The sequence below is a fragment of the bacterium genome, from assembly GCA_030652805.1.
Classification (GTDB): domain Bacteria; phylum JAHJDO01; class JAHJDO01; order JAHJDO01; family JAHJDO01; genus JAHJDO01.
This window is the reverse complement of sequence record JAUSPT010000054.1, coordinates 1-103,208: the sequence shown is the minus strand read 5'-3', so window position 1 is coordinate 103,208 and position 103,208 is coordinate 1. Positions and strand designations below refer to the sequence as shown.

Annotated in this window: 100 protein-coding genes and 4 tRNA genes; 25 read left to right on the top strand and 79 right to left on the bottom strand. The window is 36.3% G+C overall.

Annotated features, from left to right (window positions below):
- The 5 genes from hflK to Q7J67_06035 form a co-directional block, all read left to right on the top strand.
- Positions 1-711: FtsH protease activity modulator HflK (gene hflK / locus Q7J67_06055; GenBank protein ID MDO9464842.1), on the top strand; the 711-nt coding region annotated here is incomplete at its 5' end.
- Complete coding sequence (hflC, locus tag Q7J67_06050; protein MDO9464841.1) at positions 711-1,664, top strand: protease modulator HflC; 954 nt, start codon at positions 711-713, stop codon at positions 1,662-1,664. The genes hflK and hflC, both read left to right, overlap by 1 nt.
- A 5-nt stretch (positions 1,665-1,669) precedes the next feature.
- A tRNA-Ser gene (locus Q7J67_06045) sits at positions 1,670-1,757 on the top strand.
- 56 nt (positions 1,758-1,813) lie between these two features.
- Positions 1,814-1,903, top strand: a tRNA-Ser gene (locus Q7J67_06040).
- Between the two features lie 58 nt (positions 1,904-1,961).
- Complete coding sequence (locus tag Q7J67_06035) at positions 1,962-2,492, top strand: hypothetical protein (protein ID MDO9464840.1); 531 nt, start codon at positions 1,962-1,964, stop codon at positions 2,490-2,492.
- Here the strand turns inward: Q7J67_06035 and Q7J67_06030 are convergent.
- From Q7J67_06030 to Q7J67_05995, 8 genes are all read right to left on the bottom strand, one after another.
- Positions 2,487-3,467 (bottom strand): hypothetical protein, encoded by a 981-nt coding sequence (locus Q7J67_06030; GenBank protein MDO9464839.1) that lies wholly within the window; start codon positions 3,465-3,467, stop codon positions 2,487-2,489. The genes Q7J67_06035 and Q7J67_06030 overlap by 6 nt on opposite strands.
- A gap of 171 nt (positions 3,468-3,638) precedes the next feature.
- On the bottom strand, positions 3,639-4,331 hold the full coding sequence (locus Q7J67_06025; protein ID MDO9464838.1) for a glycosyltransferase family 2 protein: 693 nt from the start codon (positions 4,329-4,331) through the stop codon (positions 3,639-3,641).
- An 18-nt stretch (positions 4,332-4,349) separates the two neighbouring features.
- Positions 4,350-5,822, bottom strand: coding sequence for a radical SAM protein (locus Q7J67_06020; GenBank protein MDO9464837.1), 1,473 nt, complete (start codon positions 5,820-5,822; stop codon positions 4,350-4,352).
- Entirely contained in the window at positions 5,819-6,529 is a 711-nt protein-coding gene (locus Q7J67_06015; protein MDO9464836.1) for a polyprenol monophosphomannose synthase, read from the bottom strand. The genes Q7J67_06020 and Q7J67_06015 overlap by 4 nt, the downstream gene beginning before the upstream one ends.
- Positions 6,530-6,532: 3 nt before the next feature.
- Positions 6,533-7,627: a peptidoglycan bridge formation glycyltransferase FemA/FemB family protein gene (locus Q7J67_06010; GenBank protein ID MDO9464835.1), complete on the bottom strand. Its 1,095-nt coding sequence runs from the start codon at positions 7,625-7,627 to the stop codon at positions 6,533-6,535.
- Positions 7,624-8,481 (bottom strand): hypothetical protein, encoded by an 858-nt coding sequence (locus Q7J67_06005; GenBank protein ID MDO9464834.1) that lies wholly within the window; start codon positions 8,479-8,481, stop codon positions 7,624-7,626. Before Q7J67_06005 ends, Q7J67_06010 begins: the two co-directional genes overlap by 4 nt.
- A 28-nt stretch (positions 8,482-8,509) precedes the next feature.
- Positions 8,510-9,754, bottom strand: coding sequence for a glycosyltransferase family 4 protein (locus Q7J67_06000; protein ID MDO9464833.1), 1,245 nt, complete (start codon positions 9,752-9,754; stop codon positions 8,510-8,512).
- Positions 9,744-11,060: an oligosaccharide flippase family protein gene (locus Q7J67_05995; protein ID MDO9464832.1), complete on the bottom strand. Its 1,317-nt coding sequence runs from the start codon at positions 11,058-11,060 to the stop codon at positions 9,744-9,746. Before Q7J67_05995 ends, Q7J67_06000 begins: the two co-directional genes overlap by 11 nt.
- On the opposite strand from Q7J67_05995, the gene Q7J67_05990 reads away from it, so the two are divergent.
- The 3 genes from Q7J67_05990 to Q7J67_05980 all read left to right on the top strand — a co-directional run bounded on the left by Q7J67_05990 (position 11,038) and on the right by Q7J67_05980 (position 14,403).
- Positions 11,038-12,531, top strand: a complete 1,494-nt coding sequence (locus Q7J67_05990; GenBank protein MDO9464831.1) for a hypothetical protein — start codon at positions 11,038-11,040, stop codon at positions 12,529-12,531. The genes Q7J67_05995 and Q7J67_05990 overlap by 23 nt on opposite strands.
- Before the next feature lie 2 nt (positions 12,532-12,533).
- Positions 12,534-13,652, top strand: coding sequence for a radical SAM protein (locus tag Q7J67_05985; protein ID MDO9464830.1), 1,119 nt, complete (start codon positions 12,534-12,536; stop codon positions 13,650-13,652).
- A 100-nt stretch (positions 13,653-13,752) separates the two neighbouring features.
- Positions 13,753-14,403, top strand: a complete 651-nt coding sequence (locus Q7J67_05980; GenBank protein ID MDO9464829.1) for a hypothetical protein — start codon at positions 13,753-13,755, stop codon at positions 14,401-14,403.
- A 61-nt stretch (positions 14,404-14,464) separates the two neighbouring features.
- Here the strand turns inward: Q7J67_05980 and Q7J67_05975 are convergent, their stop codons facing one another.
- The 46 genes from Q7J67_05975 to Q7J67_05750 form a co-directional block, all read right to left on the bottom strand.
- Positions 14,465-15,412 carry an FHA domain-containing protein gene (locus Q7J67_05975; GenBank protein ID MDO9464828.1) on the bottom strand — a complete coding sequence of 316 codons (948 nt, stop codon included), beginning with the start codon at positions 15,410-15,412 and terminating at the stop codon, positions 14,465-14,467.
- Positions 15,402-17,411, bottom strand: coding sequence for a glycosyltransferase family 39 protein (locus Q7J67_05970; protein ID MDO9464827.1), 2,010 nt, complete (start codon positions 17,409-17,411; stop codon positions 15,402-15,404). Before Q7J67_05970 ends, Q7J67_05975 begins: the two co-directional genes overlap by 11 nt.
- Positions 17,401-18,588 carry a glycosyltransferase family 4 protein gene (locus tag Q7J67_05965; GenBank protein MDO9464826.1) on the bottom strand — a complete coding sequence of 396 codons (1,188 nt, stop codon included), beginning with the start codon at positions 18,586-18,588 and terminating at the stop codon, positions 17,401-17,403. The genes Q7J67_05970 and Q7J67_05965 overlap by 11 nt, the downstream gene beginning before the upstream one ends.
- Positions 18,585-19,958 carry a radical SAM protein gene (locus tag Q7J67_05960; protein MDO9464825.1) on the bottom strand — a complete coding sequence of 458 codons (1,374 nt, stop codon included), beginning with the start codon at positions 19,956-19,958 and terminating at the stop codon, positions 18,585-18,587. The genes Q7J67_05965 and Q7J67_05960 overlap by 4 nt, the downstream gene beginning before the upstream one ends.
- 15 nt (positions 19,959-19,973) lie before the next feature.
- The gene (locus Q7J67_05955; protein MDO9464824.1) at positions 19,974-20,669 is read right to left on the bottom strand and encodes a methyltransferase domain-containing protein; all 696 of its coding nucleotides are present in this window, start codon (positions 20,667-20,669) and stop codon (positions 19,974-19,976) included.
- Positions 20,650-21,297: a class I SAM-dependent methyltransferase gene (locus tag Q7J67_05950; GenBank protein MDO9464823.1), complete on the bottom strand. Its 648-nt coding sequence runs from the start codon at positions 21,295-21,297 to the stop codon at positions 20,650-20,652. The genes Q7J67_05955 and Q7J67_05950 overlap by 20 nt, the downstream gene beginning before the upstream one ends.
- Before the next feature lie 54 nt (positions 21,298-21,351).
- Positions 21,352-22,737 (bottom strand): cobalamin-dependent protein, encoded by a 1,386-nt coding sequence (locus Q7J67_05945; GenBank protein ID MDO9464822.1) that lies wholly within the window; start codon positions 22,735-22,737, stop codon positions 21,352-21,354.
- Positions 22,734-23,897 carry a DegT/DnrJ/EryC1/StrS family aminotransferase gene (locus Q7J67_05940; protein ID MDO9464821.1) on the bottom strand — a complete coding sequence of 388 codons (1,164 nt, stop codon included), beginning with the start codon at positions 23,895-23,897 and terminating at the stop codon, positions 22,734-22,736. Before Q7J67_05940 ends, Q7J67_05945 begins: the two co-directional genes overlap by 4 nt.
- A 13-nt stretch (positions 23,898-23,910) precedes the next feature.
- Positions 23,911-25,287, bottom strand: a complete 1,377-nt coding sequence (locus Q7J67_05935; protein ID MDO9464820.1) for an FAD-dependent oxidoreductase — start codon at positions 25,285-25,287, stop codon at positions 23,911-23,913.
- A gap of 51 nt (positions 25,288-25,338) precedes the next feature.
- Positions 25,339-26,022 carry a polyphosphate polymerase domain-containing protein gene (locus Q7J67_05930; protein MDO9464819.1) on the bottom strand — a complete coding sequence of 228 codons (684 nt, stop codon included), beginning with the start codon at positions 26,020-26,022 and terminating at the stop codon, positions 25,339-25,341.
- The gene (locus tag Q7J67_05925) at positions 26,003-28,642 is read right to left on the bottom strand and encodes a CotH kinase family protein (protein MDO9464818.1); all 2,640 of its coding nucleotides are present in this window, start codon (positions 28,640-28,642) and stop codon (positions 26,003-26,005) included. Before Q7J67_05925 ends, Q7J67_05930 begins: the two co-directional genes overlap by 20 nt.
- The gene (locus Q7J67_05920; GenBank protein MDO9464817.1) at positions 28,642-29,331 is read right to left on the bottom strand and encodes a DUF4956 domain-containing protein; all 690 of its coding nucleotides are present in this window, start codon (positions 29,329-29,331) and stop codon (positions 28,642-28,644) included. The genes Q7J67_05925 and Q7J67_05920 overlap by 1 nt, the downstream gene beginning before the upstream one ends.
- 101 nt (positions 29,332-29,432) lie before the next feature.
- Positions 29,433-31,559: a glycosyltransferase gene (locus Q7J67_05915; GenBank protein ID MDO9464816.1), complete on the bottom strand. Its 2,127-nt coding sequence runs from the start codon at positions 31,557-31,559 to the stop codon at positions 29,433-29,435.
- A gap of 10 nt (positions 31,560-31,569) precedes the next feature.
- Positions 31,570-32,712, bottom strand: a complete 1,143-nt coding sequence (locus tag Q7J67_05910; protein ID MDO9464815.1) for a glycosyltransferase family 4 protein — start codon at positions 32,710-32,712, stop codon at positions 31,570-31,572.
- A complete protein-coding gene (gene rfbB / locus Q7J67_05905) occupies positions 32,688-33,665 on the bottom strand; it encodes a dTDP-glucose 4,6-dehydratase (protein ID MDO9464814.1) in 978 nt (325 codons plus the stop codon). The genes Q7J67_05910 and rfbB overlap by 25 nt, the downstream gene beginning before the upstream one ends.
- Before the next feature lie 12 nt (positions 33,666-33,677).
- The gene (locus tag Q7J67_05900; GenBank protein ID MDO9464813.1) at positions 33,678-34,133 is read right to left on the bottom strand and encodes a dTDP-4-dehydrorhamnose 3,5-epimerase family protein; all 456 of its coding nucleotides are present in this window, start codon (positions 34,131-34,133) and stop codon (positions 33,678-33,680) included.
- Entirely contained in the window at positions 34,130-34,999 is an 870-nt protein-coding gene (gene rfbD, locus Q7J67_05895) for a dTDP-4-dehydrorhamnose reductase (GenBank protein MDO9464812.1), read from the bottom strand. The genes Q7J67_05900 and rfbD overlap by 4 nt, the downstream gene beginning before the upstream one ends.
- 6 nt (positions 35,000-35,005) lie before the next feature.
- Positions 35,006-35,695 carry a hypothetical protein gene (locus Q7J67_05890; GenBank protein MDO9464811.1) on the bottom strand — a complete coding sequence of 230 codons (690 nt, stop codon included), beginning with the start codon at positions 35,693-35,695 and terminating at the stop codon, positions 35,006-35,008.
- A gap of 49 nt (positions 35,696-35,744) precedes the next feature.
- Positions 35,745-36,458, bottom strand: a complete 714-nt coding sequence (locus Q7J67_05885) for a sugar phosphate nucleotidyltransferase (GenBank protein MDO9464810.1) — start codon at positions 36,456-36,458, stop codon at positions 35,745-35,747.
- Between the two features lie 8 nt (positions 36,459-36,466).
- Positions 36,467-37,438 (bottom strand): GDP-mannose 4,6-dehydratase, encoded by a 972-nt coding sequence (locus tag Q7J67_05880; GenBank protein MDO9464809.1) that lies wholly within the window; start codon positions 37,436-37,438, stop codon positions 36,467-36,469.
- Positions 37,435-38,559, bottom strand: coding sequence for an SDR family NAD(P)-dependent oxidoreductase (locus tag Q7J67_05875; GenBank protein MDO9464808.1), 1,125 nt, complete (start codon positions 38,557-38,559; stop codon positions 37,435-37,437). Before Q7J67_05875 ends, Q7J67_05880 begins: the two co-directional genes overlap by 4 nt.
- An 86-nt stretch (positions 38,560-38,645) precedes the next feature.
- The gene (locus Q7J67_05870; GenBank protein MDO9464807.1) at positions 38,646-39,869 is read right to left on the bottom strand and encodes an ATP-binding protein; all 1,224 of its coding nucleotides are present in this window, start codon (positions 39,867-39,869) and stop codon (positions 38,646-38,648) included.
- 101 nt (positions 39,870-39,970) lie between these two features.
- Entirely contained in the window at positions 39,971-40,297 is a 327-nt protein-coding gene (locus Q7J67_05865) for a hypothetical protein (protein ID MDO9464806.1), read from the bottom strand.
- A gap of 203 nt (positions 40,298-40,500) precedes the next feature.
- The gene (locus Q7J67_05860) at positions 40,501-41,793 is read right to left on the bottom strand and encodes a hypothetical protein (GenBank protein ID MDO9464805.1); all 1,293 of its coding nucleotides are present in this window, start codon (positions 41,791-41,793) and stop codon (positions 40,501-40,503) included.
- A 70-nt stretch (positions 41,794-41,863) separates the two neighbouring features.
- Positions 41,864-42,070, bottom strand: coding sequence for a hypothetical protein (locus tag Q7J67_05855; GenBank protein ID MDO9464804.1), 207 nt, complete (start codon positions 42,068-42,070; stop codon positions 41,864-41,866).
- A gap of 55 nt (positions 42,071-42,125) precedes the next feature.
- Positions 42,126-43,415 (bottom strand): ATP-binding protein, encoded by a 1,290-nt coding sequence (locus Q7J67_05850; protein ID MDO9464803.1) that lies wholly within the window; start codon positions 43,413-43,415, stop codon positions 42,126-42,128.
- A 164-nt stretch (positions 43,416-43,579) separates the two neighbouring features.
- Positions 43,580-44,704 carry a hypothetical protein gene (locus Q7J67_05845; protein ID MDO9464802.1) on the bottom strand — a complete coding sequence of 375 codons (1,125 nt, stop codon included), beginning with the start codon at positions 44,702-44,704 and terminating at the stop codon, positions 43,580-43,582.
- A 10-nt stretch (positions 44,705-44,714) separates the two neighbouring features.
- Positions 44,715-46,154 carry a hypothetical protein gene (locus tag Q7J67_05840; GenBank protein ID MDO9464801.1) on the bottom strand — a complete coding sequence of 480 codons (1,440 nt, stop codon included), beginning with the start codon at positions 46,152-46,154 and terminating at the stop codon, positions 44,715-44,717.
- A 908-nt stretch (positions 46,155-47,062) separates the two neighbouring features.
- The gene (locus Q7J67_05835) at positions 47,063-47,929 is read right to left on the bottom strand and encodes a methyltransferase domain-containing protein (GenBank protein MDO9464800.1); all 867 of its coding nucleotides are present in this window, start codon (positions 47,927-47,929) and stop codon (positions 47,063-47,065) included.
- Positions 47,930-47,971: 42 nt separating this feature from the next.
- Complete coding sequence (locus tag Q7J67_05830) at positions 47,972-48,568, bottom strand: class I SAM-dependent methyltransferase (GenBank protein MDO9464799.1); 597 nt, start codon at positions 48,566-48,568, stop codon at positions 47,972-47,974.
- A 62-nt stretch (positions 48,569-48,630) separates the two neighbouring features.
- A complete protein-coding gene (locus Q7J67_05825) occupies positions 48,631-49,242 on the bottom strand; it encodes a class I SAM-dependent methyltransferase (protein MDO9464798.1) in 612 nt (203 codons plus the stop codon).
- Between the two features lie 78 nt (positions 49,243-49,320).
- Complete coding sequence (locus Q7J67_05820; protein MDO9464797.1) at positions 49,321-50,451, bottom strand: glycosyltransferase; 1,131 nt, start codon at positions 50,449-50,451, stop codon at positions 49,321-49,323.
- Positions 50,429-51,889, bottom strand: coding sequence for a radical SAM protein (locus Q7J67_05815; protein MDO9464796.1), 1,461 nt, complete (start codon positions 51,887-51,889; stop codon positions 50,429-50,431). Before Q7J67_05815 ends, Q7J67_05820 begins: the two co-directional genes overlap by 23 nt.
- Positions 51,886-52,587: a class I SAM-dependent methyltransferase gene (locus tag Q7J67_05810; protein ID MDO9464795.1), complete on the bottom strand. Its 702-nt coding sequence runs from the start codon at positions 52,585-52,587 to the stop codon at positions 51,886-51,888. The genes Q7J67_05815 and Q7J67_05810 overlap by 4 nt, the downstream gene beginning before the upstream one ends.
- Before the next feature lie 4 nt (positions 52,588-52,591).
- Positions 52,592-53,596 (bottom strand): glycosyltransferase family 2 protein, encoded by a 1,005-nt coding sequence (locus Q7J67_05805; protein ID MDO9464794.1) that lies wholly within the window; start codon positions 53,594-53,596, stop codon positions 52,592-52,594.
- An 8-nt stretch (positions 53,597-53,604) separates the two neighbouring features.
- Positions 53,605-54,345 (bottom strand): class I SAM-dependent methyltransferase, encoded by a 741-nt coding sequence (locus Q7J67_05800; protein ID MDO9464793.1) that lies wholly within the window; start codon positions 54,343-54,345, stop codon positions 53,605-53,607.
- Positions 54,342-55,553 carry a glycosyltransferase family 4 protein gene (locus tag Q7J67_05795; GenBank protein ID MDO9464792.1) on the bottom strand — a complete coding sequence of 404 codons (1,212 nt, stop codon included), beginning with the start codon at positions 55,551-55,553 and terminating at the stop codon, positions 54,342-54,344. The genes Q7J67_05800 and Q7J67_05795 overlap by 4 nt, the downstream gene beginning before the upstream one ends.
- Positions 55,546-55,893, bottom strand: coding sequence for a glycosyltransferase (locus Q7J67_05790; protein ID MDO9464791.1), 348 nt, complete (start codon positions 55,891-55,893; stop codon positions 55,546-55,548). Before Q7J67_05790 ends, Q7J67_05795 begins: the two co-directional genes overlap by 8 nt.
- On the bottom strand, positions 55,883-56,299 hold the full coding sequence (locus Q7J67_05785; GenBank protein MDO9464790.1) for a four helix bundle protein: 417 nt from the start codon (positions 56,297-56,299) through the stop codon (positions 55,883-55,885). Before Q7J67_05785 ends, Q7J67_05790 begins: the two co-directional genes overlap by 11 nt.
- A gap of 98 nt (positions 56,300-56,397) precedes the next feature.
- The gene (locus tag Q7J67_05780; protein ID MDO9464789.1) at positions 56,398-56,616 is read right to left on the bottom strand and encodes a hypothetical protein; all 219 of its coding nucleotides are present in this window, start codon (positions 56,614-56,616) and stop codon (positions 56,398-56,400) included.
- Positions 56,600-57,151 (bottom strand): hypothetical protein, encoded by a 552-nt coding sequence (locus Q7J67_05775; protein MDO9464788.1) that lies wholly within the window; start codon positions 57,149-57,151, stop codon positions 56,600-56,602. The genes Q7J67_05780 and Q7J67_05775 overlap by 17 nt, the downstream gene beginning before the upstream one ends.
- A 69-nt stretch (positions 57,152-57,220) precedes the next feature.
- Positions 57,221-58,699 (bottom strand): radical SAM protein, encoded by a 1,479-nt coding sequence (locus Q7J67_05770; protein ID MDO9464787.1) that lies wholly within the window; start codon positions 58,697-58,699, stop codon positions 57,221-57,223.
- Positions 58,696-59,664, bottom strand: coding sequence for a glycosyltransferase (locus Q7J67_05765; GenBank protein ID MDO9464786.1), 969 nt, complete (start codon positions 59,662-59,664; stop codon positions 58,696-58,698). The genes Q7J67_05770 and Q7J67_05765 overlap by 4 nt, the downstream gene beginning before the upstream one ends.
- Positions 59,648-60,892 carry an oligosaccharide flippase family protein gene (locus Q7J67_05760; protein MDO9464785.1) on the bottom strand — a complete coding sequence of 415 codons (1,245 nt, stop codon included), beginning with the start codon at positions 60,890-60,892 and terminating at the stop codon, positions 59,648-59,650. The genes Q7J67_05765 and Q7J67_05760 overlap by 17 nt, the downstream gene beginning before the upstream one ends.
- A 49-nt stretch (positions 60,893-60,941) precedes the next feature.
- Entirely contained in the window at positions 60,942-61,973 is a 1,032-nt protein-coding gene (locus Q7J67_05755) for an SDR family NAD(P)-dependent oxidoreductase (protein ID MDO9464784.1), read from the bottom strand.
- The gene (locus Q7J67_05750; GenBank protein MDO9464783.1) at positions 61,958-62,950 is read right to left on the bottom strand and encodes a GDP-mannose 4,6-dehydratase; all 993 of its coding nucleotides are present in this window, start codon (positions 62,948-62,950) and stop codon (positions 61,958-61,960) included. The genes Q7J67_05755 and Q7J67_05750 overlap by 16 nt, the downstream gene beginning before the upstream one ends.
- A 174-nt stretch (positions 62,951-63,124) precedes the next feature.
- Here Q7J67_05750 and Q7J67_05745 point away from each other — a divergent pair, with 174 nt between their 5' ends.
- From Q7J67_05745 to Q7J67_05735, 3 genes are read left to right on the top strand one after another with little or no spacing between them, the layout of a single operon-like run.
- Positions 63,125-63,694, top strand: a complete 570-nt coding sequence (locus Q7J67_05745; protein ID MDO9464782.1) for an XRE family transcriptional regulator — start codon at positions 63,125-63,127, stop codon at positions 63,692-63,694.
- A gap of 16 nt (positions 63,695-63,710) precedes the next feature.
- On the top strand, positions 63,711-64,565 hold the full coding sequence (locus Q7J67_05740; GenBank protein MDO9464781.1) for an EamA family transporter: 855 nt from the start codon (positions 63,711-63,713) through the stop codon (positions 64,563-64,565).
- 11 nt (positions 64,566-64,576) lie between these two features.
- A complete protein-coding gene (locus Q7J67_05735) occupies positions 64,577-65,383 on the top strand; it encodes a PHP domain-containing protein (GenBank protein MDO9464780.1) in 807 nt (268 codons plus the stop codon).
- Here Q7J67_05735 and Q7J67_05730 read toward each other — a convergent pair.
- Genes Q7J67_05730 through Q7J67_05720 form a run of 3 tightly spaced genes read right to left on the bottom strand, consistent with a single transcriptional unit; the run spans position 65,373 to position 67,494 of the window.
- The gene (locus tag Q7J67_05730; GenBank protein MDO9464779.1) at positions 65,373-65,876 is read right to left on the bottom strand and encodes a shikimate kinase; all 504 of its coding nucleotides are present in this window, start codon (positions 65,874-65,876) and stop codon (positions 65,373-65,375) included. The two genes, Q7J67_05735 and Q7J67_05730, sit on opposite strands and share 11 nt — an antisense overlap.
- Positions 65,876-66,616 carry a glucosamine-6-phosphate deaminase gene (locus Q7J67_05725; GenBank protein MDO9464778.1) on the bottom strand — a complete coding sequence of 247 codons (741 nt, stop codon included), beginning with the start codon at positions 66,614-66,616 and terminating at the stop codon, positions 65,876-65,878. The genes Q7J67_05730 and Q7J67_05725 overlap by 1 nt, the downstream gene beginning before the upstream one ends.
- A gap of 23 nt (positions 66,617-66,639) precedes the next feature.
- On the bottom strand, positions 66,640-67,494 hold the full coding sequence (locus Q7J67_05720; GenBank protein ID MDO9464777.1) for a shikimate dehydrogenase: 855 nt from the start codon (positions 67,492-67,494) through the stop codon (positions 66,640-66,642).
- A 132-nt stretch (positions 67,495-67,626) separates the two neighbouring features.
- Here Q7J67_05720 and Q7J67_05715 point away from each other — a divergent pair, with 132 nt between their 5' ends.
- Positions 67,627-67,815: a ferredoxin gene (locus Q7J67_05715; protein ID MDO9464776.1), complete on the top strand. Its 189-nt coding sequence runs from the start codon at positions 67,627-67,629 to the stop codon at positions 67,813-67,815.
- Between the two features lie 4 nt (positions 67,816-67,819).
- Entirely contained in the window at positions 67,820-68,548 is a 729-nt protein-coding gene (locus Q7J67_05710) for a fumarylacetoacetate hydrolase family protein (GenBank protein MDO9464775.1), read from the top strand.
- Here Q7J67_05710 and uvrC read toward each other — a convergent pair.
- Both uvrC and Q7J67_05700 read right to left on the bottom strand, forming a co-directional pair.
- A complete protein-coding gene (gene uvrC / locus Q7J67_05705) occupies positions 68,528-70,102 on the bottom strand; it encodes an excinuclease ABC subunit UvrC (protein MDO9464774.1) in 1,575 nt (524 codons plus the stop codon). The two genes, Q7J67_05710 and uvrC, sit on opposite strands and share 21 nt — an antisense overlap.
- Before the next feature lie 13 nt (positions 70,103-70,115).
- Complete coding sequence (locus Q7J67_05700) at positions 70,116-70,772, bottom strand: TIGR00730 family Rossman fold protein (protein ID MDO9464773.1); 657 nt, start codon at positions 70,770-70,772, stop codon at positions 70,116-70,118.
- Positions 70,773-70,909: 137 nt separating this feature from the next.
- On the opposite strand from Q7J67_05700, the gene Q7J67_05695 reads away from it, so the two are divergent.
- The 12 genes from Q7J67_05695 (at position 70,910) to Q7J67_05640 (ending at position 80,660) form a co-directional block, all read left to right on the top strand.
- The gene (locus Q7J67_05695) at positions 70,910-71,383 is read left to right on the top strand and encodes a hypothetical protein (GenBank protein MDO9464772.1); all 474 of its coding nucleotides are present in this window, start codon (positions 70,910-70,912) and stop codon (positions 71,381-71,383) included.
- 145 nt (positions 71,384-71,528) lie between these two features.
- Positions 71,529-71,840, top strand: coding sequence for a hypothetical protein (locus Q7J67_05690; protein MDO9464771.1), 312 nt, complete (start codon positions 71,529-71,531; stop codon positions 71,838-71,840).
- Positions 71,840-73,789, top strand: coding sequence for a V-type ATPase 116kDa subunit family protein (locus tag Q7J67_05685; GenBank protein MDO9464770.1), 1,950 nt, complete (start codon positions 71,840-71,842; stop codon positions 73,787-73,789). Before Q7J67_05690 ends, Q7J67_05685 begins: the two co-directional genes overlap by 1 nt.
- 12 nt (positions 73,790-73,801) lie before the next feature.
- Positions 73,802-74,281: a V-type ATP synthase subunit K gene (locus tag Q7J67_05680; GenBank protein MDO9464769.1), complete on the top strand. Its 480-nt coding sequence runs from the start codon at positions 73,802-73,804 to the stop codon at positions 74,279-74,281.
- 16 nt (positions 74,282-74,297) lie between these two features.
- Positions 74,298-74,903 carry a V-type ATP synthase subunit E family protein gene (locus tag Q7J67_05675; protein ID MDO9464768.1) on the top strand — a complete coding sequence of 202 codons (606 nt, stop codon included), beginning with the start codon at positions 74,298-74,300 and terminating at the stop codon, positions 74,901-74,903.
- Positions 74,903-75,931, top strand: a complete 1,029-nt coding sequence (locus Q7J67_05670) for a V-type ATPase subunit (GenBank protein ID MDO9464767.1) — start codon at positions 74,903-74,905, stop codon at positions 75,929-75,931. The genes Q7J67_05675 and Q7J67_05670 overlap by 1 nt, the downstream gene beginning before the upstream one ends.
- Positions 75,924-76,232, top strand: a complete 309-nt coding sequence (locus Q7J67_05665) for a V-type ATP synthase subunit F (protein ID MDO9464766.1) — start codon at positions 75,924-75,926, stop codon at positions 76,230-76,232. Before Q7J67_05670 ends, Q7J67_05665 begins: the two co-directional genes overlap by 8 nt.
- On the top strand, positions 76,229-77,989 hold the full coding sequence (locus Q7J67_05660) for a V-type ATP synthase subunit A (protein MDO9464765.1): 1,761 nt from the start codon (positions 76,229-76,231) through the stop codon (positions 77,987-77,989). The genes Q7J67_05665 and Q7J67_05660 overlap by 4 nt, the downstream gene beginning before the upstream one ends.
- A gap of 9 nt (positions 77,990-77,998) precedes the next feature.
- A complete protein-coding gene (locus Q7J67_05655) occupies positions 77,999-78,490 on the top strand; it encodes a hypothetical protein (GenBank protein MDO9464764.1) in 492 nt (163 codons plus the stop codon).
- A gap of 140 nt (positions 78,491-78,630) precedes the next feature.
- Positions 78,631-78,930, top strand: a complete 300-nt coding sequence (locus Q7J67_05650) for a nucleotidyltransferase family protein (protein MDO9464763.1) — start codon at positions 78,631-78,633, stop codon at positions 78,928-78,930.
- The gene (locus tag Q7J67_05645; protein MDO9464762.1) at positions 78,927-79,265 is read left to right on the top strand and encodes a DUF86 domain-containing protein; all 339 of its coding nucleotides are present in this window, start codon (positions 78,927-78,929) and stop codon (positions 79,263-79,265) included. Before Q7J67_05650 ends, Q7J67_05645 begins: the two co-directional genes overlap by 4 nt.
- 15 nt (positions 79,266-79,280) lie before the next feature.
- Positions 79,281-80,660 carry a V-type ATP synthase subunit B gene (locus tag Q7J67_05640; protein ID MDO9464761.1) on the top strand — a complete coding sequence of 460 codons (1,380 nt, stop codon included), beginning with the start codon at positions 79,281-79,283 and terminating at the stop codon, positions 80,658-80,660.
- Between the two features lie 19 nt (positions 80,661-80,679).
- On the opposite strand, the gene Q7J67_05635 is transcribed toward Q7J67_05640, so the two are convergent.
- The 20 genes from Q7J67_05635 to Q7J67_05540 form a co-directional block, all read right to left on the bottom strand.
- Positions 80,680-81,759 (bottom strand): M24 family metallopeptidase, encoded by a 1,080-nt coding sequence (locus Q7J67_05635; protein ID MDO9464760.1) that lies wholly within the window; start codon positions 81,757-81,759, stop codon positions 80,680-80,682.
- A 117-nt stretch (positions 81,760-81,876) separates the two neighbouring features.
- Entirely contained in the window at positions 81,877-83,391 is a 1,515-nt protein-coding gene (locus tag Q7J67_05630; GenBank protein MDO9464759.1) for a 2-isopropylmalate synthase, read from the bottom strand.
- Between the two features lie 9 nt (positions 83,392-83,400).
- On the bottom strand, positions 83,401-84,399 hold the full coding sequence (gene ilvC, locus Q7J67_05625) for a ketol-acid reductoisomerase (protein MDO9464758.1): 999 nt from the start codon (positions 84,397-84,399) through the stop codon (positions 83,401-83,403).
- Positions 84,400-84,403: 4 nt separating this feature from the next.
- A complete protein-coding gene (ilvN, locus tag Q7J67_05620; protein ID MDO9464757.1) occupies positions 84,404-84,898 on the bottom strand; it encodes an acetolactate synthase small subunit in 495 nt (164 codons plus the stop codon).
- 18 nt (positions 84,899-84,916) lie between these two features.
- Positions 84,917-86,596, bottom strand: a complete 1,680-nt coding sequence (ilvB, locus tag Q7J67_05615) for a biosynthetic-type acetolactate synthase large subunit (GenBank protein ID MDO9464756.1) — start codon at positions 86,594-86,596, stop codon at positions 84,917-84,919.
- A gap of 4 nt (positions 86,597-86,600) precedes the next feature.
- A complete protein-coding gene (gene ilvD, locus Q7J67_05610) occupies positions 86,601-88,265 on the bottom strand; it encodes a dihydroxy-acid dehydratase (protein ID MDO9464755.1) in 1,665 nt (554 codons plus the stop codon).
- A 35-nt stretch (positions 88,266-88,300) separates the two neighbouring features.
- Positions 88,301-88,374 (bottom strand) — tRNA-Asp (locus Q7J67_05605).
- Positions 88,375-88,399: 25 nt separating this feature from the next.
- Positions 88,400-88,476: transfer RNA gene (locus Q7J67_05600), tRNA-Val, on the bottom strand.
- 57 nt (positions 88,477-88,533) lie between these two features.
- Positions 88,534-90,453 (bottom strand): asparagine synthase (glutamine-hydrolyzing), encoded by a 1,920-nt coding sequence (gene asnB, locus Q7J67_05595; protein ID MDO9464754.1) that lies wholly within the window; start codon positions 90,451-90,453, stop codon positions 88,534-88,536.
- Between the two features lie 110 nt (positions 90,454-90,563).
- Positions 90,564-91,715 (bottom strand): glycosyltransferase, encoded by a 1,152-nt coding sequence (locus Q7J67_05590; GenBank protein MDO9464753.1) that lies wholly within the window; start codon positions 91,713-91,715, stop codon positions 90,564-90,566.
- Between the two features lie 10 nt (positions 91,716-91,725).
- Positions 91,726-92,805, bottom strand: a complete 1,080-nt coding sequence (locus tag Q7J67_05585; GenBank protein MDO9464752.1) for a glycosyltransferase family 2 protein — start codon at positions 92,803-92,805, stop codon at positions 91,726-91,728.
- Entirely contained in the window at positions 92,806-93,873 is a 1,068-nt protein-coding gene (locus tag Q7J67_05580; GenBank protein MDO9464751.1) for a glycosyltransferase, read from the bottom strand.
- Positions 93,874-93,893: 20 nt separating this feature from the next.
- On the bottom strand, positions 93,894-95,096 hold the full coding sequence (locus Q7J67_05575) for a glycosyltransferase (GenBank protein MDO9464750.1): 1,203 nt from the start codon (positions 95,094-95,096) through the stop codon (positions 93,894-93,896).
- 14 nt (positions 95,097-95,110) lie between these two features.
- A complete protein-coding gene (locus Q7J67_05570; GenBank protein ID MDO9464749.1) occupies positions 95,111-96,262 on the bottom strand; it encodes a glycosyltransferase family 1 protein in 1,152 nt (383 codons plus the stop codon).
- Positions 96,259-97,014, bottom strand: coding sequence for a nucleotidyltransferase family protein (locus Q7J67_05565; protein MDO9464748.1), 756 nt, complete (start codon positions 97,012-97,014; stop codon positions 96,259-96,261). The genes Q7J67_05570 and Q7J67_05565 overlap by 4 nt, the downstream gene beginning before the upstream one ends.
- Before the next feature lie 6 nt (positions 97,015-97,020).
- Positions 97,021-98,322: a glycosyltransferase family 4 protein gene (locus Q7J67_05560; GenBank protein ID MDO9464747.1), complete on the bottom strand. Its 1,302-nt coding sequence runs from the start codon at positions 98,320-98,322 to the stop codon at positions 97,021-97,023.
- A complete protein-coding gene (locus Q7J67_05555) occupies positions 98,319-99,437 on the bottom strand; it encodes a radical SAM protein (protein MDO9464746.1) in 1,119 nt (372 codons plus the stop codon). The genes Q7J67_05560 and Q7J67_05555 overlap by 4 nt, the downstream gene beginning before the upstream one ends.
- Positions 99,434-100,552 (bottom strand): radical SAM protein, encoded by a 1,119-nt coding sequence (locus Q7J67_05550; GenBank protein MDO9464745.1) that lies wholly within the window; start codon positions 100,550-100,552, stop codon positions 99,434-99,436. Before Q7J67_05550 ends, Q7J67_05555 begins: the two co-directional genes overlap by 4 nt.
- Complete coding sequence (locus Q7J67_05545; protein MDO9464744.1) at positions 100,549-101,913, bottom strand: radical SAM protein; 1,365 nt, start codon at positions 101,911-101,913, stop codon at positions 100,549-100,551. The genes Q7J67_05550 and Q7J67_05545 overlap by 4 nt, the downstream gene beginning before the upstream one ends.
- A 7-nt stretch (positions 101,914-101,920) precedes the next feature.
- Positions 101,921-103,033 (bottom strand): radical SAM protein, encoded by a 1,113-nt coding sequence (locus tag Q7J67_05540; GenBank protein MDO9464743.1) that lies wholly within the window; start codon positions 103,031-103,033, stop codon positions 101,921-101,923.
- Positions 103,034-103,208: the final 175 nt, after the last annotated feature.

Sequence of the window (103,208 nt, the reverse complement as noted above, 5' to 3'; positions counted from 1 at the left end):
ACTCTTCGTTCAGGAGTAAGAACCCAATATTCAACCGGTTCTTATCTTGACGAATCTCTGATGCTTACAGGTGATCTCAATATTCTGGATGTGCGCTGGATTGTGCAGTTCAGGGTAAAAGATCCGGTACAACTGCTTTTTAATACCAGAGATCCTGAGGATAATGTACGTGATATCTCCGAGGTAGTGATGCGAAGGTTCGTAGGTAACTACAGCGTAGATGAGGTCCTCAGCACAAAGAGAGAGGAGATTGATGACCTTGCGCATATTGAGATGCAAAAGATATTGGATAAGTATGAAACAGGGATTCAGATCGTTACCGTGAAACTTCAGGATGTAAATCCTCCTGATGAAGTAAAACCTGCATTTAACGAAGTCAATGAGGCGAAGCAGGAAAGAGAGAGGGTAATCAATCAGGCGCGTCAGGCGTATAACAAGGTTATCCCGCGAGCTAAGGGAGAGGCTGAGCAAACGATACGAGAGGCTGAAGGATACGCTCTGGACAAAATAAACAGAGCAAAAGGTGAAGCAGAGAGATTCTCGACAGTACTAGCGGAATACAAGAAAGCCCCGGATATAACCCGAAAGAGGCTTTACTTAGAGACAATGATGGAGGTTTTACCTAATGCAAAAGAAAAGTATATAATTGACCCGAAGCAGTCTTCAATATTGCCACTGCTTAATCTTGGACAAAAAGGAGGAGTAAAATAATGAAAAAGCTTTTGAATGTATTTATTGCCTTAATTATCTTAATAATACTTATAGCTATGAGCGGTGTGATGTATGTTGTAGATGAGACGAAACAGGTTGTGATAACCCAATTTGGCAAACCTGTTGGTAATCCAATTACAACCGCAGGACTGCACTTTAAAAAACCATTTATTCAGAAAGCGCGTTACTTTGAGAAACGACTTCTTGAGTGGGATGGCGATCCCAATCAGATTCCCACCAATGATAAAAAATATATCTGGGTTGATGCTACTGCGCGCTGGAAGATTGTTGATGCGTTGAAATTTCTGCAGTCGGTGAACAATGAGATGGGAGCTCACGCAAGGATTGATGACATTATCAATTCAGCAACCAGGGATACAATTACAAGGCATCTCCTTGTTGAGACAGTAAGAAATTCCAATCGCATTGTAGACGAGGTGAAAGAAGTGGGGAAAGACGTAATAATTACTGACGAAGCCCTTGAACGCATAGAAGTAGGCCGGAACAAATTAGAGGAGATAATCTTACACGACGCAAAAGAACTTGCTCCCAAGTATGGCATAGAACTTGTTGATGTGCGAATTAAGCGGATCAATTACGTAGAAGACGTAAGGAGAAAAGTCTATGATCGTATGATTTCCGAGAGGAAGCGCGCTGCCGAACAATATCGCTCTGAAGGGCAGGGCCGCCGCGCTGAAATAGACGGACAGAGAGGAAAGGAACTCAAACTAATTACATCTGAGGCATATAGGCAAGCTGAGGGGTTAAAAGGCAAGGCGGATGCTGAGGTAATAGGCATCTATGCCGTGGCATATAACCAGGATCCTGAGTTTTATTCATTCTTAAAAACCATTGAGACGTATAAAAAGACCATTGATGAGAACAGCACAATAATCCTTACAACGGACAGTGATTATTACAAGTACCTGAAAGGACTGAATCTTATTAAATAAAGATCGGAGGGATGGCTGAGTGGCTGAAAGCGGCGGTCTTGAAAACCGTTTTCCGGCAACGGAACGTGGGTTCAAATCCTACTCCCTCCGCCAGAACTTCGTTACTAGTAGCTAATAGCTTATGGCTTGTAGTTACCAGTATTTATTTTGGAGAGGTGGCCGAGCGGTTGAAGGCAGCTGCCTGCTAAGCAGTTGTGGGGGTAACTCCACCCCGGGTTCGAATCCCGGCCTCTCCGCCATGCACAAGCATGAACGAAGAAATATAATTAATAAATCTATAATTAATGAGGAGGCAGTATGAGAGACTTTGATCGATATGCTAAATTTAGCAAAAGAGACTCAGGAAGAGATTCTGGAAGATTTGGCGGAAGGGATTCTGGAAAACGCAGCTTTGAAAAGCAGATGCATGAAGTAACCTGCGACAAATGCGGTAAGAGATGTGAAGTCCCTTTCAAACCCACTGAAGGTAAACCTGTTTACTGCAGTGATTGTTTCGAAAAAACAGGGAATTCTAGTAGATATGGTGATAGAGATTCAAAAAGACCTGATAGAGGAGGCTATAATAGATCAGGAGGAAGAGATTCGGGAAGGTTCAGCAGTAGAGATTCCGGATCAAATAAACCTGAACAATTTATAAAAGAATTTGAACAACTTAACAGAAAACTTGATACCATACTAAAAGCATTAGAGGTTCCAAGAAATGAACAGGTTGTAGAAAAACCTGTTAAAGAGCCTAAAAAAACAGAAAAAAAAGTTGGGAAAAAGAAAGAAGAACCTAAAGCAAAGAAGAAAAAGGCTGTAGCAAAAAAGCCCGCTAAAAAATCATGATAGATAATACCCATGTATCGGGCTTACAAAAAGTATTCGGACAATGGCTGCAACTGTAAGAAGCCCTGCTCCGATAAACAGATACTTTGAAAGCTTATCCCTGTCTTTTGCGTAGCTCAGAATCATAAAAGGGAAAATGGCAAATGTTACTCTTGTTGCTGCAGCCGATGCTTCCCAGATAGAGTAGCACATAAAGATCGATACAAACGCCTGAACAAACAAGTTCCAGTTGTATATATTCTTATTTCTTAAAAGTTTTACTATGGAAACAGCAAGGACTAACACCACAAAACAAAAGTATGGAATAACACTGATTTTCCTAATAATAGCTTTAATCCCTCCGTTTAGATTTATATTGCTTACATGTTGTATTATTCCAGCAAAGGGCAGGGTGAGGTGTCCTGAGGAACCAAGAAGAGGTATTTTGCCAAGCCTCTGATACAGAAAAAATTGAAGAAGAATAAAAGGTATGAAGGATAGAATGATTACAAAGCTATTTTTATACCTTTTCTTGAAGAATTCGTACATTAGGAAAACCAATATTATAAGCGCTGTAGTTTCCCTTGTAATGAGAGCAAGAGAGAAAAAAAGAGCCGTTGAGACTATTTTCTTCTCTTCATAAAAATAAATTCCCATTAGTATCAAACATAGAAAAAGAGGGGTTGTTAAATTGTACTGAAAAGCTACAGTATTACCTATCCCAAAAGAATAAATTAAAGCATACCAGATACTCACATTATGTTTTTTGAGAATTATTGATAAAAACAGAGTGCCTACCAGAATTGAAATTATATTAACAATCAAGAGGGTCCAGGGCAAAAGAGCATCATTGCCAAAAGCCAGTATATAGGCCAAAAATGGATAAAGAAAGCGCTGGTATTTTTTCAAATCTATACGGTGAAAATTTGTCTTTATGAAAGGATCCGATGCTGCATAATAATACGCTTGTCCATCGTATCCACTAATATTTTTCATAATTATAAAATTCGGAGGGAGTAGTTTTTTTGTAACTAAAGAACTTTTTTCTCCAAAATTTATAAAGCAACTGATGTTAAAGTCATATCGGCTTGCAATGATACCAATAACAATGAGATAAAAGAAAAATGTGATGAGGAGCAGTTTAGTTAAACTGGAGAGTTTTTTCATCTAATTCATGAAACGATATTTTATCAACGTCCAAATCGCAGAAAAACCATCTCTCCAGCAGATCTTCTTCCCTTCCGAATAATCTCTTCCATAATAAGAAATTGGCATTTCATACACCCTGTAGTGCTGTTTAAATATCTTTGCTGTAATTTCCGGCTCTATGTTAAAATGCCTTGACTTTAAGTTAAGGGAATCCAGAACTCTTTTTGTCATAACCTTATAACATGTTTCCATATCGGAAATTGTTGTGTTGTACAGCAAATTTGTTATTAGTGTCAGGAATTTGTTCCCTGCTAAGTGCCAGAAGAGATACATTCTCTGAGGCTTGCCTCCTGATAGTCTTGACCCGTAAACAACATCAGCAAACCCGTCAGTAATAGGCTTTATCAGCTCCTTAATCTCTTCAGGCTCATATTCTAAATCAGCGTCCTGAATTGCTATAATCTCGCCTTTAACATGCTTGAAGCCTGTACGCAGAGCTGCTCCCTTGCCTTGATTCGAGATATTATAAAAAATTCTTACCTCCGGATATTTGCCGTCCAGTTTTTCTTTTAGAATCTCACGGGTGCCGTCTGTAGAACAGTCATCAACAATTATTATCTCTTTTTCTACATCCAGAGCTTTTACCTTTTCTATAATCTTGAGTATAGTGTTTTTCTCATTATACACAGGCACAACAATAGAAAGTTTCATATATGACTCCTACATAAGTTATGTGTTTTTTGCCAGCATTTGCATGCCTTTTAGTATTGCAGAAAACCCCCTCTTTCTCAAAATATCTCTAATTATAGAAGGCCTTTTAATGACATTCTTAAATATATAATATCTGTTAATTCCCCTTCTCATCTTCTTCCAGATTTTTTCAAGCTCATCAACTGATAATCTTCTAGTCCGCATAACAGCGAGTGCGCCAACACGTACCCGCTTCCCAACTATAAGCGGATACATATCGCTTGCAGCGATCAAATTCTCTTTCTCTGCAATGTCAAAAAGTTGCGTTTTTGGATATGGAAACGCCATTGTAAGATGAATATTATCAGCATCCAGTTCCTTTGCAAGCTCAAACGTTCTATGCAGCGTATTTTTATCGTCCCAGGGCATACCTACTATTAAATCACAGTTTGCCTTTATACCAGCCTCCTTTGTCTGTTTAATAATATTAATTGCTTCTTGATTTGAGAAATTCTTCTGCATATCTTTCCTGCCTGACGGATCTCCGGATTCTATGCCATATTCTATGAGTTTGCATCCTGCTCTAGCCATTTTCTCAAGAAGTCTCTGGTTAATACAATCTATTCTGGTTAAACAACGCCACTGAAGTTTGAGATTTCTATTTATTATTCCGTCACATATTTTCTCTGCACGGGACTGATCAAGAGTAAAAGTCTCATCCCAGAAGAAAAATCCATGAATCTTATACTTGTCTACAACATACTCCAGCTCGTTAAGCGCTCTTTCAGAAGACATTGCCTTCCACTTGCGGTTATATCCCCTCCATCTGCTTGAGCCTATTATGCAAAAAGGACATGCATATGGGCAATCCCTTGTAGTTCTTATTCTAATCCCATGAACCCGTTTCTCGTGAAAAGGAAGATCTAAGTAGCCAATTGAATATCTGTCCATCGAAAATAGATCGTATGCCATGAACGGCAGTTCATCTAATGAGTCCATGATGTTGGCAGAGTCTGTCGCAACAATCTTTCCGCTCACATCTCTAAACGCTATGCCTTTCACATTCTGAAGATTTGATTTCATATTTTTGACTATGTCCGGTATAACTACTTCTGGCTGTCCCCGTACAATTATATCTAAGCTCATAAAATCCTCTAATATTCGCTCCGGATATATAGGCGCTAGCACAGTTTCTATAAGAATTGTCTTAATATTTCTCCCAAACTTTCTTTTCACAATATCCGCTACTTTCATATCATGAGCTATCAAGCCAGCTGCTGATTGGAATATCACAGCATCACATTCAGGCATTTGCTCCTCAAGTTCCGCCCAGCCTAACTCAAGGGCGTTTGCATCAATAACCTGAACATCAGAAACATGTTTTAATACGCTGGCAACCTGTGCAAGTCTGAGAGGAAAAGGTACATATTTGACATTCTGAAAACATATCTCATCTCTGAGAGTATAGAGCCTTTTGTCGTATTTGGGAGGATTTATTAATAATATCTTCACTTCTCTCCCCTAATCCTTAACTTTAAGACTAAGAAAAACGCCTCTACAGCAATGGCTTTTGACAGCTTTGATTTCCCAAACTGGCGATCTACAAAGATTATTGGAATTTCCCCTATTTTATATCCATTTCTCTGACATTTAAACAATGTCTCTATTAAATATCCGTATCCATGGGAATACAGATGTTCTATATCAATATGTTCGACAACCTTTCTCCTAAAACATCTAAATCCTCCTGTACAATCCCCGGCAGAAAGACTTAATATTGTTCTAGCATATATATTCGCCCCTCTGCTCAGCAGTTTTCTACCTATGTCCCAATTCTGAGTCCCTCCATTTTTAATATATCTAGACCCGATAATTACGTCATATTCTTCCATTTTAGTTAGCATTTTTGGTATATATTTGGGATCATGTGAAAAATCAGCATCCATTGTTAATATATATTCCGCATTTGTATTCTTAAGAGCATATCTCAATCCTGCTTTATGAGCTGCAGCAAACCCGGCTCTGTTCTCTCTATGCAGATGATATACCCTGTCCGGAAATGCAGTGTGAAGTCTATCAACAATTTTGCCAGTACCATCAGGAGAATTGTCATCTACAACTATCACCCCTATATCTACAGGTAGATCTAATATTTGATATACAAGAGTTTCTATATTTTCTGCTTCATTATATGTTGGAATTGACACTATAGCTTTCATAATTTAGAACCATTCCAGAAATTTTCTAGTTTTGGACGACATTTTATTTGCCTGTTCCTGCGAAACCAGTTTACTCCATATCAGTTTTCTTATAATAACTCTTGGCCTTACTGTTTTCTCTCTTAAAAACTTTTTTGCAGGACTGTATACTTTTTCATAATATTGAAGCGGCATCGGAGTCCCTCCATACTGTTTTTTCCAGTGAAAATGCGAGGAGTTTGGAGTAGTGCCCCCAAAATCAAATTTATCAATGCTACTATTATCACAGGCATCTCTTATCATTTCACTATAAAGTAGGTTGTTCGGGCAGTATTTCATATACTCGGGGATAGAAACATTATCAAAAAGATACCTGATATTCTGAAAATCAAAACAATAGGCACCTGCTATAAGCTTACGTTTGTATACGGCAAGATATAGTTTTGTATGCTCTTGAAATAGATCCAGTATTTTATAAAATACTTCCTTTTGCATAATTTTTGTCTTTAGCTTTTTTCTGTTTTCTATCAGAATGAAATAATATTTAGCCAACATATCCCTGTCATTCCTGATTATTTCTACTCCATTCTTTGCCGCCTTTCTAACCTGATTTCTTACCTTTGTATTGAATAATTCATCCCATATTGTTTTATAATCCTGTGTATTTAATACAAACGTTTTTGGGGATTTTTCGGCAGTATATCTTGGCTTATAACCAACGGAACCTAAACATTTGATTAACTCAGAATTATCCATATGAGGATTCATTAGAATGTGAGTATATACTACATTCTCCTTAAGGCATATCTCATCCATTCTCTTCATTAATGCAGTTTTAACTTCGCTACTTCTACTCAGCAGGCCACCATAAGTTCCTCCATGAGGCATTGAATGTATGCTGTCATTTAGAAACATAGAAATCTTTACAAAGGGGAATATGCCTGCTATGTTGTCTTTTTCATCATGCGCTATTAGATAAAATGTTTTAACGCCTTGCTCTTTGTATACAAAACGCCACTTGTAACACTGATAAAAACTTCCATTATTATGCTCTACGAATTTATCCCAGTTTTCACTGTCCTGGTCTGTCGCTTCTCTTATTTTAAATTTTAAATTCATAGTTTCCATTCCGCTCTTGCAAGTCTATTCATTTCGCTGAGATCTGTCCACTTAATATATCTCAACTTATTAAGCGTCTTAATGTTTGCCCAAAATTCTCTATTAAAATCCAAAAGCTCTCCTTCGTGAGAAGGAAAAACAAGAAAAAGTTCTTTATCCGCTCTAAAATCTATAACATTCTTTAGCATATTCAGTGTTAATCTCGGATGATGAATAGGATAAAAAATACTTTGAATCTCTATTATTCTTTTTGATGAAGAAAGGATAAATGGTTCTCCTCTTCGAGGAATCTTGCTGTCGTCGATAAACTTCTCCCCAAAACTATTTGTATGATTTCTACGAATAGAGCAGTCAATTCTTATGCCAAAACTTTCCAGTTGTTCTATTATGTCGTCAGTAAGAAACCACCATCCAGCAACATAGGTTATGGGAGTTATACTCTCTTTTTGGAGCCAAAAAATCTCTTTCTTCATTTGTTCTTTAATAAGTTGGAAATTATAGTTTAAATGGTTTATCGGCGACAGAGCACGTTTATTTGATAATGGGGTAAAAAAGTGCCCGTGATATCCAATTTCAGCAAATTCAGATACCTTTTTCACCCTTTCTCCATACTCACCGGTAGTGATATTAAATTCATTCAACTGGCGCTGTGTTTGAGGACAAAATGGCGTTGTAATACATAAAGTCACCTTTGCATGAGTATTATCAAGAAACTTTTTGCAGAAATCCATAAGCTTATCAAACATCTTCCTATTCGCTATTGCTTCAGCATGAAAGACAAAATTTATATTTATTGGTTTCTTCCTATGAATCTCAGGTAAAGAAGAGAACGCCCATAGCAATGCATTCAGCACATACAAAATATTCTTTTTTATTCTATGTCTAGTTTTCACCAAGTACCTTTACTATTCTTTCTGCTCTCATATCCCAGCTATACTGCTTAACATCTTCATAAGCTTTTTGCGATAACTTGTTTGCAAGTTCATGATTATCAAGCAGTTCTTTGATTCCTTGCGCTAGATCTTTTGAGTCCCCCGGCTTAACCAGCACAGCATTTTTGTGATCTATGAGTATTTCTCTTATTGTTGGGAGATTAGATGCAACTATCGGTAATCCTGCTGCCATATACTCAAACAGCTTCAAAGGAGATGTAAAGTATCTACTCATTACATTATCAGTCAATGGAATAACTCCAACATCTGCCTCCTTTAAATATTTTTTTATATCTCTGTGAGGAACAAATCCTACAAATTGCACCCCGTTTTCTACCGTAATTTCTTTTGCAAACTTTTTCAGCCTGTGTACATCCTTTTCGTAAGAAAGTCCACCAACAATTGTCAGCATGGCATCTGGTATTTCCTTTAATGCCTTTATTAGAATGTCAACTCCTTTCCATGGGTATAATTGTCCGACATAGACTATATTTCTGCTACTTGGTCTCTTAGAAAAACCTCTCTCTGAAACATCGGGAATTAACGCTCCATCAGGTATTGTGGCAATTTTTCTAGAAATGCCAAGATATTTCTGTATAGCATCCTTTAAACTCTCAGAAATTGCTATTAGTTTATCTGCACTTATTAGAACTTCTCTTTCTCTTTTTGAGATTTTTCTCAATCTGTTCGCGTTAGGGGTAGTTCCATCAAATAGTAATTTCCCCCTTTCTTTTTGTTCCATGGACTGTATCGTATGCACTTCATATAATAATTCGTATCTTAATAAATTTTTAAGTCTCAACAGATACCTTGCTATACCAATTTCACGCAAGTATATCTTTTTAACATTCTTGAATGCTGAGAGAAAAAATATGGTTAAAAAACACAGGAAATAGAATGAGTAATTCCAAATAAGATGTATGTGGATATTCAAAACAGGCAACCTGATTATATGCAAATTAGTGTGAGGCTTCAATCCATAAAATCCCAGACACTCTTCAGTGGTTCTATTATTCATTTTCCTTACTAATAGATATACTCTTACGCCTTTACTTGCCAGAGCATAGCACGTATTCACTATCTGAATAGCATTGGCTCGTTCCATTGGGAATCTGATATTTGCCGGATAGATTAAGCTGTCTTTGACAACGATTTTTAATTTAGATCTAATTTTGTTTATTAATTTAGAATTCATAATTAAAAACAGACTTTCTAAGCATTATTAATGCAATTGAAATTATCGCAGTATAGACCAGCACATAAGTAATCGCCATACCCATGAGCCCCAGCCACGGAACCAGCAGAAACGATGCGAGAATAAGCGCAATGGCGCCGCCCATATTGCTAATCGTAGATATATACGGCTTACCTGAAGATAAAATTGTAGACCTCATCCAGCAGAAAATATTTGATAGTATAACAGCAAATATCATTACTCGTATTGCAGGCATTGAATTAAGATATACCGGTTTCCATATTCTGAAAATATGTGGACCTGCAATAACTATAATAGCAGCTCCAGCACCGGATACAAAAATCATTACACTGCTTATTTTTCGTAATATTTTTTTATAGAGTGAAATATTTTTCTCTGCCCATAGAGAGGTTAAAGTTGGGTAAATAACTGTGCCAACAGGACCTGTTACAAATCCGAGTGTGTTGACATACGCAAGAGCTATTTTGTAATAGGCAACTATTTCCGGTGACTTAAAAAATCCCAGCAGCACTACATCCATTTCTCTGATAACGGATTTAAAAGTAACAGAAATTGTTGTGTGAAAGGTAAACGGCAGAATTTTTTTCATCTCTGGAAGAATATTTGATGCCCTGATTCCCTTGAATTGTGTCTTTATAAGCTTCAATACAACAACTGATAAACAAACTGCAGGTATAAAAGCTGCCAGAACATAACCAAACATTATATATTCTAAACCGAGCCCGACAAGACTGACGGGAAAAACGAACCTTGCAAATGCGCTTAATGCGTTGAATACACTCATTATCTTAAATTTTTTAAATGTTTGAATTATTGCAAGAGAGGTACCATTCACTGTTGAGAGAAGAGGAGACAAAGCATATATTTTTATTAGTCTTGAGGACACATGACCGTGAAATACCTTTTGCGCTACAATATCTCCAATCAACATGATAATACAAAAACACAATATTCCTAAAAGCGTATCTACCAAATATCCTATTCTAATGATACTTAGAGCTTTATTCTTCTGGTTTTTTACGAGGTAATCTGTTGCAAACTTGGTAACTGCTTCCCCAATTCTAACATCAATAAGTTCACTTATTACAAGAACCACTGCCATTGCTTCAAACAACTGGCCATACTCATTGGGAGATAATATCTTGCCAAGAATAAGAATTATCAATAGACGGAATGTCTTTGTTGCAATATCACCTCCAAACATAAAACCAGTATTTTTGATCAATGTCCTCTTAAGCTGATTCTGTCCTATAAATTTTAAAATGAATTTCTTAAGATATTCCATATCGCTGCATTATAGCAGAAAGGAATTAAATTTCCAGAATTTGACAGCTAAATTAAGCAATGCTATATTGGTAGACATTCGTGTATTTATGAATCTTATGAAAGTTTACAAAATCGAACTTTTAATCTTTATTGTGCTTGTTATATCCTATGGTTACTTTTTCAGAAGACTTGACTGGAACAGTGGAACAAGACTGGATCTGGTCTGGTCAATAGTTGACCACCATTCATTTAGCATTGATACATATCATGAAAATACAGGAGATAAGGCATTCTATAAAGGACATTTTTATACAGATAAAGCCCCAGGAATTTCATTTCTTGCAGTACCATTTTATTTTATAGCATCAAAAATCTTAAGACTTTGTAGTTCATCTTCAGCTTTAGTCGATTATATATTCAAAATTTATATTCCAACTTTTTTTGTAGTTATAATCCCATCAGCAATAATGGGGGTAATCTTTTACAAAACAATTAATATGTTTCTCAGCAATATTAGATTGTCTATCTTAGGAACTATGAGTTATAGCCTTGGAACTATTGTCTTTTTTTACTCAAATATGTTTTACGCACACCACGTTGCAGGTTTCCTTTTTTTTACAGCATTTTATATTTTAATTAAGAGCTCAAATATCAAAGAAATTAATAAATCTAAAATTTTCTTGAGCGGTTCCTTACTGGGTCTAGCTATTTTATGCGAATATCCTATGGTGGTTTTTGCTGTATTTGTTTTTGCTTATTTATTTGCGGTTACTAAATCAATTAAAAAACTTATCTACCTAGCTATTCCTGTATGTTTAGCCGTTATAATACTATGTATATATCATTACGCCTGCTTTGATAATCCTTTAAAAACAGGCTATAATTATGAATATTCTCATTACTTTGCAAAATACCATGCTCAGGGAATTAGCGGCATCAAGCTTCCTAAGTTGAGTAGAATCATTAAGTTAACGTTTGGTCTAAAAAGGGGGATATTTATGATGCATCCTTTTCTACTGTTTGCTTTTCCAGGGGCTTATTTTGGGTTAAAAAGCAAAAGAAAGAGAGAATTTTTATTTTTTATTATTATTTCAGCAGCTGTGCTATTATTTTATTCTTCATTTAAATTTTTTGCAGAACGTTTTTTAATAACAGCTATTCCGTTTTTATGTATTATGGCAATATATGGAGTGGCAAAGTTGAAATCAAAAATATTAGCATCCATCTTTATGGTTTTAGTAGCTGTATCAAGTATTTTAATGCTGTTTGCAATTGGAACAGATGTTCTTGCACGTCGGGGGAATAGTATGTGTTACCAGAATATATTTTACCGTTTAGCAGATATTGATATATACTTTGAAAATAACTTGTTTTCACTTCTATTCGGGAAAGCTGGAATGCTGGAATTCATACCTATTTTAGCTATCTGGGCTATATGTATAATAGTTTTTTGTAAAATTAATAAACAGGCAAAAAAACAAATAGTATAGTTATGGTCTTATTCTATCTTCTAAAAAGGCTCAGGAATAAACTTCACAGTATTAATGTTAATAGGAAATTAAAAGTTCTACATTCATGGGGAACAGGAAGAACTTTTAAATTACCTGAAGAGATTTGTATTGAACTTACAAGAAGATGTAATCTCAGATGCTCAATGTGTTATCAGCAACACAATCAGATTCGTGCTGAAGACGAATTATCCTTAGAAGAAATAAAAAATATATTCGATAAGTTAAAACTAATAACTATAAACCTTGTTGGAGGGGAAATTTTTATTCGCAAGGATATTCTCGATATTCTGAATTATTTTGCTGAGAGAGGGATAGTCATCCAAAACTTAACAACAAATGCTACTTTAATAAATGAAGAAAATGCTTTGCATTTAGCTCGTCTTATTAAAGCCAGAGTAATCCGTAACATTTCTTTATCCTTTGATGGAAAAGGGGAGACACACGATATAATACGAAGGGCTAATGATGCATTTAAACGCGCATTTAATGGAGCTGAAAGACTTCTAACCTCATTAAATGCTCTTGGCATAAATACAGATAAGTGTGTGCACATTAATTCAGTAATTTCAAAGACTAATGTAAAATCTTTTGATGAGTGTCTTGATGTTGCAAAAGAACTTGGCATAAAGAACGTTGTATTTAATCACCTTATCTACAATACTGCTGAGGACTTGAATAAATCCGCAGAGATGACTGGGAATCCAGAATTAGGGCTATTTGATACATGTTCAGAAGAGCAAAGCATTCAGTTAGAGGAATTTCCTCTGTTATTAAGTACATGGCAGAAAGCTCTGAGAAAAGCTGGCAAGCTTGGAATAAATATGCACTCACGACCTGTGAGTAAACTAGAACATATTAAAGATTACTACAGACATGATTATAATCCCAGAGGAGTTTGCACATATCCGTTTTTTATATGCAGAATAAATTCCGATGGAACCGTGCCTTTTTGTCTCCTAATGCAGCATAAAATGGGTAATATTCGAAATGAATCCCTTATATCTATATGGAACAATACTGAATTCAAGAGGATGAGAAAAAAACTTTTATCTGGAATCTACCCAGTATGCAAAAGATGTTGCAAACTAGTTACTTATTAACAAATCGAGCATTTCTAATTGACAAAGAGCCGTATCCTAATATATACTTCGTTTAAAGTGTAGTAATTCGTAAATACGTGTGGAAGGGAGGTGAAAGGAAATGAAATCTTTGTTTAGAGTTAGTTTAATCGCCGTATTGACTGGTGTATGTTTTAGCTTAGTGTATGCAGGCGGACTTCCAAAGAAGGTAGCTCAACCGCAGAAAAAAACAGCGGTAAAACAAATTTCTGAAGGTGTAACGACAGGCGTTTTGACTACCGCGGCAACAATAAAAGAAGCAACAACCTACATAGGGGCTGAAAGTGTTTGGTCTCTTAGAAACAAAATGCCAAGAACCAAAATTTACGCAAGAGTTGAGACTTCTGATGATAGATACTATCTTCTTGGAATCAGTAAGATAGATCTAAAGGCATCAAATCCATACGGGCGAAGAGACAGAAGAAACGTTCAATATGTTGAGTACGACGCGCAGATTGCATCTAAATACCTCAATAATAGTCTGACACTCAGAGGCGGTATGATAAATTCAGGAGTGGGGCTGGGAGTAGACTATATGCTGCCTGACGAAAAAACTAGTATTACAGTTGAAGGGCACAGTGCTGTTTACAGTTCCCCATTCTTTCTCAGAACAAACCTGAGTTATAGGATATGGAAAGATAAGGACTATTACGTAATTGCCGGCGCGGAGGATATGCTGGATAAGCTTTCACTCATAGCAGGCATAAAAATAGAGTATGGTCTAGCAAGATAGTTTTATGCCACAGCACAGAAGAACTTTTCTATGCTGTGGCATACGTATATAGTCTAACTTTCTACGATCTGCTTTTTATATAATTACTGATGATCTGCTGTTTTTCTTCTAGCAATTCTGAAAATTCAATGTCCAGTTCGTATTCATCTTTCAGCGATGTTTGCCTGCATGATAGGACATTCCCTAGTATTTCATTAATTACCTCATCATTTGGAAATTGAATTTGCATTTCTATGGTTGTGCCTGTTTCCGGCACATACTTATCTGTTCTGATGCAAATGTGAGACTCACTTATGTTTTTGGCATATGCCTGCTTTTCAAGCATAGGTTGTCCGGGAGCATACACAATATACTTAACAAGCACCTCTTTACTTTTTATAGCCCCTAGTTGTGCGTCTTTGTTCTTAGGTTTGCCAATTTTTTGCCTAAAGTTTATTATTTGCTTGCCTATGTTTATTTCATCGTTATTTTTCAATATATGTTTAAGCACTTTTTTACCCTTAATCTTAGTACCATTATAGGAATGAATATCGTATAACACATAGCCTTCATGTTGTGGTCGTATCTTTGCGTGGAGTTTGGATACCAATTCATCTTCTAGTATTAGTTCATTATCTTCAGATCTTCCTATCCAGAACTCTATGTTTGGACGTAATTTGTATGTTTCTGATTCTCCGCCCTCCTTTCTCCATATAAGCTCAGCAGGAGAAAGAGATAAAGCAACTTCTTCTTCAATTAAGCCTTTTGGTATTTTCCCATACTCATCTTCTTCCTCTTTAGCGTGCTGCTTCTGCCCAAACTTTATTATTATATCAATCAATTTGTCTATTTTTGAAAGGCCAATATAAAGCAGAATAATAAAAACGGGTAGAACAAAGGTAGAAAAACCAAATTTAACAGGATGGTCTTTTATAAACAGTTCGGCTTTACTAACTGCAAAAACATTTGTCGAAGAAAATAAAACTGCAACAATTTGACCAATAATCAGGAACAAAGATTTATTTCGCATTGTACAAAACCTTAAATAACTCTATCACATTATTGTCTAATGTATATTCTTTCACTTTCAGCAGGTTGTATGATTTCATTTTTTTTGTGCATTGTGGATATATATCATGCTTAGTATCAGCATTCATCATTATCATGTATTCGGGTCTAAAACGTTCCATTAGATTAGCATTTAGTTTCTGAATACCTCTCATATTTTTATCTGCCTCCTTCCAACCCCATGGAGAAAAGCTAAATGCTTTTGTTTCCATACAAAGAGTATCAGCCTCAAGGCCCAACACAGGTGTTCCTTTCTCAAAATATCTGTTTAAATCTCTGGATATTTTCTGGAGTTTGTACGTGGGCTTAATCAGCGGCTTTACGTCTATAAATAAATTAGAAAACAGGTAAATTACAATCCCTACTGAAAAAGCAGTTTTTATTAGATTTTTATTCTTCTGTGAAACAATCCTATAAATTCTAGGGATAATGAATATTAATATTATTCCAATAATTATTACAGACATAATTGCCGTTGTCTGCGGCCCAACGCCTGGATACTCTCCAATATTGATTCTAGATAAAAGAAGCCCAATTATTTTTGATAAAAAAGGCATTAAATATGCACTTATTACAGGAAATAAAACTAAATACAAATACCACTTAATTCTAGAATGTTCCTTTTTTCTATCAATAATGGAAATAAAACTGTAAATGCCGATAATACTTACAACTACTATTGTAGTATCCAGCCGTCCTTGCATGGCCATATTGAGTTTATCCGAACTCTCAGAGACTAAATTAAATAATGTAATAACCCTCAAAACTACAACTCTTATTATAGGAAGTATTGCTAAAGATGCTATGAAAATAATAATTGTTTTTTTGACTTTGGAACTTACGGAAATAAAACCGTTTTTTATTAGATCTAAAAATTGCTTATCGTCTATGTTTTTAAACAAAAAAGATGTCAATAACATCGAAATGGGTATAATCAATATAAGAAATCTCCTGGTAGATATATAGTTAGTAACTGTAAAAGGAAGACATCCCAATATAATCCATATTATCGAGTATCGCTCAATAGAAGATAATTTAAAAGAAGGTCTCTTATTGGTTTTGTTGAGTAAATAAATTATTACGCAAAAGATAAAAAGAGGCGTTAGGATTGTAACGTTACCCGTAATCAATGTACTTGGATTGATTGTAAAGCGCATAAAATTCACTATAGCCAGCCAGGGTGTATGAGCTACATTTTCTGAAAAACAAACACCATTCATTGCTTTCCATTTTTCGTAGTCAGGGAAAACTAGAATAAGAAAATATGCTATAAAAGAAAGTATTAATCCTGATGTAAACCAAAACGTAATTTTTATAGGATTTTTTATCAGCTTCATTTTCGCTTCATATATAAAAAACCCAATTATCACTAAGATATATGCAAGTGCATAGGATTTACAGAGCCAACCAAAAACCAAACATAAGGCTGATATAAAGTAATATAATCTGTTATGTTTACCAATTAACCAAAAATATAATGAACCTGAAATAAAAAGAAACATTAAACTTTCGGTGGAACCTTTTCTATTGTAGCTCACAACTATGTTATTTACTCCGTAAATAAATGTTGCAACAATAGCAAATTTTTTATCATTTGTTATTTCTTTTGCAATGCGATAGACAAATATTAATGTCAGACAACCACCAACAGCAGTGACAAAATTAATCTGCCATAAACCAACCCCAAAAAATTTGAACGATAAATAAACAAAATATGTATATAAAGGAACAACGAAAATTACATTAAAATCATCTATTAACCATTTACCAAACAAAACTTTGTTTCTGGCACTATGGGCATCAAATCCAATATCTGCTGGAATATAGCCAATTATGTCTAATTGGCTATCTGAACCCAATACAAGCAACCTGATTATCCATAGAAATGCAAAGAGCGCGATAAGCAAAAAAGACGAATTGATTACGGAATTATATTTTTGTTCTACTTTATTAAGTTCCATATTTTTTAGCCTCCATATCAGCGACATTTCTGTAAATATCATAAAATTTTTGCGTAACAACCCGTGTGTTCAGTTCATTAGAAATCTTTGCAATTGTGCTTTTTTTAACTTTTCTATCCTCATCCAATATTTTTAGTATAGTATCTGCAAGCACCTGAGAAGTATCTTCACGTATAAGAGTAACATCTCCATGATATTGATTGTCCAGCTCAATGCCAGCAGGATTATTGGTTGTAATAACCGGCGTTCCACATAATAATGATTCCAAGACCACATTAGCCCTGGACTCCAATTTTGATGATAAGACATAAATGTCCGAGGACGCATAAAAATCCACTAACTTCTCATGACTCTTAAAACCTGCAAACACTACATTGTTTTTAATACATAATGTCACAACAAGCCGTTTTAATTTCTCAAGTAAGGGACCTTCTCCTGTTAATACTAATCTTAAATTAGGATATTTCTTAAGAACATCTGGTAAACTTCTTATTAGAAGTTCGTGTCCGTATATTGGTATTAGCCCTTTAACACTTAACAGTATTCTATCAGCACTAAACTCCTGCTTTAGAAAATTTGAGCGTTTTCCTCTTTGAGATAGAAAACAATCACTGATCATAGGAGGTATCACATCACTTCTAGCCCCTGTATCGTTTAATAACTTATCCTGAAGGCACTTACTAACGCAGGTAATCCTATTTACATGTAGGACAATCCTCTTAAAAAGGTCAAAAAATGTTTTTTTATAGTACCAAACATCTGTTCCATGAAAAGACAGAATAATAGGTTTATTAAAGATCTTTCCAATAAGAAAGCCTACAATTGTCAAATCAGTATATCCGTTTATATGAATAACGTCTGACAGAGGTAATCTTGATATCATTGATTTAAAAATATTCAATAAAGTTAAAAATCGATACAATTTAGTCTGTATCCAGGTTATTAGGTTAAGTTCATGCCTTTGCTGGGAGAGATTTAGAGTTTCAGCATACATGTTTCTTATTGCGTATACTTTTACTCCACTGCTCAGTACATTGAATCTATATCTTTCCGGAATAACAAAAGTAAAAACCTCAACCATGTTCTCTTTCTTAACCAACTCTGATGCTAAATTACTGCACATCGTTCCAATTCCACTTGGATTAAAAAAGTGAGGAGTAACTATGGCAATCTTCATAATCTATTTCTGAGGGCAGCACTGATTTTTTTAGTTAAGAACCATGGAATCTTCAATGGGTTTTTAACCCCTTTTTTAAATAATTTATACATTCCTATTTTCCTTTTCTCATATCTAAATTGCAAAAACAACTTGTGTATTTTCTTTCTTGTCAATTTTTCTGACAAGATTACAGCAGAATTATAATTATCACTAAAATTTACATTTAACTTCCCCCAATCCATTTTCTCGTTAACTAAACCTTTAGAAATTGCGTAGTCCCAGACCAAAGTTCCAGGAAAAGGGGTTAAAACATAGACATCAAATCCATCTAGTTTGCTTTTTGAAATAAATTTTAGTGTTTTCAAAATATCTTCTTTATCCTCTTCAGGAGCCCCGATTATAAAACTGCCAGATACTGATATCCCGTGTTTCTTGATTATTCTGATGGCATTCTCATTTTTCCTAACATCTATACTATCTCTTTTAAGATACTTAAGAATTTTATCAGAACCCGATTCTAATCCCATGCTAATAGATCTTACTCCCATCTCTTTTAATAATCGGATTACCTCGTCATTTACCATATTGGCTCTGATTGCACAACTGAAATCCACTTTACCCAGATAACCCCTTTCTCTAAAAATACTTATTATCTTTTTTATTCTTTTTACATCGACTGAGAATATATCATCATAAAAATTGATGTGTTTAACGTTATATTCATTAATTAAATACTCAATTTCATTTACAACATATTCAGCCGAAAAAAATCTAACCTTATTCCAAAATAGTGAGGATGCACAAAAAGAGCAGTGATACGGACAGCCTCTGCTAGTGAACATATATGTTCTGGGCTGGATATCAAATAAATCCCGTGCAGGAGGAGGAAGTTTATCTAGAAAAGGGATTAACTCTCGTTCAGCTGAAGCAGCAATTGTATTGTCATCGTTCCAATATATTACTCCCTTAATCTTTTTCAGATTCGTCCTGAGGAACCTTCCTTCCTTGATAAAAGATTCCAATAACCCACATATAGTAACCTCTCCTTCTCCTATAACTCCAACATCCATATTTGAAGTCAATGAAGAAGGCATCATTGAAATATGCACTCCTCCAACAATCACTGGCAGTTTATATTTTTTTGCGATTTTTGCACAAGTAATTGCTTTATTGTAATTTTGGCTCACTGAACTAATTCCAACGATATCTGGTTTAAAATCTATCATCTCTTCTTCTACGTTATCGCATATTACCTTAAATATAATCTCATCTCTGCCAAAATATGTTCTCAGGCTACTAATTAGATACCCAATACCTAAGGGAGGATATTTTGTTTCAACCTTTTTAGAAGAGTCAATTGCGTTTATAAACAGGAACTTGATTTTCATAATAATTTTTTATATTTATCCTTCTGATTCTGTTATATCTTTAACACATAAAATCTGGAAAGCTATCTTAGAAAATTTTTCAGTTACAGGCTGCGTTAATAAAGAAACCCTTCTCCAGAATTCCCTTGGCCACCACTTAATCCTTCCATGCTTCCCTCTCAATAATTTCCATCCTCTTATACCAATTACTCTATATCCCATATCTTCCATTTCTGATGGATACCAGCCTGAGCGGTGAATTTGAAACTCGTTTCCGTCGTATTTATCTTGCGGCAAATAACCGTTTGGCGTAAATATTATCGCTTTTTTTTTCGCAATTTTCTCCATCATAGCGATTAATCTTAAACCATCATCTTTTGTTAAGTGTTCAATCAGTTCAGAAGCGAGAACACAATCAAATGAGTTTTCTTTGTATACATTCCCAATTTCCAAAACATTCATTTTTCTATATTCTGTATATATCTTTAATTTATTGCTCTTTAAGAGACTCGGTTCAAATATATCTATGCCTACGCTATAATATAATTTATCAGAAAATTTTTCTATGGGCGACTTTGTTCCGCAACCCAGATCAAGCAAAGTTTGACAACTTCCAATGACTTCCCTTTTTACCAAACTTGGATATTGTTCAAGAAGAGAACTAAATATCTCTCTATTTATTTTCTTTAGGATTTTAATAATCTCAATAACTCTAGGTTTTTTTGACTTCAACTTTGACCATGTTACAGTCTCTTGGCGTATCTCCTCCAAAATGGTCCATGGGCTCCAGAATTTCTATATCGTATACATCCCTATCCAGATTATTTATCAGTGATTGACAACCAAATCCACTGTCTTTGGCTTCCTTGTTAGAGTAATAGTCGTCAAAAATCACTACAGTATTCGGGTACATTATCTTCTTTACGTAACTCCAATCTAAACTGATGGTTTCAATAGAATGTCCTCCATCAATAAAAATAAAATCAATTTGTTCGTCTTTACTCTCTTCTAAAAATTTTGGCAAAGTGTCCTTGGTGTATCCCATGTAAAGATTAATATTTGCTCCTGTTTTTTCTAATCTTTGTCTTATTTCATCGTACGTTGGCGGTTTCTTTGCAAGCTCTTTCTGAAAATCTTCGTCAGTAAGACCTTCAAATAAATCAAAGCCATAATATGTGATTCTATTCATAGGCTGGAAGATATTTGCTGTCTCTATCATATGTCTTGAATGAATTCCGTTATGCGTACCAATTTCCATAATGCTCTGACAACGTTTTTTATATATAGTCTTTAGTAAATTTCTATACTTTTTTGGTCTTACCGTCAACATACGCTTCACATACAACAACCGTTTTAACATAAATAACCCTTTCTTGTTTTGTAATAGTTTAGCTACAAAAAGCTCATTAATGCGTTAATATCTTAAATTCATATCGTGTATTACTTCGTTAAATATTTTCTCTCCTTTTTCTTTCAATCTGTCTTTGACGCATTCAAAGTATCGCGTCATAGAGAGCATCTTAGATGTTTTAGTGTCAAAATCAATATCTATCAATGCCCGCATCCATTTTTCGCTTATGTTATACTTCACAAACAGTGTTGCAAGCTTACAAATATTCCTCAGTCGTTTCGTTGTTCTTGGTGAAAAGGCAATATTAGGAATAGCGCTGTTTGTGTCTCCATTACACGCATCATTCAGTCTAAAACCCTTTTCTCTGCAATACTTCTCCATCGCAGTACCGGGATAAATCATCAATGGATAACACGAGCAAATACTGCCTGAGCCTATTCTTTGCATAGCCTTTACGGTGTCCAATGCATCCTCGACTGGCTCATCAACAGGCAGCCCAACAATGCATTGCAGATTGACAGCATATCCAAACGACCTCATCCTTTCGTATGCAGCTTTCATCTTGGGCTCATTATCCCACGTTCTGTTGAATAACTTAAGAGACTCAGGACGTATGGCCTGTATTCCAACGCCGATACAATTGACAATCTTCTTAAGCGTGGCAAGAACATTGTCAGATATCTTCAAAGCAGAGTGTGACGTCGTAGAAATATACATGGGAAGATCAATCTCCTTTTCCCAGATTGAAACAAATTCAGGCATCCATGTTTCAACATCAGCTCCACAGAACATATCGTCATCTACCCACTCGATCTCAGCAGTATTATATTTTTTAATCTCTTTAGCCTCTGCAATAACAGCATTAATAGGTCTTCTACCAAGAAAATAGCGTTTGTGAGACTCATGGCCAAAGATTCTTCGCACATGGCTGGAAGAGGAGCTGCAATAGGAGCAATTCCATGGACAACCCAGCATTGAAAGCATTACCTTGCGATAACGTTTGGCCATCCTCGGGATATCCCTGTAATATTCTCTCCTGGCTGGCATAGGAAGATCTGCAGATGTCGTAGGTATGGTTTGTATAATACCCTGCTCCTTTTTTAGGATCTTGTCTATTGACCCTCTTACAGGGCCAACTACGACTATATCTACTCCATCCAATTTTGATATATCCGGACATGAAGTTGCATGATGTCCTCCAAAAACAGATAAAACTTTAGGGATAGACTTTTTTATTTCCTTGCTGATACGCAAAGACCAAGAGAAGAACGTTGTCATTGGAGAAAAAAAGATAAAATCGGGCTGCCATAGAACAACCTGCGCTACGATATCTTCCATCTCAGCGTCAAAGTATCGAATCTTCTGCTTGAACCGCAATAATTCGCCACCTACAAACAACAGTCCATAACTCTCTTCATTACCAAAAGTGATTAACGCAACCTTCATCATTCTGTTTTCGCAATTATATCGTATTCTGTGACTGCACTAATAATGTACTGCAAATCTTTGTCTGTTAACCACCATCCCACAGGTATTGAAACCTGTTCAGAGACAAATTCATCTACTCCGGGCAAATTGCTTCTAAAATTTTTAAACATAGTGTGAGTATCATTCCTCGCATGAACCTGCGAAACAGTAATACGCGCTTTTTTCATATGTTCCATAAATCTTAGGAGATTTTTAACCCTTATAGTATAAAGCCAGAAAACACTAGAGCGGTCGTTCTTGTATCTTAAAGATCGCACGGTCTTGAGGTCTTTAAATGCTTTATCATATTGAGCGGCATTAGAGCGATGTTTTTTTATAGTTTTGTCCACATACTTGAGCTGCTCAAGACCTATTACTGCAGTTACATCATTCATATGGAATTTATATCCGTATTCAACAATATCCGCTTCACAGCGAAGGTCATTGCGTTTAGCTTTACGGTCAATGCCGTACCACCTAAGCAATCTGCCTCGTTGACAATCAGCATTGGATTTGCAAACCAATGCGCCTCCATCTATAGTTGTCATCTCTTTAATTGCCTGGAAGGAAAAACACGCAAAATCAGACTGTGAGCCAATTAATTTTCCATGATAAGTCGAACCAAAAGCATGAGCGGCGTCTTCAATTAATTTTATTTCGTGTTCAGCAGCAATGGCGTTTAATTCGTCCAGATCACAAGGATATCCGCCCCAATGAACACACATAATGGCCTTTGTTTTTGAAGTTATTTTTTTGGCAACATCTTCAGGATCAATGTCGCCAGTCCATGGATTGATATCCGCCCAGACAATTTTTGCCCCCATTGCCATTATTGGTTCATTTGTTGCCGAACAAGTCATAGCGGTTGAGATAACTTCGTCGCCGCAACCTACATTTGCCAGCCTGAGCGCCAACTGCAAGGCTGCTGTTCCGTTATTCAATGTTAACACATTATTATTATCAAAGTACGGTGCAAGCTTGTGTTCAAATTCCTCCACTATTGGCCCCTCGCCTATGTAACCGCTGAATAAGACCTTACGTAAAGGCTCCATAACGCTTTCAGGCATAAAAACCTTAAACAGAGGAATATCTCTGCCTTCACCGGATAATAAATCTTTTACTGATTCATCAACACTCTGCATACTCTTTCCCCTTTTAATCTCTAAACTCTTTTATATTATCATCTACAAAGTCAAAGGCTCTTCTCATGCATTTATCTATATCCATATACATAAACTCGCCACATCGTCCAAGGGTAGTAAGCGATCTGCATGTTTTTAAATAATCCATAGTTTTCCTCAGGTGAGCTGCATAGTCTTTGCGATAAATAGGATATGCATATTGAGCCTTAATCAGAAATAACCGTTTTACATCACCTAGTCCTAGAAAACCATCTTCAGCCAGACCGCCAATACATATATCAAACAACTCTTCTTTAGTTGCTGCCCATGCAGTACTATCTTTTGAACATGTAATTTCGACCGTAATAATATTCTCTTCAGCCGGACTAGTATTGGGGCTAAAATTATTCATCTCCGATATGCGATTATATGGTTTATTTAGCTGATATACATATCCGGAATTTAGGATATCCTTTTTATGTGTGACTATACCAAGCAACACCAACGATTGATAATCTAATTTGTCAGCTGAAGCTAGCACTTCCTGTGGAACAGATGCTTTGAGCATCTTGATTAGCGGAGGAAGTGGTAAAGTTGAGATAATATAATCACCTTCCATTTTTTTATATTGACCGTTATGCTTGTAAGAAATGAGTATCTTTTTATTAGGAAGCTCAGTAATGCCCACAACCTCACAGGCAAGGTGCACACGACCCTGATTTTTTTCTATTTTTTTTACAATTCGTTCAGCAATTTCACCGAAACCTGTATCGGGATAGTAGGTAGGCAATATTTCGCGTTCAATAAGGGAATCTTTGTTTTTGCTAACCTTCTTATGGAGCAGGAGTTTCAATGTATTTATAAAGCTCATCCGCGTATGTGTTGGAATACATCTTGAGGATAGTTCAGAACAAGGTGTTTTCCAAAATTGCTCGGAATATGGTTTAAAAAATATTCGGTAGAGATATTCTCCAAAACTTGCAATTGCCCACTCTTCTACAGTTTCATCCTCACCCTCTAGTGCAACCCGCTTACAAGGGAAAAGTCTACTTTTTAAAAAACTCCATGACGCCTGTATACCGGAACAAAAACCCATATCGAAAAGAACACTTTTTGCCGTTAAGGGATAATCGATATATTTACCTCTATAATAAAATTTGACATCTCTTGACTTGGGCTGTAATTTATTGTCGAATAGTCTCAGAACAGCATCAACAATCCCCTGGTCCTCAGAGAAAAAAGAGTGCGGTCCAAAATCTAATGAATAGTTGCCGTCGCGAACAGTGCCAGCTAAACCGCCTGCAAACGGCTCGGCTTCTAAGACATCTACTTTAATGCCGTTATCGCTAAGACGCCAAGCTGCACTCAGACCTGAAATTCCTGCCCCTAAAACAATGACATGTTTTGGCATAATAGTTTCTCATATTTTTGTAATAGTTTAGTTGCAATTTTTTCAAAGATATCAGCAAATATACAATTTATCAATACCTGTCACATACTTTGAACTTTTAGACAAACGAAAAGGGAAAAAATTAGTTATGCGATTTGCATTATTGTCCATATCTTGATTGTACTTTAATTCCAGAATTACATTGATGTCATCAGTTAATTTGTTAATGAATAGATTCTTTTGGAAGTAAATATGATAGAAAACTAAATCAGTATCAATTGTAATACGATAATTTCCGTCTGCAGATCTGAAATATTTTCTACGGTAATGGGTAAGAAGCATTGGTTTTAAAGAGTTTATTTTTATTATTTCGGGAACATCCGATTTGTTAATGATATCCAATATTTCTTCAGCAGCAAAACCATTGTTAAAATCAAATGGATGTAGGGGATATGCCTGTTTCCTATTTAACGATTCATTCTTGATCTTTAATTCCAAAACAGGTTTGTTTATATGTCCAAACAATTCTCCATACCAGCGAATGCGAATTTTTATTCTATGAGATGAACCATTAACATTATCAAAATAATTCCTAAAATCAATGGCATCAAAGTATATACTGTTTACAAAACGCTGATGAAATATTGCAGAAAACATAGCAGGATGCAGTTTAACAATAGATTCCACGTCGTGTCTTGTTATATCTGAAATAAAAAATTTCCGTTCATAACGGTAATTATCTACTGCTTTTGCCATACTTCACTCCATACAAAATATCTTTAACGCTCTCGTTATTAGAAGTTTTTATTTCTCCATCAATAATTAAATTAGAGTTAGTTTCAACCAGATACGGAACTGAGATATTTTCCATTTCTACTTTTGAAACCACAATGCTACTTGCACCAAATTCAGATTTTTTTTGAAATACAGTAAAACCAATCTTATTATTTTGAAGACTAACATCGGAACCTGTTATCTCTGACATATCTTTACTGCAAACTGCAATTTCTGAATTTACTATTTTTACTTGATCAATATTCATTTCGCTATTCTCACCAACGCTTAGCCCTTTATCTCCGGCTCCATCTATGAAAATATTTTTCAAATTAATAACAGTTCCTGAAATATCAATGGCATCATTTCCACAGTTAACAAAGGAAGAATCGACAATATCCCCTTTGCTGAAATCACTATCAAAAGCGTCTGAGGCGGTTTTGCTAAAAAGCGTGTTATCAATTTTAAACTCGGTTCTGATTATATTAAGAGCATCCTCTGATCTATTTCGCGTAAATTGGCAATATGAAATTTCTACAGGAGATTCATGGAAGGTCACAGCTCCTGTCAATTCCCATCCACTATGTGATGGATTGGCTAAGTTGTTAAAATTAACATGTTTTATCAATGACTCTTTATGCGCATTCATGACAATAATTCCCTGCCCGGTAGAATCAGAAGAATAAATGAGAATTGGATTCTCTTTCGAGCCGATAAATGTAATCGGTGAATAGCTTAGAATTTTAGCGGAATTGCATAAATTAAGTTTTAATCCTTCACCAGCAGTTACTGTATAACCTTCAGGGATAATTAAATTATCCGTCAAATTCCATTTGCCGGATTTGAAAAGAATCTTTTTGCTCTTTTCATCTACTGTCAAAAAATCTAAATTATTTAACTCAGTCGACTGTCTGATCAAATCCTTTGAAATAGAACTGTAGTCCAAATAAGGCCATAAGAAAACAGTTTCATACCGTAAGCGGCTTGTTCCTAAAAGCCTGTAATGAACCTTTAAATCCGAAACCATTGTCTTTGCCCAGACAAAGCCCTCAGGAAGGATGAAGCTGACGGTTTGATAATCAACCAGTTCCGGACGAAGTCTTGCATGTAATAACGCTTTAGTTTCAGGATTAAAGATGATTGAATCCTTATAGAAAACATTTATCACTTCAATTGGGAATGACTGAATGCTTCCAAGATCAAGCTGAATTCTATTTTCCCCTGATGCACGGAAATATGCATGCAACCCTTTAAAAGGATTTAACATTGCCCTAATGTATTTCTGGTTCTGATATAGAACATGCCTCTTAAGGCTGTAATAAGGGAATTCTTTATAAAGAATATTTAAATTGTTTTCTAATTCCTCTTTTACTGCTGAGAAAAACGAATCCAGATATGCAGGGTTAGAAACTCGTTCCAGAGCGGCTATATATTCCCTGAAGAACGATTCATCATTAAAAAGTGTTGCATAATATGGACGGCAACTATGTAGCATTGACCCTGAATCGTTATTTATATAAATTCCGGCTTTAGTTGAACACAATGAATCAATTTCCCCTCCGCTGTCTGCATCAAAACCAATTGGTTCTAACAAAGAGGTTACTGGATTATAATAAAATCTTGTGTTGTGCCACCTTGCTCCATGAAAAGCGCACATCATATCTGTTATTGCAAAAAAAGCCGCCATTTTATGAACGTCAAAAACCTCACTTGTTTTTAACTTACCTTTTCTGAATGATTCAAGCAGACTGCTTGCTTTTATGAATTGGAGATAACCTGCCGGATCAGAAAGAATTTTCCCAGTCTGAAATGCATCAATATCACTTGCTAAATAATCTCCATAGCCATTTCTTTCTGCGCCGGGAAATCTCTCGTCAATTTGCACAACTTCATTCCAGAGTAAATTCTCATTAAACCGCACAATAGGTCCTTCTCTTCGCTGATTATGCTCAACAAGTCTTTTTTCAAAGTGTTCCTCCATGGCATAGATACCAAGATGTTTGCCATTAAGTATGACATCAACAAACTCATATCGTAATGATATAACATCTTCTCTCTTAAGCGCTTGATGAAATATCCACTCGGATATGTAGTTTCTTGTTTTAGGATGATGAATAGAAAATTGTTTCATCCCCCAGAGCGTTTTCCCTCCACTTATCTTTATTCTAAATGACCATTTCTGACCCTGCAGGTGGTCAGTATTATCACCCTTTAGTCGTATTCTTGCTTTAAGTATTTTATCTTTATAGCGGATGTCAGCAGGGACATAGTCGTCTTCCGTCACAAACAAGTTATTCATTGCAAGCGCAATTTGTCTTTTATACTCAAGTTTTTGAAAATTTTTATGTTTAATATCAATTGTAATTTGTTTCGGATTGCTGGTTAACCCTTTTATATATTTATACGGCACATTACAGCCGTATGATATTGCCTTTTTTATTTTGCCAGTAAGTCCTTTTTTATGCGCAAGAACGCCAACATTAAACAGCAGCCATGAATACAATCCCAGCACTAAGACAGCAATAATAATTCTATTGTTTTTGAGAATCTTTCCAAGATTACTTAAGAATCTATTATGGGCACTTGATTCTTTTATTATCATTATTGAATAATGCCTTTATTATCTAAAAAACTGATTTTTATTGAGTCATTTAATTGTTGTAGATCAGATTTAGCTTTATTTAAATCCTTAATATTGTGAAATTCGATCAAAAAGCATGCTTCAAGCACTTCTTTAGTCTCATCAAATCGTTTTAAATCAACTGCCTGACAATGTTTCTTGAGTGTTTCAAGGATGTCTTCTAATTTAATCTTTGGCAGATTTGAGCTTGAGATAGTTAGGAACAAGTTTTGATTATCTTCAAACTGACGGGAACATTTTTTACTTATAATGAGAATTGTTATCATTAAAATAAACGCTACTATCGTAATTGTTCTTTGATCTGCGCCTAATCCTAATCCTATTGCAATAGCAAGAAATAAATATGCCAGCTCTTCCGGTTCTTTTATTGCAGCGCGAAATCTAACAATAGAAAGCGCTCCCACCAGACCGAGAGATAAAGCCAGTGATGATTTTACGATAGAAATAATCAGCATAGTTGTCATTGTTAACAACAGAAAATTTCTGCTAAACAGCTTCCTGTTTGAAAGAGCATGCCCAAACCTCACATATATCCTGCTCAAAATAATTGACAGCAATGCTGCCAGCAACAGATTAATTACAAAAGACGTTATTGGTATTTGCACGCTTTTGGTTGCTAAAAACTCCTGAAATGTCTGAAACTTATTCATGTTAACCTCTCTTTCTTTTAAAAGTCCATTTATACAAAAAAATTGGGCAAATTTGGTTCATTAATACCCACGCAGGATTATAAAACAAGCCTTAATAAAAATCAAGCCAATATTCCTGCCGCAACCCCCTTTATTCTAGGCATAATTATCTTAAAATTTTTTCTTTTTATTGCAGACAATATATGTATTGCATTCTCTATCCCAAAATACCATGAGAAGCTGATTATCTGTGGAATAGTTGCATTTTTTTTCATAAAGATAATCCTATTTTTAGTTTTAAGAAACGCCCCAAATGGATTTTCAGAGCCACCGCTTGTTCTTGCGACTTTATGCCACAGTTTTGCTCTTGGCGCAACTATGCATTTAAATCCTGCTTTTATCGCTTTTGTACAGTAGTCTATGTCTTCCTGATAGTAAAAATAACGCTCATCCATTAACCCAATCTTGCTAATAACATTTCTATGTATAAGTAACGCGCAGCCACTTATGAAGTCGGAATCACAGATTTTATCATATTGTCCTGTATCTTCCTTCATCCCTCCGACATGTGATGTCACTCCTGTTTTCCAGTCCATCTTGCCTCTTGCAAACCACAATGTGTTTTTCTTATCATAATAATACATCTTAGGACCTGCAATGCCTATTGTTAAATTTATTTTCATAGGTTTTATTAACTCGCTTAACATATCAAGCGCAACTTTAGTATCGTTATTCAGGAGCAAAACACTATCAAAACCCGTCTTCATAGCATGCCTTATAGCTATATTGTTAGCCTCAGCAAATCCCAGGTTAGCTTTATTTTCAATTAACATTATCCGTGGATAATGTTTCTTAAAATAATCTTGAGAACCATCTGTAGAAGCATTATCAACAATACAGACCTTATAATTATCGTATGTTTGTGCTTTTATGGATTCAAGACATTCAATAGTATCTTCTCTGCCATTATGATTAAGAATTATAATAAAAACACTTGGGTCATTGGGTTTAGAATTTTCCATGAGTATATTTCTCTGTATTATAATTTTATTCTCAAAGCTGCTATCTATGATTTTCTGCATTACAAAATTATCAAGCTGTAGCTCATTTCTCACTCCTTCTTTCATAAGCTTCTTATATACAAAAACGAATTTTTCGAAGATCACTTCTTCCACCAAATTTCCTTTAACAAATTTTCTTGCATTTTCCCTAATAGCCTCGATTCTATGTTTGTCCCCTAGAAGCTTCATTATCTCAGAGGCAATTGCTTCCGGAGTATTTTCTTTTACAATGATTCCTGTTTTGCCATTCTGAATAAGTTCTTCAGCGCCCTTACAGCGCGTAGAAACAACTACTGGGCCCATTATCATCGCTTCTCCAACAACATGAGGACATGATTCAAGCCTGCTTCCTAATATTTTTATTTGAGCATCCTTAAGATACTGTGAAACCTCATGGTGTTTCACATGCCCCATAAATTCAACATTCTTCTCAATTCCAAGTTCCCTGCAGCGTTTTTTTAGAGAATAAAGCAGAGGCCCTTCTCCAAGAAATTTATGTTTTACAACAATTCCCTTCTTTTTTAGGATGCCGATTGCTTCCAAAACAATATCTGCTCCACCTATAGGATACAGGTCTTTTACTGTTATTGTATAATTCTCTTTTCCACAATATGCCTCTGAAAGAAAGGAATTCTTATCTACCTCAGTCCATATTACGCCATCAATTCTAAGCCCTTTCCTAGTTAATTCCTCTTTAAGACAATAACTGTTAGCAACTGTGGTGTATCGTCTATTTATCATTCTTTGCAGGTCAAGGAATTTTGCTGGAATATAATCCCACCCATCTCTTCCTACAAATACCTGTATTACTTTTTTCTTTCTCAATCTATGCCATGCAAGTATCAAAGCTGTATTCCACAAGCTCCAACCATGTATCTCTATTATGTCGCGGTCTCTTACAAACTTTGAGATTTCCCTGTACAGCACAATAATATCCAAAACTTTGTACAAAAACCCTAACTTGTTTCTTCTAAAGAAAGGAGTTATTCTCTTTATATTTGGATGCCTGTACATCTGAGGTATTTCTTCTGTTGACATCTTCGGAGAGAACCCAATCATCTTTACATCAATGCCCTTCTCTAATAGCCACTTAAACTTGGTCCAGTTGGAGATAGCCATTCCTACATCATCTGGAACCAATACAGGAGAGATAATACCTATTTTGAACAAGGGGTTTACTTTTGACATTAGGATTTTGTTATTTGGCATTTAACTTACCATATTCTGTATGCAACTTCTTTACTATTTCTGGCCAGTCATAATTACGTGCATTTTCAATGCCATTCCTGCTAAATTGCTCCCTTTTTTTATTGTTTGAGAGAAGCTCAATTACTGCTTCTGAAAATGCCTTTGTATCTTTGGTTTTTACAAGAATACCAGTTTCGTTGTCTATAACAACTTCCGGTATGCTTGCAGTATTAAATCCAACACATGGCAGGCCGCTTGCCTGTGCTTCCATAAATGGCATTCCAAACCCTTCATATATGGATGCGCATGTAAATAAATCCGCAGATTTATAATACAATATAACGTCTTCTACATGGAGATGCCCAAGCAGATAGATGTTTCCAATCTCCACGGCTCTCTGTTTGATCAATTCTGAATAATCGTCATTATCAAACTTACCAATAATATAGAGATGCGCTTTGGGGATTTTTCCTAAAACCAGTTCAAAGGCATTTAACAGCAGATCTACACCTTTGTGTTTCACTATTCTTCCAACACAAAGTAATGCCGGATGAGGCAAATTCAGCTTTCTCTCTTTTTTCCTGAATACCTGAAAATCTATACCTGGTGTAATAACCGTACTATTTATGGAGAATTTTGACAGAAGATAGTTCCTAGTGAAGCCTGAATTTGTGATAACTTTGTCTGCTTTAGATACATTCTTTATCATTCTTTTGTTTTCTAGAATTCTACGTTCTCTCCCGTAGCCTGCATACATATTGGGATCTGTGACATTGTGGTAATAATAAACAACTTTATATCCAAATTTCCTCCTATTCTTTAGGACAAAGTCATCCAGAGGAGGATAATGGATATTTACAATATTGGGTCTTATAATTTCCAGAGCCCTCTTGAAGAATATATTTGCGATCGGCTTCATAACCGGCTTAGTAAACAAGTAGTTGCGACCTCTTGAGATATTTATTGGAGTAACTACAGGTATTCTAATATTCAAATGTTTGTGAGAACAAGACAGCGTAAGAATACTGACATTCACATCATCATATTTATATAACTGATTTGCATGCGCGACAACTACTTCAGAAATTCCCGAACCTTCGGCAAGAGCCGTAAAAGCAATAGCAACATTCATAACCCAATTATGCTCTTCCACCAGTTCTCATTCTTAATGTACCATGATATGGTTTGTTTTAATCCATCTTCAAAATCATAAACAGGTTTCCAGCCTAATGCTTTCTTAATCTTATCTGCATTAATAGCATAACGCCGATCATGGCCTAGCCTGTCTTTTACAAATTTTATTAATGTCTCTGTCTTTCCCAATCTTTTTAAAACAAACTTGGCTATATCTATATTAGTTCTTTCATTGTTGGCGCCTATGTTATAAATCTCTCCTATTTCTCCTCTCTGCAATACTAAATCAATAGCGCTACAGTGATCTTTTACATGGATCCAGTCCCTTACATTTGTTCCATCCCCATAAATAGGCAGTGCCTTAGACTGGAGAGCGTTGATGATTATTAGTGGAATAAATTTCTCAGGGAATTGGTATGGACCGTAATTATTTGAACATCGTGTAATTATAACAGGCAATTGATAGGTATGAAAATAAGCTCCGACAAGCATGTCAGCTGACGCTTTGCTTGCGGCGTAAGGACTGTTTGGCGCAAGTGGAGTTTCTTCCCTAAAATAGCCTTCACCAGGAAGATCTCCATATACCTCATCCGTTGAGATCTGTATGAAACGCTTAATGCCAGCCTGTTTTGCAATATCAAGAAGAGTCTGCACTCCAAGTATATTTGTTTTCATAAACTCAGACGAATCCCTGATGCTTCTGTCCACATGTGATTCAGCGGCAAAATTAACAATTATATCAACTCTATTTTCTGCAATAATTTGCTTAACTAATTCTGCATCTAAAATATCGCCCTTAACAAATACATACCTGTCTTTATGTTTTTTGTGGATATCTAAAAGATTTTCTAAATTTCCTGCGTATGTTAACTTATCCAGGTTTACAATGCTTATAGAGCTATGCTTCTCTAACTCATATCGTATAAAATTAGACCCTATAAAACCACATCCACCAGTAACCAACAGATTCATTTTTCGCTCCAATTATCCGTTTTTCCTGCTCCAGTCATATAGAATATCGCTTTTATGCGGATCTATTCTGTATTCATCTGGTTCTTTGTGGTTATAACATTCTGTAGGACAATTAACTATTATGGCCTCGTATTCACTTATGCATTTAAAACCATGCGTTACCATTTTAGGGATCTGTATAAGCAAGTTATTATGCTCTCCTATAAAAAATTCATTAATCTCTCCCTTTGTAGGAGAACCGGTTCTGCTGTCATGGAGGACTACCTTCATCATCCCTCTGATGCATGCAAAATTATCTGTCTGTTTCTTATGATAATGCCATGCTTTAACAACACCAGGATAAGCAGTAGTTATATAGACTTGTCCAAACCTGGAAAAAATTTCATCATCCTCCCTGAATATCTCCATAACATGACCGCGTTCGTCAGGAATTGCCTTTAGCTTTTTTATTTTAACACCATTAATCATAATTCACTCCCCTCTATTAAGAACTTTTTTAAACTTTCCCTCCAATGTGGAACATCAATACCGACCGCAGACTTAATTTTACTTTTATTTAGCGCAGAATATGCAGGCCTCTTTGCCGCTCTTTTTAATTGAGCGCTTTTAATCGGTATTACCTTTGTATTATGAAACTTGTTTTCTGAATTCTGAAGAATCTTTATAATCTCGCAAGCAAACTCATACCAGCTGCATTCCCCTTCGTTTGAATAGTTATATATTCCGTACTGTTTTGTCTCAAGTAATCTCAAGGTTATATCAACAATATCCTTTACCCAAGTAGGATTCCCAATTTGATCATCAACAACACTGATTTCAGACTGGTTAGTTACCTTGTCTACAACAGCTTTCGCAAAGTTCCTCCCTCCATTTCCATACATCCACGAAGTTCTTATCAAAAAGAATCTGATATGTGAATTTAGCAGATACTGTTCTCCCAAAAGCTTAGATTTTCCATATATGTTGAGCGGATTCGGCTTATCTTCTTCTGTATATGGAGACTTCTTTTCACCATCAAACACAAAATCTGTAGAGAAGTGCACAAGCAGCATGTCATTCTCTCTGCAGGCCTGCATAAGATTTTTTACTCCTTCTCCATTCACATTAAAGGCTTTTTCTTGATCCCTCTCACATCCATCAACATCAGTATATGAAGCACAATTTATTATGACATCAGGCCTTATATCTCTAACTGCATCTCTAATAGAAGAGAAATCAGTAATATTGCATTTTTCTCTCTCAAGAGCAATAATTGTGTAATCTGTCCTTTTCTGACACTCAGAAATAAATTCTTTTGCAAGCATACCTTTTGAACCTGTTAATAATACCTTCATAAATTTTTATTTCTCCAGAGAAAAATCGTAAAAACGATTAACACCTTCACAGCCAGTAATTCCCACATAAAAATCATCGGGAAGAGAATCATCCAAGTATCCCATTTCGTGATCTTCGATAATAACCGCAAGCATTTTCCCCTTATCTGTATGTGAAATTTTCACCTTAAGTTTATATTTAGTATTTGGCAACAGCTTAAATTGAGAATATGCAGCTTTTTTCCAATAAGGTTTCCCATTTCTGAAATAATGGTGCCACACATTGATTCCCCTATCAAAAACAACCACTTCGTAATGTTCCCGATATTCAGGAAGCCCGCTTTTACTCTTCCCGATCTCAGGAGCAATGACAATCAGAGGTGCCATCCTATCAGTAAACTCCATAGTGGAACTTATGGTAATATCCCCTTTGCATTTCTTTTGCAAAACCATACTTGTATATGTTTCAGGCGCACGAGTACCGAGCATTTCTTTAGGAGTTGCACCTTTAGGCGTTTTATTTTCTATATAGGAAGTTCCCTGAATCCAGCTGCCAGAATAATCCCACCTTGGACTCTTTACCTGTATCCACTCTTTAGAATTCCATTCTCCTTTGGCAAAGCTACAATAAAATAACTGTTCTACTGTAGCACCCAAAGAAAACAAACTCGGAAAACAAATAAGAATTGTTAAAAATATACGTCTAAACATTTTCATTTTTCTTCCTTTCCTGCATGCCTATTGCATATTTTTTTGTCATCTTAAATTATTTCCTTTCCTCAATTAGCTCATTAGCCTTTTTGAGTGATTCAAATGTGCCGGCATCTATCCACCATCCTTTTAGAATATGATATGTCATATCTCCCTGTTCTATATATTTATTATTTACATCTGTAATCTCAAGTTCTCCCCTTGCAGAGGGCTTCAATCCCTTGATTATCTCAAATGCTCTTCTATCGTACATATACACCCCTGTTACCACATACTTGCTTTTAGGTGTTTTTGGCTTTTCCCTAATTCCTTTAATCTTATTATCAACAATCTCCGCCACACCAAATCGTCTGGGATTTGCTACCTTTTTTAGCAAAACCTTCGCGCCTGTTTTCTGTTTTCTGTATTCATTAATATAAATGCTTAAATCTTCTTCAAACAGATTATCTCCCAATATTGCAATAATCTTATTCCCTTCTGAGAACCTTTCTCCAAGCCCTACCGCCTGCGCAATGCCGCCAGCTTCATCCTGAACCTTGTACGTAAATTCGCATCCAAACTCTTTTCCACTGCCAAGCGTATTAACCATATCCCCCATGTGGTCAACACCGGTAACCACTAAGATTTCAGTAATATTGGCATTAACCAGTTGTTCAATTGCGTAATAAATAATAGGCTTTTTCCCAACAGGCAAGAGATGTTTATTAATAACCTTTGTCAAAGGATAAAGTCTTGTACCTGTGCCGCCTGATAGAATTATTCCTTTCATAAGCTTTCCTATTCTAATTTAAAATTTTCTATTATTAATTTCAATGTCTCATCCAACCCGTGTTTTGGAAAGTTACCTATTCCCGAAAGCATTCGGGATAATTTTGATATGTCCGGTATTCTTCTGCGCATATCTTCAAAGCCCTGCTCATAAGCTTGGTCATAAGGGATATGAACTATTTCCGAAGAACTATTTGTTAACTGCTTTATTTTCTTTGCCAGATCTTCTATGCTTATCTCCTCCGTACCTCCAATATTGAATATTTGGCCAATCGCTTTATCCTTTTCCATTAATGCAATAATTGCGTTAACTACGTCCCCAACGTATGTAAAACAGCGTCTCTGCTTACCATCCCCATATACGGTTATCGGTTTTCCGGATAAAGCCTGTTTTATGAATGTTGGCACAACCATTCCGTATTGCCCTGTTTGCTTTGGTCCAATCGTATTGAAAAATCTGGTGATCACAACCGGCAATTTCTTTTCTTTCCAATATGCCATTGCCAAAAATTCATCCAGCGCCTTAGAACACGCATAACTCCATCTTCCAAACGTTGGAGGACCAATTAATAAGTTATCGTCCTCTTTATATGGTATATTTTTACTCTTTCCATACACTTCTGAGGTCGATGCAATTAATACTTTTTTGTTCTCTTTTGCTGCAGCTTTCAATACAACTTCTGTTCCATGTACATTGGTTTCAATTGTTTTAACAGGACTTTTTACAACCAGCTGCACGCCAACCGCAGCTGCCAGATGATAGATTATATCTATTTTATCCACTACTGAACTAAGCAATGTCTCATTTGTAACTGTGTCAGTACTGAGATGGAACTTTGGATTGGTAAGAAGATGTTCTATGTTTCTAATACTACCTGTTGAGAGATCATCTATTACATAAACTTCATGCCCAATACTAAGTAATTTTTCAGACAGGTGCGAGCCAATAAAGCCAGCACCACCAGTAATTAATACATTCATTTTGTCAAGCATCTGTTTTCAAGCTCCTTTCTTGCCTGTTCGACTCTATCCTCCGCATGCTGTTCTTTGACCCAGTTTACAAGCTCCTCAATCCCGTCCTCAAATTTATGCTTTGGAGAGTATCCGAGTTGTTCCTTTATCTTAGAAATATCAGCATAGCAGTGCCGAATATCTCCTTCTCTGAACTGATAAGTAATTTCAGGCTTTCCTTTAAAATTTAGCCTGCTTATAAGCGCATTCGCTATATCCAGAATAGACAGTCTTCTTCCTGTTCCCACATTAAACATTTCATAATTAGCATTGTCAGATTCCATTGCAAGCATATTTGCTTGTGCAATATCTTTAACATGCACAAAATCCCTGCTCTGAAGACCATCCTCATATATTATCGGAGTATGATTATTAAGAAGTCTGGATGAAAAAATGGCAGCAACTCCTGTATATGGATTGGACAAAGCCTGTCTGGGTCCGTATGTATTGAAATATCTCAGCGCAACTGTCGGTATGTTGTATACTCTTCCAATGCACAGGCACATTTCTTCCTGGTCCTTTTTTGATATTGCGTAAATGGATGTAGAATTTAACGACTTTTCTTCATTAGTAGGAATTGGTTTAGCATCTTCCCCGCAGATATGGCATTTCATCTCCCACTGCCTTTTTTCTAACTGAGCGACAGGTCTCAATTTTGGCGATATCCTGCTGCATTTAGAGCATTCATACTCGCCTTCTCCGTATATTGACATTGAAGATGCTACGATGAGTTTTTTGATTTTGCCTTTACACTTTATTATCTGTTCAAGCAAATTAGCAGTACCAAGCGTATTAACATCCATATATTTTCTGATTTCATACATTGACTGCCCAACGCCAACAGCAGCAGCCTCATGAAAAATTATCTCAACATTTTCTATTGCTTTTCTGACATCATCCGGACTTCGAACGTCTCCATTTATAAACTCTGCTTCTTTATTAAGGTATCCCGGAACATCTGCATTATCTCCATGCACTTGAGGATCAAGATTGTCCAGCACTCTGACTCTATAACCTCTTTTCACCAATTCATCAACGATATATGAGCCAATAAACCCCGCACCGCCTGTTACTAAAACCAGTTCTCGCATAATACCTTTCTCCTAAGTTTTCTTATTTTATCTTATATATGTCTGTTTTACCAAAGAATTTATCAAAACAGATTGTCTGTTAATGTTCAGGGCAGAGAAGATAACCATTGATGAGCGGTTATAACCAATACATTGTTCCTGCCATTCTTAAAATATCTGTAAGTATTCTCGCTATTAACAAGCTGGACTGCAGGAACGTCTAAAATATTTTGAAAATGCAGTAAACTTTTGGAGACTGTTTCGTCCGAAAATTTTGCTTCTACGAGTAAAACAGGATTATTCTTATCCGCTATAAGAAAATCAACCTCTTCTTTTTCCTTATTCCGTATAAAATGCAGAGTAAACCTTCCAAGCCCATAATCATTCCAGTTATTTATAGCCCTGAACAACTCAAGAGCAACCATATTTTCGAACATACTCCCCTTATCCTGAATCTCAGTATAATTAAAAAGATAAAGCTTTTTCTCCTTTGAAATCGCTCTGCTTATTTTTCTGGTCCAGGGCGATATCCTAAAAATAAGATAAAAAGATTCAAATAAGGTCAGCCAGCTTTTTATGCTGTCAAACGCTGTCTGAATATCCTGAGCGAGATTATTAATAGACAGAGGACTTCCAACTTTTGACGGAAGTAAAGAAAACAACAAATCTACAGAATTAATTCTTCTTATATCTGACACATCCCTAATGTCCTCCCGAACAATCTGATGATAGTAATTTGAAGACCATCTGGTTAAAAACGCTTTTGTTCCTTTTACAAAAGGCTCGGGGAAACCGCCTGTATTAAAAAGAGCATCCCATACCTTCTTTGTAGATTGTTTCTTGCTTATATCAAAATCTTTTAATGGATTATCTATGAAATCATTAAAATCTCTATTCTCTCTGCTTAATTCAGCAATTGTAAACGGGAAAAGGTGGAATTTAAAATATCTTCCAGCAAGGGAATCGCCTCCCTTCTGATAGGTATCAAGCCGACCACTACCTGAGACAAGAAAAGCATACTCATTTTTAAATTCATCATATATGCCTTTTAAATAATTTTTCCATTGTCTGTATTTGTGTATCTCATCCAATATAACTATAGGTTTGGTAGAATCAACCCTGTTTATATGCTGAAAAAACGCAGGGTCTTCAATCAACAATTTTTTGTTAGAAATGATATCCCAGTTAAAATAATATTTGTTGGAATAGCTCCTTGCAATAATTTTAGCAAGTGTGGTTTTTCCTACCTGTCTTGGGCCGCTTAAAAAAACCATCTGTTTTTCAGATGATAAAGATTCCCACAAATTAATGTATAATTTTCTCTCTAGCATACTACTATTTTGCACTATATTGGAAAATAGTCAAGACTATTTTCAATTCCCCCAAGAATTTTTGTAAAAATTCAGGGACAAGCCCCAGACACTTATCATCTCTACCTCTCAAGAATCTCATACACATCTGTTTTACCGAAGAATTTGTCAAAATAAACGTTTGGAGACATATATTGTTCTTTATAATGCTTATTCTTTCCCTGGTTAAAAGACTTAATCAGCTTCAAACCAAGTTTATCTTCATCAATAATCGGCATAGGAACATTGTAGTTTTCTTTGTAATCTTTATCTTCGTAAAAATCCCTGTGAATAATCACATACTTAACTCCCCATTCTCTAAGCTGTTGGACAGTTTGGGGATTATCAATATGGAGAAGTTTTTCTAAACGAGATATATCTCCTCCATTAACAAGTTTCTGTTTATGCACCCTTTGCCAAAACATATATCCATATGCTTGCGTTCTTCCGGCAAGCATCGGATACTCAGCAATAGCAGAGTTAAACTCTCCCTCCTGTTTTGCAAGCCATGTATATAGTTTCGGCGGTGTTGAATCAAAATAATGAAACGGGGGAACATTTATATATTCAACTCCTATTAAAAGAAAAATTATGCACGTAAAAAGAGCAGTTCTTAATTGGGAATTGGGAATTGGGAATTGGGAGTTTTAAATTTTTCTAATAAGAATTTTATCCCAATTCCTGAAAGCACACTCAATGATATCATCATTACAACAACCATTCTTGAATAATACCTGAACATCGGAAACAGCTTATGAAGAAAATATGATGGCATGGGAAGCTTGAATGGAGCGCTGTTCAGTTTCGCTGCACCAATAGGTATCCATGGAGGAGAGGACATAATTCCAAAAGCAAAGAATATTATTAGAAAAAATGGGATAACAACAGATAATTGGGAATTTCCCATTTTCCATTTTCCATTTTTCCTTCTCTTCCACCAAAATCCCACTGCAATAGCAGATAAGATTAGCGGTGTATATCCAAGATACAGGGTATGGTCTATCATACTGCCGAAATCAGGAGAGATAAATGGCTTAGAGATATTTTTGAGCACAGGATTTGTTCTCGGAGGAAGCATGAAATCCTTGGGTCGAGCTCCTGAAAATATCAATCCTTCCAATGGGCGAGTGAAAACAGCAGGCTTATCCTTGCTTTTTGAAAACATTGTCTTGATTATCTTGTATTCGGCCGGAACGACAATAATTAGAGCAGTCAAAAAAGTCACGCCAGCTAATTTAAATATTTTAAATCTATCTTCCTTTATCACTGCGTATAGATTTTTGATATGTTTTAATACTAAGAAAATAATAAATACAATAGTGAATAGAAGCATGTAATAGCCATAATACGGATTGGAGAAAACAACCAATGCGTAAAAAACTCCGCATAAAACTGCGTTCCTGTAGTTTTTCTCAAATACTAATTTCAACAAAAATAGAATATACAGCGGCATCCATTGAATTGCAGCAATCGCTATATGATTAAAAGACTGCATGCAGATATGAGGGCAAAAGCCGTAGATGACGCCTGAAATAAATGCCGCTATTCTGCTTTTTGTCAGGTATTTCACAAGAAGATACATAAAAAAAGCCGAAAGAATAAAATTGGAAATGGAGACAATATTCCATGTGATCACTTCGTTAGTTAAGAAATTTATTATAGGCCACAAAGTATGAATATATATATTGTAATCACCTGTTTCATAATTTACTGCAGGGAATAATAAAAAGTCTTTAATCTGAAGAGACGCGTTTCCGTCTCGCCAAATCCCCCAAATTGTACCGAGCGTATCATCAGGATAGCCATAGATTAATTTACTCATATTAAAGATAACAGGAAAAGTAATTATAAGAGCAAGAATAGTGAAGAGAACTATAACTATCAGATTATATTTATATGGTTTCATAAGAATACAGGTAGAGGTGCAAGGTAAAGGTAGAGAGATAGAGACAAAGATAGAGGGAGAGAGAAATGGGTCATACGGAGCCTCGCAAAGTGAGAACTACTTTATTTAAGTCATTATAGAGTTGTGATAACTTTTTATCCAGCTTTTTAGCAGATTCAATATTTATATAACCAACTCTTTTAGCGTATTCCAGATGACTCTGGCTCTCAGTAGGTTGAGGCGCTGTCTGCCAAATTGCCATATCCTTAAAACTCTTATACTTATACTTCTCCTTCACCTTTCCCTATACCTTTTATATTTCTATCCTTATATTAACTGCAATTAATATATTGTCAAAAATTATCTTTTCCGTAATTCTTCATAAGCAGCCATCTCCATAGGGGAATAATCTTTATTACTTTAGAATTAACTTTTTCTTCCCCCTGTTCATCCCATGTAATCATAATTAACTCATTACATCTTAATTCCTTAGAGCCCTTCAGCAGAGCCTTTATCTCTCTTTTTCTTGTTCCCTCATCACTTATTGAAAAACTGACTTGTATTAATTGTTTTATTTTTAATCCCTCTTTTACCAAGAAATCCACTTCATAATTAGGTTGAGAATAGAAATAAATTTCCTTACCCCGTCTCATTAATTCTAAAAACACCAGATTTTCCATTAGTTTCCCATAATCAAATGTAATTTTAGGAACAAGGGCATTTATCAAACCTGTATCTATTGAATAAATTTTCCTCGGCTGTTTAATTTGTTCTTTCAATTTGAATGAAAAAGGGTTGAGCTGAAATACTAAGTAAGCCTCTTGCAAATAACCGAGATAGTTTTTAATTGTATGCACACTTTTTATCTCAAAGATGTTTTTGATCTTGTGATAGGTAATTTTGGAGCTAAAATTAGAGACTGTATATAAGGCTATCTCTTTCAAATCCTTAACATACTTGATGTTGTACCTTGAGACAATATCCCGTGTAATTATCTTGTCAAAAAGTTCTCTTAAATAATTTTTTTTAGCATCAATCTTTAATGCTTCCGGCAAGCCTCCTAAGTTCAAATATTCCTCAAGTAATTTCTTTATGCCCGCTCTTTTTTCTGTTATATAGGAGTCCCGTTCCTTTACAATAATCCCTTTATAAGATAAAAATTCTCTAAAAGAAAATGGATAGAGTTCAATGCCAAAATGCCTTCCTGTAAGATGAGTAGCTAATTCTTTGCTTAAAAGATTTGAATTGCTTCCGGAAACAACAATCTTATAGCCTTTCCTCTTCAAACGATTAACAAATAACTCCCATCCTTTTACATTCTGAACTTCATCCAACAACAAATACTCAAAATCCGGATCTATTTCTTTTAAAACCTCTAAAAAATCATTAAGGTCTTCGGCTTTCACTCCAATCAATCTCTCATCATCAAAATTGACATAACCATATTTTTTGCCTGTTAATAACAGATGAGCCAAAACAGACTTACCACACCTTCTCACTCCCATAATTACCTTAATTAAATCCGAGTCAATCATTTCCTCTGCCACTGGCTCAATTTCTCTTTTGATGATTTTCCCTTTAAAAATCTCGGCAATTTCTTCTTCTTGTTCTAAAAGTATTTGTTTAATTAAATATCTTTCCATAAAAACACCTCATAAAATATCAACTGCCCAAAATATCAAGAATTTGTGCAATTCAGTGCACAAATTCTAATATATTCCATTTCTTCTGTCAAGAATTATCTCTGATCTACTTGTGCAGCCGTGCTATTTCCTAATCGTCTCCGCCTCTACCTTTACCTCTCCCTTTACCTATCTTTTACCAACTGCACAAACTTAATAATAACACCCAGACACAATGCGAAATATGCAACATTTGCCACTCGCTCTGCTGCTACTTCTAAATGGGCAGTTAATAACAAGGCACATGCAATAAGAAGAAACATAAATAAAACTATGCATTTATCGCTGAATGGTCTTGGCTTTAACCACTGCCAGAATGGTAGTATCCCTCGTGAATGCAGATATCTCAAACAGCGTATAATTATAATGATCACAGCGATCATAAAAGCATATATCGGAGAAAATTTCTTTCTCAGGTTTGTATTTAGATTTAGCTGTCCGATACTTAGACACAGTTCCTCAACATTTGAATATGCTTCCTTAATATTTTCACTTATTATTTTCTTATTATAATTATAAAAAAATATGAAACATACAAGAGCCAATGAAACCGCCTGCAAAGTCCAAAAATAACACGGCGTTACAACTGCCCTCAGATTAAGTGTTGCCGAGATTATATACGCTAAAAGAAATAAGGTATTGGCAGGTAAAAGAGAAATAATAAATTTTGAATAAATATGCTTTTTTGTTCTCCAAGATAAAAACAAAAATATAGACAATATAATCAAAAACGAATATAGATATGTAATAGGGTTTTCTTTTAAAGCTAAAATATGAGAATCCTTAAATAAAACAAATATCTGATTATTAGTATTGCGATGATAATTCCCCATTTTTATTGTTACGCAGTAACGAATGTTTGTGGGGAAGGATACTTTGAGAAAATTCTTGCCGACATTTACTATATCTGCTGGAATAAGAACATAATCAATGGGTTTCGGATAATATTCTTTCGCAAAAAGATTCTTTAATTTTCTATCATATTTTTTTGTTTTATACGGAATTAAAATTTTATTATTAAAAACAATTTTCTTTCTTTTATATGAAGAAACTATTTTCAGACGCAGGGTTTCCTTATAAGGAATTACATAGGTTTTATTAATGCATTTTGAACTAGGTAATTTAATACTATCCTTATAGAGAAACATCTCTTTTCTATAAGAATCTGGGATTACGATGCAGTTATATAAAAACCCTATAACCAAGCCTAATAAGCCAGCAAAAATTATATATTTGAGTTTCCGTTTCATTGTTTTTAACTCATCCCCTACCCCTTCTCTTGACAGAGAAGGGAAAACACCTATATGTCAAATAAATTAAACAACAAAGTAACGTTAGCCCAGATATTCCAAGTCCTAAGTAAAAAAGTGACTGGGGCCAGAAATACAGAACCAAAGTAAAGTCCTCTTCTAATCCCAATTTTTTCGGCTCAATATACCATCCATTGGCATATCCGTTCACCAATTGATGCTGCGCATCCAGAGGTTTTCTAAATAAAAATTTAATATCCTGCGGAGTAAATTTCATCAAATGCTTTGCCTCTTTAACTTTCAATTTTGGATAATCCGCCACAATCTCCTGAAATATCTGTCGTCTGTCGTCTGTCGTCTGTCGTCTGTAAATCTTCCACTGCTTATGAAAACTCTCACTAAACACCAGCCAAAACGGCGTCTTAGCTCCTTCTGCCTTTACCAAATATTTCGTCGGATTTATCTTCTTAAATATAATCTCAGGTTCTTCTTTACCTTTTCCCTCCACCTTCACCTCTTCCTTTGCCTTCTCTTTACCTCCACCTTTACCTCTTGCCTTATCCTGTTCCGTAAATAATAGCACCTGTTTATTCCGTTTCCCATTTCCCATTTCCCGTTTTCCTCCTCCTAGGTATTTCGTCTCCGTAAGCGGCACCAATGCTTCCATATTGCCATTGATAATAGTTGAAGTAGTGGATGCGTAGATGTGGGGAAGAAAGTATTCGTCGGAGATTTTGTAGAGGTCAAAATAGTCATTTCTTATTAAAAGATCCTTCCTGTCAGGATAATCGTATTTGGGATATCTACCGCCGACCGTATCTTTCTTAACAAGAAGATATCCTGCATTATTTAAAGCGTATTCTCTGTAGCTCTCCGGAAGTTTTGAACTATTCTCTTTTTGCTCTACTGTGATTACATTACCACCTTCGCGATAGATCAAAGGTTTTTTTGTAATCCAGCTCAAAAGATCAGAACCGAAATAGCCCCAGTTTTTTTCAACATATCCCCCCCTGTGCAGAGGAATGGACAGAATCTTCGAATCCTCTTTAATAGCGTCAAGAAAACGCCCTATTTCGAAATAAGCCTGAGGGATGATATGTCCCTTCTTTTCGGGGGCAAATGGGATCGGATTGTAGAACTTGTAACCAAAATAAATAGGATAGAAGGATACGACATTTAAAACAATAAAAACATAAACCCAGACCTTCCGATTCCTAAATAAATTAAACATCGCCATGGAAAATAAAAAAGCATAAAAAACAACAGCGCCAGTAACAACCGTAGAGGACGTTCTAAACATTCTTGTCAGCGGGATGTGCATGATAGCAAAACGATACAATTCCCCTAATGGAGGATTAGAACCCTTTGCAACAAAGATAAAAAAAAGAACCACGAGGAGCAGGGTTGTGATGATTTTTTGGGATTTTCTATCCTTAATAATAAAAAACATGCTTAAGACGATAAGTATCCATTGGCCGAACGTCCAAAAAATGAAAGGCGCACTCGTTAAAAACGATTTTAGATGCGGGTAATATAGGATGATATTTAAATTAAAAAATCTTGCGATATAAACCAACGTTGCCGTTTTAAGATCCGCGTCCCCGCCATAGGTTACCAAGTTTCTAGCAAAAGTTGCCCCAATCCCAAAAAACATGTTATGAAGAAGAGGAATTAAAACCCATAAATTCAATAACGCACTCAAAAGAAAAATTTTCATTAACCGGGCAAAAACGTCCCTGAAGATAAGATTTCTTACTTGTTGATACAGATATGCAAGACAAAAAGATGCCAAGGCGAAGACTATTAACTGTTTGGGCTGTGGCAATTCCAAAAAAAAGAAAAAATTTAAGAAAATAGAAAAGAAAAAAACATAAATAATTTTGTTGCTGCGTAAAAATTTCATCAGAAAATAAAAACATACAGGAAAACCATAAAGAGGCAGATAAGCGGGGCACAGCAACAAATAAATGGGATTAAAAGTGAAAACAATGCCTGCAAGAAATCTCCATTTATCGGAATCATATTTTGTTCCTTTGAATAATTCCGCATAAGACAGATAAGTGAATGTAAAACCAAAAACCAATAAGAGGACTAGAAGAATTTTTTGAATTACAAAGGCAGGAAATCCTATTAAAAAAAACAGATAAAAAAACAAAAACCAGGAGGTGCAGACGAAGCGAAAAGATTCAGCGTCATTGTCCCATAAAAATATCCTCTGCATATTATTAACGGGATCTAAAGGGAACATCACATCTCCCCCCATATAAAAACTACGGTCCCATACAGAGTAGATAAATATCAGCAACGGAAAAATTATCAACAAATAGTACCAGTGTCGCAGAAAAAACTTTTTCATCTTCACTTGATATAATCTTTGCTTATTAATAAATGCATATTTCCTACGGCGAAAGAAGAAGTTCTCTTGAGATGGGATTCTTTAAACGCCAAATAAGATAAAGGATAGCTAAAATTTATAATTATTCTTTTTGCAAGATTCAAAAGAGGATGCTTTATATTATTGATTATTTCGTTAGAATCTCTTAAATCATTAGCTATTTTCTTTCCAAAAAAGAATTGCAATAAAATCTTTGGCAGATAAAAGAAACAAAGTATTTGTAACTGGCTAAGGAAATGAACGCTATAGAAAGCTTCCTCTAATTTAAATTTATTAAGATCAATTAATTTTAAGAAACCTTTAATATTAAATTGAATCAAATGTCCCCAAAACATCTTCGTTAAGTTTTTAAAATAATGCAGTTTACTGAAAAGCCATGTTAAGGAAAATCTGTTTAACTCTATGGGCAGAGATATATAAATATTTCCCCCATCATTTAGATACAACAAAGCATTATCCAAAGTTTTCTTAACAACGCTCTTGGTTTTTAAATGTTCCAATATATCAATCATTAATATGAGATCAAACTTTTCCGCAACGGGAATAATTTCTGATTTCGCCAGATAAAATTTACCGATTTCTAGTGATTTCGCATAGTCTATCGCAGTATTACTAATATCGGTTCCGAACAATTCTACTTTGCTTCCAAATTTCTGGTAAATTATTCTCAGATTTCTTCCTCCTCCTGCTCCGATCTCCAGAATTTTTATGCGTTTATTTTCAGCGAGACGTTCCGTTATGTGGTTACAAAGAAAAATATAGTTTATATTTAACCCATTATCAGCAAAACACATACCTTGAGGACAGACTTCATAGTTATAAGTGTCCATAATTCTACCCGGCAAAAGTTTAAAAGCAGACTGGCTGACAATTCATATCTTTATCCCTTTCCAGACGACTTCCTCTGCTCCTCCAACGTAATAGCACCATACTCTTTCAAAAATCCGTGGAAATAAATCAACGAAAAATTGTATGAAACGGCTTAAAGGTCTAACGATTAAGAAATATATGAAGGGATAATTTTGTTTCTCAACATGCTTGAAATTTATCCCATATTTATTTTTGTGTCTCCTTGGAGAATGCCACCATAAGATTCTCGCTATTTCTGTCTTGAACATCGGCTTGCTTATATGATAGTATTTTTGCCCAAAATAATCCCTGAAAGTAGCGTAGCTGAATGTCCTGTAATGTCCTATGCATCCAATTGCTATGACAAGCGAAGAATGAGGAACGGCTATGAATAGAAACCCTCCTGGCTTTAATATCCTGTAACATTCCGAGATTATCTTAAAAGGCTCGGGAAAGTGCTCCAATACGTGTAACATATAAATACCATCTATACTCTCATCTTTCCATCTCCATGGAAACTCGGATAGATCTACGATTTCGTCTTGGTAGCCCGTATCATAGCAATCTACGTTGACCACGTCCTCAATCGGAAGTTCTCCTGCACCTAAGTTTAAAATCATTTTCCCTTCTCGTCTATAATCTTATAGCCTATCATAAAATTCGTATTCAATCATTTCTTATTTCACGCCTCCTGCTTCTGACATAGATAAATGATGCTTTGCCCAAAACTAGGGATTATTTTTGCTAGAAAAGAAATCTTGAATTTCCCATCCCTAGATAGATTTACAACATCCGATTTTTTAACCAATACTTTTAAAAAATGTTTTTCTAGCAAATCTTTCAATGTCGCAAAAGTAAAATATCTTATATGCCCTGAACCTGTATTTTTATTTAGAGAGAGCTCAATAATCGGACTGATGCCGAGCATTAATAATAATCTCCGCCCCAAAGAAGCTATGTTGGGAGTCGAAATGATCAGCATTGCGTTTGGTTTTAATAATCTCAGTATTTCATCAAGAAAAAAATCAGTATCATAAATATGTTCAATAATCTCACCAGCAATAATTAAATCGAAAAAATTATCTTCAAAAGGTATTTTAGTTTTATCATCAAAAAAAATTTGTTTTATATTGATTCTTTTCTTGATACATTCTTTTACTCCATAATCACTTGCTTCAATTCCGTAAAAATTATTATTTCTATGTTTTATTAAAGACAAAAAAGCTCCATCATAACACCCAATATCTAAAACGTTTTTATTTTCTAATTTAATACTATCTACAATATTTGACATAATTTCAACTCTTTTGCTTTTTATTAAATGCAGTATTTTGTTATCTTTATACATTTCTTTATAAATATTCCTCATTTTCTATATATTCCTAAACACATTAAGCTCTATTTTGGCTATTTTATCCCAACTATATTGTTCAAGCAATAACTCCCCGTTTTTATTGCTAAAATCTCTTTTGTCAAATAATTTCATCACTTTTTTAGCAGCAGATTTATAGTCATTCTTTGTAACCATTATTACCTCATTATTCAAATATATTTTTTTATATGGTTCTAATTCATAAACAACTGCCTTTAAGCCACAACAAACAGCTTCTAATAGAGAAATCCCAAAACTCTCACTTACACTTAAGAACAAAAAGATTTTGCTACTTTTAATGATACTAAATTTTTCTAAATCAGACTTGTATCCCAAAAGTTGAACGTTTTTGCCAAGATTGTTTTTAATTATTTCATTTTTAAATTGCTTTTCTGTTGTCTTGTCACCCCTGCCCATTATAGCTAACTGAAAATTTGGATATTTTTTTCTCACAATTTGCAAAACTTTAAGTAAGTCATAGATACCTTTTGTTTCATTAATCCTACCAATAAATAAAGCATCTATATTAAACTTATTGTCCTTTTTAGCTCTTCTAATTAAATCTACCTCAATCCCATTTCCAGAAACTATAAGTCTATTCTTCTTAAACTCTTTAGATATTAAATACTCCTTAAGGCTATCTGAAATTGGCAATAACAAGTCAGCTTTTCTAAATGTGAACAAGCTAATATGAAAAAATACCCAAGACAAAAAGCGGATTAGTTTATTTCCTGGGTCATTTAAGGGAACCACATTTTCAAAAAGAACAACCCATTTTATTTTTTTATCAAAAATCTTAAAGACATAAGGGAATATTGCCAAATCCAAAACTGATGAGATTGAATAAACAATATCATATTTATTTATCAGGTTATTTACAAAAAACAAAGCGACCGAATTTCTTTTGAGATATTCAAAAATCCACAAAAACTTATTCGGACATTCTTCCGCATAAGGCAAAACTATAAAACTAACGTTCTGAAGGTGTTTTCTATAAAAACTAACTCCTGCCTTGCTTGTAAATATCGCAAAACTATAATTATGTTTTCCCCAATATTTAATTTTTGATATAATTGCATTTCTTACTGCGTGATTTGAATACGAAATGTCATTTACTAAAACATTTTTCATTGAGCAACTTTCTTATATATTTAACAAAATAGTTAAATACAAACTTCAACCGTTGATATTTATACTTTTTCTTCAAAAAAAATAAATAATTATCCATGGATAAGACTGATTTTCTCATTGTCCTGAAAAAATATTTTTTATGAAGTTTATCTTTCTCTATAATTAAATCCTTTATTTTTGACTTATTAAACCTCTCTGTTAGTATGCTGCCGTTCCAATTCAATAATGAATATTCGTACGGACTTATTTTCTCATTAATCATATTATATAATCTCGTGCCCGGCAATGGTGTAGCAATAGCAAAAAGATATATATCGGCATCTATTAGAGCCGCAATTTTCTCGGTTTCCTTAAGATCACTATAAGTTTCCGTTGGCAATCCAATCATGAAATTTGCCAGCGTTCTGATCTTATATTTTTTCGCTAAATTGAAGGCATGGATAATTTGTTCAACGTTTGTTCCTTTTCCAATAATGTCATTCAGTATCCTTTGGCTTCCGGATTCTACCCCAAAATCTATTTGCACACAGCCAGACTCTTTCATTATTTTCATTAACTTCTCGTTGATAGTATCAACTCTAGATTGACAGCCCCAAATTATGTCATGCCTTTTCAAGATTTTGGAGACACTGATAGCATGATTTTCTTTTATCGTAAAGGTATCATCAACAATCCAAATCCCCTCAATATCATAATTGTCCCTTAAATACTTTATTTCTCGCTCAATATTTTCTAATGATTTAAAACGGAGTTTTTTCCCAAAGATTAAATTGCATCCGCAGTATGAGCAAGAAAAAGGACATCCTCGAGTTGTTAATAACAAAGCTCCCTTTAGTGGCAAACCCCTGATTGTACCGACATTAATATCAAAATACCTCTTATCAATTTTGTCATATGGTGGCATAGACACGCTATTTATAGTGGTCTCATCGATTAGTTTGCGTGGTTGATTAAATATATTATCTTTTCCATTTCTCCAACCAAGCCCATCTATTCTCGTCCAACGATATGATTTGCTAAGAACCTCTTTGACAAATTCGCACAAAGTTGCTTCGCCTTCTCCTATGCAAACGAAACTAAACCCATTATCTAGAAAGTCTGCTCCCCTATATGTAGGTTGCGAGCCTCCAACAATAGTTACTACACTGTTGTCTAGTTTCTTTATTTCGTTATTCATCCTAACTACTTCATCAAATTCTCTATGACTAGCAGAAAAACACACTATTCTGGGTCTGGCTTCTTTTATTTGATTCAATATCATTCCTTCTCTTTTCTGCCCGTCTATCTTGATTGAAGAAATTTTTGAATCCAAAATGATATTGCTAACTCCTTTGCTTTCTAAATAGCCAGAAAGACATAGTATCCCCGATGGATACATATTCTGGTACCAAAGCGACGGATTAATAACAAAAGCAATATCCTCTTTCCTTGCCTTCATTTTTCTTTTATAACCTCATAAGATATGGATTTTGGGAAATATCTATTCCCACACAAATTAATCAAGAAACCTATTGGTACTGTAATAATCCACAACGGGAAAAATTTCAGCGGAGTCCTTAAAACCTCGTCATCAAAAAGCAACAGGCTCAGGTGAAAAAACTTTGTCTTCCAGTTATCTCGCCAGTTTCCGATGCCTAATTGGGTTTTACTATTAATCTTCCTTGTAAACATGTAATAATGCTCTATGTGTGATAAGAATCCGCTCTTTTTTTTAGATAAAATCCTCATATTGTATTTAGCTAGAATGCTATCCAATTCGCTATCCTTGAAAACTCTAACATGATGTATCTCCTCAAAGTACGAAGGTCTTATTTTCCCCAACCATTCCTCAGATTTCCAGTACGGAATGTTTATAATGAATTTACCATCAGTTTTTAATACGCGACTAATTTCTCTTAAAACCATGTCTAAATTATCTACATGCTCAAGAATATCCATCGCGTAGACTTCCTCGAAATAGTCGTCTGGGAAAATCAATTTCTCAGCACTCATTAGCTGAAAATTGACATGTGGATATCTTTTTCTCGCAATCTTTATATCTGGGTCGGAAATGTCAATTCCAACAACATCGTTCTTTGCTGATAGGCAGGAAGTAAAAAAACCATGTCCACAACCAACATCTAAAACTTTCTTCATACTCTCAATTATTTCCGACCGTAGGGATTCCAACTTTTAATAATAGTTTAAATTTAGCACTTCCTTTATACATATGATCAATTATATCTCTATCGCCGATTATTCTACGGCTTTGAATCCATTTCCTCTTTCTAAGAGTGCTTCTCAGGTTGATAATATTCCACTGGTATGCCTTTATATAAGACAAAACAACTTTTGGTTTTCCTATGAAGGTAAACAGGATAACTTCAGCAAGGTTTATTATAAATATTGAAGGCAACACCCATAATAAATTGTAGCAAGAATAATTCTTTAAGATATTTCGAATAATATTCTTTTCCCCATGGTATCTTCTAAATACATTCGTAGAAAAATCACTTTCCGCTTTGCCTCCACATCCAATGCTGCCTCCACTTTTATGTAATATTTTTATTTCTCTCAGTAATTTAAATTTATAATCTAGCAATCGAGCTTTCCACGACAAGTCAACATCTTCTTGTATCAAAAAAAGAGCCTCGTCGAACATTCCTAAATCAAGAAAGTCTTTTTTTTTCATTAATATCGCCGCTCCATCAGCATAAAAAAACTTTTCAGTTCCTCCTTCGTTAATTGGAAACCCAAAAATATCTATTCCAAGGCCGCAATTAAGAAAAACTCCTGTATCATAGTTGCATTGCACGGGCACCATGATTGTTCTGTCATTGTCATATTTTGATATTTCTTCATATAGAGCGTCTAATGTATTCTCAGTTAGTTTTGTATCTGGATTTAGGAGCAAGAGTATACCAGAAGTGCTTTTTCTTATTGCCTCATTATTTGCGGCTGCGAATCCTATGTTTTTATCGCTTTTAATTACAAAAACATCTTTAAATTGATCTTGTATTAATAGAACAGTCCCATCCGTAGAATTATTATCAAAAACAATCACTTCATAATTAAAAGACGCTTTTTGGTTATATATTGAATATAGGCATGGCTCTATATACTCTGAGCTATTATAAGTTACGATAATTATCGAAAGGGCTTTCATCTATATTCCTAAATCTTCTTTGCCAACAAATATATTCTCGTTGCTATTCTGGGGTGGTTAAAACCTCGCATAATTTTTTTATATATATTTTTACTCATCTGATATTTCTTTTTTAGAAGGTGCTTATGTATATAAAACAACAACAAATCAATATCCCAATACAAATTACCAATTTGCGATGTCTCTACTGCTTTGAATCCAACCTCTTTAAGTATTTTACTTATGCCCTTTAACTTATAATGCCTGTGACCAACAAACCAGGCAGGATCAATAAAATTAAAAATGTGACTCGCCATCGTGCTTATAATAATCACACCATCCGGCTTTAGAATTTTATTAAAAAATTTCATTACCTCAACCTCAGAACCTTTTGGCAAATGCTCAATTACATCTAGAAATATAATGGTATCAAAATAACCATTATATTTGCTAATAAATTCTTTAGATGGCTTTGTTAATCCGCATTGTATAAACCTAAACTCGGAAAATTTTTTTGTGGCAACATTCAACGCCCTCTCGTTTTCATCTATCCCTATTAGTTCCGTATGTATTCCTCGCTTAACTATCTCTTTCTCTATAGGTCCGGTCCAGCATCCTGCATCCAGCACTTTCTTGTCTTTTATATAATTTAAATATTTTTCTACAACATATTTGTGTTGATAATTTGCCTCAACAACCTCATCGCTTAATTGCTGGAATTCTAAGCCACCATTATAGGATAAAAATCTTTTAAAAATTTTAATATTCAATTTGGCTTCTTATTTGAGTATATTACCTCATTAGTTAGTTTGGCTATCTTAGCCCACGACCTTATTCCAAATTCGCGTTTCGCTCCGTTTTGCAGTCGCCTCAGCAAGTTATTATTCGTACTCAACAGATATATCTTATCGCATAATTCCTTTAAGTCTCCGTTCTTGAAAAATAGACCGTTGACATTATCTATTATCTCATCCCTTAATGTCCCTATATCGCTAGCTATTACGGGCTTTCCTGCTTCAAAAGCCAGAGATAAAGGCAAACTAGATGAAATTGAATACGTATATGGAAGCACTACAAAATCACATTTATTATATAGAAAGTCAATCTCTTTTTTAGATAAAAAACCCGTAAAAATAATTTCCTTAGTTAACCCTTTCTCAGTTATCATTTTTTTAAGATAGTCCACATATCCTTTTTGATTTTCCAACATCCCACCTGCCAAGACAACAACATTATCAGGGATATCATTTTTCAGACTTGAAATAGCCTGGATTAACAACTCAAGCCCTTTTCTTTTTAAAATATATCCAAAATACAATATAATATTTTTACCTTTGATCTCTTCTGACCATTCTGTTTTAGAATCTAATCCTTTATCATTGGCAATTACGCTACTTAAATTATTAACACCAATTGGAATAACAAAACATTTTGATTCTTTTATCTTATATGAATCTATATAAATTTGTTTAGTAAAATTCGAGTGCACTATAACCTTATCTGCTATTAAACCAACGACCTTGTAAAACAAATAAAATGCAATTTTTGCAATATCTTTAATTCTTTTAAATTTGTCCAAAACAAATGTTTCAAGAAAATCATTGTCTATTGTTCTATAATCGACAACAGCATGAGTTGTAACAACTATATTCTTCCTGACGATCTTTAAAAATATCATTGTAAAAAGAAAAATAGGAATACCCTTAATTCCTCCATACATATTAAATTCATGCTGCAAATGCACTATTGAGATATTATTTAATTTCACAAATCTATTTATTGCAAATGGCAATGATAAGTTTGCTTTCCACAATTTAATTATATTTTTATCTTTTTGTCCTTCTACAAATTCATCATTTTCTGGAATATCATCAATTAATAAATATATATTTTCATTTATATTTTTCAACTCTTTATACAAATATCTCGTGTAATGCGTTTCTGGTTGAATCGTAGAAACAATTGCAACTTTATCCATTTACTTTCTTAACTCCAAAATTTCTCTGGGCAGAACGCTCTGGGCCTTTTGTGTAAAATCGAATATGAGATTGCTTCGGCTTCGCCTCGCAATGACAATAGGATTTGACAATCTCAACGGTTTTATCAGTTGAGTTGTTGTCCACTACGATTATCTCGATTGAGGATTGGGAATTGGAGACTGGGAATTGGGAACTGGGAATTGGAAAACGGGAATTCAGGATTGATTCTAAGCAATTTTCTATGTTTTTCTCTTCGTTTTTAGTTGTGATTATTATGCTTACCAATGGGGATTGGGAATTGGGAACTGGGAATTGGGATTTGGGAATTCTATTTACCATTTGCTATTCTCTCTTTATTCTCTGCTTGCTGCCTTTTAAGCAGTCTAATATACCCATTAATTGCCTTAGTAGCTTTTTCGTATAAAGAATAAATTTTCTCATAATCCTCTTTAGCAATATATCCCTCATCTAAACAAGTGATCAAATGGTCTTGCATTTCATATATAGAACCCCTACTTTGCCGACAGAATTGAATATTTTCTTGATAGTGATACCGTCCATATCCTTCAGCAATGTTAGCTGTGATAGAGACTGCTGCTCTCCTCATTTGAGAACTAAGATTATATTTCTCTCCATCAGGTAATGTTTTAATAAATGCATAAACACTCTTTCTGACTTCTCTCCCTATCTTCCATGCTTCTATATCACTAAAATGCCTAATCTGACCCCATTTCCCTTTTTCCATTTTCTATTTCCCTTCTTCACGTGGCAATTTTCAGTTTCAGCCATCAAACACATAACACATTTTTCCAGCCGTAATTTGCAGTGCGAGCATGCAGATTTTCATATTGCAAAATTATCTCCTTCTATTTTTTTAAAAGGCTTAGGTCTGTTGTCTATCAAAGCATTGGTAATAGTTAGAAATTTTATATAATCATCCAAATTAATCTTTTCTTTTTTACTCAAAGAATTAGTTTTTGTATTTTGAAAGTCTTCCCTCAATTTTAAGGATTTTGATAATTTTAGTAATTCTTCTTTTTCTTTTTTACTTAGCATTCCCATATTTTGCCTCCAACTTTTTAAATTTAGCCTCTTGCTTAAAAAGGGAAAAATATTCTCCCACTAAAGACCAGTTTAAGTCTTTCTTGAAATAATCCATTATAGCTTCAATATCAGTAAATTCACGAAGCTTTCTCTCCTTATCATTAACTAACGCCTGTAATTTAAGACCTATAATATCCTCAGGAATTAAAACTTTTACTTTAAACTTTCCCCCAAATACAGGAAGTTCTTTCGCCCTTTTTAGCATAGAAAGGGATGTTTTTCTAAAAGCGTGTAGAAAATCAATTTCGCCAAAAATCTTTATATCTGATACATATTGAGACACATTTTCTGTTTTGTACACACACCTATAACTATGCTCTTTCATAATTTTCTCTATCTTTGGAGAATCTTTAAGCAAAACGATAAAGTCAAGATCTGTAGTTGTGCGCATAATTCCCCATACACCAACAGCAAAACCTCCTATAAGAGCATACGCTACGTCTTCTTTATTAAAATCATTAACTACTATCTGAAAAACTTTTTCAAAGTCCATCTTTTTCCCTCTTTTTTCGGTTTATATTCTTATGCAAATGTCAATGCAAGTATAAAAATGTAAAAACATTCATTTTCTAAAATCCGTTAAATGCCCAAGAACTGATTTTACTGCGCGCAGTATAAAAATTATATCATCAAAGTCCCTTATAGAAGTTATAGTTCTGAATATAAAACCGGGAGTTATGAAAGACTTGTAAAGTCCCTGTGTAAATTGTTTTACATCAGCATCTGTGAGAGGAGTTTTCATTACAGGTTCCTGCATGTCATATCTGTTCCAATCCAGAGTTCTCAGCTGATTGCCTTTTTTGCATTCGTCAAAAAGAGGCGTTCCTGGATATGGTATTACTATTGTTGCTTGCAGTGTATTTACATAGCCTTTGCGAAAAAGCTCCTTTGCGAGTTGAATTGTCCTTAATGCATCTTCTTTGGTTTCCCATGGATATCCTATCATTGTTGTAAGATGCGGATGCAAGCCTGCTTGCTTAGCCATTCTTGCGCCTTCTGTTATTGCAGAAACCTTGAGGTTTTTATGTATCCTGTCAAGTGTTTCCTGTCTTGCGGATTCCAGTCCGTAGAGTATAAACCTGAAACCGGCTTTTGCCATTAAATCATAATCTTTTTGCTCTAACGTGCCGAATCTCATATTGCAGCTAAATCTTATTTCTTTATTGTATCCTCTTTTTATCATTCCATCACAAAACTCTCTCAGCCATTCTCCGACAGGAAATGTTCCCGTATCATCCATAATTTCTTTTATGTGATACCTCTCAATCAACGTTCCTATCTCATCTAAAACATGTTCTGGCTTTCTGGTTCTAAAATTCGGATAGAGCGTGGTCCATGAACAAAACTTGCATTTCCCCCACCAGCAGTCCCTTCCTGCCATTATATAAGTGCCGGGTGTCCGCTTATAATTTCCATTTTTATACGCATATAACTGCCACTTTGTTAAATCCCTGTCAATAAAAGGAAGAGTATTTAGATCATGATCAAGCTTAAACTTGCCCGTATTTCTTATGTCCCCGTTTTTTCTATACCAGATACCGGGTTCTAATTTAGTGATGAGTGATGAGTGATGAGTGATGAGTTTTTTTAGAACCTCGCATAGATTAAGGAGAAGGAAATCGTAATCTCCACCTGTCAGGATAAAATCAACATTGCAGTTTTTCATGCTCTCTTCCGGTAATGCAGTCACATGATCGCCGACAAGGACAGTTTTGAGTTTTGAATTTTGAATCTTGAGTTCGTTGATGATTTTCCAGTGCTGTTTGACTACCGGCGTTTTTGTTTCCATCATTATCAAATCAGGATTTTCTTCAGCAACAAAATTCAAAAATTCTTTATACGTCTTTTTCTCGGCTATTCCGTCACACCAGATCATGTTATATCCGGCATTCTTGAGCATAGTTGCAGCGCAGGCAGGAACAACGGGATAGATATAGGTAGGACTGTGAAACCATTGAAACTGTCTGTTCTGGGAAAGAAGAGGGACCTTTTTCTTGTTTCCTTTGCAGCTAAGCGGCGGATATGCGATAATTATCTTCATTCTTCTTCCAGCCTTCTAGAAAGTAATCCTTTGATAAAGAAGATTCCGTAGGCAAAATGCGTGGAGATAATGCCTGGGAATACTAAAAGATTTTTGGATTTTACTGTCTCAAATGCTACTGAAATCAGATATATACCAAGTATAATAAAATACACAGATCTAAAGAAAACACAAAGCCCTGTAAAGAATGCTCCCGTTACTATTCCAGCAATAAGCAACGAAGGAACAAAATAGGAAAACTTTTTAGATGTCTGAGGAAATCTCTTAACAAAATAACCTCTATGCTTAGCATAACTGGTAACCTGTTTGAGATGTTCTTTAAACAAACGTCTTCTATGATGATATACTAGGGCTTCAGGTTCATAGATTATTTTTTTTCCTAATTTTTTTGTTATCTCCAGACATAAAACAGTATCCTCTCCAGGCCAGAAATTGGTATTGAATCCTCCTAATTTTTCGAAAACACTTTTTCTTACAATCAGATTGCATGACGGAAAGTCTTCTACTTCTTTTCTTGTTCCTTTAATATATCTATAACTATATTCTCCACTAACAAGCTTAGATGAATATACCAATCCGCTGGCTTTTTGCATAGCATCATCATTATAAGGGGTTACAGCAGGTCCGCCAACAGCCGCTACTTCCGGGTCAGAGAAATTTCGAACTGCATTTTTCAACCAACCCTTTGCAGGGTAAACATCATCATCTATGAATGCAACAATCTCTCCTTTAGCCTCTTTAACTCCCATATTTCTCTTCACTGCAGGTCCTGTCTCGCCCGTAGGAACAACGGAAACATCTTTGTAATTCAGGTTAGCTTCTTTATCCGGCAGGAATATAATCTCAAATTCCGGATAGTCAAGCGCAAAGCAGCTCTCTATACATTCTGCCAGATATTCGGAGACCCCTTTTGCAATTACTATTATTGAGACAAAAGGGTATTTTGAATCAGCTCTTTCTTTCATAAAAAATCAATCCGAAATTTATCAATATAAGCAGTACCCCGCAGATTAAAAGTATGTATATAACCTGTTCCAGTGAGTTGTGAAACATACATATTAACGCAACCTGCACTATTGTCATAATTACAAGTGCAACAATAAAACTAATCTTATGTCTCGCAATATGAAAGCTGTTAATCACTCCTGTCAGCGCGTATGGAAGCATAGCCAGTCCAAACATCCATAGAAGATTTACATTACCAACATATCTGCCGCGTGAAATCAATCTCAATAGAAAATCAGGGAATAAAAAGAAGATTAGTATGCCCGCCAGACAGAGAAATGCCGTAGATATAAGTGCTTTTTTTAGGATTGAAAGAGTATCCTTATTAATTGTATGTGCTTCAGCCACCATTGGGAACATGACCAACACTATTGCTCCGGGCAGATACAGAACGCTTTTTCCAAGCACGGATATTGCCGCATATTGGCCTGCAATATTCGCAGAGAAATAGTGCTTTACAAGTGTCATGTCAATCATTGTCAATACTGCGTAAAATGAAATCGACATAGCCACAGGCATGCAAAAAAGAAGCATTTCTTTCTTGTATTTCTTTACTGATTCAATCTTTACCTTTACAATATCTCTTATTACTTTACTAAATATCAAAATCCCTGTTATGCTAGCCACTACAGAAGCAAGAATTGCTCCATTCAATCCGAACCCCAGCCATACAAGCAGAGCCCCGCTTCCAATCCTTGATAAAGGACCTAAAATTTGCCCTAAAGCAATATAATTAAATCTCTGCATTCCTGTCGCTACAGCAAAAAATAAACTTAAAATACACGAAACAAAAAGCGAGAAACTAACTATTATTACAGGAGATGTATGTTCTAACTTATAGTAATCCATAATCTGAAATCTGGCTGCAAAAACTAAAATAGATACAATAACTCCTGCCGGAATAATATACTTGGAAGATTTAAGAATAATCCCCTTTATCTTACCTATTTCGTTTTTGCCTTTGAACCCTGCAATATACTTTGTGATAACTAAGCCTATAGTCCCTGTTCCTACTGAAGTTATTACTGTAAATGAGAACAGTGCGTTCATAGCGCCAAAATCAGCGATAGAGAGATTCCTTCCCATAAAGAATTGAAAAAGATATTGAAAGAAGTTGCCTGCCATTGATGCAATAAAAAGCAATGCGCTGTTCTTATACAGAGAGTCTTTTTTTATGAATGCTAACATAAATACACCATAACAATGGGTTTAAACCCATTGTTCACTTATTCTCCCATTATCTGAATAATGACCTATTCTTCCTGACCCAATCAGACAGTTTCTTTACTCCAGTTTCTACACCTGTTTTAGGCTGCCAGGAAAGTTCCTTTCCTGCTTTCTCAACGCTGCATACAAACACATGCTGATCAGCGGGCCGCCAGTTGCTGAAACTGTATTCTATTTTCTTATTCAAGAATTTCTCAAGAAAGGAAATAAGTTCAAGCAAAGACATCTTATTATTAGGGCCACCGCCTATGTTATAGATTTTCCCGGAAACAGTTTCTATATTCTCTATGGCTTTTTCATATGCATCAACCAAATCATCAATAAACAGTACGTCTCTAACCTGTTTCCCGTCTCCATAAATCGTAATTGGTTTATCCAGAGATGCAGCTATAGTAAACCATGCAACCCAGCCCTGGTCTTCTACGCCAAATTGTCTGTATCCATAAATACAACTCTGGCGCATAACAACAGTCCTTAACCCGTATATTCTGGAATAATCTCTAACATATTGATCAGCTGCGCCCTTTGAACAGCCATAAGGGGAATGAAAGTCCAATATTCTTTCCTCAGAAATTCCCTCTGGCAAAGATTCGTATTCATATCTGCCGTTTCTTTCAATCACTTTTATGTCAGTCATTCCTCCATAAACCTTGTTTGTGGAAGCATAAATAAATATTGGATTAAGCTTGTTCTCTCTTATTGCCTCCAGAAGATTAAATGTTCCAAGCACATTTATCTGGAAATCTTCTCTTGGATTTAAAACGGAAGTTGTAACTGCCACCTGCGCAGCAAGATGAAGCACAACGTCAATACTATTTCTATCTGCAAAAACCTTCTTGACCTTCGCATAATTCCTGATATCACAATCTATGAACTCAAATTTTCCCTGCTGTTTAAGCCATTCAAGATTTTCCTTAGAACCCTTTCTTGAGAGATTGTCCAGAACCGCTACCTCATACCCTTTGTCTATAAAGCGTTTTGCAGCATTACAACCAATAAAGCCACAACCACCTGTTATCAATATCTTCAATCTTTGTACCACTTAATAGTTTCCCTAAGTCCCTTTTCCAGACTATAAACTGGTTTCCATCCCAGAAGCTTTTCTGCTTTGGTGCTTGACAGGTATTGGTTGTTTATCTCTCCTTTACCTCTACCTCCACCTTTACCTTCTATAACAGGCTTCAAAGACTTGCTTCCGGAAACCGCAATAATTTCCTTTACTAGGTCCAATACTTTTACAGGGCTATTTGATCCAAAATTAAATGCTTCTCCCTTTATTCCTTTTTTATCAGCCTTTTCTGCAGCAAGAAGATACGCATTAACTGCATCGTCAATATAGATATAATCTCTCAGCGGGGTTCCATCGCTCCTGATAATGGGATTTTTATTCTGGAGAATAGATTTAATTGTGTCCGGGATAATTCTTGAGAAATTCAGGTCTCCGCCTCCATAAATATTGGCACACCTTGTTACAACAATCGGCATATCATATGTACAGGCATAAGTTCTCGCAAGTATGTCAGTGCATGCCTTTGATGCATCATATGGATGAAGTGCATTTAGCGAATAGGACTCTTTATATGGTAAATCTTGCTGCTCTCCATAAGCCTTATCACTGGATGCTATAACTATTCGCTCTAGCCCTATGTTCCTTGCCGCCTCAAGAATATTCCATGTGCCCCTTATATTGGACTCAAATGTAGAAATAGGAGACCTATTTGCAATTCCTACTATTGTCTGCGCTCCAATGTGAAAGCATGAGTCTATATTGTGCTCATTAAGGATACGAGCTATAAGCTGGTAATCTATAAGATCTCCCTTTACAACAGCTTCCAAGCTGTTATAAACATTCTTCATATTTGTCAGGACGGAGCCTGGGATCCAGTCTCTGATTAAAACCACTACTCTTGCGCCAGAGTCAACCAATGCCTTTGTAAGCCACGAGCCTAAAAACCCGTTTGCTCCTGTAATAAATACTCTTTTATTCTTCCAGAATTTCCTATCCGTTTCCTTACTCATACTTTCTCCCATAATATGTTTTTAATAGTGCTATAAATTATATTATATTAAGCATGAAATAGCAATTTTAAAAGCAGGCAGTCACCCGATATTCATCGGAATAGAGTATTTCTAAACGACGTTTAATAACAATTTAGTTGACAAATAGGAAATTATGTTGCAATATGCGAAACAATGAAAGCAATCAATTTAATAACAATAGGTCTGCAGATCCGTCGCATTAGAAAAGATAAAAATTTGAGTCTGCAGGAGATAGCAAATAGAACCGGCCTTTCAAAAAGCCTTTTATCTAAAGTAGAAAATTTTAGAACCATTCCATCACTGCCGGTTTTGTTAAGGATATCAAATGCTTTGAATGTCGATATGGCTGAACTTGTTAAGGGAATAAATAAAAAACACAAGCAATCTTATATTATTGTAAGAAAAAATGAGAGGAAAATAATTGAAAGAGAAAATGCCAGAGGATTTATATATGAATCATTAATAATAACGGAAAATAAAAAAACTTCATTATTTGAATCCTTTATTTTAACCTTAAAGAAGGGTTCAAAAAGAAAACTTGTTTCAACTGATGGAAACGAGTTCCTTTTTATATTAAAAGGGAAAATAGAATTTGAATATGGAAAAAAGAAAATACTTTTAGGAAAAGGGGATTCAATATTTTTTGATGGCAGAATTCCCCATGTGCCTAGAAATATGGGGCAAGATGAAGCAAAAATTTTGGTGATCTATTTGTTAAATTAAATGATTAAGAACTGATATGATTATTGTATTTGCACTTGGCAGCCTGTTGTTTGCTGCGTTGAATGATTTAGTATTTAAATTTTATGCGCGGAAGCAGCGTTCCAGAGGTATTTATGTGGCTGTTATCGGAATGGTCTGGGCGTCTGTATTTATGCTAACTGCAAAAAAAATCGGTTGTAGCGAGAATTTCAATATTACTTTAATGTGGGGATTAATATCAGGATTATTCTCTGTCATTGCCAACATCATGCTTATCGAAAGCATGACAAGCAGCGAGGTAGGTATGTGCGCCACTATTTATCGACTTAATCTTGTGCCTGCAGTGCTTTTTGCCTTTATCTTTTTTAAAGAGAATATTTCTTTGTGGAAGATTATTGGCATTCTATGTGCATTGGTATCCGTTCTTGCTTTTACACCTGCATCAGAGCATAGATACAATATTAAGAACAAATACTCAGGATTATTTCTTGTAGTAGTTGCAGGCCTACTGCGTGCAGGTATGGGGCTCTCTTACAAATATGGATTATCGCAAGGTGCCGATAAGTATTATCTTCTGGCAATAAATGGCGGTATCTGGATAATTGGGGGATTGGCATACTTGATAATAAAAGAAAGAAAATCCCTGTATATAGTAAAAAAACCCTTTACCTATGGGATTATCTCAGGAATACTGGTATGCGGTATTGTCTTCTTTATGGCGACAGCACTGCAATATGGAGATGCAAGTATTGTCCTGCCAATAACCCAACTCAGTTTTATTGCAACAAGCATTATTGGAGTCTTTGTTTTAAAGGAATCATTTAATATGAAAAAGATCATAGGGCTTTGCAGCGGTGTTCTGTGCATTCTTTTCATGACAATAAGAAACTGAGGAGAAATGAAATGACTAAATCTTCAAAATATGACTTTCACATTCACACAAAATATTTAGGTTGTGGAAATTCCACGATGGAGGTCTCTTCTATTGTAAATGAATGTGAACGATTGGGAGTTACCTCCATGGCGATAACAGACCATCTGAACTCCCTTGATAAGTTGCAACTTCATGTCCCTATCCGAAAAGATATTGAAAAATTAGATACGAAGATAAAGGTCTATTTTGGTGTGGAATTGAATTTTACTGGATATAACCAGGAATTTGCCTTCAACCAGGAAGTCAAAGAGAAATATGGATTTCAGTTCGCAATAGGTGGGATACACTCCACGTACCTGAAGGAATATGACATAAAGAAACTGGTTGATACTCAACACAAACATCATTTAAAAACATGCCAAGATCCTCTTGTGCAGGTCCTGGTACATCCATATTGGTTTGGGAAAGGTGAATTTGACAAAAATGGATGGCCATGGTTCAATTCAATGAAAGCTGTTCCCGAGACCTATGTGCGAGAGCTTGGACAGGTCGCAAGAGAAACAGGAACGGCTATAGAGATAAATGGGTGTGCCAATCTGAAGAATCCAGCATTTAGCCATGACTATGTAAAAGAATATTTTGATTACCTGTCAATTCTTGCAGAGGAAGGAGTCATTTTCTCTTTGGGGTCAGATGCTCATGACATCAGCCATCTTGCAGCGATTCAAAGTACATGGCAAGTTATAGAACGACTTGGCTTATCTCAAGATCGAATCTGGCAGCCTGAATGTAAACCTATGGTCGGTGGGACGGCAAGAGCTGTTCCTATCTCATAATTGATACTATTTTTTTCGCAACATCTGAGGGGGATAGTTTAGAAGTGTTTATTATATAATCTGCAGCTTTTTCGTATTTTTCTTTTCTTTGTATGAGAACCTCTTCTATTTCATCCACAAAGCTTTTTCCCTCTGTTAAAGACGGCCTATGCTTTCCATGTCTTATCCTTTTTACAATTGCAGGAACATCTGCCTTAAGCCAGAACACTTTGCTGTTTTTCCTGAGATTTTTAACATTCTTATCACGCAGGATTACTCCGCCACCTGTATCAATAATGTAGTTGTCTATATTGGAAACCTGTTCTGCAATTTCAGATTCTATATCTCTGAACCTATCCCATCCAAATTTCTCAACAATCTGAGGGATTGACATATCTGCTTTTTTTGTAATTTCCTCATCCATATTAAGTACAGGTATGTTTAATTTTTCGTTCAGCATTCTGGCAACAGTGGATTTGCCAGTGCCTCTATAACCAATCAGAACAATATTCATTATTTGTTTTCTAAAAGAGATGCAGAGTCTTTATCAAGAATAAGATAACATTCTTTATGATCACGTAAAATTGATGCGGGATACTGCGGGCTTATCTCTCCATCCATGCAAAGATGCACAGCTTCTGCTTTTCTCCTGTCCGGCACAGTACAGAGTATTATCTCTGATTTCATTATCTGTTTGACACTCATCGATATTGCCTGTTTAGGAACATCATCTATTGTTTTAAACCAACCTTCTCCCATTTGCTGTTTTTTGCATTTTTCGTCTAATGCTACGACAATATAAGGCTTTTCTTCCTCAAAATCAGCAGGCGGATCATTGAATGCCAGGTGACCATTTTCTCCTATACCTACAAAGGCAATATCTATCTTATACTTACTTATAATGTTATTTAATCTTTCCACTTCCTTCCCAAGATTTTCTACATCCCCGTCTAAAAAATAATATTCTTTTATCCCTGTTTTATCTATGAATCTTTCCTTTAAATATTTTCTAAAACTTGCAGGATGTTCTATTGAAACACCCACATATTCGTCTAGATGAAACATTCTAACTCTGCTCCAGTCTAGACCATGCATTGAAGTAAGACTTTCAAAAAACTCAAACTGAGAAGCTCCTGTTGCAGCTATAATATTTGCTTCTCCTTTTTCTTCAATAGTCTTCTTAATAGCATTACACGCTATATTGGCAGCTTCTTTGCCAACTTCTACCTTATCTTCTTTAATTATGACTTTCATCTTTGGGGCTCCTTTCTCTGTGATTATTTTAGATTTTCTAATAAAGCTTTTTTCATAATGTCAATTGGGGCCGGCCTATCTGTCCAAAGCTCAAACTGCAACGCTGCTTGATAGACGAACATATCAATTCCTGATACTACAACACATCCAGTCTCTTCCGCATCTCTCGCAAGACGTGTCTTAAGAGGGGTGTAAATAATATCAAAAACTGTTAATGAACTCCTTAATAATCTCTTTAGAACAGGAGTGTCATCAATTCCCGGATACATTCCAACAGGTGTGCATTGTATTAAAATATCAACATCTTGCAGCCGCTTTTCAAGAGACTTCCCATTTGTAATGAACCCAGTTAGATATCTACTGTCTAACGAGCCAAACCCTTTAACATCTTGAACTAACTTATCTAGTTCATCCTTTATGATTCCACCAATTACAAGAGAGGCAGGTTTTTCTTTCATAATAAGCGTAAATGCAATTGCTCGTGCAGCACCGCCAGAGCCTAAAATTAAGATTTTTTTACCCCTGATATCAACACCCTTTTCTTTTAACGAACGCACTGCTGCAGTTCCATCAGTGGTGTATCCTTTCAGATTCCTGTTTTCGTTAACAATGGTATTGACTGAGCCTATTTGCATTGCAATTTCATCAATCTCATCAAGATATTTTATTACTTCTACTTTATGTGGAATAGTTACACTTAATCCTCTTATTCCTAAGCCTCTTACGCCGGCTATTGCAGAAGATACATCTTCAACTTTAAATGCAACATAAACATAATTAAGTCCAAGATGATCAAACGCTGCATTATGTATGGCAGGAGACAAAGAATGTCCTATAGGATTCCCAATAACAGCACAAAGTTGAGTTTTTGTATCCATGCACCCTGTATAGCATAATGCTCACCAAATATCAACTTTGGAACAATCATAAAAACAAGAATATTCTTTACGAATTTTTGTTTTTAGATATAATTCCTAATATAATAAAAAACTTAACAGGAGGACTTAGATATGAAAGTTAGTATCAATAAAGAAGATTGTGTTGGATGCGGGCTATGTGCAGATGACTGTCCTGATGTCTTTGAAATGCCGGAAGATATTGCTGCAGTAAAAGTAGAAGAAGTGCCGGAAAATCTAGTTAGTGCAGTCAAGGAAGCTACTGAAAACTGTCCAGTTGATGCAATCATTATTTCAGAATAAAAAGTTGAAAAAATACGCAAGATTCTCAATTGATAGCAGTCTCTCCAAATATGGTCTGATTGAGCAGGATGTTATTATAGAAATAGACGGCGACATTTTTACAGAATTCAAAGTTACTGAGAAAAAATACAGTATTAAGAATGTAAAGATACTGGCTCCATGTTTACCTGGCAAAGTAGTTGCTGTAGGACTCAATTACATAGACCATGCAAAAGAACTTGGCATGAAAATACCTGACGAGCCTGTTTTATTTATGAAACCAAGTACTTCTGTTATAGGACCTGACGATAATATTATATATCCAAAAATGAGCAGGCGTGTAGATTATGAAGCAGAATTGGCGGTAGTAATCAAAGATAAAATGGAAATATTTGGATATACATGCTTGAATGATGTTACTGCGCGAGATCTTCAAAAAAAAGACGGGCAATGGACAAGAGCTAAATCATTTGACACATTCTGCCCTATAGGCCCATGCATTGTAACAGATATAAATCCTGATGATCTAAAAATAGCACTTTTCTTAAACGGCCAATTAAAGCAATCGTCAAGTACAAGCAACTTGATTTTTAATGTTCAAAAACTTGTAAGTTTCATCTCAAAAGTCATGACCCTTTTCCCAGGAGATATAATAGCTACAGGCACTCCCTCTGGGATAGGTCCCCTGAAACGCGGAGACAAGGTAGAAGTAGTTATTGAGAAAGTCGGAAGACTAAGGAATTTTGTCTCTTAACTTCTTATGATAACTGTGTGCAAATCTGTGGGCCTCGTCGCGAATATGCTGAAGCAGCTGCAATTCTTTCGAATCTCGAGGCAGGACAATAGGCTTTGATTTGTTCTTGATGAATATATGCTCCTGTTCCTTTGCCAGAGCTATAATACAAACATCATCTATACCTAATTTACTAATTTCATCTGCAGCTGACGAGAGGTGTCCTCTTCCGCCATCTATTAAAATTAAATCCGGCATTTGACCACACTCGTCTAACAGACGAGAATACCTTCTGTGCACTATCTCTCGCATCATGGCATAATCATCCATGCCGCATGTCTGTTTTATCTTAAACCTTCTCCAGTTATTTTTATCCGGCTCACCCCCTCTAAAGCTGACCATTGCTCCTACAGCTTCCTTGCCGCTTATATTAGACACATCAAACCCCTCAATTATATACGGAATAGTAGGACTTTTTAGAATTTTTTTCAGAGACTTCAATATATCGACCTTCTTTTTCTCCAGAAAGCTTGATTCTAATTTTAACTTTGCATTCTTGCTGGCCATATTCAGAAGTTCAAATCCAGTTCCTCTTTTTGGAACATGTAGGACTACTTTATGCTCAATCTTACTTTGCAGCCAATCCTCTATAATAGATTTGTCTTTAATATCAAAAGGCACATTTATTGTTGCGGGAATAAAACTGGTTTTAGAATAGAATTGCTTAATAAACGATTCCAGTATCTCCGCATCTGAAAACATATTATTAGGTCCCAGCAGGAAGTTCTCTTGACCAATTAACTTCCCCCTTCTAACCATAAGCATACATATGTAAATAGCTTTTTCGTCGCTTTTTGCTATTCCAATATAATCATCATCCTTGGTAGAAAGTAAATTCACTTTTTGTTTCTCTGTGATTTTTTCAATATTTTTTGCTTTTTCTCTGAGCTTCACAGCTAATTCATACTGCTGATTCTTGCTGACCAGTTTCATTTGTTTCTTTAGAGAGCGAAGGACCTCGTTCATTCTGCCTTCCAAAAACATTCCCACACTATTGACCAATTTCTGATACTGCTCTCTTGTAATCTTACCTGCACACGGAGCGCTACATTGTTTCATATAATAATTAAGACACGGCCGCTCTAATTTATGAGAGTCTAACTTCTTGTTGCAATTTCTAATTGGAAACAGGTTTTTGATTAATCGCAGAGTTTTCTTTACCCCTGTAACGTCAGTATAAGGGCCATAATAGGCTGCTTTTTTATCTGTAAGGTCTCTTGTAAGAGAGATCCTTGGGAACTCCTCATATTTACTTATCTTTATATAAGGATATTTTTTGTCATCTTTCAATCTGAGGTTAAATTTGGGTTTGTATTCTTTTATTAAGTTGCTTTCTAAATTTAAGGCTTCTGCAGAAGATTTTGTTACAATATAATCTATATCTGCAATCTCTTTAACTAATTTTGAATTTTGAATTGGGTAAACTGGGGATATTTGAAAGTATGATCTAACACGAGCTTTGAGCGACGCAGCTTTACCTACATATATGACTTTCTCATTTTTATCTTTAAATATATATACTCCACAATCAGACGGGAGTGTATGTATTTCTTTTGTAAAAATCTTTTATAACCTTTATTACTTCCTGAGAAGTGTCTGCAACATGGAAAATATTTGTATCTTTTTTAGAAATATACTTTCGTCTGACAAGTTCTCCATTAATCCATTCAACCAACTCTTTCCAGTATTCCTCTCCTACCAAAATTACAGGAAAAGATTTGATTCTTTTGGTTTGTATTAATGTAAGCGCCTCAAAGAATTCATCCATTGTTCCGTAACCGCCTGGAAATACAACATATGCAGAAGCATACTTAACAAACATTACCTTTCTGCAAAAGAAATATCTGAAGTTAAGAAGAGTTTTGACAAACTTGTTTGGCTTTTGTTCTCGTGGTATTTCAATGTTCAATCCTATTGATTCTCCGCCTGCTTTAAATGCGCCTTTGTTAGCAGCTTCCATTATCCCGGGCCCGCCGCCGCTGATAATGGCATAGCCTTCTTTTACAAGTATCGCTGCCAGCTCTTCAGCCATTTTATAATATTTATCATCAGTTTTTACTCTGGAAGAGCCGAAAATGCTTACGGCTTTGCCTACTCCGGATAATATTTCAAATCCCTCTATAAACTCTGCCATTATCCTGAAAACACGCCATGTATCATCAGATTTAAAATTCTCTATATGCATAATAATTACCCCTTTTTTCTTATTTAAGATATCACATTGCGCCAATAAAATCAAAGTTCGTATTGACAAAGTATCTGACGAGCCCTATAATCACCGATGAGTTACAAGAACGCTATTAAGGAAAGGGGGTGAGACATATGAAATTAACAGGTACAGTTCTTACAATTGTATTAGCTATTGGTCTTATGATATCTACATCAGTGGTCTTTGCTGGAGAATTGGAAGCTAAAGGCGATAAGATATTGGATGACTGCTGTAAAGCTCTAACATCCTGCGGCGTAGATATGGAAGACTTAAGCGGTAAGATGACCTCAGAGGTTAAGCCCATTATAGACGAGGCGAAAGCATGTATTAAGGAATGCAAGAAGAAAATAGCTATTGCTGAAATTGATAAAGATGAAGCTGTAATAGCTGATGCTAAAGCATCTATAATCAAATGCGAAAACGCAATAAAGGGATGCAAGAAGGTTAAAGCTACTGCAGGATCTTTGGGTAAAAGAGGAAAACTGCTGAAGGAACTTGCTAGCGAAGGGCCGGAAACATTCATGAATAAGATAGCAGCTAAGACTAAAAAGGTAGCAGGCAAGGTTAAACTAAAAAAGAAGAAATAGCTTTCTCTAATAGGGCTTATATTTTCTAGGTAAAATATTCTGGATTTTGTAGGCCCTATTCTTTTGCCGAAATGCGCTTGACCCTCTCACAATATTTATGCTAACATAGCGCCAGTGTATGTCTTATATGTAATGGGAGATAGTTTTGATAGAAGAAGTAATAGAGAGGGTAAAACAAGCTGAGCAAAAAGCATCAAAGCTTATAGAAAAAGGAAAACACCTAACAAGTACCAATCTAAAAAATGCTCAAAAGTATGCATCAGCTTATATTGAAAAGGCTGCCGCAAATGCAAGGGAAGAAGCGAAAAAGATACTGGCAAAAGCTGATATACAGGCTAAAGCGCAAGTCAAAAAAATACGCGAAAATAATGCCGAATATCTGTCTGCGCTTGAGCAAAAGGCTCAACTCAAACAAGAGAGTGCTATAAAAACTATCCTAGAGGAGTTAAGACATTAATGGCTATCTCTCAAATGCAAAAGGTCAATATAATTGGAGTTAAATCTCAATGTCCGGATGTTGTCTCTTTCTTGGAATCACTTAATATCATCCAGATTAATCATATTGAGCAAGCACAGGCTAAAAAACATAAAGACTTTCTAAAGCCAGTTCAGGCAAACCTGGATCAATTCAAAAAAGAGCTTTCTGAACTTCAATCCACTATAGATTTTTTGTCGCGTTTTGGGCAAAAAACAGGTTTTATCTCCGGTTTGATGGGTAGCAAAATCCTGCTATCATCTGACGAATTTGAAAAAACAGCTCTAGGATTTGATTATAGAGAGATACATAAAACTTGTATGCTCATTCAGCAGGAATTGCATAAAACAGAAAGGGAAATTGGGGTGCTTCATGCTCAATATAATCAGCTCATCCCGTGGAAACCCCTTAGCCTCTCTTTAGATACATTCAATATAACGGAGACTATCAAGTATGCATTTTTAACTGGAACTACTGGCAAATTTGCTTATTTCAAGAACTATATGGGTAAAAAGTTTCCTCTTTTACACTGTGAAAAAGCTTCAGACTATCAGGAAACAGAGAATATTGTAGCCATATATTTTCGCGATCAGGAAAAAGAAATACTTAGCGAATGCAAGAAACTAGGAGTTGAAAGAGTAGACTTATACAATCTTAAGGGAACAGTAGATTCAAACCTTGAGAGAATATCCAATCAGTTGAAAAGGCTCAAGGAAAAACATAAAACCCTCAATAAAGACGCGACTGAGCTTACGCGTTATTCAGGCAAACTAAAGGTTGCCTATGATTATAGTTTAAGCTTAAACTATAGAACATCCCTGCAGAATAAATTTTTAGAATCAAATGAAACTTTCTTGCTCGGAGGCTGGCTAAAAAAAGACAACGTTAGAAGATTTAAAAAACAAATTTCAACAAGATTTCCAGCATCCAGTGTAATTAAAGTAGATCCTGCTAAGGGAGAGAAAGCACCCATATATCTTGAAAACAAGCCTATATTTAAGCCATTTGAGACGGTAACTGATTTATATGGAACTCCGGCAAATACATCTGTTGATCCTACTCCTTTTATGGCTCCATTCTTCTTCTTATTTTTTGGATTGTGTCTTACAGACGCCGGGTATGGTCTTATTTTAAGCACTATTGCTCTTTTAGGCTTATCAACAATAGCTCATACGCCAGGTATTAAAAGATTTTTCAAGCTTATATTATATGTTGGAATATCAACAATTATCTGCGGGGTATTTACAGGAGGCTGGTTTGGTATAGAGGCAGAAAAACTTCCAGTATTTTTGCAAAAAGTCATCATATTTAGTCCTCTAAAAGATTCAATGCAGTTTTTTATAATAGCCTTGGCTTTGGGATTTATTCAACTGTACTGGGGAATATTGATTAAAGTATACAATTGTATTAAAAGTAGAGATTTTGCCGGAGCAATATTTGATCAGATACCATGGCTCATTATTATGCCATCACTTCTATTATTAACAATGGGTAAGAGCATGGGAAAATGGCCAGCTTTAGCAGGAGCTGCAGTTATAATTCTCTTCTTTGGAAGAGATCAAAAAAATCCAATTGCGAGAGTTCTTTCCGGAATAGTAATAGGCTGTTTATGGCTGGGTAAAGACATTGTTGGGAATATACTTTCGTATTCAAGATTAATGGCTCTGGGATTGTCTACTGCGGTTATTGCACTGGTTGCAAACAAGTTAGCAGGAATTGCTTTGGGGATTTCCATTCCAGGCGTAAACATACTTCTGGCGGTTATTATACTTTTCGTGCTGCATTCGTTGAATTTTCTAGTTAATTCACTCGGCGCGTATGTTCATTCAAGCAGGCTGCAGTATGTTGAATTCTTTCCATATTTCTTTGCTTCAGGAGGCGAGCAGTTTGAGCCTCTTAGCAAAAACACAAAATATACAATAATTAAATAAGGAGATTGAAGAATGGAAGTATACGTAGGGTTGTATTTAGCAATCATGGGAGCTGCATTAGCTGTTGGGTTTGCAGGAGCAGGATCAAGTATTGGGATTGGCAATGTGGGACAATCAGCAGCAGGAGTATTAAGTGAAGAACCTGAAAAATTCGGCAATCTGCTCATTCTGGTAGCGTTACCGGGAACACAGGGAATATACGGATTTGTTATCGGGTTTTTGGTTATGCAGAAGCTGGGATTAGTTACAGGGACGATTCCATCAGTATCTCTCCAGCAGGGTTTGCAGATACTTGGCGCATGTCTGCCAATGGCAATAACAGGTTACTTTTCAGGTATTCATCAAGGCAAGGTGGGCGCTGCTGGCTGTGGAGTTGTGGCAAAACAGCCGAAGGATTTTATGAAAGCCGTAATATTTTCTGCGCTGGTTGAAACATACGCTATCTTCGGTTTACTTGCATCATTCCTGATTCTTAGAGGAATACAACTGTAAAAATTAGGGTTATACTATGTCTATAGAAAATATTATAAAAAAAATAGAAGCTGATGCTGAAGGGGAGTGCAAGGTGCTAAGAGATAGAGCAGCCATGGAGATTAAACAGATACAGGAACAAGCAAAAAATCAGGCTAAAAAAGAGAGAGAAAGTATTCTGAGACATGCAAAAGAGCAGGCAGAAAAAAATATGAATAAGGCTGTTGTTTCTGCGAATCTTGAGTGCAGGATTAAGTCATTGAAAGTTAGGCAGGACATAATCTCACTATGTTTCGAAAAAGCATACGGTAAAACACTTAAGTTACCTCCATCAGATTATTTAGGACTAATAGAGCTGAAGTTGCTGAAACTTACAGAAATCGGAGATGAAAAGGTGATATTTGGAGATCTGCACAGAGAAAAGTTCAATAGTGATTTTATAAATCAAATAAATAAGAAACTGGTTTCAAAAGGAAAAAAGGGGAAACTTTGTATCTCAAATACTTCAAGACCTCTAAAGTCCGGTTTCTTTCTAATAAAAGAGAAACAAGAGATCAACGCATCCTTAGAACAATTAATTAAGATACTAAGGCATAAATTACTAATAAAAATAAACAACGTTCTCTTTGGACAGCAGGTATAATGTTTATTGATAAAGCCTCATACGTAGAATATAATCCCGAATATTTGTTTGCTATAGGTAAGCTGAGGGTCTATGAGAGAAAACTCATTAGTAAGGCAACTCTTACCCAACTTATCGAATGTAATGGCTTTCAGGAACTGGTTTCCATATTAAGCGAGAGAAATTATTCAGATAATATATCCTCTGTAGAAAGGCCTGAAGATTTAGAAAATCTAATATTTGACGAAATGTCAAACACTATAGGTGAGATAAAAAAACTGTCTCATGATGATGAAGTAACTAATTTATATCTATTCAGATATGATATGCAAAACCTGAAATTCCTGATAAAGGCTGGGAAAAATTCTGAGGATATTAACCATGCTCTGCTCTATAGAAGCGTAATAGATACTGAGAATCTTGAGGATTCAATAAAAGAAGAAATTTTTTATGTATTTCCAGACTCTCTAAGGAACAAAATAAAAACAATATGGCTCGAGGAAGTACAACAAGGAAACCTTCAGGAAGCAGAAATTCTCCTGGATAAACTATGGCTGGAAACAGGATATTGTTACATGAAAGATAGTGGGCAAATATTTCTAAGGGATTTCTTTTCCGTATTGATTGATATATATAATCTTAAGGTGATCCTTAGAACTAAGGTTATGAGCTATGATCCAGAGAGGGTTAGGGGATACATTGCAGAAGGAGGTTTTATTGACAAATCTGTCATGCTAAACTCTTACAACATGGAATTGGAAAGAATAGTAAAATCCTTTCAGTTCTCAGATTATAATAAAATTCTTAAACCAGGAGTTGAACATTTCCAAAGATATAATTCTTTCTGGAAATTTGAGCAGTTATGCAACGAATTTTTAGTTGAATTTGTAGATATTGTAAAATTCCTGGTTGCTAGTGTGTCAGTTCTCATACGATACCTGGTAATTAAAGAAATTGAGCTTAAAAATCTGAGAGCTATTTTAATCGGGAAAAACAATGGGCTTTCAGCTGGACAAATCAGCCAAAATTTGGGGTGCGCGTATGTCTAGCATTGCGGTAATTGGTAAATCAGATATAGTTTCTGTGTTCTCTGCATTTGGCATAAGTGCTTTTCCAATAGATAACTCAGAAGATGCCGTGTTAAAACTTAATGAACTGGTTTCGCTAAACACTGATGTTGTTTTCATCACAGAAGAGCTGGCAGGCCAGATTATACATATAATTTCTGAGATAAACATAAAGAGTCAAACCAGTATTACTGTTATTCCTGACCATAAAGGTTCAAAGGGAGTAGCAGCAGCTATAATTAAAGATACTGTAAAAGAAGCAATAGGAATGGATATTATATGAATGGCAAGATAATAAAAGTTTCAGGACCTCTGGTCTTAGCAGACTGTATGCAAGATGCAAGAATGTTTGACCTGGTAAAAGTAGGGAATAAAAAGCTCATCGGAGAGATAATAGAATTAAGAGGCGACGTAGCCTCCATTCAGGTATATGAAGAAACAGCAGGAATTGGCCCGGATGAACCCGTTATATCAACAGGCAGACCTCTAAGTGTAGAGTTGGGACCTGGATTAATAGAATCAATATATGACGGTATCCAACGTCCTTTGGATATATTGATGGATAAAACAGGAGAATACATTACCAGAGGTGTTTCTGCCCCGGGAATTGACCGCAATAAAAAATGGCATTTTGTGCCGTCTGCAAAGGCAGGAGACACTGTGCGTTATGGAGATGCAATTGGAACAGTTCAGGAAACAAACACAGTTATCCATAAAATCATGGTGCCTTCAGGAGTAGAAGGCAAAATAGAAAAAATTACAGAGGGTAAGTTCGCTGTTGAAGATACAGTTGCAGTAATTAAAACCGACAAAGGGTCTAAGAATATTACAATGCTGCAATACTGGCCTGTAAGAATTCCAAGACCATATCAGAAGAAGTTAGTGCCTGAGACTCCTCTTATTACAGGCCAGCGAGTAATTGACACATTTTTCCCGATTGCTAGAGGAGGCACCGCTTGTATTCCAGGTCCTTTTGGCAGCGGAAAAACTGTCGTTCAGCATCAACTTGCAAAATGGTCGGATGCAGAGATTATTGTCTATATAGGATGCGGAGAACGCGGCAATGAAATGACAGACGTATTAATGGAATTTCCGCAGCTTAAGGACCCAAAGACGGGTAACCCGTTAATGAAAAGAACTGTGCTTATAGCCAACACATCCAACATGCCTGTTGCCGCAAGAGAAGCTTCTATATATACAGGAGTAACAATAGCTGAATATTACCGCGATATGGGATATAATGTTGCGGTAATGGCTGACTCTACCTCCAGATGGGCAGAGGCATTAAGAGAAATGTCAGGCAGACTTGAAGAAATGCCCGGTGAAGAGGGTTACCCGGCATATCTTCCTGCAAAACTTGCTGAATTCTACGAACGGGCAGGCAGAGTAATATGTAAAGGCGCAGATTCCAGAGAAGGCACATTAAGCATAATCGGCGCTGTATCACCTCCGGGAGGCGATCTTTCTGACCCGGTTGTTCAGGGAACGTTGAAGGTTGTTAAAGTCTTTTGGGCACTGGAAGATAAACTGGCATACAGGCGTCATTTCCCTGCAATAAGCTGGATCAATAGTTATTCTTTATACCTTGATAATATTCATGACTTCCTGAAAGAAAATTTAGGTGAAGACTGGATGAGAATGCGACAGGAAGGCATGAAACTTCTCCAGCAGGAAACTGATCTTCAGGAAATCGTACGGCTTGTCGGGCTGGATACTCTTTCTGTTTCTGACCGCCTTATTCTTGAGACTGCAAAGTCTATAAGAGAAGACTTCCTACATCAAAACGCATTTCATGAAATAGATACTTATACATCGCTTAAGAAGCAATATCGCATGCTGAAACTAATTATGATGCTTCATGAAAAATGCATTCAGTCATTGGGCGAAAATATACCTATAGAATCGCTGACCAATCTGAAAATCAGAGAAGATATATCGCGAATGCGGTTTATTCATGAAAAAGAACTTGATAAATTCTCCGAATTGGAGAAAAAAGTAGAAGAAGAGATAAGTCAGCTTACAGTGGAGAGTAAGAAGTAAAAAGGATTCATGCAAAACTATCAAAAGACTATTTTGTGTGGTATTGGCGCAATATTAATAGTTGTGTTGTTTGCGCATTATCTCATTGGCAACCCTGTCACAGGCCTAATGTTACTAAAGTGGGGGAAAGTAACAAAAGGTCATATTGTGCAAACAGATCAAGATTATGAACACAACGAATCAGGTTCTCATGCTTCCTATAGTGTTCAATACGAATATAATATCGATGGACAATATTTCAAAAAGCGATACATTCGTTCTGGTAAGCTGAAACCTACACTTGAATCTCTTGAAAAGCCTTATCCTGTCGAAATTGAGTATTTCCCCAAATATCCTGCTATTAGTAGATTAAAGGGAAATGGAGCTCAGTCTTTTATCGAATGGTTTTTTAGAGAGTTTTGTCTGGGACTGTTCGTATATGGCCTTTTTCTTATACCTGGCATCTTTCTCATAAACGATGGGTGGAAAGATAAAAAAAGAGAAGAAGTGAAAAGAATATAAAATTAGATGAAACGAGATTGCTTCGCTAGCTCGCAATGACTTAACAGAATAACTATTTGCAAATAGGAAGAAGATGTGGCATAAGCAAGAACGGAAATTAGGATAAGGTAAAATTAAGTAATTTGATTGGAGGGTAGACGATGCGACAGGTCAACAGAAATGAAGTTGTGAAGCAGTTAAACATGCTGTTCCCAAATATCAAGAAAAGATTCAAAGCAAATTCAATTTTATTGTTTGGCTCAGTTGCAAGAGGAGAAAATCGGATAGACAGCGATATAGATGTTTTAGTAGACTTTAAAAAAGGCGCTGATTTATTTGACTTGATGGGACTAGCTGATTACTTGGAACACAATCTACAGCATAAAGTAGACGTTGTCTCCAAAAATGGACTAAGGGAAGAATTACGGGGCATTGTAGAAAAGGAGGCGATAGCAATATGAGAAAAATCGAATTATATCTGAAGGATATATTAAAGGCGTTGGAGGACATTACTGAATTCGTTGGCAATATGACATTTGAAGAATTCATAGCGGATGACAAAACGAGCAGTGCAGTTTTTAGAAAACTGGAGGTGATAGGAGAAGCCGCTAAAGGTGTTCCAAACGATGTTCGGCAAAAATATCCTGAAGTCCCATGGAAAGAGATGGCAGGCATGAGAGATAGATTGATTCATTTTTATTTCGGAATTGACTATGAGCTAGTATGGAGCACCATTAAAAAACGGATACCTGAGATAAGGCCATATATTGAGAGGATTGTTTGCGATAATAGCTAATAAGGCACGGTATAAATGCAAAAAGAATATTTGACTGTTAGAGAGATAGTTGGCCCGCTTATTCTTGTAGAGGATATAAGCGGGGTGAAATATGATGAGCTAATAGAAATTGGCTTGCCAAGTGGAGAAGTGAGACAGGGGAAGGTTTTGGAAATTTCCACTGATAAGGCTCTTATACAGGTATTTGAGGGGACAAGTGGAATAGATATAGCTAAAACCAGAGTGAAATTTTTGGGTAAAGGAATAGAGCTTCCTGTTTCAGAGGATTTGATGGGCAGGGTCTTTGACGGGCTGGGCAAACCAATGGATGATGGCCCGGAAATAATTCCTGAGAAATATCTGGATATAAACGGCAACCCTATCAATCCATATGCGCGTGATTATCCGTCTGAGTTTATTCAAACAGGGATATCTGCAATAGACGGCCTGAACACTCTGGTCAGAGGACAGAAATTACCTATTTTTTCCGGCTCTGGACTTCCGCATTCCCATGTTGCCGCTCAGATTGCAAGACAGGCAAAGGTTGTTGGCAAAGAGGAAAAATTCGCTGTTGTTTTTGCTGCTATTGGCATAACCTTTGAAGAAGCAGATTTCTTTATTTCGGATTTTAGAAGAACAGGAGCTATAGAGCGAACAGTCTTGTTCATAAACCTTGCTGATGACCCTGCTATTGAGAGAATTGCTACTCCGCGTGTTGCACTAACGGCAGCAGAATATCTGGCATTTGAGAGAGGTATGCATGTATTGGTCATATTAACGGATATGACCAATTATTGCGAAGCATTACGTTCTGTATCTGCCGCCAGGAAAGAAGTTCCCGGCAGAAGAGGATATCCTGGTTATATGTATACTGATCTTGCTTCAATTTATGAAAGGGCAGGTAGAATTAAAAATAAAAAAGGATCCATTACTCAGATTCCTATCCTGACCATGCCTGACGATGATAAAACACATCCTATACCGGATTTGACAGGTTATATTACAGAGGGGCAAATTATACTGAATAGAAGTCTTCATAAAAAGGGGATATCTCCTCCTATTGACGTTCTTCCGTCACTTTCAAGATTGAAGGATAAAGGGATTGGCAAAGGGAAAACCAGAGAGGACCATGCCGATGTTTTCAATCAGCTTTTCGCTGCTTATGCAAGCGGCAAAGAAGCGCAGGAACTTGCAATTATTCTTGGAGAATCCGCTTTGAGCGATATAGATAAATTATATTTTAAGTTTTCAGATGAGTTTGAAAAACGCTATGTTGGTCAGGGATACGACGAGAATAGAACCATAGACCAAACACTTGACCTGGGATGGGAACTCCTCTCAATGCTGCCAAAATCAGAACTAAAGAGAATAAGACCAGAATATATAGAGAAATATCTGCAGAGTAAATCTAAGTAGGCATGCGAATTGTGTCCATTTATTTTATGTAAATATCCGGCTTCTGTATGGACTGATCTTCATACTTGACGGTTAACATTGGCCAGTCTGCTGCCTGTGTGATTATTTTTGTTTTATCCTTGAGAGCAATTATTGTGTCTTCTGACTTTGTTCCTGTAATGGATGGATTCCATGCAAAAGCCTGATTCAACTCAACTGTTTCTTTACTGTCAGATGTTCCTTTGTAGTCTCTGCATGAATAACCTGTTGCTCCTCCCTGGTGATGCAGTTTCCACTCATCCCTGAAACCGGTTCTTTCATAAACATCTAAAGCTTTACTGAAAATATCTCCAACAATATTTCCCGGCCTTGTATTTGCAGTAAAGGAAGCATCAATCTTTGTAACTGCGTTATGCTTTTCTCTTAATTCAGAAGGCAGGCTTCCAAAATGAACAAGCCTTGTTAATGACGTTATTAAACCCCATTTTCTTGCGCATACCACAATCATAACATGTTTTTTTATTCTATTATCTGTTGGGATTGGATGTCTGTATTTCTTGATACGTTCATCAGCCGCTATAAGAAGAACAATGGGAATTATGCCTGACGGAAGAAGTCTTTCTGCTACCAGCCCAGCTACTTTGTGCTCAGAATCGCCGGGCTTTATAATATCAGATACTTCCTTTAGACTTTTTGAACTCTCATGTCCAATCCATCTGTATTTTTCTATTTCCGACTGAGTTAAACTATAGCGCAACGGGGCAATTTCTTCATCTGAGGCAACACGCATACCATCTGTTATCTCTTTAATAATTTCTGCAGATCTATCGGCCTCATTCCATGGAAATTCAACAAGTTCAAATGCCTGGTCATTTATCTCCTCATCTTTGATACGCGGAGCTTCAATATTGTTGGCAATAATATATTTTTTCGCTTTTGTGACAATAGCTGTAACACTACCGATTTCAGTTGCTATGCCAACGTGGTTATCCCCACCTCCTGTGAGCCACGCAAAATTACTCTGTTTGTTAATAATGACAGCACCATAGCCGTTACTATCCATAAATGCATATAGTCTTTTTTCTTTCTCCCTAATTTCACTTTTAATATCTATTTTCATCTTTACCTATAATTTCTCGTTACTTAAATGTAAGCTGTATGTTGAGACGACTAGCCTCAGTGCATCGTAAGCGAAACAGGAGAGTGTTTGCTAGGCGACGAGGCATGCAACTTACATTTAACTTTTATGCTTTGCCAACAACCTATTCATAGCGTTGACATACGCTTTCACACTTGCTTCAATAATGTCTGTACTAGCTCCCCTTCCTGCTACTGTTCTATTACCAACCGCAACCTTTACATGAACCTCGCCTAATGCGTCCTTTCCTCCGGTAACAGCTTGGAGGGAATAGTCAATAAGTTTGGCTTTCAGATGGGTAATTCTGTCAATAGCTTTATACGCGGCATCTACAGGTCCGTCTCCACAAGCTGCTTCCTGGGAAATTGCATCTCCTTTTCTTAATCTTATAGTAGCAGTTGGTATAGTTTTATTTCCGCTTACAGTATTAAAGTATTCAAGAATGTAAGTTTCCGAAGTTGTAATTATTTCATCCTCAACTATAGCCTCCAGATCTTCATCAAAAACCTCTTGCTTACGGTCTGCTACTGTTATAAATCGCTCATAGACCTGATTCAGTTTTTCTCCTTTGAGTTTATACCCCAGCTTTTCCAAACGATGTTTAAGCGCATGTCGTCCGGACCGAGCTGTTAATACAACATCGCTTTGTTGAACGCCAACTTCCTCAGGTTTCATAATTTCATAAGTATTTCTATCCTTAAGAAAACCATCTACATGAATACCGCTGCTATGAGCAAAGGCATTCTTCCCTATAATAGCTTTGTTTGGAGGAACTGATATGCCAAGGAGACGCGACACAAGCTTGGATGTTCTGTAAAGTTCCACTGTTTTTATTCCCGTAGAAAAACCAAAATAATCTGAGCGGACTTTAAGCGCCATAACTATTTCCTCAAGTGATGCGTTACCAGCGCGTTCACCAACTCCGTTGATTGTACACTCTGCTTGTCTTGCCCCAGCCTTCACTCCTGCAAGGCTATTCGCTACAGCCAGACCAAGGTCATTGTGGCAGTGAACACTAATAATAGCCTGACTAATATTCGGAACTTCCTCTCTAATCTTCATGATAAGTGATGCGAATTGTTCTGGCATAGTGTATCCGGTTGTATCCGGGATATTAATGATTTTTGCACCTGCTTCTATAACGGCTTCCACCATTTCCAGTAGAAAACCTGGCTCTGCTCTTCCAGCATCTTCTGCGTAAAACTCCACTTCTCTGGCGAATTCCCTTGCTAATTTGACCGACTGCACAGCCATTTTCAAAACTTCAGTTCTTGTTTTTCTAAGCTTACTCTTTATATGGATATCTGAAACACCGAGCCCTGTATGAATTCGTGATTTAGAGACTCCTTTTAGGGCTTTTCCTGCTATCTCTATATCCTCAGAGCGACATCGAGTGAGTGCACAAATGATCGGTTGATGAATCTCCTTGCCAATCGCCTGAACAGCTTCGAAATCGCCAGGAGAAGAAGCAGGAAAACCAACTTCCATTACATCCACGCCCAAACGCTCCAGTTGTCTGGCTATCTCAAGTTTTTCCTGAGGACCCAGTCGAGTACCTGCGGCCTGTTCTCCATCACGCAGAGTAGTGTCAAATATTATAATCCTATTTCCCATGAGTTCCTTTTATTTCCCCTTGGTAAGCCAGGGCATCATACCTCGCAGTTTCTTGCCTATTACTTCAATCAGATGTTTCTCATCCTTTTTAGCCAATGCATTAAATACAGGTCTATTAGCCTGATTCTCCAGAATCCACTCCTTGGCAAATTCTCCTGACTGAATCTCCTTTAATATCTTCTTCATTTCAATTTTTGTGTCTTTGGTTACTATTCTAGGACCTCTGGAAAGATCTCCATATTCAGCTGTATTACTAATTGAATACCTCATCCACCCTATACCGCCTTCATGTATCAGATCTGTTATCAACTTCACTTCGTGCAGACATTCAAAGTAAGCCATTTCCGGCTGATAACCTGCTTCAACCAGCACTTCAAAACCTGCCTTTATTAAAGCAGTTAATCCGCCACACAGAACTGCCTGCTCACCAAAAAGATCAGTTTCTGTTTCTTCTGCAAAAGTCGTCTCTATTACACCTGCTCTTGTGCCGCCAATTCCCTTAGCATATGCAAGCCCAATATCCTTAGCCTTGCCTGTGTATTCCTGAAAAATCGCTAATAGGCATGGCACGCCGCCGCCGCCTTCATACATTCTTCTGACCAGATGGCCAGGTCCCTTTGGCGCCACCATAAAAACATCTATGTTGCTTGGAGGAACTATTTGCCCAAAATGAATATTAAATCCATGTGAGAAAACAAGCGCTTTGCCATCCTTTAAATGTGGAGCTATTTCGTTTTCATATACCTTTGCCTGCACTTCATCCGGAGTTAAAATCTGAATAATATCCGCTTTCTTAGCAGCTTCCTGTGCGCTTACAGGTTCAAATCCTGCCTTAACAGCCATTTCCCAGTTTGGACTGCCTTTAAGATCACTAACAATAACCTTTATTCCGCTATCCCTGAGATTTTGCGCCTGAGCATGTCCCTGGCTGCCATAACCAATAATGGCTACAGTTTTCCCTTTTAACAGCCCTAAATCTGCATCCTGATCATAATACATCTTTACCATGTTCCTAACCTCCTATTTTTTTATCTACTCTTGTCATTGCTATTTTGCCGGTTCTGGCGATTTCTGCTATTCCAAACGGTCTTATTAAATCCAAAAATGTATTTAGCTTTTTTTCATCTCCATCTATTTCCACTATTAGATGTTTTGGGCTCATGCTTACTACTTTACACTGAAAAGTCTCAACAATTTGGGTCAACTTTGTATATTTCTTTGCGTCATAAGCAAGTTTTATTAACATGAATTCGCGGTCTATTATGTCCTCTCCGGTTAAATCCTGAACCTTTATCACATCTATAAGTTTATTAAGCTGTTTTGTGATTTGCTCAAGAACCTTTTCATCTCCTTCTGTAACAATAACCATTCTGGAGATTGTTGGATCTTCAGCGGTTGCACCTACAGATAAACTTATTATATTAAATCCTCTTCCACTAAAAAGCCCGCTTATTCTGGCAAGAACACCAAACTTGTTTTCAACCTGACATGATATTATATGTTTCATTTTATTATTTTATCCTTTCTATGCTAATCCAGAGAGCATTTCTGTCAAACTTGCTCCTGCAGGCACCATAGGAAATACATTCTCTTCTGGTGCTACTCTAAAGTCTATAACAAAAGGTGCGTCAGTTTTTATAGCCTCTTTAAGCGCTCCTTCAACATCCTTTTTGCATGTAACCTTTAGACCTTTTGCTCCGTAAGCTTCAGCTATTTTTACAAAGTCAGGGTTACTGTCAAGAATTGTATGCGAATACCTCTTTTTGTAAAATAACTCCTGCCATTGTCTTACCATTCCAAGACAGCCGTTATTTAAAATTGCTACTTTAACGTTTATTTTATTTTTAACAGCTGTACCAAGCTCCTGAATATTCATCTGAAAACTACCGTCTCCAGCTATATCAAAAACAATCTTGTCCGGACATCCAACTTTTGCTCCAATAGCTGCAGGAAAACCAAAACCCATTGTGCCAAGACCGCCGGAAGAAATAAATGTTCTGGGCTTTGTATATCTAAAAAATTGAGCCGCCCACATTTGGTTCTGTCCAACCTCTGTTGTTATAATGGCTTCTCCATTCGTAACTTCCTCTATCTTTTCCACAACATACTGAGGCTTAATACAATCACCATCATCTTTATATGCTAGAGGGCATTTCTTTTTCCATTCTTCTATCTTGCTATTCCATTGTTTCCTTGTTCCTTGTTTTATATATTTGATAAGTTCCTCAAGAACCCTTTTAACATCTCCAACTATAGGAATGTCTGTCTTAACATTTTTCCCTATAGCAGTAGGATCAATATCTATGTGAATTACAGAGGCATGCGGCGCAAATTCACTGATTTTTCCAGTTATTCTATCGTCAAATCTTGCTCCAACCGCAACAATAAGGTCTGAGGCCATAACAGCATGATTTGCATATTGAGTCCCATGCATACCAAGCATATTTAGAGATAATCTGTGATTGTCAGGAAAACCTCCCTTACCCATAAGAGTAACAGTAACAGGAATATCATTCTTTTCGGCAAGTTCCTTTACAAGAACATTTGCGCCCTGAGAAGCAATAACTCCCCCGCCAATATACAAAACAGGTTTCTCGGATTTATTAATAGCTTCTGCAGCTTTCTTAATCTGCTTAATATTCCCAGCATATGTTGGTTTATAGCCTTTAATATCAGCTTTTTCAGGGTATAAGAAATTAGTCTTATCTACCATCACATCCTTTGGCAAATCTATAAGAACCGGACCAGGTTTACCAGTAGAAGCAATATAAAAAGCTTCTTTAATTGTTTGAGCCAGATCAGCCACATCTCTAACAAGATAATTGTATTTTGTTATAGGTCTTGTTATCCCAACAATATCAGCCTCCTGGAATGCATCATTACCTATCATTGATGTTAGTACCTGTCCGGTTAATGCAACAAGAGGGATAGAATCCATATATGCAGTAGCTATCCCTGTTACCAGATTAGTTGCTCCGGGTCCTGATGTAGCAAGACAAACTCCAACTTTTCCTGTAGCTCTTGCATACCCGTCAGCAGCATGAGCCGCTCCCTGTTCATGCCTAACCAGAATATGCCTGATCTCTTTTGTTGCATATAGTTCATCATATACATCCAGCAGAACACCGCCTGGGAAGCCAAATATGACCTCTACCTTCTCTTTCTTTAAACTTTCTATAAGTATTTTAGCTCCACCCTGTTTCAAAATATCACCCCTTTTTAAATATTGCTCCGGAACTTGCCGAAGATACCATCTGCGAATATCTATACATATATCCGGATTTTATCTTTGGTTCTGGCTTTTTCCATTTACTCAATCTATTTCTAATTTCCTTATTAGTTAACTTAATATTTAGTTCTCTAGCAGGTATGTCTATTTCAACAGTATCTCCATCTTTCACTATAGCCAATGGACCGCCTTCAGCTGCTTCTGGAGATATATGTCCAATAGCTGCCCCGCGCGTGCCGCCTGAAAATCTTCCATCAGTTAATAGAGCTACACTATCCGCAAGTCCAATACCTGCAAGCGCTGCAGTAGGAGAAAGCCCTTCTCTCATTCCAGGACCACCCTTCGGCCCTTCATAACGAAGAACAATAATATCTCCCTTCCTGATTTTTTTATTCATTATATCTTTCATAGCTTCTTCTTCAGAGTCAAAAACCCTTGCAGGCCCTGAATGCTTCATCATATTAGGACTAACAGCAGACTGCTTAACAACAGCTCCATCAGGCGCTAAATTGCCTCTTAGTATTGCAATCCCTCCTTGTTTAGAATAAGGCTTGCTTATTGGTCGGATAACCTCTTTATTGAGAATCTCGCATCCTGCAATATTCTCAGAAACTTTCTTGGTCGTTACTGTTAAGCATTTCTTATTTATTACTCCCAGTTTACTGATCTCTGCCATTACTGCATGTACTCCCCCGGCTTCATCAAGATCCTCAAGATGATATCTGCCTGCTGGTGATAGTCTGCATAAATTTGGCACCTTTTTGCTTATTTTATCAAAAAGGCTAAGATCAAATTCTATTCCAGCTTCATTTGCAATAGCTGGCAGATGGAGGACTGTATTAGTTGAACTGCCAAGCGCCATTTCTACAGCTATTGCATTCTTAAAAGCGTCAAGCGTTGCAATGTCTCTTGGCTTTACATTTTTCTTTATGAGCTCAATTATCTGTGCCCCTGCTTCTTTGGCAAGTCTTATTCTTCTGGCATCAACAGCAGGTATTGTGCCATTTCCCGGCAAGCCCAACCCCAATGCTTCGCTAAGACAGTTCATTGAGTTCGCAGTGAACATGCCTGAACAGGAACCACACCCTGGACATGCCCTCTCTTCTATTTCAAGAAGCTCTTTTTCACTCATTTTACCACCTGCCACAGCTCCAACTGCCTCAAAAACACTTATTAAATCTATTGCCTCTTTTCCAATCTTACCTGCCATCATAGGTCCGCCGCTTATTATGATTGCCGGGATATTTAACCTGAGCGCTGCCATAAGCATGCCAGGCACAATCTTATCACAATTAGCAACAAGCACAAGTCCGTCAAAAGGGTGCGCTTTTGCCATAACTTCTATTGAGTCTGCAATTAGTTCCCTGGAGCCCAGAGAATATTTCATGCCTTCATGATTCATTGCAATGCCGTCACATACTCCAATCACACCAAACTCCATAGGTGTTCCACCGCCCATATAAACACCTGCTTTAACAGCCTTAACTATTTGCTCAAGATGAACATGTCCGGGAATGATCTCATTAAAGGAATTTGCTATTCCTATGATAGGTCTTGAAAGTTCTCTGTCGCTATAGCCCATGGCTTTTAAAAGAGAGCGATGAGGCGCTCTGGAGATTCCTTTTTTCATCAAATCACTACGCATACCTATCCCTCCTTAATCAAAAATTTCTTATCCGGCGGGAGCGACGGGACTCGAACCCGCAACACCCAGATCGACAATCTGGTACTCTAACCAGTTGAGCTACGCCCCCGGAAAAGCTGCACTTTCGTCATTTCTGGTGGGCGGTACTGGGTTTGAACCAGTGACATCCTGCTTGTAAGGCAGGCGCTCTCCCAGACTGAGCTAACCGCCCGAAAAAGTTAGTATATAAAAAGCTAATATGCTTAGCAAGCAAAAAAACCTCTGAAAGCTATGTTTTGCCATCGGGAATTTTATCAATAAACATTTGCTGCCAGAGTTCCAGATTAAGAAGAGCCCAGAGCCTGTATCCATGATCATAGCGTCCGCTGGTGTGTTCATTAATGATTAATTTCAGGTATTTTGTCTGAAAATATCCTCTCTCCAGGCAGCGTCTTGAAAGAAGCACGTCTTGGAGATAATCCTTAAGCTCATTTCTTAACCAATGACTGATAGGCACTCCAAACCCCATTTTCTTGCGTCTGAGTATAGGCGCAGGAACAAGTTTTGAAAACGCTTTCTTTAAAATATACTTACTTTTAAGCCCCTTCAACTTAAGATTAGATGGAATACAAGCAGCAAACTCCATGAATTTATGGTCAAGAAAAGGAGAACGCGCCTCCAGGGAGTTTGCCATTGCAGCTATATCCATTTTTACAAGCAGGTCCCCGGGAAGATATGTCATAATATCAACAAAAAGTGTGCTGTCCAGAAAATCGCTATATTCACTACTGCTGTAATAATTTTCCGCATGACTAAATGAATCAACGCCTTGTACTGCTCCTCTGAAGAACGGTGTGTAAAGATCCTTTTTTCTTTCATTATCAAAGATGGATATCCAGCGAATATATCGTCTTTCAGGAGAATAATTCATGGATTCAGCAAATCTTCTGAAACGGCGAAGCATTGTTTTTTGTTCCGGAGAATATGAAATTCTTCTTACAACAGCATTAATCATATTACGTATACACTGAGGAGATTTCGCATAATACTCAGCTAATTTTAGAGCTTTATAGCGTGGATACCCTGCAAAGCTCTCATCCCCACCATCTCCATTCAAAGCGACTGTTACATCCTGGCTGGTCATCTTTGCAACATAATAAGTGGGTACTGCAGACGAATCTGCAAAAGGCTCGTTATAATGCCATATGAGCTTAGGCAAAATATCAAGAGCATCCGGCTTTACAATATATTCATGATGATCGGTTTTAAAATGATTCGCAACGATTCGTGCATAGTTAAGTTCATTATATTTTTCTTCCTGAAATCCTATTGAAAAAGTTTTGACCGGTTCTCTCATCAGCTTACTCATAACACCAACTACAATACTTGAATCAAGACCGCCGCTCAAAAAAGCACCTAAAGGCACATCGCTAACAAGTCTAAGCTTTACTGACTCCTCAAACAAGTTTCTAATACGCGAGCAATATTCATCCTCTGACATTTTAATCTTATTTACTGCATTTAAACTCCAGTATTGTTTAATTGAAACTTTTCCATTTTCCCACAACAGGTAATGAGCAGGAGGTAATTTGAAGATGCCTTTAAAAGCGGTTAGGGGACATGGAACATATTGATAAGTAAGATAATTATGAATGGCTTCTAGATTTACTTCTCTGGGGACTTGTTTTACCTGTAAAATTGATTTTATCTCAGAAGCAAAAACCAGTTTATTGTCAACCTCCGCATAACACAAAGGCTTCTGCCCTATTCTATCTCTTGCTAAAAGAAGACTCTTCTTTCCCTCATCCCATATAGCAAGAGCAAACATACCCCGCAGAAACTGCAAACACGCAACCCCATATTCTTCATAGAGGTGAACAATGACCTCAGTATCGCTATTTGTATAAAAACAATGTCCTTTAGCTTCTAAGTATTTTCTTAGTTCATGGAAATTATAAATCTCTCCATTACACACAACCCATATTGTTCTCTCTTCATTATGAATTGGCTGATGCCCTGTATCCAGATCAATAATGGCAAGCCGCCTTATACCAAGCCCTATATTCTTTCTGCCATCTTTTCCCCAGCCAAGATATACTCCCTCATCATCAGGCCCTCTATGTTTTAACACAGAACACATGCTTCGTATTGTTTCTTCTTTAATATTGCCTTCAAACCTTGTATTTAAAATTCCGCAAATTCCACACATAATTTATATTCAAAAACAAATTCGAAGCACGAAGCACGAAATACTAAACAATATCAAATGACCAAAATACAAATGTTCAAAACAACGTTTTGAATTTTGAAAATTTGAATTTAGAATTTGTTTCGAGTTTCGATATTCGGATTTCGGATTTTCCCTTTTATTAATTTATCGTAGATTTCTTCTACTTTTTTAACCTTCAATTTAATATCAAAATATTGCTCCACTCGCCCTTTGCCAGCAAGTCCCATTCTTCTTGCTTCTTCCTTGTTTCTCAATAATCTAATAATGCCCTTTGCTAATGTCTCTGAATTTCCTGGAGGCACAAGTATACCTGTTTCTTCGTTTTTTACTACCTCTGGTATTCCTCCAATATTAGTAGCCACAACAGGTTTTGATGATGCCATTGACTCGAGAATAGCAATACCAAGAGCTTCAGAGATCGAGCATAATACAAATACATTTATAATGGAGAGAATGTTAGTAATATCCCGCCTGAAACCAGTAAATATAACTTTTTCTCTAAGACCGATTTCTCCTGCAAGTGACTCTAGTTTACCCCTTAACTCACCGTCTCCAACTATTAAAAATCGCACCTCAGGTAATTCTTTTACTATATGTTCTGCTGCCTTTAAGAAACTTTCATGATCTTTTAAAGGATCGAGACGCGCAACAATACCCACAACAGGACATTCGCTATCTATCTTAAGCTCATTTTTAAGATTTGTATTATTAACGCTAGTGCTAAATTCATTTATATCTATCCCGTTATGAATCGCAATAATCTTTTCATGAGGTATTTTCTCTATTCTTTCAATACATTCCTTAAAATTATTAGATACTGTTATTATTTTGTCAGTGCATTTTGATAGTAATTTATCAACCAAAATTTGGCGTTTTAAGACAGGAGAAAATGTTCCGTGCTCTGACGCAATGATAATTGGAACTCCAGCAACCCACGCGCACAGTCTGCCCCATGCATTAGCGGTAAAATTCCATGTATGAACCAAATCTATTTTCTTCTGCCTGATTAAACGAGTTAATTTGAAAATAACAGTAAAATCAAATTTGAATCTTTTATGGAGAATATGATATTCAATACCAAGTTTTTTTAAATTCTCCTCCATAGGTCCTCCGCGTGTTATACAGCAGACAGTAACATTATACTTATTCTTATCCAGTCTTTTTACCAGCTCTACAAGCTGTCTTTCCGCTCCGCCAATATCCAGAGTAGCGATGATTTGGAGGATGTTAGTTTTATTCATTGACTTTTCCTTATAAAAAATTCTTTAAAAAAAAGTAAGCCTGTCTATTTAGAAGCATCCTCGCAAGAAAAATAATTCCACTTTTAGAAAAAAAACTCCTTGGGAAATTTAAAAGCGCAAAAAGACCATTTCCAAAAGCACTTTTTTTGTCTTTAAAACTTTTATATATACCTTTGTTCAAATATGCATATCCTAAACCATTTTTAAAACATTGGTCTGCTAAGGGTCTTTGTTTTGGGTCAATTTTCTTTGTAAATTTATCTTTAAGAGTTAAAAATGCTTCTTTGATATCTATCCCTGTTTTCTCTGAATATCCAGCGGAATATGTTCCTAAGTTTTCAGCTAAAAACGGTTTAAGTCCAAAGTATTTGAGCCGGACTGTGAGGGATTCAATGTAAAAGGGAATGTAAATACTACAGGTCTTAGAATTGTTTTGGAGCCTGAAGTTCGCAAGGGGAAAAGGAATATGTTTAAAATTAATCCTGCTTTTTAAAGCCCTTATCCAGAACTCGTAGTCCATTGCATAATTAAGAGTTTCATCAAGAAATCCAATCTTGGAAATTAGTTTTTTCCTGAAAAAAACTTCAGGCTGAACAAGTTTGCTATTGTATCTAAAATCATGAAAACTGATATTATGTTTGCCTTTGTGAAAGCCTGTTATTTTATCATTTTTATCTATGTAGTTAGAATTTCCGAAGACTACATCCGCCTTTCTGTTTTTGGAAAAAGCTTTCACTGCTTTTTGTAAAGCGTCTGGAGTGTATGTGTCATCAGAATTCAGCCAGCCGATTATTTCTCCATTTGCTATTTTAAATCCTTTATTTAAGGCATTGGCCTGCCCTTTGTCTGGTTCAGAGATCCACCGATATTCAATCCCAGAGCACCTAGCTGTCAATTTATTTTTATTTAGCAAGTTTTCATATTTTTTTATTATTTTCAGAGTATTATCAGTAGAGTTTCCATCAATGATAATATACTCAAGATGGAAATCTCCTTTCTGAGATAAAACACTTTTAATAGTTCTTTCAATAAAATCTCCTTGATTATAAGAGGGTGTGATAACAGAAATTTTCATATTCATTGTTTTCATTCAGTTTTCTTTCAATATGTTCCAATGTTTTTTTATCAATTTTATGCAATTCTCTTTTAGTTTTTTTACTAGCATATAAGGTATCAAAAAAACATAAATTAATTGAAAATATAATAATTTCATTAATCCGTGTTTTTTATTTGGTTTTGTTAAATTAATAAGAATTTTATGCTTTGTCTTCTCCCACAATCCGTAATCCTCTTTTGCTGTTTTTGCTGTATTTTTACGCATTTCAGCAAGATTACTTAGGTTTAATGCCTTTGGATCTTTTAGATCATATAATAACCCATTTATTCCATGAATAATATATTCGTTCATTGTGGAGTTATTGGGAGCAATTACACACATCCCACGGAATAATGCTTCAATAAAGCTCATTCCTATTCCTTCAGCCTGTCTTGGAGCTATAAAGATATTACAAGAAGACAATAATTTGTCGTATTCTTCTTTATCAAGCCAATTATTAACTATTTGGATATTATATCTGGCTATATCTTCTTTTGAAGGAAGATTGGTTTTGCAATTAGGGTCCGAAGTAGTTTTTATGATTATTTCCCCGTCGTAATTTTCCCCCAATAATTTTTTAACGATGTCCCACGTAATGTCTGAAGTACGCATCCAGAAAAACACCTTTTTTGTTTCGTCATTAGGTGAAACCTGAGCAACTGGCTTTAAGTGATATTTATAATAATAACAATCCATATTAGCTTTTTTTAGTTTGTCATATAACTTTTTAGAAAATGAGAACATCTTTATATTGAGATTTAAATATGGGATATAGGAAGAATAATGCCTATATTCCTCTTGGTCATACATAGGAAACCACACAATATTTCTGCAATTTAATTTTTTTAAATAACTTAATGGCGGGATTCGTTGAAAAAAGAATATTGCGTGAAAATTATTATCATTTAAATAGTCTATGCTAACTCGTTTTCCTCCTTTCCAACTATCATCCCACAATTCTGCAAGTTCATATTCTGTTGACAATAGTTCTTTTAGAAAAACCGTACAAAGAGTTTTCTTATGAAAAGAGTGATCAATAAACGCTGCCCTTTTAGTTTGCATAATATTTCCTTCCGAGATATTTATTTAGCACTTGCTTTTTCGATGATATGCTTAATATGGTTCCTCAAATTGCTTAAGAAAGTTTCTTCAGAATAATCTGTAATGGCTATTTTGTGTGTTCGTTGCGACGTCTCTTTGCACCACTTAGGCGAACGTTGTGATAAATCCTGAACTGTCTCAACGATTTCTTTGATGCAACAGGTATTTAGCATGATTCCGAAATCATTTACATCCATGTTTGTATCTCGACTTACCATGGGAATCAACCCTTGGAGCATGCATTCTATAACAGAGCCCTGCTGTCCCTCGGCGCAAGAAGGATGAATTACAAAAGCACACTTATCCATTAATTTATAGAACTTTGAGCTTCTCATTTTGAGCGGACCAATCAAATGGATGTTCGGATGGTCTTCAAATTCATGCCTATAAACTTCATAGAAATCCGAGCTGATTGACTGACATATATACAAATGTGCGTCGTTCACTTGGACAAATGCTTCAAGTAAGAGATCCAAGCCTTTATGCACATTCCCACCACCAGAGAAAAATAGAAAGTTATTCCGCGCAGAAACAAAATTCTTCATAGTTCTGTCATAGCGATCGTCTGGATAGGCTGCATTATTTAGGTTGAGGGTAAAAGGAAATTTCAAGTACGATTCCTTAGCATACTCGTTACCCAAACAAATAATTGCATCAGCGGAGCAATTAGCATACTCTTCGCTGTAGGTAATCCAGCGGTCGTAAGGCAGACTACGCCCCCGTCGCTGTTTGAGCTGGCAAAAACGTTCAGCTTCTCTTTGGTTACACTCTTTCCAATAGATTCCCATTGAAAAATATATTTTAACTGCGTTGCTTGATAAGTTACGTGCAATCTGCTCAAAGTTACAACCGCCATGGCCAATAAACAGATTATATTTTTTCTCAGGAACGAAATTCAAATCATCCCAGTTAACTACGTCAACAATGTAACCAAGTTCATTTAATACTCTGGGAATAGCTAACGCAATTCCATCATTACTGAATTTTATTCTTTGGGGAGAGATCAATAGAGGATTAACAAGATATGAAACCAGGGCTCTTTTATTTTTATTGAATTCAGATTTATCTGTTTGTAGATATTTTCTATAGTCAAAAACTACAGCTCTTTTTGTCTTTTTCCGCCTAATCTCAAAGCCAAGACAATCAAAGACTTTTACTATTAACTTTTTCATTTTATTTATCATCTTTCTCCTTAATGTCAGTAAATGTTTTCAAATATGGCAAGCGTCTCCCGCGCGGCTTTACTCCAAGAAAACAATCGACTTCTTCGCAATCCTTTTCGGATGAGGTCCCGTTTCCGTTCCAGATCTTCCAACACCTGTCTAATTCCCCAGGCTATATCATCTATATCTTGAGGATTCACTAATACGGCTGCCTCCCCTACGACTTCCGGCAACGATGAAGTATTTGAAGTAACGACAGGACAACCACAGGCCATCGCCTCCAGCGGCGGCAATCCAAACCCTTCATAAATCGAAGGGTAAACAGATAAGTCAGCACAATTGTAGAGAAAAGGAAGATCTTCTTCAGGTAGATAACCCAGGAAAAGGATATCCTGCCGTAGTTTCAGCTCCTCTACTCGCCTGAATATAGGATGGTAATCCCAACCCTTCCTGCCAACAATAACCAACTTGTGTTTCAGATCCATGGTCTTCCGGAGTTTGCTGTATGCCTCTATCAAACCGACCAGATTTTTCCGGGGTTCCAATGTGCCAACAAATAACATGAATGGTTCTGATAGGTTATATCTCTGTCGGATTGAACCGATTAACTTTGTATCATTAACAACATGAAAGCTATCGCTGACTCCTGGGTAGACAACGACAATATTATTTGCCTGTACTCCAAAGAACTTCAGTATATCTCGCTTAGTGCTCTCGGAATCAGCGATTATTTTATTCGCCCTTATTAGTGTTTCACCGAGTGCTTTCAATCGTCTCTTAGTATAGTCAGGGAAAAAATCCGGATAGAGTCTATATATTACATCGTGAACTGTTACAACCATTCTGGTCTCGGAAGGAAGATTGATAACCGAGCAAAAAGTAGGAGAGAAAAAGAGGTCGATTTTATCGCGTCTCAAGGCCCAGGGGATGGCCAAGCGGTCCATAACAAAATCGCATATTCGAGTAAACCTATGGGGAACAGTTAATATTCTATTGGTCATCCGTGCTCCCGAGATGAAACATCTTTGTCGTAGCTTCTCTTTCTCTCTGTTGCGGACCACGTTAAAATAGAGAAAATATTCGTTAGATTTATCCAGCTCAACCAGAGCTTTAATCAGATTATGAGCATACTTGCCTATTCCGGCTTGCTCACCAACCAGACAACGACCGTCTATTCCTATTCTCACTTTCCTCCCTCGATGGTTAAATATTCCTCAGCTATTTGAAGGTCTTCCGGCTGGTTAATATTGATATAACATCCTCCCAAAGGGAAAACTTTTACTATCTTTTTCTCCTCCACCATAATCTTCAAGGTATCCGCTATTTCCCTCCTTCCCGTGCGGAGGGAGAGGGGAGTTCGACGAAGGTACTCGAAGATCCTCAGTGTAAAGAGATAACTGCCACAACCGACGAGATTATTCCACGGCTTCCGAGGCTTCTCTTCCAAATCTCTTACCCCTCTATTCTCATCCACCAAGACAGCATAGTTCTTCTTCACTTCTTCTAAATCATTTGTCTGGTACACACCAATCATAGCCTCGCAGTTATGTTCGCTTCCGAAAGCATCAACCATCTCCTTATGCTTCGTCCGCAAATAAATTTCATCACCTAGGATAGTCATAAAGGTTCCTTCAATCAATCCTTCCGTAAGCATCACTGCATCTACGAGACCACTCTTCTTTTTGTCATCGATATACCTGTTCTCAATGTAAGTAATGCTCAAACCGAAATCCCGACCATCTTTAAAATAATCCTGAATTACTTCCTTCCTGTATCCTACCACCATGTAGGCTTTTCGAAAACCTATCCCTACGAGCAGAGAGACGATATACTCAAGGATAGGCTTGTTGCGAACTCGGACCATGGGCTTAGGCAGCTCAGATGCTTCGGGCAGAAGTCTTATTCCCCTTCCCCCCGCTAATATAACGGCGGTATCCATTGCTTTTCATTCCCTTCCGTTTATCAGCACTTTCCTATAAAGAGTATTTATTTCTCTAAACACCCGATTCCTATCTGATAATTTCTGGATGCGAGCATGCGCATCTTTCCCCAATGCCCTTGCCTTCTCTGGATGCTCAAGCAGGAAAATTAGCTTTTTTGCCCAATCATTGGGATCCTCCGGCTCGGCCAGAAAACCATTCTCCCCATCCTTTATAAATTCGGGAATCCCTCCTATCCGGCTGGCCACGATGGACTTGTGATAAAAAGAGGCTTCCATGAGCGTTACCGGAGACATATTTTCCCACTGTTCGGGAATAACCACGATTTCTGCCAGAGCATAGAATTGTTTAATCTCTGCTGGAGACTTCTTTCCTTCGAGCATCACCACGTTCTGCTCAAGTCCTTTTTCCTTTACGAATCTTTTTAATTCCCTCTTGTATTCCTCATCCGGCTGGTTCTCAACCACGAAGAGCACCACATTGGCGATCCTCCTTACTACCTCCGGCAATGCCTTTATCACCACATGTAGTCCCTTATGAAACCGCACCCACCCTATAAAGAGGAGTACTCTCTTCCCTTCCCTACATTTCGGACTCGCTTCCTCTTTTTGAGTATTCTTAAGGGGTTGCTTTAACTCCTCTTCAACTAAAGGCTGATAAATTATGTAGACCTTCCTCTCCTCGATTCCATAGTTCTGTAGGATTCTCGCCGAGGATTCCGAGAGACAGATGAAGGCATCAACCTTTCTCAAGAATAGGTCAAAAACATATTTTCTCAGATAAATTCGAATTTTATCCTTCACTCTTTTCAAGTCAAGACAGTTTACACAATGTGGTCCTTGAAATAAACGGCATACCTTTCCCTCTTTATTAAGCAGGATACGTTTCGGGCAGATACTCCAGTAGTCAACCAACGTCCAGACAATGGGGATATGTAACAGTTTAGCTACGACAAGAGGAGAGAAAGATAACAGGTCCATGTTATGGAGATGAAGGATATGAGGACGGCACTTTTTAAAAACTCTATATGAATGCCAAAAAGAGACGAGGTCAAAGCAAGTAAAGGAGGTAAGGAAAGAAAGAAATTTAAAAACTGTCTTCTTTCTGCCATAATGAAGGTCACTCACCGTGGCTATTTCGTGAATACCGGTTTTCTCATCCCCCATACTTGTTATTGAGGTGGTCAAGAGGCATATCTCTAAGCCATTCTCTTTTAGCAGGCTCGCTAAATTCGTACATTCCTTTTCCGCCCCACCCCAGTTATCGTGATAGCCGGGCAGGGTATTACTTGCATGGCAGACCCTCATGGTTTAAACCCCTTCAGTAACCTCTTGAGGCAACGAGGCATCCTCTTGGCCGAAGCGTCCGGTCGCATGTGCTTTGTCATCTCATATATCTTCATCTGCAATTTTTGGGGATATTCCTCTGATACAGGATGGGCTCCCTCACCATAAAATACATAGTCATTCCGAACTACATCATCAAAGGGGATATAATAACTAAAATGGGCATTTATTCTCTTCTTCCTTGCCCACTCCAAGCTGAATAGGTCTCTATCATAACTCGATTTCGGCAATCCGATGATGAAAAACCCATTCACACTTTTAAAATATCTTTTAGCTATATCCAAAGCTCCTTCTATCTCTTCTATGGTTTCTCCCTTCTTAACGGTTTCCAGCACCTCAGAGACCACCGATTCCACTCCAAAACTTGCCTGTTCACAACCCGAAGCAGCCATAGCCTTTGCCATATCCTCATCGAATCTATCCGCCCGGAGACCGTTGGCACAGCTCCAGCTTAGTTTCAGATGTTTAATCAATTCGCAGAATTCTATAACTCTCTTCTTGTCAATATTAAAACAGTCATCAAGGATAGCGAAGGATTTTATGCTCCATCTTTCCTTAGCTGACTTCAGTTCCTCGTAACAGTTCTGCGCACTTCTCGCTCTCCATTTCCTCTTCCTGCTCCAGCAATAAATACACTGATAAGGACATCCTTGGCTGGTCATGATAGCATAGTTCCAGACTCCCCTCCGCCAATTTTTTCGAAACAGCTCAAAGGAATCAAACAATTCGTAATCGGGGAAGGGATAACCATCAAAAAAAGGTTCCTTGTAAACAATTTTATCCTCGAAGTCTAAATAGGGATAACAACACTGGACGTCAAGGAAACCTGAGACAGACTTAACCTTCGCCTGAAGATACTTAGCCCTATAGAGTCGGGCTATTCTTCCCGATTCCCGCCGAGTTCGGGATTGCACCGATATGCCCAAGACATCAGTCTCTTGTTTCAAAAATCTATCCTTGGGATAAGGCAACGTATTCAAATCTATTACTTTTACCCCATAATGGGTAGCTGCGTAGGCTAAGCCTATATTAGGAATATCGGTATTCACTTTGGCCTCAGGATTTACGAAAATCATTTGCTATCCCCTATGTCATAGAGGCAGCAATTTCTGCATTGTATGGGTACTTCGCCTCTGTGTAGCATCCCCTTAAACTCTTTGTAATTCTGTGAACGCCATATCTCTTTAAAACTTGTTTTAAAAACGTTCCCCAATGCTGTTTCTTTTTGAAAATCACGGCGCCCTGCCTCGTTTCCGGAACAACAAGGGACGACGTGACCACTCACGAAAATAAAAGGCATGGTCCATTCGATGCATTTGGTTATAGGTGGTTTGACTTTGGGGATATCTGCGTTCCATCTCACATTGATGCCTAGCTCTTTCGCCCTTCTTTCTATCCTTTGCCTTATCTCTTCTGGAACTTCTGTAAACAAATATGAAACGTCTGTAAATTCATGGAGCATTCTGGTGAACTGAACGTTAACCTTTTCATTGATAAGAGAGTGCACCAGTTCAATGTATGGAAGCACCTCTTGAGAGTTTGCTTTTGAAATTATGTAATGAAACTCAACTATAGGGGAAAAAGCATTCTTTTCTCTTTTAAGTTGAAAAAGATTCTTAACATTATTTACAACCTTCTCGAAATCGGACCCAACTCTTATATATTCATAGGTTTCTTTTGTCGCTGCATCTAGAGAGACAAAAATCTTGTCCACTTCTATCTCTATTAGTTCCTTGGCAATTTTCTTGTCTATGAAATAGAAAGTATCATAAAGCTCTACATATATCGATTTTGATTTCACATATTTGAGCATTCTTATAAAATCTTTGTTAAGAAAACTTTCGCCTATACCTGTAAGACCAATCCACTTCAATTTAGGGAACTGGTCAACGATTTGCTTAAACTCTTGAAAGGACATATCTCTATTGGGTTCATTCCAATAAGTATGTTCGCACATGATGCATCTGAGGTTGCATCTTGTAGTAACTTCAATCTCAATGTAAGAGGGATAAGGGCTAAGTGAATATAACAGCTTTCTTTTGAAATCATTCCTCCGTCCCCAAAAGGTAAGAAAATGATAATAGTTATAGGTATATTTAACCCCTTTTCTTCTCAGCAAGTAAGCCAATATAAATGCTAACTTTTTAATCTTAGAAAGAAATAACCTTAAGTCCATTAATAATCTTCTCATTTCTGTCTTTTCATCAACTTCCATATTCCTGGTAAGTATATAATAATACCTTTTAATAACTTAACTGCTAACCTGAATGGATTCCTTAGGTTTGCCTTTATATATGATAAAATTTCTATGTTCCCCCTTTTTTGGTGAATTATTTGAGATGTAATAAAACTTAACATTTTTATATCTCGTGGCGACATTGTATCACAAGCAGGTATCGGCACTCTGTCATAGGTGAAATCAGACCAACTATAGGACTCAGGTATCAAGTTACGTTTCTCACACCATTTCCAAAGCTCGGTCCCAGGATAGGGGGTAGTCAGACATACACCCACGCTTTCAATTTCACTATCTTTTAGAAACTGCTGAGTTAATTTAACATCTTCAACAGTTTCCGTAGGATTGCCAATCATGATCGTTCCCTGAGGTATAATACCCACCTCTTTACAAAGTCTAATGGCCCTCCTGTTCTGTTCCACTGTTGTTTTCTTATTTAAAACGTCTAAGATCTTCTGAGAGCCACTTTCAAAACCGAAAGTAATTTGGCGACAACCAGCTTCTTTAACCACATTGAGTATTTCTGGATTAACATCATCTACCCTCGCATTTCCACCCCAAGCAATATTAAATTTCTCTTTTTTCATTTGCTCGCAAATTTTTTGAAGTCTAATCTTGTTCGCAAATAGGTTATCCTCTATAAAAAATAAAGCTTGAATACCATATATATCTACGAGCTGCCTGATTTCCGATATAACTCTCTCCACACCATTAAATCGATAGGGAAGACCCTTCCAGCTATTATGGCAGAAGATGCAGTTATGAGGGCAACCTCTACTGGTCAGAATTGCTGCTGTCTTTGTGTGTGGTGGGACAAAATATAGGTAGGTTCCTGGAAGCCTATCTTTAGTACGCAGATAAAAATCCATCTTCATAAGGTGCCTGGCAGGAGGAGGTATTTCATCTATATTTTCAATATAAGGGCTTGAAACAATTCCCGATTTAATATCATTCCTAATGATGTTGAGCATTGATATTTCACCCTCACCTTTAACAACAATATCTACGTGTTGCAAGGCCTCTTCTGATAATATACTTGCGTGCACACCACCCATTACCGTTAGAACCCCTCTTTTTTTACACATATCAGCAATCTTATAAGCATCAGAAACAAGAGGTGTTGTCGCAGTTATACCAACTATATCTGGTCGAAATTGCTCAATTTCTTCCTCTATATTCTGACCCGCCAATTGATCTATAATTCTAACCTCGACGCCATTTTTCTCTAAATAACCTGCGATAAAGCCAAGATTTAATGGCTCTTGGACCGCAAATCTTTGATCTTTTCCTGGGTTGATTAGGGCTACTTTCATCATATAGATGCTAACTCCTTTTTTTGCTTTTTATCATATGCATCTTTGAAATTACCCGCCCATATTTCTCTCTTAAGTTATGATAAAGTTTCTCTCCCCATTCCCACCTTGATAAAATTCCCCTCATGGTTGATAGATATAATACAGATATACCCTTGGTTAATCCATGTAGTTTGATTACTCTGGTTATGCTGTGAGTGTATTTAGAAGATGATTTAATAAGTAGCTCTCCCTCGTTTCGGTAGAAATTTGCACTCGGGAATAGGTCTTTACAATAGTAAATTTCATTTCCATATTTTGTATTAAACCCATATTTTGTATTAAACCAGATTTCGTCATTGATCTCTCCTCTCCGCTTTAACTCGTTATAAAATGATGTACCTGGATGTATCTTAAAAAATTGTACGTTTAACACATCAAAGTATTTAAGCAGTTCGAAAGTTTTCATAACATCATCCTCTATTTCCTCTGGTAATGAAATCATAAAAAAACCTATCATCCAATAACCCAGTTTTTTACATAACTTGATTGTCCCTTCGGCCTCTTTCCTCGTTATGCCTTTATTAACCTTCTTTAGTATTTTGTCCGAACCGCTCTCTACCCCGAATCCTACAACATCACATCCTACTTTTCTCAATCGTTCCAAAACATTTCTATTTGTACCTACTCTAATATCTATTCTAAATTTAACATCCAACTCGCTTCTTTCAAGCAAGTCACAGAATTTTAGTATCTTGTCGTTACTTCCTACGAATAAAGCATCGTAAAATCGAAAATATCCGACATTATATTTATTAACTAAATATTCCATTCGTCTAATCAATTCTTCAGGGTTGAGCCCCCTCCAAACTTTTTCCCATTGTTCATGTGCTGCACAAAATGTACATCGGAATGGACATCCCCTTGAAGCTATTATTGGCAAATGTTTCAATCTCCGTAGATAATACGGAACCTCAAGATCTTTCCAATCCTTTAGGTAGGGGTAAACCAAAGAATAATCATAATGCAAATTATCAAGATTTTTTATCAAAAGTCTGTTAGAATTTCTAACGATTCTCTCATTCTCCCTCCATGTAATACCCATTATATCTCTAAGTGGCTTGTTTTTAATCACATCCAACATTGTCTCTTCACCTTCACCTCTTACTATTATATCAATAGCCTGTCAGAAAATTCATAACTCCTTTATTTTCAAGACGTTATGCGGCTTCCAAAATTCGACTTCACCTCACAGTTCATAACCTCCTGCAAGCGTTAGAGTTACAACTTTCATTTTGGCTACTTCTTCACCTATTTGC

Excerpts from the sequence above, each read along its gene's own strand:
- Q7J67_05965 (MDO9464826.1), bottom strand. The coding sequence starts at position 18,588 with ATGAAGATTGCCATAGTTACTCCTCACTTTTTTAATCCAAGTGGAATT.
- Q7J67_05835 (MDO9464800.1), bottom strand. The coding sequence starts at position 47,929 with ATGGACACTTATAACTATGAAGTCTGTCCTCAAGGTATGTGTTTTGCT.
- Q7J67_05930 (MDO9464819.1), bottom strand. The coding sequence starts at position 26,022 with ATGGCAAAAGCAGTAGATAATTACCGTTATGAACGGAAATTTTTTATT.
- Q7J67_05810 (MDO9464795.1), bottom strand. The coding sequence starts at position 52,587 with ATGAAGAAAGTTTTAGATGTTGGTTGTGGACATGGTTTTTTTACTTCC.
- Q7J67_05550 (MDO9464745.1), bottom strand. The coding sequence starts at position 100,552 with ATGAGAAGATTATTAATGGACTTAAGGTTATTTCTTTCTAAGATTAAA.
- Q7J67_05775 (MDO9464788.1), bottom strand. The coding sequence starts at position 57,151 with ATGGACTTTGAAAAAGTTTTTCAGATAGTAGTTAATGATTTTAATAAA.
- Q7J67_05675 (MDO9464768.1), top strand. The coding sequence starts at position 74,298 with ATGTCTATAGAAAATATTATAAAAAAAATAGAAGCTGATGCTGAAGGG.
- Q7J67_05560 (MDO9464747.1), bottom strand. The coding sequence starts at position 98,322 with ATGAGGGTCTGCCATGCAAGTAATACCCTGCCCGGCTATCACGATAAC.
- Q7J67_05780 (MDO9464789.1), bottom strand. The coding sequence starts at position 56,616 with ATGGGAATGCTAAGTAAAAAAGAAAAAGAAGAATTACTAAAATTATCA.
- Q7J67_05925 (MDO9464818.1), bottom strand. The coding sequence starts at position 28,642 with ATGATAATAAAAGAATCAAGTGCCCATAATAGATTCTTAAGTAATCTT.
- Q7J67_05730 (MDO9464779.1), bottom strand. The coding sequence starts at position 65,876 with ATGAATATTGTTCTGATTGGTTATAGAGGCACTGGCAAATCCACTGTT.
- Q7J67_05750 (MDO9464783.1), bottom strand. The coding sequence starts at position 62,950 with ATGAGTAAGGAAACGGATAGGAAATTCTGGAAGAATAAAAGAGTATTT.
- Q7J67_05830 (MDO9464799.1), bottom strand. The coding sequence starts at position 48,568 with ATGATTTTAAACTTAGGTGCAGGAGAACTTCCGATTGAGGACGTGGTC.
- Q7J67_05650 (MDO9464763.1), top strand. The coding sequence starts at position 78,631 with ATGCGACAGGTCAACAGAAATGAAGTTGTGAAGCAGTTAAACATGCTG.
- Q7J67_05770 (MDO9464787.1), bottom strand. The coding sequence starts at position 58,699 with ATGAAGATAATTATCGCATATCCGCCGCTTAGCTGCAAAGGAAACAAG.
- Q7J67_05860 (MDO9464805.1), bottom strand. The coding sequence starts at position 41,793 with ATGAAACCATATAAATATAATCTGATAGTTATAGTTCTCTTCACTATT.
- Q7J67_05785 (MDO9464790.1), bottom strand. The coding sequence starts at position 56,299 with ATGGAAAAAGGGAAATGGGGTCAGATTAGGCATTTTAGTGATATAGAA.
- Q7J67_05980 (MDO9464829.1), top strand. The coding sequence starts at position 13,753 with ATGAAATCTTTGTTTAGAGTTAGTTTAATCGCCGTATTGACTGGTGTA.
- Q7J67_05900 (MDO9464813.1), bottom strand. The coding sequence starts at position 34,133 with ATGATTAATGGTGTTAAAATAAAAAAGCTAAAGGCAATTCCTGACGAA.
- Q7J67_05665 (MDO9464766.1), top strand. The coding sequence starts at position 75,924 with ATGTCTAGCATTGCGGTAATTGGTAAATCAGATATAGTTTCTGTGTTC.
- hflC (MDO9464841.1), top strand. The coding sequence starts at position 711 with ATGAAAAAGCTTTTGAATGTATTTATTGCCTTAATTATCTTAATAATA.
- Q7J67_05840 (MDO9464801.1), bottom strand. The coding sequence starts at position 46,154 with ATGTTTTTTATTATTAAGGATAGAAAATCCCAAAAAATCATCACAACC.
- Q7J67_05545 (MDO9464744.1), bottom strand. The coding sequence starts at position 101,913 with ATGATGAAAGTAGCCCTAATCAACCCAGGAAAAGATCAAAGATTTGCG.
- Q7J67_05975 (MDO9464828.1), bottom strand. The coding sequence starts at position 15,412 with ATGCGAAATAAATCTTTGTTCCTGATTATTGGTCAAATTGTTGCAGTT.
- Q7J67_05950 (MDO9464823.1), bottom strand. The coding sequence starts at position 21,297 with ATGTTAAAACGGTTGTTGTATGTGAAGCGTATGTTGACGGTAAGACCA.
- Q7J67_05945 (MDO9464822.1), bottom strand. The coding sequence starts at position 22,737 with ATGATGAAGGTTGCGTTAATCACTTTTGGTAATGAAGAGAGTTATGGA.
- Q7J67_05915 (MDO9464816.1), bottom strand. The coding sequence starts at position 31,559 with ATGTCAAAAGTAAACCCCTTGTTCAAAATAGGTATTATCTCTCCTGTA.
- asnB (MDO9464754.1), bottom strand. The coding sequence starts at position 90,453 with ATGTGTGGAATTTGCGGAATTTTAAATACAAGGTTTGAAGGCAATATT.
- Q7J67_05935 (MDO9464820.1), bottom strand. The coding sequence starts at position 25,287 with ATGCCAAAACATGTCATTGTTTTAGGGGCAGGAATTTCAGGTCTGAGT.
- Q7J67_05940 (MDO9464821.1), bottom strand. The coding sequence starts at position 23,897 with ATGCAGAGTGTTGATGAATCAGTAAAAGATTTATTATCCGGTGAAGGC.
- Q7J67_05575 (MDO9464750.1), bottom strand. The coding sequence starts at position 95,096 with ATGATAAATAAAATGAAAAAGTTAATAGTAAAAGTCTTTGATTGTCTT.
- Q7J67_05765 (MDO9464786.1), bottom strand. The coding sequence starts at position 59,664 with ATGAAAGAAAGAGCTGATTCAAAATACCCTTTTGTCTCAATAATAGTA.
- Q7J67_06015 (MDO9464836.1), bottom strand. The coding sequence starts at position 6,529 with ATGAAAGCTATAGTGTCAATTCCAACATATAATGAAGCAGAAAATATA.
- Q7J67_05585 (MDO9464752.1), bottom strand. The coding sequence starts at position 92,805 with ATGAAAACAATGAATATGAAAATTTCTGTTATCACACCCTCTTATAAT.
- Q7J67_05685 (MDO9464770.1), top strand. The coding sequence starts at position 71,840 with ATGGCTATCTCTCAAATGCAAAAGGTCAATATAATTGGAGTTAAATCT.
- Q7J67_05540 (MDO9464743.1), bottom strand. The coding sequence starts at position 103,033 with ATGTTGGATGTGATTAAAAACAAGCCACTTAGAGATATAATGGGTATT.
- Q7J67_05825 (MDO9464798.1), bottom strand. The coding sequence starts at position 49,242 with ATGTCAAATATTGTAGATAGTATTAAATTAGAAAATAAAAACGTTTTA.
- Q7J67_05985 (MDO9464830.1), top strand. The coding sequence starts at position 12,534 with ATGGTCTTATTCTATCTTCTAAAAAGGCTCAGGAATAAACTTCACAGT.
- Q7J67_05960 (MDO9464825.1), bottom strand. The coding sequence starts at position 19,958 with ATGAAAATCAAGTTCCTGTTTATAAACGCAATTGACTCTTCTAAAAAG.
- ilvD (MDO9464755.1), bottom strand. The coding sequence starts at position 88,265 with ATGCGTAGTGATTTGATGAAAAAAGGAATCTCCAGAGCGCCTCATCGC.
- Q7J67_05720 (MDO9464777.1), bottom strand. The coding sequence starts at position 67,494 with ATGGATACAAAAACTCAACTTTGTGCTGTTATTGGGAATCCTATAGGA.
- Q7J67_05555 (MDO9464746.1), bottom strand. The coding sequence starts at position 99,437 with ATGATTTTCGTAAATCCTGAGGCCAAAGTGAATACCGATATTCCTAAT.
- Q7J67_05645 (MDO9464762.1), top strand. The coding sequence starts at position 78,927 with ATGAGAAAAATCGAATTATATCTGAAGGATATATTAAAGGCGTTGGAG.
- Q7J67_05790 (MDO9464791.1), bottom strand. The coding sequence starts at position 55,893 with ATGGTAAATAGAATTCCCAAATCCCAATTCCCAGTTCCCAATTCCCAA.
- Q7J67_05655 (MDO9464764.1), top strand. The coding sequence starts at position 77,999 with ATGCAAAACTATCAAAAGACTATTTTGTGTGGTATTGGCGCAATATTA.
- Q7J67_06030 (MDO9464839.1), bottom strand. The coding sequence starts at position 3,467 with ATGAAAAATATTAGTGGATACGATGGACAAGCGTATTATTATGCAGCA.
- Q7J67_05590 (MDO9464753.1), bottom strand. The coding sequence starts at position 91,715 with ATGAATAAAACTAACATCCTCCAAATCATCGCTACTCTGGATATTGGC.
- Q7J67_05875 (MDO9464808.1), bottom strand. The coding sequence starts at position 38,559 with ATGCGAGAACTGGTTTTAGTAACAGGCGGTGCGGGGTTTATTGGCTCA.
- Q7J67_05635 (MDO9464760.1), bottom strand. The coding sequence starts at position 81,759 with ATGAAAATAGATATTAAAAGTGAAATTAGGGAGAAAGAAAAAAGACTA.
- Q7J67_05670 (MDO9464767.1), top strand. The coding sequence starts at position 74,903 with ATGTTTATTGATAAAGCCTCATACGTAGAATATAATCCCGAATATTTG.
- rfbD (MDO9464812.1), bottom strand. The coding sequence starts at position 34,999 with ATGAAGGTATTATTAACAGGTTCAAAAGGTATGCTTGCAAAAGAATTT.
- Q7J67_05640 (MDO9464761.1), top strand. The coding sequence starts at position 79,281 with ATGCAAAAAGAATATTTGACTGTTAGAGAGATAGTTGGCCCGCTTATT.
- Q7J67_05805 (MDO9464794.1), bottom strand. The coding sequence starts at position 53,596 with ATGAAAGCCCTTTCGATAATTATCGTAACTTATAATAGCTCAGAGTAT.
- Q7J67_05630 (MDO9464759.1), bottom strand. The coding sequence starts at position 83,391 with ATGGGAAATAGGATTATAATATTTGACACTACTCTGCGTGATGGAGAA.
- Q7J67_05795 (MDO9464792.1), bottom strand. The coding sequence starts at position 55,553 with ATGGATAAAGTTGCAATTGTTTCTACGATTCAACCAGAAACGCATTAC.
- Q7J67_05700 (MDO9464773.1), bottom strand. The coding sequence starts at position 70,772 with ATGCATATAGAGAATTTTAAATCTGATGATACATGGCGTGTTTTCAGG.
- Q7J67_05715 (MDO9464776.1), top strand. The coding sequence starts at position 67,627 with ATGAAAGTTAGTATCAATAAAGAAGATTGTGTTGGATGCGGGCTATGT.
- Q7J67_05735 (MDO9464780.1), top strand. The coding sequence starts at position 64,577 with ATGACTAAATCTTCAAAATATGACTTTCACATTCACACAAAATATTTA.
- Q7J67_05580 (MDO9464751.1), bottom strand. The coding sequence starts at position 93,873 with ATGCAAACTAAAAGGGCAGCGTTTATTGATCACTCTTTTCATAAGAAA.
- Q7J67_06000 (MDO9464833.1), bottom strand. The coding sequence starts at position 9,754 with ATGAATTCTAAATTAATAAACAAAATTAGATCTAAATTAAAAATCGTT.
- Q7J67_05890 (MDO9464811.1), bottom strand. The coding sequence starts at position 35,695 with ATGAAAATGTTTAGACGTATATTTTTAACAATTCTTATTTGTTTTCCG.
- ilvC (MDO9464758.1), bottom strand. The coding sequence starts at position 84,399 with ATGGTAAAGATGTATTATGATCAGGATGCAGATTTAGGGCTGTTAAAA.
- Q7J67_05695 (MDO9464772.1), top strand. The coding sequence starts at position 70,910 with ATGAAATTAACAGGTACAGTTCTTACAATTGTATTAGCTATTGGTCTT.
- Q7J67_05660 (MDO9464765.1), top strand. The coding sequence starts at position 76,229 with ATGAATGGCAAGATAATAAAAGTTTCAGGACCTCTGGTCTTAGCAGAC.
- Q7J67_05970 (MDO9464827.1), bottom strand. The coding sequence starts at position 17,411 with ATGGAACTTAATAAAGTAGAACAAAAATATAATTCCGTAATCAATTCG.
- Q7J67_05870 (MDO9464807.1), bottom strand. The coding sequence starts at position 39,869 with ATGCTAGAGAGAAAATTATACATTAATTTGTGGGAATCTTTATCATCT.
- Q7J67_05725 (MDO9464778.1), bottom strand. The coding sequence starts at position 66,616 with ATGAAAGTCATAATTAAAGAAGATAAGGTAGAAGTTGGCAAAGAAGCT.
- Q7J67_05740 (MDO9464781.1), top strand. The coding sequence starts at position 63,711 with ATGATTATTGTATTTGCACTTGGCAGCCTGTTGTTTGCTGCGTTGAAT.
- Q7J67_05920 (MDO9464817.1), bottom strand. The coding sequence starts at position 29,331 with ATGAATAAGTTTCAGACATTTCAGGAGTTTTTAGCAACCAAAAGCGTG.
- Q7J67_06010 (MDO9464835.1), bottom strand. The coding sequence starts at position 7,627 with ATGAATTTAAAATTTAAAATAAGAGAAGCGACAGACCAGGACAGTGAA.
- Q7J67_06025 (MDO9464838.1), bottom strand. The coding sequence starts at position 4,331 with ATGAAACTTTCTATTGTTGTGCCTGTGTATAATGAGAAAAACACTATA.
- Q7J67_05880 (MDO9464809.1), bottom strand. The coding sequence starts at position 37,438 with ATGAATGTATTAATTACTGGTGGTGCTGGCTTTATTGGCTCGCACCTG.
- Q7J67_05745 (MDO9464782.1), top strand. The coding sequence starts at position 63,125 with ATGAAAGCAATCAATTTAATAACAATAGGTCTGCAGATCCGTCGCATT.
- Q7J67_05820 (MDO9464797.1), bottom strand. The coding sequence starts at position 50,451 with ATGAAAAATGTTTTAGTAAATGACATTTCGTATTCAAATCACGCAGTA.
- Q7J67_05990 (MDO9464831.1), top strand. The coding sequence starts at position 11,038 with ATGAATTTCTTAAGATATTCCATATCGCTGCATTATAGCAGAAAGGAA.
- Q7J67_05760 (MDO9464785.1), bottom strand. The coding sequence starts at position 60,892 with ATGTTAGCATTCATAAAAAAAGACTCTCTGTATAAGAACAGCGCATTG.
- Q7J67_05565 (MDO9464748.1), bottom strand. The coding sequence starts at position 97,014 with ATGGATACCGCCGTTATATTAGCGGGGGGAAGGGGAATAAGACTTCTG.
- Q7J67_05845 (MDO9464802.1), bottom strand. The coding sequence starts at position 44,704 with ATGAAACGGAAACTCAAATATATAATTTTTGCTGGCTTATTAGGCTTG.
- Q7J67_05885 (MDO9464810.1), bottom strand. The coding sequence starts at position 36,458 with ATGAAAGGAATAATTCTATCAGGCGGCACAGGTACAAGACTTTATCCT.
- Q7J67_05680 (MDO9464769.1), top strand. The coding sequence starts at position 73,802 with ATGGAAGTATACGTAGGGTTGTATTTAGCAATCATGGGAGCTGCATTA.
- Q7J67_06035 (MDO9464840.1), top strand. The coding sequence starts at position 1,962 with ATGAGAGACTTTGATCGATATGCTAAATTTAGCAAAAGAGACTCAGGA.
- rfbB (MDO9464814.1), bottom strand. The coding sequence starts at position 33,665 with ATGAATCTGTTGGTTACTGGTGGATGTGGTTTTATAGGGTCTAATTTT.
- Q7J67_05995 (MDO9464832.1), bottom strand. The coding sequence starts at position 11,060 with ATGGAATATCTTAAGAAATTCATTTTAAAATTTATAGGACAGAATCAG.
- Q7J67_05815 (MDO9464796.1), bottom strand. The coding sequence starts at position 51,889 with ATGAAGGCAAGGAAAGAGGATATTGCTTTTGTTATTAATCCGTCGCTT.
- Q7J67_05850 (MDO9464803.1), bottom strand. The coding sequence starts at position 43,415 with ATGGAAAGATATTTAATTAAACAAATACTTTTAGAACAAGAAGAAGAA.
- ilvN (MDO9464757.1), bottom strand. The coding sequence starts at position 84,898 with ATGAAACATATAATATCATGTCAGGTTGAAAACAAGTTTGGTGTTCTT.